General features: G+C 45.8%; 131 protein-coding genes, 7 tRNA genes, 1 rRNA gene, 1 riboswitch and 4 other annotated features (2 of these 144 only partly in view). Of the genes, 133 read left to right on the top strand and 6 right to left on the bottom strand.

Translation table 11 applies throughout. The features are described 5' to 3' along the window. The 82 genes from BN1080_RS16865 to BN1080_RS16470 all read left to right on the top strand — a co-directional run. Nucleotides 1-643: the 3' portion of a protein-arginine kinase McsB gene (locus BN1080_RS16865; RefSeq protein WP_052654248.1), read on the top strand. 452 nt of this gene lie to the left of the window's left edge; only the last 643 of its 1,095 coding nucleotides appear in the window; its start codon lies off the left edge, out of view; it ends in the stop codon at nt 641-643. Continuing rightward, nucleotides 640-3,084, top strand: a complete 2,445-nt coding sequence (gene clpC / locus BN1080_RS16860) for an ATP-dependent protease ATP-binding subunit ClpC (RefSeq protein ID WP_052654245.1) — start codon at nt 640-642, stop codon at nt 3,082-3,084. Before BN1080_RS16865 ends, clpC begins: the two co-directional genes overlap by 4 nt. A 60-nt stretch (nt 3,085-3,144) precedes the next feature. Then, nucleotides 3,145-4,521, top strand: coding sequence for a DNA repair protein RadA (gene radA / locus BN1080_RS16855; protein ID WP_052654242.1), 1,377 nt, complete (start codon nt 3,145-3,147; stop codon nt 4,519-4,521). 103 nt (nt 4,522-4,624) lie between these two features. Beyond that, nucleotides 4,625-5,722, top strand: coding sequence for a PIN/TRAM domain-containing protein (locus BN1080_RS16850; protein WP_052654240.1), 1,098 nt, complete (start codon nt 4,625-4,627; stop codon nt 5,720-5,722). A gap of 13 nt (nt 5,723-5,735) precedes the next feature. Continuing rightward, complete coding sequence (gene ispD, locus BN1080_RS16845; RefSeq protein ID WP_052654238.1) at nt 5,736-6,431, top strand: 2-C-methyl-D-erythritol 4-phosphate cytidylyltransferase; 696 nt, start codon at nt 5,736-5,738, stop codon at nt 6,429-6,431. Continuing rightward, nucleotides 6,428-6,928: a 2-C-methyl-D-erythritol 2,4-cyclodiphosphate synthase gene (ispF, locus tag BN1080_RS16840; protein ID WP_052654236.1), complete on the top strand. Its 501-nt coding sequence runs from the start codon at nt 6,428-6,430 to the stop codon at nt 6,926-6,928. The genes ispD and ispF overlap by 4 nt, the downstream gene beginning before the upstream one ends. Before the next feature lie 39 nt (nt 6,929-6,967). Further along, on the top strand, nt 6,968-8,431 hold the full coding sequence (gene gltX / locus BN1080_RS16835) for a glutamate--tRNA ligase (protein ID WP_052654233.1): 1,464 nt from the start codon (nt 6,968-6,970) through the stop codon (nt 8,429-8,431). Between the two features lie 70 nt (nt 8,432-8,501). Continuing rightward, nucleotides 8,502-8,718 (top strand) — a binding site (T-box leader). 52 nt (nt 8,719-8,770) lie between these two features. Continuing rightward, complete coding sequence (cysE, locus tag BN1080_RS16830; RefSeq protein WP_052654230.1) at nt 8,771-9,409, top strand: serine O-acetyltransferase; 639 nt, start codon at nt 8,771-8,773, stop codon at nt 9,407-9,409. Nucleotides 9,410-9,428: 19 nt separating this feature from the next. Further along, nucleotides 9,429-10,829, top strand: a complete 1,401-nt coding sequence (cysS, locus tag BN1080_RS16825; protein ID WP_052654228.1) for a cysteine--tRNA ligase — start codon at nt 9,429-9,431, stop codon at nt 10,827-10,829. 4 nt (nt 10,830-10,833) lie between these two features. Beyond that, nucleotides 10,834-11,253, top strand: coding sequence for a Mini-ribonuclease 3 (locus BN1080_RS16820; protein ID WP_052654225.1), 420 nt, complete (start codon nt 10,834-10,836; stop codon nt 11,251-11,253). Further along, nucleotides 11,250-12,002: a 23S rRNA (guanosine(2251)-2'-O)-methyltransferase RlmB gene (gene rlmB, locus BN1080_RS16815; protein WP_052654223.1), complete on the top strand. Its 753-nt coding sequence runs from the start codon at nt 11,250-11,252 to the stop codon at nt 12,000-12,002. Before BN1080_RS16820 ends, rlmB begins: the two co-directional genes overlap by 4 nt. 4 nt (nt 12,003-12,006) lie before the next feature. After that, nucleotides 12,007-12,516: an NYN domain-containing protein gene (locus BN1080_RS16810; RefSeq protein WP_052654220.1), complete on the top strand. Its 510-nt coding sequence runs from the start codon at nt 12,007-12,009 to the stop codon at nt 12,514-12,516. Between the two features lie 70 nt (nt 12,517-12,586). Beyond that, nucleotides 12,587-13,237, top strand: a complete 651-nt coding sequence (gene sigH, locus BN1080_RS16805) for an RNA polymerase sporulation sigma factor SigH (RefSeq protein WP_052654218.1) — start codon at nt 12,587-12,589, stop codon at nt 13,235-13,237. Between the two features lie 70 nt (nt 13,238-13,307). After that, entirely contained in the window at nt 13,308-13,454 is a 147-nt protein-coding gene (rpmG, locus tag BN1080_RS17095) for a 50S ribosomal protein L33 (RefSeq protein ID WP_110925679.1), read from the top strand. 59 nt (nt 13,455-13,513) lie between these two features. After that, nucleotides 13,514-13,699: a preprotein translocase subunit SecE gene (gene secE / locus BN1080_RS16800; RefSeq protein ID WP_052654215.1), complete on the top strand. Its 186-nt coding sequence runs from the start codon at nt 13,514-13,516 to the stop codon at nt 13,697-13,699. 108 nt (nt 13,700-13,807) lie between these two features. Further along, nucleotides 13,808-14,341, top strand: coding sequence for a transcription termination/antitermination protein NusG (nusG, locus tag BN1080_RS16795; protein WP_052654212.1), 534 nt, complete (start codon nt 13,808-13,810; stop codon nt 14,339-14,341). 164 nt (nt 14,342-14,505) lie between these two features. After that, complete coding sequence (rplK, locus tag BN1080_RS16790) at nt 14,506-14,931, top strand: 50S ribosomal protein L11 (RefSeq protein ID WP_052654209.1); 426 nt, start codon at nt 14,506-14,508, stop codon at nt 14,929-14,931. Nucleotides 14,932-15,037: 106 nt separating this feature from the next. Next, nucleotides 15,038-15,733 carry a 50S ribosomal protein L1 gene (gene rplA / locus BN1080_RS16785; RefSeq protein WP_052654206.1) on the top strand — a complete coding sequence of 232 codons (696 nt, stop codon included), beginning with the start codon at nt 15,038-15,040 and terminating at the stop codon, nt 15,731-15,733. Nucleotides 15,734-15,779: 46 nt separating this feature from the next. Next, nucleotides 15,780-15,927: a sequence feature (ribosomal protein L10 leader region), on the top strand. A 34-nt stretch (nt 15,928-15,961) separates the two neighbouring features. Beyond that, complete coding sequence (gene rplJ / locus BN1080_RS16780; protein ID WP_052654203.1) at nt 15,962-16,462, top strand: 50S ribosomal protein L10; 501 nt, start codon at nt 15,962-15,964, stop codon at nt 16,460-16,462. Nucleotides 16,463-16,518: 56 nt separating this feature from the next. Beyond that, the gene (gene rplL / locus BN1080_RS16775) at nt 16,519-16,878 is read left to right on the top strand and encodes a 50S ribosomal protein L7/L12 (protein ID WP_052654200.1); all 360 of its coding nucleotides are present in this window, start codon (nt 16,519-16,521) and stop codon (nt 16,876-16,878) included. Nucleotides 16,879-17,002: 124 nt separating this feature from the next. Then, nucleotides 17,003-17,605, top strand: a complete 603-nt coding sequence (locus BN1080_RS16770; protein WP_052654198.1) for a class I SAM-dependent methyltransferase — start codon at nt 17,003-17,005, stop codon at nt 17,603-17,605. Between the two features lie 215 nt (nt 17,606-17,820). Further along, the gene (gene rpoB / locus BN1080_RS16765; RefSeq protein WP_052654196.1) at nt 17,821-21,375 is read left to right on the top strand and encodes a DNA-directed RNA polymerase subunit beta; all 3,555 of its coding nucleotides are present in this window, start codon (nt 17,821-17,823) and stop codon (nt 21,373-21,375) included. A gap of 108 nt (nt 21,376-21,483) precedes the next feature. Further along, nucleotides 21,484-25,089, top strand: coding sequence for a DNA-directed RNA polymerase subunit beta' (gene rpoC / locus BN1080_RS16760; protein WP_052654191.1), 3,606 nt, complete (start codon nt 21,484-21,486; stop codon nt 25,087-25,089). 129 nt (nt 25,090-25,218) lie between these two features. Continuing rightward, nucleotides 25,219-25,467 carry a 50S ribosomal protein L7ae-like protein gene (locus tag BN1080_RS16755; RefSeq protein ID WP_052654188.1) on the top strand — a complete coding sequence of 83 codons (249 nt, stop codon included), beginning with the start codon at nt 25,219-25,221 and terminating at the stop codon, nt 25,465-25,467. Between the two features lie 100 nt (nt 25,468-25,567). Continuing rightward, the gene (gene rpsL, locus BN1080_RS16750; protein WP_052654186.1) at nt 25,568-25,987 is read left to right on the top strand and encodes a 30S ribosomal protein S12; all 420 of its coding nucleotides are present in this window, start codon (nt 25,568-25,570) and stop codon (nt 25,985-25,987) included. A 45-nt stretch (nt 25,988-26,032) separates the two neighbouring features. After that, nucleotides 26,033-26,503, top strand: coding sequence for a 30S ribosomal protein S7 (rpsG, locus tag BN1080_RS16745; protein ID WP_052654184.1), 471 nt, complete (start codon nt 26,033-26,035; stop codon nt 26,501-26,503). 54 nt (nt 26,504-26,557) lie between these two features. Further along, complete coding sequence (fusA, locus tag BN1080_RS16740; protein WP_052654182.1) at nt 26,558-28,636, top strand: elongation factor G; 2,079 nt, start codon at nt 26,558-26,560, stop codon at nt 28,634-28,636. 116 nt (nt 28,637-28,752) lie between these two features. After that, nucleotides 28,753-29,940, top strand: coding sequence for an elongation factor Tu (tuf, locus tag BN1080_RS16735; protein ID WP_052654180.1), 1,188 nt, complete (start codon nt 28,753-28,755; stop codon nt 29,938-29,940). Between the two features lie 457 nt (nt 29,941-30,397). Continuing rightward, a complete protein-coding gene (gene ilvE / locus BN1080_RS16730; RefSeq protein ID WP_052654708.1) occupies nt 30,398-31,297 on the top strand; it encodes a branched-chain-amino-acid transaminase in 900 nt (299 codons plus the stop codon). 10 nt (nt 31,298-31,307) lie between these two features. Further along, nucleotides 31,308-31,556: a binding site (T-box leader), on the top strand. An 80-nt stretch (nt 31,557-31,636) separates the two neighbouring features. Further along, the gene (gene ilvB / locus BN1080_RS16725) at nt 31,637-33,364 is read left to right on the top strand and encodes a biosynthetic-type acetolactate synthase large subunit (RefSeq protein ID WP_052654176.1); all 1,728 of its coding nucleotides are present in this window, start codon (nt 31,637-31,639) and stop codon (nt 33,362-33,364) included. Next, the gene (gene ilvN, locus BN1080_RS16720) at nt 33,361-33,873 is read left to right on the top strand and encodes an acetolactate synthase small subunit (protein ID WP_052654169.1); all 513 of its coding nucleotides are present in this window, start codon (nt 33,361-33,363) and stop codon (nt 33,871-33,873) included. The genes ilvB and ilvN overlap by 4 nt, the downstream gene beginning before the upstream one ends. A gap of 33 nt (nt 33,874-33,906) precedes the next feature. Continuing rightward, entirely contained in the window at nt 33,907-34,941 is a 1,035-nt protein-coding gene (ilvC, locus tag BN1080_RS16715; RefSeq protein WP_052654166.1) for a ketol-acid reductoisomerase, read from the top strand. Continuing rightward, nucleotides 34,928-36,469 (top strand): 2-isopropylmalate synthase, encoded by a 1,542-nt coding sequence (locus BN1080_RS16710; RefSeq protein ID WP_052654157.1) that lies wholly within the window; start codon nt 34,928-34,930, stop codon nt 36,467-36,469. Before ilvC ends, BN1080_RS16710 begins: the two co-directional genes overlap by 14 nt. 31 nt (nt 36,470-36,500) lie before the next feature. Then, entirely contained in the window at nt 36,501-37,601 is a 1,101-nt protein-coding gene (gene leuB / locus BN1080_RS16705; RefSeq protein WP_052654154.1) for a 3-isopropylmalate dehydrogenase, read from the top strand. 18 nt (nt 37,602-37,619) lie between these two features. Continuing rightward, nucleotides 37,620-39,038: a 3-isopropylmalate dehydratase large subunit gene (gene leuC / locus BN1080_RS16700; protein ID WP_052654151.1), complete on the top strand. Its 1,419-nt coding sequence runs from the start codon at nt 37,620-37,622 to the stop codon at nt 39,036-39,038. Nucleotides 39,039-39,057: 19 nt separating this feature from the next. Then, a complete protein-coding gene (gene leuD, locus BN1080_RS16695) occupies nt 39,058-39,648 on the top strand; it encodes a 3-isopropylmalate dehydratase small subunit (protein WP_052654148.1) in 591 nt (196 codons plus the stop codon). Nucleotides 39,649-39,882: 234 nt separating this feature from the next. Next, nucleotides 39,883-41,208 carry a Na+/H+ antiporter family protein gene (locus BN1080_RS16690; protein ID WP_052654145.1) on the top strand — a complete coding sequence of 442 codons (1,326 nt, stop codon included), beginning with the start codon at nt 39,883-39,885 and terminating at the stop codon, nt 41,206-41,208. A gap of 255 nt (nt 41,209-41,463) precedes the next feature. Beyond that, on the top strand, nt 41,464-41,772 hold the full coding sequence (rpsJ, locus tag BN1080_RS16685) for a 30S ribosomal protein S10 (protein ID WP_033542800.1): 309 nt from the start codon (nt 41,464-41,466) through the stop codon (nt 41,770-41,772). Nucleotides 41,773-41,821: 49 nt separating this feature from the next. Further along, the gene (gene rplC / locus BN1080_RS16680) at nt 41,822-42,451 is read left to right on the top strand and encodes a 50S ribosomal protein L3 (protein ID WP_052654142.1); all 630 of its coding nucleotides are present in this window, start codon (nt 41,822-41,824) and stop codon (nt 42,449-42,451) included. A gap of 28 nt (nt 42,452-42,479) precedes the next feature. Next, entirely contained in the window at nt 42,480-43,103 is a 624-nt protein-coding gene (gene rplD, locus BN1080_RS16675; RefSeq protein ID WP_052654139.1) for a 50S ribosomal protein L4, read from the top strand. Further along, a complete protein-coding gene (gene rplW, locus BN1080_RS16670; protein WP_052654136.1) occupies nt 43,103-43,387 on the top strand; it encodes a 50S ribosomal protein L23 in 285 nt (94 codons plus the stop codon). The genes rplD and rplW overlap by 1 nt, the downstream gene beginning before the upstream one ends. 48 nt (nt 43,388-43,435) lie before the next feature. Continuing rightward, nucleotides 43,436-44,266 (top strand): 50S ribosomal protein L2, encoded by an 831-nt coding sequence (gene rplB, locus BN1080_RS16665; RefSeq protein WP_052654133.1) that lies wholly within the window; start codon nt 43,436-43,438, stop codon nt 44,264-44,266. A gap of 60 nt (nt 44,267-44,326) precedes the next feature. Beyond that, the gene (gene rpsS, locus BN1080_RS16660; protein ID WP_006828932.1) at nt 44,327-44,605 is read left to right on the top strand and encodes a 30S ribosomal protein S19; all 279 of its coding nucleotides are present in this window, start codon (nt 44,327-44,329) and stop codon (nt 44,603-44,605) included. A 19-nt stretch (nt 44,606-44,624) separates the two neighbouring features. After that, a complete protein-coding gene (rplV, locus tag BN1080_RS16655; protein ID WP_052654130.1) occupies nt 44,625-44,966 on the top strand; it encodes a 50S ribosomal protein L22 in 342 nt (113 codons plus the stop codon). Between the two features lie 3 nt (nt 44,967-44,969). Beyond that, nucleotides 44,970-45,626 (top strand): 30S ribosomal protein S3, encoded by a 657-nt coding sequence (gene rpsC / locus BN1080_RS16650; RefSeq protein ID WP_052654127.1) that lies wholly within the window; start codon nt 44,970-44,972, stop codon nt 45,624-45,626. Between the two features lies 1 nt (nt 45,627). Next, entirely contained in the window at nt 45,628-46,062 is a 435-nt protein-coding gene (gene rplP / locus BN1080_RS16645) for a 50S ribosomal protein L16 (protein ID WP_052654124.1), read from the top strand. Further along, nucleotides 46,052-46,252 carry a 50S ribosomal protein L29 gene (gene rpmC, locus BN1080_RS16640; protein WP_052654121.1) on the top strand — a complete coding sequence of 67 codons (201 nt, stop codon included), beginning with the start codon at nt 46,052-46,054 and terminating at the stop codon, nt 46,250-46,252. Before rplP ends, rpmC begins: the two co-directional genes overlap by 11 nt. 24 nt (nt 46,253-46,276) lie before the next feature. Beyond that, nucleotides 46,277-46,540 carry a 30S ribosomal protein S17 gene (gene rpsQ, locus BN1080_RS16635; protein ID WP_052654109.1) on the top strand — a complete coding sequence of 88 codons (264 nt, stop codon included), beginning with the start codon at nt 46,277-46,279 and terminating at the stop codon, nt 46,538-46,540. A 47-nt stretch (nt 46,541-46,587) separates the two neighbouring features. Further along, nucleotides 46,588-46,956 carry a 50S ribosomal protein L14 gene (gene rplN, locus BN1080_RS16630; protein ID WP_052654106.1) on the top strand — a complete coding sequence of 123 codons (369 nt, stop codon included), beginning with the start codon at nt 46,588-46,590 and terminating at the stop codon, nt 46,954-46,956. 35 nt (nt 46,957-46,991) lie between these two features. Further along, a complete protein-coding gene (gene rplX / locus BN1080_RS16625) occupies nt 46,992-47,303 on the top strand; it encodes a 50S ribosomal protein L24 (protein WP_036803921.1) in 312 nt (103 codons plus the stop codon). Between the two features lie 27 nt (nt 47,304-47,330). Continuing rightward, on the top strand, nt 47,331-47,870 hold the full coding sequence (rplE, locus tag BN1080_RS16620) for a 50S ribosomal protein L5 (protein ID WP_036803924.1): 540 nt from the start codon (nt 47,331-47,333) through the stop codon (nt 47,868-47,870). A gap of 19 nt (nt 47,871-47,889) precedes the next feature. Next, nucleotides 47,890-48,075 carry a 30S ribosomal protein S14 gene (rpsN, locus tag BN1080_RS17090; RefSeq protein WP_006828941.1) on the top strand — a complete coding sequence of 62 codons (186 nt, stop codon included), beginning with the start codon at nt 47,890-47,892 and terminating at the stop codon, nt 48,073-48,075. A 29-nt stretch (nt 48,076-48,104) separates the two neighbouring features. Beyond that, entirely contained in the window at nt 48,105-48,503 is a 399-nt protein-coding gene (rpsH, locus tag BN1080_RS16615) for a 30S ribosomal protein S8 (protein ID WP_052654104.1), read from the top strand. Between the two features lie 30 nt (nt 48,504-48,533). Next, nucleotides 48,534-49,073 (top strand): 50S ribosomal protein L6, encoded by a 540-nt coding sequence (gene rplF, locus BN1080_RS16610; protein WP_052654100.1) that lies wholly within the window; start codon nt 48,534-48,536, stop codon nt 49,071-49,073. A 33-nt stretch (nt 49,074-49,106) separates the two neighbouring features. Then, complete coding sequence (gene rplR, locus BN1080_RS16605) at nt 49,107-49,469, top strand: 50S ribosomal protein L18 (RefSeq protein WP_052654097.1); 363 nt, start codon at nt 49,107-49,109, stop codon at nt 49,467-49,469. A 20-nt stretch (nt 49,470-49,489) separates the two neighbouring features. Beyond that, the gene (gene rpsE, locus BN1080_RS16600; protein WP_052654093.1) at nt 49,490-49,990 is read left to right on the top strand and encodes a 30S ribosomal protein S5; all 501 of its coding nucleotides are present in this window, start codon (nt 49,490-49,492) and stop codon (nt 49,988-49,990) included. Nucleotides 49,991-50,004: 14 nt separating this feature from the next. Next, on the top strand, nt 50,005-50,187 hold the full coding sequence (gene rpmD, locus BN1080_RS16595; RefSeq protein WP_052654090.1) for a 50S ribosomal protein L30: 183 nt from the start codon (nt 50,005-50,007) through the stop codon (nt 50,185-50,187). A gap of 34 nt (nt 50,188-50,221) precedes the next feature. After that, the gene (gene rplO / locus BN1080_RS16590; RefSeq protein WP_052654087.1) at nt 50,222-50,662 is read left to right on the top strand and encodes a 50S ribosomal protein L15; all 441 of its coding nucleotides are present in this window, start codon (nt 50,222-50,224) and stop codon (nt 50,660-50,662) included. Continuing rightward, a complete protein-coding gene (secY, locus tag BN1080_RS16585) occupies nt 50,662-51,957 on the top strand; it encodes a preprotein translocase subunit SecY (protein WP_052654082.1) in 1,296 nt (431 codons plus the stop codon). The genes rplO and secY overlap by 1 nt, the downstream gene beginning before the upstream one ends. 60 nt (nt 51,958-52,017) lie before the next feature. Continuing rightward, nucleotides 52,018-52,671: an adenylate kinase gene (locus BN1080_RS16580; protein ID WP_052654079.1), complete on the top strand. Its 654-nt coding sequence runs from the start codon at nt 52,018-52,020 to the stop codon at nt 52,669-52,671. A gap of 416 nt (nt 52,672-53,087) precedes the next feature. Next, a complete protein-coding gene (infA, locus tag BN1080_RS16575) occupies nt 53,088-53,306 on the top strand; it encodes a translation initiation factor IF-1 (protein WP_006828950.1) in 219 nt (72 codons plus the stop codon). A gap of 37 nt (nt 53,307-53,343) precedes the next feature. Further along, the gene (gene rpmJ / locus BN1080_RS16570) at nt 53,344-53,457 is read left to right on the top strand and encodes a 50S ribosomal protein L36 (RefSeq protein WP_006828951.1); all 114 of its coding nucleotides are present in this window, start codon (nt 53,344-53,346) and stop codon (nt 53,455-53,457) included. Between the two features lie 23 nt (nt 53,458-53,480). Further along, nucleotides 53,481-53,846 carry a 30S ribosomal protein S13 gene (gene rpsM, locus BN1080_RS16565; RefSeq protein WP_052654076.1) on the top strand — a complete coding sequence of 122 codons (366 nt, stop codon included), beginning with the start codon at nt 53,481-53,483 and terminating at the stop codon, nt 53,844-53,846. Nucleotides 53,847-53,871: 25 nt separating this feature from the next. Next, nucleotides 53,872-54,261 (top strand): 30S ribosomal protein S11, encoded by a 390-nt coding sequence (rpsK, locus tag BN1080_RS16560; protein WP_052654071.1) that lies wholly within the window; start codon nt 53,872-53,874, stop codon nt 54,259-54,261. Between the two features lie 130 nt (nt 54,262-54,391). Next, complete coding sequence (locus tag BN1080_RS16555) at nt 54,392-55,336, top strand: DNA-directed RNA polymerase subunit alpha (protein WP_052654068.1); 945 nt, start codon at nt 54,392-54,394, stop codon at nt 55,334-55,336. A 48-nt stretch (nt 55,337-55,384) separates the two neighbouring features. Further along, the gene (rplQ, locus tag BN1080_RS16550; RefSeq protein ID WP_052654065.1) at nt 55,385-55,759 is read left to right on the top strand and encodes a 50S ribosomal protein L17; all 375 of its coding nucleotides are present in this window, start codon (nt 55,385-55,387) and stop codon (nt 55,757-55,759) included. Nucleotides 55,760-56,041: 282 nt separating this feature from the next. Continuing rightward, nucleotides 56,042-56,890: an energy-coupling factor ABC transporter ATP-binding protein gene (locus BN1080_RS16545; protein WP_199876639.1), complete on the top strand. Its 849-nt coding sequence runs from the start codon at nt 56,042-56,044 to the stop codon at nt 56,888-56,890. Then, nucleotides 56,866-57,738 (top strand): energy-coupling factor ABC transporter ATP-binding protein, encoded by an 873-nt coding sequence (locus BN1080_RS16540; RefSeq protein WP_052654062.1) that lies wholly within the window; start codon nt 56,866-56,868, stop codon nt 57,736-57,738. Before BN1080_RS16545 ends, BN1080_RS16540 begins: the two co-directional genes overlap by 25 nt. Continuing rightward, nucleotides 57,735-58,532 carry an energy-coupling factor transporter transmembrane component T family protein gene (locus BN1080_RS16535; RefSeq protein ID WP_052654058.1) on the top strand — a complete coding sequence of 266 codons (798 nt, stop codon included), beginning with the start codon at nt 57,735-57,737 and terminating at the stop codon, nt 58,530-58,532. The genes BN1080_RS16540 and BN1080_RS16535 overlap by 4 nt, the downstream gene beginning before the upstream one ends. 11 nt (nt 58,533-58,543) lie before the next feature. Continuing rightward, nucleotides 58,544-59,287: a tRNA pseudouridine(38-40) synthase TruA gene (gene truA / locus BN1080_RS16530; RefSeq protein WP_052654055.1), complete on the top strand. Its 744-nt coding sequence runs from the start codon at nt 58,544-58,546 to the stop codon at nt 59,285-59,287. 199 nt (nt 59,288-59,486) lie between these two features. After that, nucleotides 59,487-59,924, top strand: coding sequence for a 50S ribosomal protein L13 (gene rplM, locus BN1080_RS16525; RefSeq protein ID WP_052654052.1), 438 nt, complete (start codon nt 59,487-59,489; stop codon nt 59,922-59,924). 29 nt (nt 59,925-59,953) lie between these two features. After that, nucleotides 59,954-60,346 carry a 30S ribosomal protein S9 gene (gene rpsI, locus BN1080_RS16520; RefSeq protein WP_052654049.1) on the top strand — a complete coding sequence of 131 codons (393 nt, stop codon included), beginning with the start codon at nt 59,954-59,956 and terminating at the stop codon, nt 60,344-60,346. Between the two features lie 306 nt (nt 60,347-60,652). Continuing rightward, on the top strand, nt 60,653-61,717 hold the full coding sequence (locus BN1080_RS16515; protein WP_052654045.1) for an Mrp/NBP35 family ATP-binding protein: 1,065 nt from the start codon (nt 60,653-60,655) through the stop codon (nt 61,715-61,717). A 163-nt stretch (nt 61,718-61,880) separates the two neighbouring features. After that, nucleotides 61,881-62,564: a KinB-signaling pathway activation protein gene (locus BN1080_RS16510; protein WP_052654043.1), complete on the top strand. Its 684-nt coding sequence runs from the start codon at nt 61,881-61,883 to the stop codon at nt 62,562-62,564. Nucleotides 62,565-63,200: 636 nt separating this feature from the next. Then, nucleotides 63,201-63,297, top strand: a sequence feature (23S ribosomal RNA rRNA prediction is too short). Between the two features lie 95 nt (nt 63,298-63,392). After that, nucleotides 63,393-63,508, top strand: a 5S ribosomal RNA gene (rrf, locus tag BN1080_RS16505). Nucleotides 63,509-63,545: 37 nt separating this feature from the next. Further along, nucleotides 63,546-63,618, top strand: a tRNA-Thr gene (locus tag BN1080_RS16500). A 56-nt stretch (nt 63,619-63,674) separates the two neighbouring features. Then, nucleotides 63,675-63,749, top strand: a tRNA-Glu gene (locus BN1080_RS16495). A gap of 24 nt (nt 63,750-63,773) precedes the next feature. Next, nucleotides 63,774-63,849 (top strand) — tRNA-Val (locus tag BN1080_RS16490). Between the two features lie 8 nt (nt 63,850-63,857). Continuing rightward, a tRNA-Tyr gene (locus tag BN1080_RS16485) sits at nt 63,858-63,941 on the top strand. Nucleotides 63,942-63,951: 10 nt separating this feature from the next. Then, nucleotides 63,952-64,026: transfer RNA gene (locus BN1080_RS16480), tRNA-Gln, on the top strand. A 6-nt stretch (nt 64,027-64,032) separates the two neighbouring features. Then, nucleotides 64,033-64,105: transfer RNA gene (locus tag BN1080_RS16475), tRNA-Lys, on the top strand. Nucleotides 64,106-64,133: 28 nt separating this feature from the next. Next, a tRNA-Ala gene (locus BN1080_RS16470) sits at nt 64,134-64,206 on the top strand. Nucleotides 64,207-64,280: 74 nt separating this feature from the next. Here BN1080_RS16470 and BN1080_RS16465 read toward each other — a convergent pair. After that, entirely contained in the window at nt 64,281-65,360 is a 1,080-nt protein-coding gene (locus tag BN1080_RS16465; RefSeq protein WP_052654040.1) for a citrate synthase/methylcitrate synthase, read from the bottom strand. A gap of 106 nt (nt 65,361-65,466) precedes the next feature. Between BN1080_RS16465 and BN1080_RS16460 the strand changes: the two genes are divergently transcribed. The 22 genes from BN1080_RS16460 (at nt 65,467) to BN1080_RS16360 (ending at nt 86,836) form a co-directional block, all read left to right on the top strand. Beyond that, a complete protein-coding gene (locus tag BN1080_RS16460) occupies nt 65,467-66,348 on the top strand; it encodes a LysR family transcriptional regulator (RefSeq protein WP_052654037.1) in 882 nt (293 codons plus the stop codon). Nucleotides 66,349-66,359: 11 nt separating this feature from the next. Further along, nucleotides 66,360-66,923 carry a GNAT family N-acetyltransferase gene (locus tag BN1080_RS16455; RefSeq protein WP_052654034.1) on the top strand — a complete coding sequence of 188 codons (564 nt, stop codon included), beginning with the start codon at nt 66,360-66,362 and terminating at the stop codon, nt 66,921-66,923. 70 nt (nt 66,924-66,993) lie between these two features. Next, nucleotides 66,994-67,902, top strand: coding sequence for an arginase (rocF, locus tag BN1080_RS16450; RefSeq protein WP_052654031.1), 909 nt, complete (start codon nt 66,994-66,996; stop codon nt 67,900-67,902). A gap of 221 nt (nt 67,903-68,123) precedes the next feature. Further along, nucleotides 68,124-68,687: an RNA polymerase sigma factor SigW gene (gene sigW, locus BN1080_RS16445; protein ID WP_052654028.1), complete on the top strand. Its 564-nt coding sequence runs from the start codon at nt 68,124-68,126 to the stop codon at nt 68,685-68,687. 12 nt (nt 68,688-68,699) lie between these two features. Continuing rightward, complete coding sequence (locus tag BN1080_RS16440; protein WP_052654025.1) at nt 68,700-69,332, top strand: anti-sigma factor family protein; 633 nt, start codon at nt 68,700-68,702, stop codon at nt 69,330-69,332. Between the two features lie 270 nt (nt 69,333-69,602). After that, a complete protein-coding gene (gene cdaA / locus BN1080_RS16435) occupies nt 69,603-70,439 on the top strand; it encodes a diadenylate cyclase CdaA (protein WP_052654022.1) in 837 nt (278 codons plus the stop codon). Next, nucleotides 70,432-71,439 carry a CdaR family protein gene (locus BN1080_RS16430; protein ID WP_052654019.1) on the top strand — a complete coding sequence of 336 codons (1,008 nt, stop codon included), beginning with the start codon at nt 70,432-70,434 and terminating at the stop codon, nt 71,437-71,439. The genes cdaA and BN1080_RS16430 overlap by 8 nt, the downstream gene beginning before the upstream one ends. Before the next feature lie 72 nt (nt 71,440-71,511). Continuing rightward, entirely contained in the window at nt 71,512-72,861 is a 1,350-nt protein-coding gene (gene glmM / locus BN1080_RS16425; RefSeq protein WP_052654016.1) for a phosphoglucosamine mutase, read from the top strand. Nucleotides 72,862-73,447: 586 nt separating this feature from the next. Continuing rightward, nucleotides 73,448-75,250 carry a glutamine--fructose-6-phosphate transaminase (isomerizing) gene (gene glmS / locus BN1080_RS16420; protein WP_052654013.1) on the top strand — a complete coding sequence of 601 codons (1,803 nt, stop codon included), beginning with the start codon at nt 73,448-73,450 and terminating at the stop codon, nt 75,248-75,250. A 426-nt stretch (nt 75,251-75,676) separates the two neighbouring features. Further along, complete coding sequence (locus tag BN1080_RS16415) at nt 75,677-76,171, top strand: RNA polymerase sigma factor (RefSeq protein ID WP_052654010.1); 495 nt, start codon at nt 75,677-75,679, stop codon at nt 76,169-76,171. Next, entirely contained in the window at nt 76,172-77,008 is an 837-nt protein-coding gene (locus BN1080_RS16410; protein ID WP_052654007.1) for an anti-sigma-V factor RsiV, read from the top strand. A gap of 194 nt (nt 77,009-77,202) precedes the next feature. Beyond that, the gene (locus BN1080_RS16405; protein WP_199876638.1) at nt 77,203-78,603 is read left to right on the top strand and encodes a polysaccharide deacetylase family protein; all 1,401 of its coding nucleotides are present in this window, start codon (nt 77,203-77,205) and stop codon (nt 78,601-78,603) included. Nucleotides 78,604-78,806: 203 nt separating this feature from the next. Next, complete coding sequence (locus tag BN1080_RS17295; RefSeq protein WP_199876637.1) at nt 78,807-78,965, top strand: hypothetical protein; 159 nt, start codon at nt 78,807-78,809, stop codon at nt 78,963-78,965. Between the two features lie 193 nt (nt 78,966-79,158). Further along, a complete protein-coding gene (locus BN1080_RS16400; RefSeq protein ID WP_052654001.1) occupies nt 79,159-80,313 on the top strand; it encodes a GAF and HD-GYP domain-containing protein in 1,155 nt (384 codons plus the stop codon). Beyond that, entirely contained in the window at nt 80,310-80,654 is a 345-nt protein-coding gene (locus BN1080_RS16395) for a DUF3307 domain-containing protein (protein WP_052653998.1), read from the top strand. The genes BN1080_RS16400 and BN1080_RS16395 overlap by 4 nt, the downstream gene beginning before the upstream one ends. An 11-nt stretch (nt 80,655-80,665) precedes the next feature. Beyond that, nucleotides 80,666-82,507, top strand: coding sequence for an adenylate/guanylate cyclase domain-containing protein (locus tag BN1080_RS16390; RefSeq protein ID WP_052653995.1), 1,842 nt, complete (start codon nt 80,666-80,668; stop codon nt 82,505-82,507). A 163-nt stretch (nt 82,508-82,670) separates the two neighbouring features. Continuing rightward, nucleotides 82,671-83,726 (top strand): LLM class flavin-dependent oxidoreductase, encoded by a 1,056-nt coding sequence (locus BN1080_RS16385; protein ID WP_052653992.1) that lies wholly within the window; start codon nt 82,671-82,673, stop codon nt 83,724-83,726. A 12-nt stretch (nt 83,727-83,738) separates the two neighbouring features. Next, entirely contained in the window at nt 83,739-84,305 is a 567-nt protein-coding gene (locus tag BN1080_RS16380; protein ID WP_052653989.1) for an NADPH-dependent FMN reductase, read from the top strand. 106 nt (nt 84,306-84,411) lie between these two features. Beyond that, a complete protein-coding gene (locus BN1080_RS16375) occupies nt 84,412-84,897 on the top strand; it encodes a hypothetical protein (RefSeq protein ID WP_052653986.1) in 486 nt (161 codons plus the stop codon). A 128-nt stretch (nt 84,898-85,025) separates the two neighbouring features. Next, nucleotides 85,026-85,481: a GNAT family N-acetyltransferase gene (locus BN1080_RS16370; protein ID WP_052653982.1), complete on the top strand. Its 456-nt coding sequence runs from the start codon at nt 85,026-85,028 to the stop codon at nt 85,479-85,481. Between the two features lie 11 nt (nt 85,482-85,492). Then, on the top strand, nt 85,493-86,290 hold the full coding sequence (locus tag BN1080_RS16365) for a DUF2785 domain-containing protein (RefSeq protein WP_052653979.1): 798 nt from the start codon (nt 85,493-85,495) through the stop codon (nt 86,288-86,290). Nucleotides 86,291-86,308: 18 nt separating this feature from the next. Next, entirely contained in the window at nt 86,309-86,836 is a 528-nt protein-coding gene (locus BN1080_RS16360; RefSeq protein WP_052653976.1) for an SF0329 family protein, read from the top strand. A gap of 48 nt (nt 86,837-86,884) precedes the next feature. Here BN1080_RS16360 and BN1080_RS16355 read toward each other — a convergent pair whose 3' ends face one another. After that, a complete protein-coding gene (locus BN1080_RS16355; RefSeq protein WP_052653973.1) occupies nt 86,885-89,308 on the bottom strand; it encodes a bifunctional diguanylate cyclase/phosphodiesterase in 2,424 nt (807 codons plus the stop codon). A gap of 308 nt (nt 89,309-89,616) precedes the next feature. Here BN1080_RS16355 and fliW point away from each other — a divergent pair, with 308 nt between their 5' ends. The 6 genes from fliW (at nt 89,617) to BN1080_RS16325 (ending at nt 92,957) form a co-directional block, all read left to right on the top strand. Further along, nucleotides 89,617-90,063 (top strand): flagellar assembly protein FliW, encoded by a 447-nt coding sequence (gene fliW, locus BN1080_RS16350; protein WP_052653970.1) that lies wholly within the window; start codon nt 89,617-89,619, stop codon nt 90,061-90,063. 3 nt (nt 90,064-90,066) lie between these two features. Further along, the gene (gene csrA, locus BN1080_RS16345) at nt 90,067-90,288 is read left to right on the top strand and encodes a carbon storage regulator CsrA (RefSeq protein WP_052653967.1); all 222 of its coding nucleotides are present in this window, start codon (nt 90,067-90,069) and stop codon (nt 90,286-90,288) included. A gap of 184 nt (nt 90,289-90,472) precedes the next feature. After that, nucleotides 90,473-91,591, top strand: a complete 1,119-nt coding sequence (locus tag BN1080_RS16335; RefSeq protein WP_110925678.1) for a flagellin N-terminal helical domain-containing protein — start codon at nt 90,473-90,475, stop codon at nt 91,589-91,591. Nucleotides 91,592-91,912: 321 nt separating this feature from the next. Then, on the top strand, nt 91,913-92,047 hold the full coding sequence (locus BN1080_RS16330) for a flagellin (protein WP_052653961.1): 135 nt from the start codon (nt 91,913-91,915) through the stop codon (nt 92,045-92,047). A 431-nt stretch (nt 92,048-92,478) separates the two neighbouring features. Beyond that, a complete protein-coding gene (locus tag BN1080_RS17085; protein WP_110925677.1) occupies nt 92,479-92,655 on the top strand; it encodes a YjfB family protein in 177 nt (58 codons plus the stop codon). 74 nt (nt 92,656-92,729) lie between these two features. After that, on the top strand, nt 92,730-92,957 hold the full coding sequence (locus BN1080_RS16325) for a DUF5320 domain-containing protein (protein WP_052653958.1): 228 nt from the start codon (nt 92,730-92,732) through the stop codon (nt 92,955-92,957). A gap of 24 nt (nt 92,958-92,981) precedes the next feature. Here BN1080_RS16325 and BN1080_RS16320 read toward each other — a convergent pair whose 3' ends face one another. Continuing rightward, a complete protein-coding gene (locus BN1080_RS16320; RefSeq protein ID WP_052653955.1) occupies nt 92,982-93,860 on the bottom strand; it encodes a hypothetical protein in 879 nt (292 codons plus the stop codon). Nucleotides 93,861-94,050: 190 nt separating this feature from the next. On the opposite strand from BN1080_RS16320, the gene BN1080_RS16315 reads away from it, so the two are divergent. The 13 genes from BN1080_RS16315 (at nt 94,051) to flgL (ending at nt 103,182) form a co-directional block, all read left to right on the top strand. Continuing rightward, on the top strand, nt 94,051-94,797 hold the full coding sequence (locus BN1080_RS16315; protein ID WP_052653952.1) for a glucosaminidase domain-containing protein: 747 nt from the start codon (nt 94,051-94,053) through the stop codon (nt 94,795-94,797). Nucleotides 94,798-94,953: 156 nt separating this feature from the next. Next, nucleotides 94,954-95,301, top strand: coding sequence for a flagellar protein FlaG (gene flaG, locus BN1080_RS16310; RefSeq protein ID WP_052653948.1), 348 nt, complete (start codon nt 94,954-94,956; stop codon nt 95,299-95,301). Between the two features lie 12 nt (nt 95,302-95,313). Continuing rightward, complete coding sequence (gene fliD, locus BN1080_RS16305; protein ID WP_052653945.1) at nt 95,314-96,816, top strand: flagellar filament capping protein FliD; 1,503 nt, start codon at nt 95,314-95,316, stop codon at nt 96,814-96,816. After that, the gene (locus tag BN1080_RS16300) at nt 96,817-97,206 is read left to right on the top strand and encodes a flagellar protein FliT (RefSeq protein ID WP_052653942.1); all 390 of its coding nucleotides are present in this window, start codon (nt 96,817-96,819) and stop codon (nt 97,204-97,206) included. 14 nt (nt 97,207-97,220) lie between these two features. Beyond that, complete coding sequence (gene fliS, locus BN1080_RS16295) at nt 97,221-97,598, top strand: flagellar export chaperone FliS (RefSeq protein WP_052653939.1); 378 nt, start codon at nt 97,221-97,223, stop codon at nt 97,596-97,598. A 175-nt stretch (nt 97,599-97,773) separates the two neighbouring features. Next, nucleotides 97,774-98,571: a flagellar motor stator protein MotA gene (gene motA / locus BN1080_RS16290; RefSeq protein ID WP_052653936.1), complete on the top strand. Its 798-nt coding sequence runs from the start codon at nt 97,774-97,776 to the stop codon at nt 98,569-98,571. Beyond that, nucleotides 98,561-99,334: a flagellar motor protein MotB gene (motB, locus tag BN1080_RS16285; protein WP_234398982.1), complete on the top strand. Its 774-nt coding sequence runs from the start codon at nt 98,561-98,563 to the stop codon at nt 99,332-99,334. Before motA ends, motB begins: the two co-directional genes overlap by 11 nt. A gap of 17 nt (nt 99,335-99,351) precedes the next feature. Then, nucleotides 99,352-99,777, top strand: coding sequence for a flagellar basal body-associated FliL family protein (locus BN1080_RS16280; protein WP_052653930.1), 426 nt, complete (start codon nt 99,352-99,354; stop codon nt 99,775-99,777). Between the two features lie 63 nt (nt 99,778-99,840). After that, nucleotides 99,841-100,275 carry a TIGR03826 family flagellar region protein gene (locus tag BN1080_RS16275; protein ID WP_052653927.1) on the top strand — a complete coding sequence of 145 codons (435 nt, stop codon included), beginning with the start codon at nt 99,841-99,843 and terminating at the stop codon, nt 100,273-100,275. 20 nt (nt 100,276-100,295) lie between these two features. Continuing rightward, nucleotides 100,296-100,568 (top strand): flagellar biosynthesis anti-sigma factor FlgM, encoded by a 273-nt coding sequence (gene flgM, locus BN1080_RS16270; protein ID WP_052653924.1) that lies wholly within the window; start codon nt 100,296-100,298, stop codon nt 100,566-100,568. Nucleotides 100,569-100,596: 28 nt separating this feature from the next. Further along, a complete protein-coding gene (locus tag BN1080_RS16265; RefSeq protein WP_052653921.1) occupies nt 100,597-101,082 on the top strand; it encodes a flagellar protein FlgN in 486 nt (161 codons plus the stop codon). Nucleotides 101,083-101,106: 24 nt separating this feature from the next. Further along, nucleotides 101,107-102,336, top strand: coding sequence for a flagellar hook-associated protein FlgK (gene flgK, locus BN1080_RS16260; RefSeq protein ID WP_052653918.1), 1,230 nt, complete (start codon nt 101,107-101,109; stop codon nt 102,334-102,336). 27 nt (nt 102,337-102,363) lie between these two features. Beyond that, nucleotides 102,364-103,182: a flagellar hook-associated protein FlgL gene (flgL, locus tag BN1080_RS16255; protein WP_052653915.1), complete on the top strand. Its 819-nt coding sequence runs from the start codon at nt 102,364-102,366 to the stop codon at nt 103,180-103,182. Here flgL and BN1080_RS16250 read toward each other — a convergent pair. The 3 genes from BN1080_RS16250 to BN1080_RS16240 are packed head-to-tail and all read right to left on the bottom strand — an operon-like array spanning nt 103,152 to nt 105,136. Next, nucleotides 103,152-103,406: a hypothetical protein gene (locus tag BN1080_RS16250; RefSeq protein ID WP_052653912.1), complete on the bottom strand. Its 255-nt coding sequence runs from the start codon at nt 103,404-103,406 to the stop codon at nt 103,152-103,154. The genes flgL and BN1080_RS16250 overlap by 31 nt on opposite strands. Nucleotides 103,407-103,420: 14 nt before the next feature. Then, complete coding sequence (locus BN1080_RS16245; protein ID WP_052653909.1) at nt 103,421-104,263, bottom strand: flagellar hook-basal body protein; 843 nt, start codon at nt 104,261-104,263, stop codon at nt 103,421-103,423. An 18-nt stretch (nt 104,264-104,281) separates the two neighbouring features. Next, nucleotides 104,282-105,136: a flagellar hook-basal body protein gene (locus tag BN1080_RS16240; protein WP_052653906.1), complete on the bottom strand. Its 855-nt coding sequence runs from the start codon at nt 105,134-105,136 to the stop codon at nt 104,282-104,284. Nucleotides 105,137-105,351: 215 nt separating this feature from the next. Next, nucleotides 105,352-105,438, top strand: a riboswitch (cyclic di-GMP riboswitch). An 83-nt stretch (nt 105,439-105,521) separates the two neighbouring features. Between BN1080_RS16240 and flgB the strand changes: the two genes are divergently transcribed. The 10 genes in view from flgB to flgD are tightly spaced (at most 32 nt apart) and all read left to right on the top strand, a layout consistent with a single transcriptional unit that may run on beyond the window. Next, nucleotides 105,522-105,923 (top strand): flagellar basal body rod protein FlgB, encoded by a 402-nt coding sequence (gene flgB, locus BN1080_RS16235; protein WP_052653903.1) that lies wholly within the window; start codon nt 105,522-105,524, stop codon nt 105,921-105,923. A gap of 5 nt (nt 105,924-105,928) precedes the next feature. Next, entirely contained in the window at nt 105,929-106,384 is a 456-nt protein-coding gene (flgC, locus tag BN1080_RS16230) for a flagellar basal body rod protein FlgC (RefSeq protein WP_052653900.1), read from the top strand. A gap of 27 nt (nt 106,385-106,411) precedes the next feature. Then, nucleotides 106,412-106,708 (top strand): flagellar hook-basal body complex protein FliE, encoded by a 297-nt coding sequence (gene fliE / locus BN1080_RS16225; protein WP_052653897.1) that lies wholly within the window; start codon nt 106,412-106,414, stop codon nt 106,706-106,708. A 32-nt stretch (nt 106,709-106,740) separates the two neighbouring features. Next, complete coding sequence (gene fliF / locus BN1080_RS16220) at nt 106,741-108,387, top strand: flagellar basal-body MS-ring/collar protein FliF (RefSeq protein ID WP_052653894.1); 1,647 nt, start codon at nt 106,741-106,743, stop codon at nt 108,385-108,387. 11 nt (nt 108,388-108,398) lie between these two features. After that, on the top strand, nt 108,399-109,412 hold the full coding sequence (fliG, locus tag BN1080_RS16215; RefSeq protein WP_052653891.1) for a flagellar motor switch protein FliG: 1,014 nt from the start codon (nt 108,399-108,401) through the stop codon (nt 109,410-109,412). Continuing rightward, nucleotides 109,405-110,202, top strand: a complete 798-nt coding sequence (locus BN1080_RS16210; RefSeq protein WP_052653888.1) for a FliH/SctL family protein — start codon at nt 109,405-109,407, stop codon at nt 110,200-110,202. The genes fliG and BN1080_RS16210 overlap by 8 nt, the downstream gene beginning before the upstream one ends. Then, nucleotides 110,183-111,505 (top strand): flagellar protein export ATPase FliI, encoded by a 1,323-nt coding sequence (gene fliI / locus BN1080_RS16205; RefSeq protein WP_052653885.1) that lies wholly within the window; start codon nt 110,183-110,185, stop codon nt 111,503-111,505. Before BN1080_RS16210 ends, fliI begins: the two co-directional genes overlap by 20 nt. Beyond that, the gene (gene fliJ, locus BN1080_RS16200; protein ID WP_052653882.1) at nt 111,502-111,969 is read left to right on the top strand and encodes a flagellar export protein FliJ; all 468 of its coding nucleotides are present in this window, start codon (nt 111,502-111,504) and stop codon (nt 111,967-111,969) included. Before fliI ends, fliJ begins: the two co-directional genes overlap by 4 nt. After that, nucleotides 111,966-113,291 (top strand): flagellar hook-length control protein FliK, encoded by a 1,326-nt coding sequence (locus BN1080_RS16195; protein WP_052653879.1) that lies wholly within the window; start codon nt 111,966-111,968, stop codon nt 113,289-113,291. Before fliJ ends, BN1080_RS16195 begins: the two co-directional genes overlap by 4 nt. A gap of 20 nt (nt 113,292-113,311) precedes the next feature. Continuing rightward, nucleotides 113,312-113,350: the start of a flagellar hook assembly protein FlgD gene (gene flgD, locus BN1080_RS16190; RefSeq protein ID WP_052653876.1), read on the top strand. Its footprint extends 429 nt past the window's final position; the window shows 39 of its 468 coding nt (coding positions 1-39); its start codon is at nt 113,312-113,314; its stop codon lies off the right edge, out of view.

The following is a 113,350-nucleotide window of genomic DNA, read 5'->3' as shown; positions in this document are numbered from 1 at the left end:
AAAACATTTATGTTATGCATTTCATGAAAAGTATGGATATCTGACCAGTTGCCCAACGAATACAGGAACTGGGATGCGTGCTTCTGTTATGCTCCATCTGCCTGCTTTGACCATGTCACACCAAATTACTCGCATTATTCCAGCGATATCACGTTTAGGAATGGTGGTAAGAGGTATTTACGGAGAAGGCAGTGAAGCACTAGGAAATGTTTATCAAATCTCCAACCAAGTTACTTTAGGAAAGTCAGAATACGAGATTTTGCAAGATCTTGAAAACATGACGGACCAAATTATTCAGCAAGAGCGCCGTGCTAGGGAGGCTATTTTAAGCAACTCACCAGTGGTTCTGGAAGACCGTATCTACCGGTCGCTTGGTACACTGACCCATGCAAGAATGCTGACAACCGAAGAAGCAGCCACTTGCCTTTCGGATGTGCGTCTTGGAATTGATCTGAAAATGATTGAAGGCATGGATATGTCGATACTCAATGAGTTGATGATCTTTATGCAGCCTGCATTTTTGCAGCGCTATTCTGATAAGCCGCTGCAGCCGAAGGAAAGAGACTACGCCCGTGCAAAACTGTTTCGGGACCGTTTAAATAATGAAAATGTTACTAACAACAGAGGAGAGGATTTTGCATGATGTTTAATCGATTTACACAACGCGCACAAAAAGTTCTTCAATTAGCCCAAGAAGAAGCGATTCGCATGAAACACGAGTCAATTGGTACTGAGCATATCCTATTAGGGTTAATTCGCGAAGGCGGCGGCATTGCTGCAAAAGCGCTGGAAGCGATTGAAGTAAATACGCAATTGATCGAAGAAGGGGTAAAAGAATTAGTTGGCGTCGGTGAGAAAGATGTTGGACCGATTGTTCACTATACCCCAAGAGCGAAAAAAGTCATTGAGCTTTCAGTTGATGAGTCCCGTAAACTTGGCCATTCTTACATTGGAACGGAGCATTTGCTGTTGGCATTGATCCGTGAAGGTGAAGGAGTAGCAGCGCGTGTTCTAGGAAATGCCGGCGTCAGCTTGAATAAGGCACGCCAGCAAGTCTTGCAGCTTTTAGGCAGCAATGAACAAGCATCTACAGGAAGCAGCCCAAATGCTTCTGCAAATACGCCAACACTAGATGGCTTAGCACGCGATTTGACTCAAGTCGCACGTGAAGGCAGCCTAGATCCGGTAATTGGGCGAAGCAAAGAAATTACACGTGTGATTGAAGTATTGAGCCGTCGCACGAAAAACAACCCGGTCTTAATCGGGGAGCCTGGCGTCGGTAAAACAGCTATTGCTGAAGGATTGGCGCAACAGATCGTCAATAATGAAGTACCGGAAACTTTGCGCGACAAACGCGTAATGGTTTTGGATATGGGTACAGTTGTCGCAGGTACAAAATATCGTGGTGAATTTGAAGACCGTTTGAAAAAAGTGATGGATGAAATTCGCCAAGCGGGCAACGTAATTCTGTTCATTGATGAGCTTCATACATTAATTGGCGCTGGCGGTGCAGAAGGTGCGATCGATGCATCAAATATCTTGAAACCGTCTTTATCACGCGGTGAATTGCAATGTATCGGTGCTACGACTTTAGATGAGTACCGTAAATACATCGAAAAAGATGCAGCGCTAGAACGCCGTTTCCAACCAATTCAAGTAGATGAGCCAACTGTTGAAGAATCAATCCAGATCATTAAAGGGCTTCGCGACCGCTACGAAGCGCATCACCGAGTAAAAATTACGGATGCAGCCATTGAAGCAGCAGCTAAAATGTCTGACCGTTATATTTCAGACCGGTTCTTGCCGGACAAAGCGATTGACTTAATTGATGAAGCAGGCTCTAAAGTCCGTCTTCGTTCGTATACAACTCCGCCAGATTTGAAAGAGCTGGAAGCGAAACTTGAAGCAGCCCGTTCTGAGAAAAATGAAGCGGTACAAAGCCAGGAGTTTGAAAAAGCGGCTTCGCTTCGTGATGCTGAACAGAAGTTAAAAGATCAATTAGATAAAACGAAGAAAGAATGGAAAGAAAAGCAAGGCAAAGAAGAGTCTGAAGTGACAGTAGAAGATATTGCGACTGTCGTGTCCATGTGGACAGGCATTCCGGTATCGAAACTGGCTCAAACAGAATCTGATAAATTATTGAACTTGGAAGAAATTCTGCACAATCGTGTGATTGGCCAAGAAGAGGCGGTAACGTCGATATCTAAAGCGATCCGCCGTGCACGTGCAGGATTGAAAGATCCGAAACGTCCAATCGGTTCATTCATTTTCCTTGGGCCTACTGGCGTCGGTAAAACGGAGCTTGCGCGTGCGCTCGCTGAATCAATGTTCGGTGATGAAGACGCGATGATCCGCATCGATATGTCCGAATACATGGAAAGACATTCGACTTCACGCCTTGTCGGTTCGCCTCCAGGCTATGTCGGTTATGAAGAAGGCGGCCAATTGACGGAGAAAGTCCGCAGAAAACCTTATTCGGTCGTTCTTCTCGATGAAATTGAAAAAGCGCATCCGGATGTCTTCAATATTCTGTTGCAAGTGCTTGAAGATGGACGTTTGACGGATTCCAAAGGACGTCGAGTCGACTTCCGCAATACCGTCATCATCATGACGTCTAACGTCGGGGCAGAAGAATTGAAATACAATAAATACGTTGGTTTCAATTTAGAAGATGCGAAAACGGATTATAAAGACATGAAGGGCAAAATGTTGGCAGAATTGAAGAAAGCCTTCCGTCCTGAATTCTTGAACCGTATTGACGATATGATCGTCTTCCATTCTCTTGAGAAAGAGAACCTTCGTGAGATTGTTACTTTGATGTCTAAGCAATTAACAGAGCGTTTGAAAGAACAAAACATTGATTTGGAACTGACAGACGCTGCGCTTGAAAAAGTAGCCAAAGAGGGGTATGATCCTGAATACGGGGCACGACCTCTTCGCCGTGCACTTCAAAAATATGTAGAAGACCGTTTGTCTGAAGAACTGTTAAAAGGCACAGCTATTGCCGGTCAACGCATTGTATTTGATGTGGAGAACGACGAATTTGTTGTTCGCACCAAAGAAGCGGTTACGGAAGTAAAGTAAGATGAATTTTCCGCTCGCCGAATTTCGGCGAGCGTTTTTTATTTGGAAAAGGAGGTACCCATGGCTAAGAAAAAGACGAAGTTTGTATGCCAGTCGTGCGGTTATGAGTCAGCTAAATGGATGGGGAAATGCCCAGGCTGCGGAGAATGGAACCAAATGGTAGAAGAAGTGGAAGTGGCTGCACCTAAAGGGACGCGAGGAGCATTTCAGCATTCGGCTGCCGTTCCGCAAAAAGCGGTTTCCATTAACGCTATTGAAACAAAAGAAGAGCCGCGCGTCGAAACGGAGCTTGAAGAATTAAACCGTGTGCTCGGCGGCGGGATTGTTCCAGGGTCGCTTGTATTAATCGGCGGGGACCCGGGGATCGGGAAATCGACTTTGCTGCTTCAGGTATCTGCGATGCTTGCGAATAGCGGAAGCCGGGTTTTGTATATTTCCGGTGAAGAATCGATTCGCCAAACCAAGTTGCGGGCGCAGCGGTTGAATGCGGCCTCTTCGGAGCTTTATATCTATGCAGAAACCAATTTGGAATTAATTCATCATACGATAGAAGATGTAGCGCCGGATTTTGTGATTGTCGATTCCATCCAAACGGTGCATCATCCGGAAGTAACGTCAGCACCCGGAAGTGTGACGCAAGTTCGAGAAAGCACCGCTGAATTAATGCGGATTGCTAAGACGAAGAACATTGCGATTTTCCTAGTAGGGCACGTAACAAAAGAGGGGCAGATTGCAGGGCCGCGAATTTTGGAGCATATGGTGGATACCGTGTTGTATTTTGAAGGCGAACGCCATCATACGTACCGGATTTTGCGCAGTGTCAAAAACCGTTTTGGATCGACCAATGAAATTGCGATTTTCGAAATGCTGCAAAGCGGCTTGAAAGAAGTGCTGAACCCTTCCGAATTGTTTCTTCAAGAGCGTTCAAGCGGGGCAGCAGGCTCCACAGTCGTAGCATCCATGGAAGGAACTCGCCCGATTCTAGTTGAAATCCAGGCATTGGTTACGCCTTCGAGCTTTAATTATCCGAAGCGGATGGCTACAGGGATCGATCAAAACCGGGTATCGCTTTTGATGGCCGTGCTTGAGAAGCGGATGGGCATGTTGCTGCAGGCGCAAGATGCGTATATCAAAGTGGCGGGCGGCGTGAAATTGGACGAACCGGCGATCGATTTGGCCGTACTTGCGAGCATCGTTTCCAGTTACCGTGACCTCGCGCCGAATGTCTATGATTGTATAATTGGTGAAGTAGGTTTAACAGGGGAGATCCGGCGGGTATCCCGTATTGAACAGCGGGTTCAGGAAGCGGCGAAATTAGGGTTCAAACGGGCCATTATTCCAGCTTCGAACCTTGGTGGCTGGGATTATCCGGAAGGAATCCGAGTCGTTGGCGTTGAAAGTGTGAATGATGCATTAAAAGAGATTTTCCCACAATAAAGGAGGCAAATTGCCTCCTTTTTCTTTAGCTGATTCCCTGAAAGGGTCAACAGAGCGTTTCGCTCTTAAAATGTGTATAATTATTATAAAGGAGGTGGAGTCTATGCTAAAAAGAATTATTCAAGTGTTATTTTTGCTTGTTGGTGCTACTGTCGGGATTCTATTTTTACCATATGGTTTTGAACTTATTCCTATTCTCGATAATCCCTGGGTCAATAATGCTATTGCATCTGCTTTGATCGGTGCACTTATCTTTTTTGTTTTGTCTCTCTTGTTTGCGGATGCCATTGTCAGATTTATGAAATGGATGGAGGAAAGGCTTCTTCATGCCCCTACCCCGGATTTGCTGTTTGGGACGGTCGGCCTCATCATTGGATTGATTGTTGCTTTCTTGATCGGTTTTGCCTTGAGTACGATTGATATTCCGGTAGTTGCGACAGCTGCTCCAATTATTTTGTCGGTAGTATTGGGATACTTAGGTTTCCAGGTTGGTTTCCAAAAGCGGGAAGAGATGATCGCGATGCTGACGCCTCAGCGTTTATCGGTGTCGAAGAAGCCGGAAATCGAAGAAGCTGTTGAAAAGACTTCTTATAAATTGCTTGATACCAGTGTCATCATTGATGGACGGATCGCCGATATTTCGGCGACTGGCTTTATGGAAGGGACATTTGTTGTGCCTCAATTCGTCTTATCAGAGCTGCAGCATATTGCCGATTCCTCTGACACCTTGAAAAGAACGCGCGGGCGTCGTGGATTGGACATTTTGAAACGCCTTCAAAGTGAACGCGAAGGGGCTATTATGATTACGGAAGAAAGTTTTGATGAAGTCAGTGAAGTGGATTTGAAGCTGATGCGCGCAGCTAAAAAAATGGGCGGACAAGTGGTGACGAATGATTTTAATTTAAATAAAGTCTGTGAACTCCATAATGTTCCGGTCTTGAATATTAATGACTTGGCAAACGCGGTGAAACCGGTCGTAATCCCTGGAGAAGATATGCATGTCGTTGTGATCAAAGACGGCAAGGAGCAAAACCAAGGGGTTGCTTACTTGGATGATGGCACAATGATTGTGATTGAAGACGGCAAAGGATTTATCGGGCAGGCAATTGATGTGACGGTAACAAGTGTGCTTCAAACTTCAGCTGGCCGGATGATTTTTGCGAAACCGCGTGAAGGCCGCCAAATTACAATGAATGGATAAAGGATGGCGCAATATGAATTATACAGTCGTTCTTCCTGCTGCGGGCAGCGGGAAACGGATGAAGGCAAATAAGAATAAATTATTACTCGAACTTTTCAACAAACCGATTTTCCTTTATACCTTGGAAGTGTTCCAGCAGGATCCAAATTGTGAGAGCATTTGGCTCGCAGTCAAAAAGGACGAACGCGAACTGATTGAAACTTGCGTCAATCAATATGGCATTACGAAAGTCCATGGTTATGCAGAAGGCGGAATGGAGCGGCAAGACAGTGTCAGAGCATGTCTTGAAGCGATTCCGCCTTGTGGCGTTGTATTGGTCCACGATGCAGCACGGCCGTTCATCGATCCATCCGTTATTTCGGAATTGGTGGGGACTGCCCAGGCTTCTGGCGCGGCGATTGCGGCTGTACCGGTAAAAGACACGATCAAAAAAGCGCGAGATGGCATCATTACGGAAACGGTCAACCGCGAGCAATTGTGGATGATTCAAACGCCGCAAGCTTTTCGATATGAGTTGATTTTGGCGGCTGCCCAGGCAGCGGCGAAAGACGGCTTTTTGGGAACGGATGAAGCGATGTTAGTGGAGCGCTTAGGGCATCCGGTGGAGATCGTGGAAAGTACCTATGAAAATGTAAAAATGACCACACCGGAAGATTTGATTTATGGCAAAGCCATTTTAGAGAACCGGAAACAGGAGGAAAAGAAATGATTCGAATTGGACAAGGATACGATGTACATCAATTAGCAGAAGGGCGCCCGTTCATTTTAGGCGGTATTGAAATCCCGCATGATAAAGGGCTGCTCGGCCATTCCGATGCAGATGTCTTGCTTCATACCATTACCGACGCAGCGCTTGGCGCGATTTGCGGAGGCGATATCGGCAAGCATTTCCCGGACACGGACCCGGAATTCAAAGATGCGGATTCGCGCAAATTGCTTACGCATATTTGGCAATACGTAAAAGAGCAAGGCTATGAGCTCGGCAACGTCGATTGCACCGTCATTGCACAAAAACCGAAACTGGCTCCTTATATCGAACAGATGCGCGAGTCGATCGCGGGTTTATTGGAAGCGGATATTTCACAAGTAAACGTGAAAGCGACAACTTCAGAACATCTAGGATTTACGGGCCGCGAAGAAGGGATTGCGGCGCTGGCAGTCATCTTATTGACAAAACGACCGCTTCCGCTGGATGCTCCAGAGTGATAAAATAGAAATACTGTTATTCAAATAGGAGGAAAAAACATGACACAAGAAGTACGCGTGCGTTATGCTCCGAGCCCGACTGGCCATTTACATATCGGCGGAGCCCGGACAGCGCTGTTTAATTATTTATATGCCCGCCACAATAATGGGAAATTCATCGTTCGCATCGAGGACACGGATATTGCCCGCAATATCGAGACAGGTGAATTATCGCAGCTGGATAATTTGAAATGGCTTGGCTTGGAGTATGATGAGTCCGTGGATATCGGCGGAGAATACGGCCCCTACCGCCAGATGGAGCGTTTAGACATCTACAAAGGCTATGCGGATGAAATGCTCGAAAAAGGCTCAGCTTATAAATGCTTCTGTACGCCTAAGAAATTGGAAGCTGAACGCGAAGCACAAAAAGCGGCAGGAATTGCTGCGCCTCAATACAGTGGAACTTGCCGCAATTTAACAGCTGAAGAAGTGGCAGAAAAAGAAGCGGCCGGAATGCCTTATACATTGCGCATGAAAGTGCCGGCTGATGTCACGTATTCGTTTGAAGACTTGGTTCGCGGGCCGGTTTCATTCGAATCAAAAGATGTGGGTGACTGGGTGCTCGTGAAAACCAACGGCATTCCGACATACAACTTTGCTGTAGTCATCGACGATCACTTGATGAAGATCTCCCATGTATTCCGCGGGGAAGAGCATTTGTCGAATACACCGAAGCAAATGATGATTTTCGATGCGTTCGGCTGGGATTATCCGTCATTCGGCCATATGACGCTTATCATCAACGAAGATCGCAAAAAATTGTCGAAGCGTGATGAGTCGATTCTTCAGTTCATCTCCCAATACAAAGACCTGGGCTACATTCCAGAAGCTTTGTTTAATTTCTTTGCTTTGCTTGGCTGGTCTCCAGAAGGGGAAGAAGAGATTTTCTCGAAAGAGGAATTGATCCGCATCTTTGATGTAAGCCGCCTTTCGAAATCGCCGTCGATGTTCGATAAGCAAAAGATGATGTGGATGAACAACCAGTACATCAAGCAGATGCCGCTTGAAGAAGTGGTAAAACTCGCGCTTCCTCATTTGCAGAAAGCAGGCAAATTGCCTGAACAATTATCGGAAGAACAAACAGTTTGGGCTGAAAAGCTGATTGCTTTGTACCACGATCAAATGAGCTACGGTGCTGAGATCACAGAGATTTCGGATCTGTTCTTCACAGAAGAATTGTCATTCGGCGAAGAAGAGAAAGAAGTGTTGGCGGGTGAGCAAGTGCCGGAAGTGATGGCTTCCTTCATCGAGCAGCTGGAGAACCTGGAAACATTTGAGCCTGCGGAAATCAAAGCAGCGATCAAAGCGGTCCAAAAAGCGACCGGGCATAAAGGGAAGAATTTATTCATGCCGATCCGCGTCGTGACGACAGGGCAAATGCACGGACCGGAATTGCCGGACTCCATTGCGCTGTTAGGAAAAGAAAAAACCATTGCGCGCCTTGCTAAATTCGCCCAGGCATAAGTGGATGGCAGCTGCAAAGAGTGCAAGAAATTGACTTATGGCGGCAAGCGTGTAGAATGAACTTACTATTAGTAAATCGTTGACGAGAAGAAGTAAATGCAGCATGCTCCAAAGAGAGGATCATCACCGGCTGAAAATGATCCGGGCCGCTGCTGCGTTGAAATGCCTCTCCGAGTGCTGAGTCGAATCAAGTAGACCAGACGTATCGCCTGCGTTAAAGGCGTTCGAGAGAGAAAGGCTACCGCCTTTCTAATCAGAGTGGAACCGCGCAATTATGCGTCTCTGTCATTTTTATGGCAGAGGCGCTTTTTATTTTGCACAAGAAAGGAGAGAGTGAGCGTGTGGAAATTTTTAAAAGAGGACATTGATGTGGTGTTTGAGCAGGACCCGGCTGCCCGAAGCTACTTGGAAGTCATCTTGACCTATTCCGGGCTGCATGCCATTTGGGCGCACCGCTTAGCGCATTTTTTCTTTAAGAAGAAATTGTTTTTCATTGCCCGCGCCATTTCGCAGATCAGCCGCTTTTTCACTGGCATCGAAATCCATCCAGGAGCGGTGATCGGCCGCCGATTTTTTATTGACCATGGCATGGGGGTCGTTATCGGCGAAACGTGTATCATCGGCGACAATGTCACCTTGTATCAAGGCGTCACACTTGGAGGGACGGGAAAAGAGCGCGGCAAACGCCATCCGACACTAGAAGACAATGTGTTGGTTGCCACAGGCGCAAAAGTCCTTGGCTCCATAATAGTTGGCGAAAATTCAAAAGTCGGCGCAGGCTCCGTTGTGCTGAAAAGCGTTCCGGCAAATGCGACAGTTGTCGGGATTCCGGGAAAAGTGGTGATCCAGGACGGCGTGAAAGTGAAGCCCGATCTGAATCATCAGGACATGCCGGATCCGATGATGGATAAATGCGAAAGCATGGAACTGAAAATAGCGGAACTGAAGCAGGAAATTGAACGATTAAAAAACGCATAAAAGAAAGAAGGGCAACCGAATGGCAATTCAAATTTTTAATTCGCTATCACGTCAAAAAGAAGCATTTATTCCCTTAGAAGAGGGAAAAGTAAAAATGTATGTGTGCGGTCCGACTGTCTATAACTACATTCACATCGGCAATGCGCGTCCGGTTATTGTCTATGACACGGTTCGCCGTTACTTGGCTTACCGCGGCTATGACGTTACGTATGTCTCCAACTTTACGGATGTTGATGACAAACTGATTAAAGCTGCCAATGAACTCGGCGTGGAAGTTCCGGAAATCGCTGAACGTTTTATCCAAGCTTATTTTGAAGATACGAAAGCGCTGGGCTGCGACGAAGCGGATGTGCATCCGCGCGTCATGGATCATATGCCGCAAATCATTGATTTTATCGAAGCGCTTGTGGAAAAGGGCTATGCCTACGAATCGCAAGGCGATATTTACTACCGGACGCGCAAATTCGAAGGCTACGGAAAATTGTCGCATCAATCGGTCGATGAATTGAAGGTGGGCGCACGGATTGAGACCGGCGATAAGAAAGAAGATGCCTTGGATTTTGCTTTATGGAAAGCGGCGAAGCCGGGCGAAATTTCGTGGGAAAGTCCTTGGGGAAAAGGGCGTCCAGGCTGGCATATCGAATGCTCGGTCATGGCGCGCGAGCATCTGGGTGATACAATCGACATTCATGCAGGCGGACAGGATTTAACGTTCCCGCACCATGAAAATGAAATTGCCCAGTCTGAAGCTTACACGGGCAAGACGTTTGCCCGCTATTGGATGCACAACGGCTATATCAATATCGACAATGAAAAAATGTCGAAATCACTGAATAACTTTGTTTTGGTCAATGACATTTTAAAAGAATTGGATGCGCAGGTACTTCGCATGTTTATGCTGTCTGTCCATTATCGCCACCCAATCAATTATTCGCAGCAATTGGTGGAGGATGCCATTGCTGGACTTGAGCGGCTTCGGACGGCTTATGCAAACTTGAAGCATCGGTTGGAAACGTCGGCAGGCCTCGGGGACCATACGGATATTTGGCTGGCGAAAATGAATGCCATCAAAGAAGAGTTTGTGGAAACGATGGATGACGATTTCAATACAGCAAATGCGATTTCAAAACTCTTTGATTTATCGCGGTTGTCCAATACGTATTTATTGGAAAAACAGACTTCCACGGAAGTGCTGGAAGCGTTCATCGCGTTATTCGACGAATTGGCCCGCGTGTTGGGATTGCCGTTCAAACAGGAAGCAGAATTATTGGATGCCGAAGTGGAAGCGTTGCTTGCAGAGCGCATCGAAGCCCGCAAGAACCGCGATTTTGCGCGAGCGGATGAGATCCGGGACTTGTTCAAAGAGAAAAACATCATTTTAGAAGATACGGCGCAAGGCACGCGTTGGAAAAGGGGGTAAGGGCGTGAACGTTTTACGGAATCAGGACGTTGACCAGCTGAACGCGCTGGCACTCGCTTATATGGGCGATGCCGTGTATGAGCAGGCGGTGCGCGAACATCTGCTGCGTTCTGGACGCGTTAAACCCAATATTCTGCATCGCCAAGCCACGACCTTTGTTTCGGCAAAAGCGCAGGCCGGTGTCCTAAAGAAAATGACAGATGAAGCGTTTTTAACCGAGGCGGAGCTGGCTGTCATGAGAAGAGGGCGCAATGCGAAATCAGGATCGGTGCCGAAAAATACCGATGTCCAAACCTATAATTTCAGCACCGCTTTTGAAGCAGTGCTTGGCTGGCTTTATTTAAAAGGCGAGCAAGACCGGACGGATGAAATCATCGCCTATGCGATTGACACAATAGAAGAGCTGAGAGGAGCGATCAAATGACTGAGGAACTAGCACCGGAAATTATCGGCGGCAAAAACCCCGTACTGGAAGCTTTGCGCGCAGACCGGGACGTCAATAAAATCTGGATTGCCGAAGGCGTCCAGAAAAAAGGGATCACGGAATTGCTGCAATTGGCAAAAGAAAAAGGAGTCCTGGTTCAATTTGTGCCGAAAAAGAAAGTGGACGGGTTGACGGATTCGAACCACCAGGGAATCGCGGCGGCTGTGGCTGCTTATAATTACGCAGAACTGGATGATTTATTCGAAGCAGCGGCAGCGCACTCGGAAGATCCGTTCTTTTTAATTTTAGATGAATTGGAAGATCCCCATAACTTGGGATCGATCATGCGGACAGCGGATGCAATCGGCGTACACGGCATCGTGATTCCGAAACGCCGGGCTGTGGGCCTGACAGCTGTTGTTGCCAAGTCTTCCACGGGTGCTATTGAACACGTGCCGGTCGTGCGCGTCAACAATTTATCCCAAACGGTAGACGAATTGAAAAAACGCGGCGTATGGATTGCGGGGACGGATGCAAAAGAGTCGACGGATTACCGCAATATGGATGCAGGTTTGCCGCTTGCCGTCATTATTGGAAGTGAAGGAAAAGGCATGAGCCGGATCTTGCGCGATAAATGTGATTTCCTTTACCAGCTGCCAATGATTGGACACGTTACATCCCTTAATGCGTCAGTGGCTGCGAGTTTATTGATGTATGAAGTTTATCGGAAGCGCCATCCGCTCGGGTGATGCCATGGACATTCTGCTGGTTGATGGCTATAACATCATTGGAGACTGGGTGGAACTAAGAGAATTAAAAAAAGATAAACTGGTAGATGCCAGAGACCGGTTAATTGAACGGATGGCTGAATATAAAAGTTACAAGGGTTGGCGCGTCATCATCATTTTTGATGCCCATCTGGTCCCGGGGATTGAAGCCAAGAATAGGCACCATGAAGTTGAGGTCATCTTTACGCGGGAAAGTGAGACGGCAGATGAACGGATTGAAAAATTGGCAACGAGCTTAAGCAACCGCAGAGACCAAATTTATGTCGCCACTTCCGATCAAACGGAACAGCGGGTTGTTTTTGGCAAAGGAGCTCTTCGCATTTCAGCCAGGGAATTGGAAATTGAGATGGAAGAAATTCAACGGAATATTTCGAAGAAAGTGAAAGAAATTCAAGAACAGCGGGCATTTTCCAAAATTCATCTATCTGAAGAAGTGGCAGAAATTTTCGAAAAATGGCGCCGTGGACTGAAATGACTGGTTGACGCTCAATTTTTTCTTCCTGTATACTGATGTTATCGAGGTTCACGCAACCGGAGGGATAGCCGTGGTAAATCATGAGCAAGTTCAAACGCACCGATTCACAGAAATGACAGATGAAGAACTTGTCAGTTTGGTCCACAGCGGAAATACTGAAGCCTTGGACTTTTTGATTACGAAGTTTCGGCATTTTGTTCGCATGAAAGCCCGTTCCTATTTTTTAATAGGGGCTGATAAGGAAGACATCATCCAAGAAGGGATGATCGGCTTATACAAAGCGATCCGCGATTTCCGAAGTGATAAATTATCTTCTTTCCGGGCCTTTGCCGAATTGTGCATCATTCGCCAAATCATTACGGCGATCAAAACGGCAACAAGGCAAAAGCACATTCCGCTGAATTCCTATGTCTCCTTGGATAAGCCGATTTACGATGAAGAATCTGATCGGACGTTGATGGATGTTTTGACTGGGACTGGTGTCGATGACCCTGAAGAGTTGATGATCAATAACGAAGAATTTTTGTACATGGAAGAAAAAATGGGTGAAGTGCTGAGTGATTTGGAACGCGAAGTTCTGGCTTTGTACTTGGATGGCCAATCGTATCAGGAAATTTCCGATAAATTGGAACGGCATGTCAAATCGATTGATAATGCGCTGCAGCGAGTCAAGCGGAAACTGGAGCGGCATCTTCAATTTGACGAGACCCAGATGTCCTAAGGCCTAGTTGACAGCTCCGTTTTAAGGTGATAACCTTGAAAAAGCTGCAAACTCGAATAGGGTGAGAAAAATGGCTAAAAAAATGGTTTTAAGCTGCTCGAAATGTGCTTCCCGTAATTATACGGTACCTTCGAAAGAAGGGCGCAGTACACGTTTGGAACTCAAAAAATTCTGTGCTCACTGCAATGGGCATACCGTGCATCAACAAACCTTATGAATTTTAATTGAATGCCGGACGATATAGAGTAATTTTGAAAGTCGGAGGTTTTTAAAACAATGGGCAACATTGGTGGTTTCTTTAAAAATGTCGTTTCGGAAATGAGAAAAGTAAGCTGGCCAAAGCGCAAAGAACTGACTCGCTATACGATCGTAGTTCTTTCTACAGTAATCTTTATGGCTCTTTTCTTCGCATTAGTCGATACTGGCATCTCGGAATTATTCCGTTGGTTCTTGGCACTTTGATTTTAGGTATTCAACAAGAATAACGCATAAAAAATAGCCCGTCATTCTTAGAGAACGGGTTTTTTCATTTGGCAAAAAAGGAGGGATGGACGTCTAGTCCGCACGATTATGGAAAAAAATTGGTATGTGGTCCACACGTATTCAGGTTATGAGAATAAAGTAAAAGCAAACTTGGAAAAACGCGTAGAAACAATGGGCATGCAAGATAAAATCTTCCGCGTCATCATTCCTGAAGAACAGGAAACAGATTTTAAAGACGGAAAAAAACGCACAGTGATGCGCAAAACTTTCCCGGGATACGTTTTAGTGGAATTGATCATGACAGATGAGTCTTGGTATGTTGTCCGAAATACACCGGGTGTCACTGGATTTATCGGTTCATCAGGCGGAGGCGCGAAACCGACGCCTTTATTGGATGAGGAAGTCGAGTTCATCTTGAAACAGATGGGCATGACAGCGCGCAAAGTGGACATTGACTTTGCCGTATCCGATGTCGTCGAAGTCATGGAAGGGCCATTCGCGAATTTCCAAGGCAAAGTGGAAGAAATTGATGAAACAAAAGGCAAAGTAAAAGTTTCCATCGATATCTTCGGCCGGGAGACAAAAATGGAACTCGACTTCGAGCAGGTTCAAAAAATATAAAAGCCGCTTGCTATTATGGCGAAGAAGTGGTATTATTTCATAGGTCAGACTGTCATAGGACAATTTGTACAATTTAGCTAATTCTATCAACAAAGTTGACAGACAGATATTGAGTGGGAGGGGAAACCCTATTACCACATCACGGACTTAAGGAGGTGTGTTTCGTGGCTAAAAAAGTGATTAAAGTTGTAAAATTGCAGATCCCTGCAGCAAAAGCTAATCCAGCGCCGCCGGTTGGTCCAGCATTGGGTCAAGCAGGTGTTAACATCATGGGCTTCTGTAAAGAGTTCAACGCACGTACTGCTGAACAAGCAGGATTGATCATTCCGGTTGAGATTTCGGTATTTGAAGACCGTTCATTTACATTCATTACGAAAACTCCACCCGCTGCTGTTCTATTGAAAAAAGCAGCTGGTATCGAATCAGGTTCAGGCGAACCGAACCGCAATAAAGTAGCGACTGTGAAACGCGACCAAGTTCGCGAAATCGCAGAAACTAAAATGCCAGATCTAAATGCTGCTTCAGTTGAAGCTGCAATGTTGATGGTTGAAGGTACTGCTCGCAGCATGGGCATTACAATCGAAGACTAATACAGTAGTTGTTTTTGGATGGGTTGCGCGTGTTCACCAGAACCGCGCAGCCTTTAATCGTGGGAGGTTCAAGACCGCTAGACCACAACAAGGAGGACATTTTAAAATGGCTAAAACAGGCAAAAAGCTGCAAGAAGCAGCAAAATTAATCGACCGTTCAAAATTGTACGATGCTAAAGAAGCAATTGAACTTGCGAAAAAAGCAAGCACAGTCAACTTCGATGCAACAGTAGAAGTAGCTTTCCGTCTTGGAATTGATACGCGCAAGAACGACCAGCAAATCCGCGGAGCAGTAGTGCTTCCAAACGGAACTGGTAAAACGCAAAGCGTATTGGTTTTCGCTAAAGGCGAAAAACTTAAAGAAGCTGAAGCAGCAGGTGCAGATTTCGTAGGCGATGCTGAATATATCCAAAAAATCCAACAAGGATGGTTTGACTTCGACGTGATCGTTGCAACTCCTGACATGATGGGTGAAGTTGGTAAACTTGGACGCGTATTAGGACCAAAAGGCTTAATGCCAAACCCTAAAACAGGCACAGTTACATTTGATGTAACGAAAGCTGTTCAAGAAATCAAAGCTGGTAAAGTGGAATACCGTGCAGATAAATCAGGTATCATCCACGCACCAATCGGGAAAGTTTCTTTCGAAGACAGCCAATTGGCTGAAAACTTAGAAGCGATCTACGATGTAGTTGTGAAAGCGAAGCCGTCGGCTGCTAAAGGAACTTACATCAAATCACTTAACGTTACAACTACAATGGGACCTGCTGTAAAAGTAGATACAAACAGCGTAGCTAAGTAATTTAAGTGTTGACAGATCATTTTACACTTGCTACAATAGCGTAGTTGTAAAATGCATATTTGTACCGCAGACAGCAGGGGCGCGAGCCGCTTAATTTATCCCTGCCGAGGACATGATGAATTCAGTACCCATCTTTTTGATGCTGAACTTATGCCTCTGTGTCTGTAAAGACCAGAGGCTTTTCTTATGGACGAACGGTGCGAATGAAAATCTATAGGAGGTGCCAAAATGAGAAAAGCAGTTGAAACGAAAAAAGTTGTTGTGCAAACGATCGCTGACAAATTCGAAGCCGCAGCTTCGGTTGTAGTTGTGGATTACCGCGGCTTGAACGTTGCTCAATTAACAGAACTTCGTAAACAGCTTCGTGAAGCAGGCGTTGAGTTCAAAGTTTACAAAAACTCAATGACTCGCCGTGCTACTGAAATGCACGGACTTGAAGCAATCAACGAACACTTTACAGGACCAAACGCCATTGCGTTTTCTAACGAAGACGTAGTAGCGCCAGCGAGAATCATCAACGATTTCGCTAAAAAGAACGAAGCGCTTGAAATCAAAGCGGGTATCATCGAAGGCACTGTATCATCTGCTGACGATATTAAAGCATTGGCAGAACTTCCATCACGCGAAGGTCTACTTTCTATGCTACTCAGCGTACTACAAGCTCCAGTCCGCAACTTCGCTGCGATTACAAAAGCAGTTGCAGACAGCAAAGAAGAACAAGGCGCTTAATAAGTTAGCCGGATAAGCACGACAAAAAAATCAACTTTCCATAGGAGGAAACTATAATGACACAAGAACAAATCTTAGACGCAATCAAAGAAATGACAGTTCTTCAACTTAACGACCTAGTAAAAGCAATCGAAGACGAGTTCGGCGTAACTGCTGCTGCTCCTGTTGCTGCAGCTGCTGCTGGCGGTGCTGCTGCTGAAGAGCAAACTGAATTTGATGTAGTCCTAGCTTCTGCTGGAGACCAAAAAATCAAAGTTATCAAAGTGGTACGCGAAGTTACTGGCCTAGGCTTGAAAGAAGCTAAAGCTCTAGTTGACGAAGCTCCTAAAGCTCTTAAAGAAGGCGTTTCTAAAGAAGAAGCTGAAGAAATCAAAGCTAAAGTTGAAGAAGTTGGCGCTTCAGTAGAAGTTAAATAATTTCATCAACTTATGAATAAGAAAGAAAGCTCGTCAGTTTATACCGACGGGCTTTTTCTTCTTTTTATTATTTAAATCGGCTGAAGATTTTGCGGTAAGTTGATTATGGTAAGGAGGGCTATTCATGTCCCAGCATTATTATTCTAAAAATCCCCAAACAACAAGCAATCCTCAAGAATGGACGAATACATTGCGAGGCGAGAAGTTCCATTTCCAGACAGACTCCGGCGTATTCAGCAAAGGCGATATTGACTTTGGTTCTCGTTTATTGATTGAAACCTATGAAGATTCATCAATTGATGGCCCTGTTTTAGATGTAGGGTGTGGATACGGGCCGATCGGAATGGCGATCGCTAAAGCGTTCCCTCAAAAAGAAGTCCACATGGTTGATGTAAACATGCGCGCAATTGAATTAGCGAAGAAAAATGCAGAAAAAAACGGCATACAGAATGTGAAGATTTATGAAAGTGATGGGCTGTCAGCGGTAGAAGAAAACGGATTTTCGGCGATTTTAACCAATCCGCCGATCCGCGCAGGCAAAGAAACGATTTTTCGTTTTTATGAAGGAGCTTACGATAAGCTGAAGCACGGCGGATCGCTGTGGGTTGTGATACAGAAAAAGCAAGGGGCGCCTTCGACTCAAGAAAAATTAACGGAGCTTTTCAGAGATTGCCAAGTAATTGACAAGAAAAAAGGGTATTTTATTTTTGAGGCCAGAAAAGTTTGACTTGACAAAACCGCTATGGTATTATAACTAAATGCAAAATTTATTATTTTGAGGTCGTTTGCCCTTTTTAGGGCATGGCATAGCGACAGATTTGATCACGGTAAACCGAAAATGAGCTAATTTTTAGCCTCGTTTTCTTTTTGTCTTTTCGATATCATACACTATTTAGTGGAAATCGCAAAGACCTATAATCGTTTTATTGAGGGGTGAATAAGTTGGTAGGTCAACTAGTTCAGTACGGGCAACATCGTCAACGTAGAAGTTTTTCGAGAATTAAAGAAGTGCTTGAACTTCCTAACCTGATTGAAATCCAGTCAGCGTCTTATGAGTGGTTCCTCGAAGAAGGACTGCGCGAAATGTTCCGAGATATCTCACCGATCGAAGATTTCACAGGAAATCTATCGCTTGAGTTTGTTGATTACAGTCTCGCGGAACCAAAGTATCCAGTCTCTGAATCGAAAGAACGCGACGTCACTTATGCGGCTCCTTTGCGCGTGAAAGTTCGCTTGCACAACAAAGAGACAGATGAAGTGAAAGAACAGGATGTCTTTATGGGTGATTTCCCATTAATGACTGAAACCGGAACTTTTGTCATCAATGGAGCAGAACGCGTTATTGTTTCCCAATTAGTGCGTTCACCAAGCGTTTATTTCCACGACAAAACCGATAAAAACGGCAAAAAAGGCTTTGGAGCTACGGTGATTCCGAACCGTGGAGCTTGGCTGGAATATGAAACAGATGCAAAAGACGTCGTTTACGTAAGAATCGACCGTACGCGTAAATTGCCGGTAACAGTTCTTTTAAGAGCGCTTGGCTTCGGATCTGACCAAGAAATCATTGATTTGCTTGGGGATAACGAATTTCTTCAAAACACGCTTGAAAAAGACAATACGGAAAGCACGGAAAAAGCGCTTCTTGAAATCTACGAACGTTTACGTCCGGGCGAGCCGCCGACAGTTGAAAGCGCAAAAAGCTTACTTTATTCGCGTTTCTTCGACCCAAAACGCTACGACTTAGCAAATGTGGGCCGATATAAAATGAACAAAAAGCTTCACATTAAAAACCGTCTCTTCAACCAAACCATCGCTGAAACGTTGGTGGACCCTGAAACAGGCGAAATTTTAGTGGAAGCTGGTACAGTCATTGACCGCCGAGTATTGGATCGTCTAATTCCTTATTTGGAAAGTGGCGTCAATTTCCAAACGGTAAGTCAAACAGGCGGAGTTCTTGAAGGCGATGTTACATTGCAGTCGGTTAAGATCTACGCGCCAAATGACGAAAACCAAAAAGAAATCAATGTCATCAGCAATGCTTACATTGAAGACAAAATCAAACACGTAACGCCAGCTGATATTATTTCATCTATTAGTTACTTCTTTAACCTTCTTTACGGAGTTGGAAACACAGATGATATCGATCACCTGGGCAATCGCCGTTTGCGTTCGGTAGGAGAGCTTTTGCAAAACCAGTTCCGCATCGGTTTATCCCGTATGGAACGTGTTGTGCGCGAACGTATGTCTATCAACGATACGCAGGCAATCGTGCCTCAGCAGTTGATCAATATCCGTCCGGTTATTGCATCAATTAAAGAGTTCTTCGGAAGTTCACAGCTTTCCCAGTTCATGGACCAAACAAATCCATTGGGTGAGTTGACGCACAAACGCCGTCTATCTGCACTTGGACCTGGTGGTTTGACACGTGAGCGCGCTGGATTTGAAGTGCGTGACGTTCACTATTCACACTATGGCCGCATGTGTCCGATTGAAACGCCTGAGGGACCAAACATCGGATTGATCAACACACTTTCGACATTTGCGAAAGTGAACAAATTCGGATTCATTGAAACACCTTACCGCCGGGTTGATCCGGAAACAGGAGTGGTTACGCCTCACATCGACTACTTGACTGCAGACGAAGAAGATAACTATGTAGTGGCTCAGGCCAATTCGGAGTTATCGGAAGACGGCTCTTTCGTAGAAGAAGAAGTAGTAGCACGTTTCCGCGGGGAAAACACTTTAATCAAACGCGACCGCATTGATTATATGGACGTTTCTCCGAAACAGGTCGTATCTGTAGCAACAGCTTGTATTCCGTTCCTTGAAAATGATGACTCCAACCGTGCGTTAATGGGAGCGAACATGCAACGTCAAGCAGTTCCATTGTTAAATCCTGAAGCGCCGTTTGTCGGCACAGGAATGGAACATTTGGCAGCGCGTGATTCCGGTGCAGCTGTAATTGCGAAATACGAAGGTATCGTAGAATCTGTAGAAGCAAGAGAAATTAAAGTTCGCCGCATCGAAGAAATCGATGGCAAAGAAGTAAAAGGCGATTTGACTAGCTATAAATTGCAGAAATTCGTCCGTTCTAACCAAGGAACCAGCTATAATCAACGCCCGATTGTAAAAGTTGGCGACCGCGTATCAAAACGCGATATTTTAGCAGATGGCCCTTCAATGGAACGCGGAGAAATGGCTCTTGGCCGCAACGTCCTTGTCGCATTCATGACTTGGGACGGCTTCAACTATGAAGATGCGATCATTATGAGCGAACGTCTTGTAAAAGATGATGTATATACTTCTGTCCATATCGAAGAATACGAATCAGATTCCCGGGATACAAAACTTGGGCCTGAAGAAATCACACGCGACATTCCAAACGTCGGTGAAGATGCGCTTCGTAATTTGGATGACCGCGGAATTATCCGTGTCGGGGCAGAAGTGAAAGACGGAGATATCCTGGTGGGGAAGGTGACACCTAAAGGTGTGACGGAACTGACAGCTGAAGAACGTCTATTGCATGCAATCTTTGGAGAAAAAGCACGTGAAGTCCGCGATACGTCATTGCGCGTGCCGCACGGCGCTGGCGGTATTGTCCTTGATGTGAAAATCTTCAACCGTGAAGACGGAGATGAGTTGCCACCGGGTGTAAACCAATTAGTACGCGCTTATATCGTCCAAAAACGGAAAATCCAAGTCGGCGATAAGATGGCCGGACGCCACGGAAACAAAGGTGTAATTTCACGCATTCTTCCGGAAGAAGATATGCCGTTTATGCCAGATGGAACTCCGGTCGACATCATGCTTAACCCGCTTGGTGTACCATCGCGTATGAATATCGGACAAGTACTTGAGCTGCACTTAGGCATGGCTTCTCGTTCACTTGGTATTCATATGGCTTCTTCTGTATTTGATGGTGCGAACGAAGCTGATGTATGGGAAACGATGGAAGAAGCAGGGATGTCACGTGACGGTAAAACCATCCTATATGATGGCCGTTCAGGTGAAGCATTCGATAACCGTGTATCGGTAGGAATCATGTATATGATCAAACTTGCACACATGGTTGATGATAAATTGCACGCCCGTTCTACTGGACCTTACTCATTGGTTACACAACAGCCACTTGGCGGTAAAGCTCAATTCGGTGGACAGCGTTTCGGTGAAATGGAAGTTTGGGCACTTGAAGCATATGGGGCTGCTCATACTCTTCAAGAAATCCTAACAGTCAAATCGGATGATGTTGTTGGCCGAGTGAAAACTTATGAAGCGATTGTCAAAGGCGAAAGTGTTCCGGAACCAAGCGTTCCAGAATCATTTAAAGTTTTGATCAAAGAGCTTCAAAGTTTGGGTATGGACGTAAAAATGCTTACAATCGATGATGAAGAAATTGAATTGCGCGATTTGGATGAAGAAGAAGACCTTCAGCCTGCGGATTCATTAAATATCTTGCCAATCGCAGATAAAGAAGAAATTGCTGGAACAGTTGATTGATAAATTTTTGGAAGCAGACGGTCCAAGCCTACCGTCTGTCTTCTAATCACTTGGTCGTAAACGAGGAAGAGCCACACAGAAACTCGAGACAAAAGGGAGGTAGGCTCCTTGATAGATGTTAACAATTTTGAGTATATGAAAATCGGATTAGCTTCACCCGATAAAATCCGCTCATGGTCTTATGGAGAAGTCAAAAAGCCAGAAACAATTAACTACCGTACATTAAAACCAGAAAAAGACGGTTTGTTCTGTGAACGTATTTTCGGTCCTACAAAAGACTGGGAATGCCATTGCGGAAAATACAAACGCGTCCGTTATAAAGGCGTAGTCTGCGATCGCTGTGGCGTTGAAGTCACGCGTTCAAAAGTTCGCCGTGAACGCATGGGGCATATTGAACTTGCAGCTCCTGTATCACATATTTGGTATTTCAAAGGGATTCCGAGCCGCATGGGCCTAATTTTGGACATGTCTCCCCGCTCACTAGAAGAAGTGATTTATTTTGCTTCTTATGTAGTAATCGACCCTGCGGATACACCGCTTGAGAAGAAACAGCTTCTTTCAGAAAAAGAATATCGTGCATATCGCGATAAGTTTGGCAAAAAATTCCAAGCTGCTATGGGTGCGGAAGCGATCAAGCGACTTCTTCAAGAAATCGATCTTGAACGTGAAACGGATTCATTGAAAGAAGAATTGAAAACTGCCCAAGGGCAACGCCGTACGCGTGCAATTAAGCGCCTTGAGGTTGTTGAATCTTTCCGTAACTCAGGAAACAATCCTGATTGGATGATTCTAGACGTTCTTCCAGTTATTCCACCTGAGCTTCGCCCGATGGTTCAATTAGACGGCGGACGTTTTGCGACTTCCGACTTAAACGACTTGTATCGCCGGGTAATCAACCGGAACAACCGTTTAAAACGTTTATTAGACCTTGGTGCTCCAAGCATCATCGTCCAAAACGAAAAACGCATGCTTCAGGAAGCTGTTGATGCGCTAATCGATAATGGCCGCCGTGGCCGTCCAGTAACTGGACCAGGTAACCGTCCATTAAAATCTCTTTCTCATATGCTAAAAGGGAAACAAGGACGTTTCCGTCAGAACCTTCTTGGTAAACGTGTTGACTATTCAGGCCGTTCGGTTATCGTTGTTGGACCAAACTTGAAAATGTATCAATGCGGATTGCCGAAAGGGATGGCGATTGAGCTGTTCAAGCCTTTCGTAATGAAAGAACTTGTTGAGCGCGGACTTGCCCATAACATTAAGAGTGCGAAACGCAAAATTGAACGTCTGCATTCAGAAGTCTGGGATGTATTAGAAGACGTAATCAAGGAGCATCCGGTTCTATTGAACCGAGCACCAACTCTTCACAGACTTGGTATCCAGGCATTTGAACCGACACTTGTTGAAGGTAAAGCGATCCGTCTGCATCCGCTAGTATGTACAGCATACAACGCCGATTTCGATGGTGACCAAATGGCTGTTCACGTACCTTTGTCATCCGAAGCACAAGCTGAAGCACGTCTTCTCATGCTTGCTGCTCAAAACATCTTGAACCCTAAAGATGGTAAACCGGTTGTAACGCCGTCTCAGGATATGGTATTAGGAAACTATTACTTAACTCTTGAGCGCGAAGGAGCTACTGGTGAAGGTGCTACATTCTCTGGTCCGGAAGAAGTGCTTGTCGCTTATCAAAATGGCCATGTTCACCTTCATACAAGAATTGCAATCCTTGCTGGATCAGTTAAAAACCCGACATTTACAGAAGAACAAAACAAAATGCTTTTATTGACTTCTGTTGGTAAAGTCATTTTCAATGAAATTCTGCCGGAGTCGTTCCCGTATATCAACGAACCGACTGATTATAACTTGCAGGTAGAAACACCTTCAAAATACTTTGTTCCAACTACTACAGATATCCGCAGTTATTTTGCGGAAGCTGAATTAGTTACTCCGTTCAAGAAGAAAATTCTTGGAGAAATCATTGCAGAAGTCTTCAAACGTTTCCATATTACGGAAACTTCTAGAATGCTCGACCGCATGAAGAGTCTTGGGTTCAAATATTCTACACAAGCAGGAATCACTGTTGGTGTTGCAGATATCGTCGTTCTTCCTGATAAAGGGGAAATTCTAGAAGAAGCACAAGCGAACGTTGATAAAGTAATGAAACAATTCCGCCGTGGATTGATTACTGAAGAAGAACGTTATTCACGTGTCATTTCTTACTGGAGCAATGCGAAAGATATCATCCAAGAAAAACTGATGGCATCTCTTAACAAATTGAATCCGATTTACATGATGAGTGATTCCGGAGCCCGTGGTAACGCGTCCAACTTTACACAGCTTGCTGGTATGCGCGGATTGATGGCCAACCCGGCTGGACGAATCATTGAACTTCCGATTAAATCTTCGTTCCGTGAAGGTTTAACGGTATTGGAATACTTCATCTCTACTCACGGTGCCCGTAAAGGTCTTGCTGATACAGCACTGAAAACAGCTGACTCAGGTTACTTGACACGCCGGCTAGTTGACGTTGCTCAAGATGCAATTGTCCGCGAAAACGACTGTGGAACGGACCGCGGCTTGCTGGTTGGAGCATTGATGGAAGGCACAGAAGTGATCGAAGAGCTGGATGAGCGTATCTTAGGCCGCCACGCGAAGAAAACGATCCGCCACCCTGAAACACAAGAAGTGATTGTAGCGAAAGACGAACTGATCACTCAAGATTTGACTCGTTTGATTATGGAAGCGGGCATAAAAGAAGTGACAATCCGTTCTGCGTTCACATGTAATACGAAGCACGGCGTTTGTAAGAAATGCTACGGTACAAACTTGGCGACTGGCGATGAAGTTGAAGTGGGCGAAGCAGTAGGTATTATTGCCGCTCAATCAATCGGAGAGCCAGGAACTCAGCTGACAATGCGTACATTCCATACAGGCGGGGTTGCAGGAGACGATATTACACAAGGTCTTCCGCGTATCCAAGAAATTTTCGAATCAAGAAATCCAAAAGGCCAAGCAGTCATTTCAGAAATCAACGGTACGATTACCGAAGTGGATGAAATTCGCGAAGGCCAAAAAGAAATCACGATTCAAGGCGATGTCGAAACACGTAAATATCTTGCTCCATATAATGCGCGTTTGAAAGTGCAAGAAGGCGATGTAATCCGCCGTGGAGAAGTATTGACAGACGGTTCGATTGATCCTAAGCAATTATTGCAAGTTAAAGACGTTCAATCTGTTCAAGTGTACCTATTGAAAGAAGTTCAAAAAGTTTACCGTATGCAAGGGGTAGAAATCGGTGATAAGCACGTAGAAGTTATGGTTCGCCAAATGTTCCGTAAAGTCCGCGTGATCGAAGCTGGCGATACCGACTTGTTGCCAGGTTCACTTTTGGATATTCACCAATTTACAGAAGCGAATGAAAAAGCGGTTCTAGAAGGCAACTTGCCAGCTACTAGCCGTCCAGTAATTCTTGGTATTACAAAAGCTTCCCTTGAAACAGAATCCTTCTTGTCAGCAGCATCATTCCAAGAAACGACTCGCGTCCTTACAGATGCAGCGATCAAAGGAAAACGCGATGAATTGCTAGGATTGAAGGAGAACGTCATTATCGGCAAGCTTGTTCCAGCTGGAACAGGAATGCAGCGTTACCGCCAAATCAAAATTGCGCAAAGTGAAAAACAAGCGCAAGAAGAAATTGTCGGAACAGAATCATAAAATTTGAATTCCGGAGAGTTTTTAAACTCTCCGGGGTTTTTTTAGAAATATTGTTGACACTATTAAAATAGAGTGGTAATATGTTGAGGGTTGATGGTTTAACCGTCTGAAACTTTGGAGGATATGCAAATGTCTAATGAAAAAGTAAAACAGGCAAGCAAAACGATCATCGGTACAAAGCAGACAGTAAAAGCATTAAAAAGCGGCATTGTCCAAGAGGTAATAGTGGCAAAAGACGCGGACGATCGAATGACCGAACAGATTATACAACTAGCTCAAGAAAAAGGTATTCCGATCGAATTTGCAGATTCACGATTAAAGCTTGGAAAAGCATATGGCATTCATGTTGGTGCAGCTGCTGTAGCGATTACTGGATAACAGTTTTTGTGTAGAAAACACAAAGACTTTGTTTTTACCCAAAAAATGAACCACCTGGATATGTGGTATTAGAACACCTTTTGAGAGGAGGAAAAAATCGATGCCTACAATTAACCAATTAGTTAACAAGCCTCGTAAACCAAAAAGCACAAAATCAGACTCACCAGCGTTGAACAAAGGGTATAACAGCTTCAAAAAGTCTCAGACTAACGTGAGCTCACCTCAAAAACGCGGCGTTTGTACTCGTGTTGGTACGATGACACCGAAAAAACCTAACTCCGCATTACGTAAATATGCGCGTGTACGGTTAACAAACCAAATTGAGGTCAATGCATACATCGGCGGCGAAGGCCACAACCTTCAAGAGCACAGTGTTGTACTTCTACGCGGAGGACGCGTAAAAGATTTACCGGGTGTACGTTACCATATCGTTCGTGGAGCACTTGATACTGCTGGAGTAAACGGCCGTATGCAAGGACGTTCTAAATACGGAACTAAACGCCCTAAAGTTAAAAAATAATAACTTGAAATAACGAAGAGAATTCGTTTGAAAGGAGGAACATACATGCCTCGTAAAGGTCCTGTAGCTAAACGTGACGTGTTGCCAGATCCAATTTATAATTCGAAATTGGTGACACGCTTAATTAATAAAATGATGGTTGACGGAAAAAGAGGTACTTCACAAAAGATCCTATACGGAGCGTTTGAACTAGTTAAAGAACGCAGCGGTAAAGATCCGATTGAAGTATACGAACAAGCATTAGCTAATGTTATGCCAGTTCTTGAAGTTCGCGCTCGCCGTGTTGGTGGAGCTAACTACCAAGTACCGGTTGAAGTTCGCCCTGAACGCCGTACAACTCTAGGTCTTCGCTACCTTGTAAACTATTCACGTCTTCGTGGAGAGAAAACAATGGAAGAGCGTTTGGCTAATGAAATTTTAGATGCTGCTAACAACACTGGTGCAGCTGTTAAGAAACGTGAAGATATTCATAAAATGGCGGAAGCGAACAAAGCGTTTGCTCACTATCGCTGGTAATTTCTTTCGAGATGTCTATGACATCTTAATCCGAAACGGAAGGAGAAAAACAACATGGCTAGAGAGTTCTCCTTAGACAAAACACGTAATATCGGAATCATGGCACACATTGATGCCGGTAAAACGACTACTACGGAGCGTATTTTGTACTACACAGGTAAAATCCACAAAATCGGAGAAACACATGAAGGTGCTTCTCAAATGGACTGGATGGAGCAAGAGCAAGAGCGTGGAATCACGATCACTTCTGCTGCAACAACTGCTGCATGGAAAAACCACCGTGTTAATATCATCGATACTCCTGGACACGTAGACTTCACTGTTGAAGTTGAACGTTCCCTTCGAGTACTTGATGGTGCGGTAACGGTTCTTGATGCGCAATCAGGTGTTGAACCTCAAACTGAAACAGTTTGGCGTCAAGCAACAACATATGGTGTACCACGTGTTGTGTTTGTCAACAAAATGGATAAAATCGGTGCTGACTTCCTATATTCTGTAGGAACATTGCATGACCGCCTACAAGCGAATGCACACCCGATCCAATTGCCAATCGGTGCTGAAGACGAATTCTCAGGGATCATTGACCTTGTAGAAATGAAAGCGCGCTTCTACGCAAACGACTTGGGAACTGATATCACTGAAGGAGATATTCCTGAATCTCATCGTGAACTTGCAGAGGAATGGCGCACTAAATTAGTGGAAGCTGTTGCTGAGCTTGACGAAGAATTGATGGAAAAATATCTTGGTGGGGAAGAACTCACAATTGATGAACTTAAAGCGGCTATCCGTAAAGGAACATTAGACGTTGAGTTTTATCCTGTGGTTTGCGGAACTGCTTTCAAAAACAAAGGCGTTCAATTAATGCTTGATGCAGTAATTGATTACCTACCATCGCCATTGGATGTACCTCCAATGACTGGTGTACTTCCGGATTCTGATGAAGAAGTATTGCGTAAACCTAGCGAAGACGAGCCATTCTCAGCGCTAGCGTTTAAAGTAATGACAGATCCATACGTAGGGAAATTAACATTCTTCCGCGTATACTCTGGTACTTTGAAATCAGGTTCTTATGTACAAAACTCTTCTAAAGGCAAGCGTGAGCGCGTTGGACGTATCCTTCAAATGCACGCAAACTCTCGTGAAGAGATCTCTGAAGTATATTGCGGAGATATCGCTGCTGCAATCGGCTTAAAAGATACTTCAACTGGAGATACTTTAAGTGATGAGAAACACCAAGTAATCCTTGAGCGCATGGTGTTCCCAGAGCCAGTTATCTCATTGTCAGTTGAGCCGAAATCAAAAGCGGACCAAGACAAAATGGGTCAAGCCCTTGCTAAATTGCAAGAAGAGGATCCTACATTCCGTGCGCATACAGATCAGGAAACTGGTCAAACGATCATCGCAGGTATGGGTGAACTTCACCTTGATATCCTAGTTGACCGTATGCGCCGCGAGTTCAACGTTGAAGCTAACGTAGGGGCGCCTCAGGTATCTTACCGCGAGACATTCCGCAGTTCAGCTCAAGTTGAAGGTAAATTCGTACGCCAATCTGGTGGTCGCGGACAATTCGGACACGTTTGGATCGAGTTCTCTCCAAACGAAGAAGGAGCAGGTTTTGAGTTTGAAAATGCTATCGTTGGTGGTGTTGTTCCACGTGAATACATCCCAGCTGTTGAAGCGGGTCTTCGTGACTCTCTAGACAACGGTGTTATCGCCGGATATCCATTGATCGACATCAAAGCTAAATTGTTTGATGGATCTTACCACGATGTTGACTCGAACGAAATGGCATTTAAAGTAGCTGCATCTATGGCTCTTAAAAACGCTATCTCTAAGGTTAACCCTGTAATCCTTGAACCTATCATGCGCGTTGAGGTTGTTATCCCTGAGGAGTACCTTGGAGATATCATGGGTGACATTACGTCACGCCGCGGCCGTGTAGAAGGTATGGACGCTCGCGGAAACGCACAAGTTGTCCGTGCTATGGTTCCTCTTGCAGAAATGTTTGGATATGCAACTTCATTGCGTTCTAATACGCAAGGCCGTGGTGTGTTCTCAATGCACTTCGATCACTATGAAGAAGTACCAAAATCAATTTCTGAAGAAATTATCAAAAAAAATAAAGGTCAATAATTGAATTTTGATCTTTAATAAAGTATAAATAGTTTGTATGCTCGGAATAATAGGGCCCTATTATTCCAGGCACTTCAAACGACCAATTAACTTATATTTCGAGGAGGATTTTTCTAATGGGAAAAGCTAAATTTGATCGCTCTAAAACACATGCGAATATTGGTACAATCGGTCACGTTGACCATGGTAAAACAACTTTAACTGCTGCAATCGCTACAGTTCTTGCTAAAGCATCGGGCGGGGAAGCTCGTTCTTACGACCAAATCGATAACGCACCTGAAGAAAAAGAACGCGGTATCACTATCAATACTTCACACGTTGAGTACGAAACTGCTACTCGTCACTACGCACACGTTGACTGCCCAGGACACGCTGACTATGTTAAAAACATGATCACTGGCGCTGCGCAAATGGACGGCGGGATCCTAGTAGTATCTGCTGCTGATGGCCCAATGCCACAAACTCGTGAGCACATCCTTTTGTCTAAACAAGTAGGTGTTCCATACCTAGTTGTATTCATGAACAAATGTGATATGGTTGACGATGAAGAATTGCTAGAATTAGTTGAAATGGAAGTTCGTGACCTTCTTTCTGAATACGATTTCCCTGGCGACGACATTCCTGTAATTAAAGGTTCTGCTCTTAAAGCTCTTGAAGGCGAAGCAGAATGGGAAGAAAAAATCATGGAATTGATGAATGCTGTTGATGAGTACATTCCAACTCCAGAACGCCAAACTGACAAACCATTCATGATGCCAGTTGAGGATGTATTCTCAATCACTGGTCGTGGTACGGTTGCAACTGGACGCGTTGAACGTGGACAAGTTAAAGTCGGCGATACTGTTGACATCATCGGTCTTACTGAAGAACCAAAACCTACTACTGTAACAGGTGTAGAAATGTTCCGTAAATTGTTAGACTATGCTGAAGCTGGAGACAACATTGGTGCACTTCTTCGCGGGATCTCTCGTGACGATGTACAACGTGGACAAGTATTGGCTAAACCAGGCACAATCACTCCACACACTGACTTCAAAGCTGAAGTTTATGTTCTTTCAAAAGAAGAGGGTGGACGTCACACTCCATTCTTCTCAAACTACCGTCCTCAGTTCTACTTCCGTACAACTGACGTAACTGGTGTTTGTAACCTTCCTGAAGGCGTAGAAATGGTTATGCCTGGAGATAACGTTGAAATGACTGTATCTCTAATCTCTCCAATCGCTATCGAAGAAGGAACTAAGTTCTCTATCCGTGAGGGTGGACGTACTGTAGGCGCTGGCGTTGTAGCTTCTATCCAGAAGTAATTCGCAAGTGTTTAACCCCTAGCTCATTTAATGAGCTAGGGGTTTTTTGTGCAATAAGAGAAATATGTTTGATTGGTCTTCAAGACATTTTCACTATTTAAAGTTAAAGGAAAAATAAATGTTGAAATCATTTTATTAAATTTGGAGACAGGACTAACATCAAAAATAAAGTTTTTATAATTTAAGAGCAGCCATTTGGCTGCTCTTATTTTATTTTATTGCATATGTAATATATTGCGTGCAAAAAAATTTAACTTTTTTTGCTTTTCTTTAAACCATTGGTATCACTGCAATGTAAACGGATACATGAAAGTATAATATTCTAAATAAACTAAAAAGTCGTACAAAGGCGATTGACAGCCTTTAGAATAGGCGATATGATAACAACAATTTACTAGCAGGAAGCAATTATTTGACGTTATGGCAAACAAAACTTTTTCAGAAAGAAGTGGAAAGCATGGGACAACAAGTGATCTACATGAATGGTGAATTTGTGAAAAAGGAAGATGCGAAAGTTTCGGTTTATGATCATGGGTTCTTATATGGAGACGGAGTCTTCGAAGGAATTCGTTCTTACAACGGAAACGTATTCCGATTAGAAGAACATTTGGAGCGCCTTTACGATTCAGCGAAATCAATCATGCTTGAAATTCCACATACTTTTGAAGAAATGACAAGTCTCGTTGTTGAAACGCTCCGGCAAAATCAATTAAAAGACGCTTACATTCGATTGATTGTTTCAAGGGGCGTCGGAAATTTAGGGATTGACCCACAGACTTGTTCTAAGCCAAGCGTCATTGTAATTGCAGAAGCTTTATCTTTGTTTCCAAAAGCATTATACGAAAAAGGCATTGAAATTGTTTCGGTGGCGACACGAAGAAACCGCTCAGACGTCTTAAGTCCAAAAGTAAAATCCTTAAATTACATGAACAATATTCTAGTGAAAATCGAAGCTAATCTTGCCGGCGTTTCTGAAGCGCTTATGCTCAACGACCAAGGGTACGTTGCAGAAGGATCGGCTGATAATATATTCATCGTTAGAAAGAACAAATTGCTTACGCCTCCGGGTTATGTCGGGGCGCTTGAAGGCATTACTCGAAATGCCATTATGGAAGTGGCTGCTGAGAAAGGATATGACATTCAAGAAGGCGTCTTTACAAGACACGACGTATATGTGGCGGACGAAGTCTTCTTAACCGGAACTGCTGCAGAAGTGATCGCCGTAGTCAAAGTAGATGGCCGAGTGATTGGAGATGGAACTCCTGGTCCTGTAACGAATGACTTGCTTGGTTCATTCCGAGAGCTCGTTCAGCAAGATGGCGTAAAAGTGTATTCCGAACAATTAAACGTAGTTTGATAATTAGATAAAAAATTCGATGACGAGGTTAAAGTTAATGGGATTTGTAATCACAGAGAGCCGGTATTGGTGGAAGCCGGCATTACTGCCATTAGCGACATCCCCTCTGAGTGGAATGCTGAAAGGTTCATCCCGTTTAGGCATTCCCGGTAGCTGGTTTGAGTAAGCTATCGTTATCAAAGGATAAGTTCAACTTATCCATGAGGCTGCGGTTGCGCAGCGAAATAGGGTGGTACCATGAAGCTTTTTCATCCCTATGCAAAGAACAAGTTTCTTTGTGTAGGATGAAAAAGCTTTTTTTATTCTACCGAAGGCATAATCCAAAAGGAGGCGGAAAGATTGGGAGTAAATGTAGAAGTGGAAGAAAAAGCAGAACAGAAACTGAAAGGCAGTGGGGCTGATATCCTGATTCAATCTTTGAAAGAGCAAGGTGTGGACATCATCTTTGGTTACCCTGGAGGAGCGGTGCTGCCGATTTACGATGCTTTGCATCGAAACCCGATCCGGCATGTGCTTGCGCGACATGAGCAAGGTGCCATCCACGCCGCTGAAGGATATGCTCGGGTGTCAGGGAAACCGGGAGTGGTGATCGCGACTTCGGGACCGGGAGCCACAAACCTGGTAACCGGAATTGCAGATGCGATGTTGGATTCGCTGCCATTGGTTGTATTTACCGGACAAGTTGCCAGCACCGTCATCGGGACTGATGCTTTCCAAGAAGCCGATATCATCGGCATTACACAACCGATCACAAAGCATAATTACCAAGTAAAAAATGTGGAAGATTTCCCGCGGATTATCAAGGAAGCTTTTTATATCGCTTCTACGGGGCGGCCAGGACCGGTAGTGGTAGATGTTCCAAAAGACATCTCAAACGCACTGTTTAAGGGCCAAGAAGAACAATCAGAAGTAAATCTTCCGGGCTATCAGCCGACGACGCATCCAAATTACCTGCAAATCCAGAAAGCAGTCCAGCTTTTATCAAAAGCTGAAAAGCCTTTGATCCTGGCGGGCGCAGGGGTACTTGCAGCTCAAGCGACAGAAGAACTAAAAGAATTTATTGAACGGCATCAAATTCCGATAACGAACACATTGCTGGGGCTTGGGACGGTAGAAGGAAATCATCCTTTATTTCTTGGGATGGCTGGAATGCACGGAACGTATACCGCAAATACCGCGATTTGCGAATGTGATGTGCTGTTGAATATTGGAGCCCGCTTTGATGATCGTTTGACAGGCCACTTAGCACATTTTGCTCCGAATGCCAAAGTGATTCACGTAGATATCGACCCGGCAGAAATCGGCAAAAACGTGCCGACGGCGATTCCGATTGTAGCGGATGCAAAAGAGGCGTTAAAAGCATTGCTGGAACAAAACTTCGAAACCTCAGAAAAAGCGGAATGGCTAAACAAGCTGACCGCAAACTCAGAAGAATATCCGCTTTGCTACAAAGCGGATGAAGAAAAAGGCATTCTTCCACAACAAGCGGTTGAATTGATCCAGCGGTTGACTAAAGGAGATGCGATCGTGACGACAGATGTCGGTCAGCATCAGATGTGGACGGCCCAATATTATAAATTCAATCATCCGCACAACTGGGTAACGTCTGGCGGCCTTGGGACGATGGGATTCGGTTTCCCGGCAGCCATCGGCGCACAGCTTGCAAGACCGAATGACCAAGTCATTTCCATTGTCGGAGATGCGGGTTTCCAAATGACACTTCAGGAGTTATCGCTGCTGCAGGAATTGCGGCTTCCAGTGAAAATCATCATTTTGAACAATCAAAGCCTTGGAATGGTCCGGCAATGGCAAGAAACGTTCTACGAGGAACGGTATTCGCAGTCTCTGATCCATGTGCAGCCAGATTTCGTGAAGTTGGCTCAGGCATATGATGTGCCAGGGTATAAAGTCGAAACGCTAGAAGAAGCGGAAGCGGTTTTTGCAGAGGCGTTCGCTTCAAATGAACCGGCTTTAATCGATTGCCGAGTGGTTCAGATGGAATGCGTTTATCCAATGGTTGCACCAGGCAAAGGGCTGAATGAAATGATCGGGGTGAAAATCGAATGAAACGAGTCATCACAACAACGGTAATCAACCAAAGCGGCGTTTTAAATCGGGTGACAGGGCTTTTGATGAAAAGGCAGTTCAATATTGAAAGCATTTCAGTCGGACATACCGAGCAGCCCGGAATGTCGAAAATGACCTTTGTCGTGAATGTAGAAGATGAAGGCAAGCTGGAGCAGCTATTGAAGCAGCTTCAAAAGCAAATTGACGTAATCAAGGTAAATGATATCACCGACAAAGCGATGGTGATGAGGGAACTCGCGTTAATCAAAGTGGTCACGCCGCCGGCAGCGAGAAATGAAATCTACAGCATCGTCGAACCGTTCCGGGCAACGGTAGTGGATATGAGCAAAAACGTGACCACCTTCCAAGTAGCCGGCGATCCTGAGAAAATTGAAGCGTTTATTGATTTAATGCGGCCTTATGGCATCAAGGAGTTAACGAGAACCGGCGTATCCGCGTTTGTTCGTGAAACCCAGAAAACACATACAGCACAATTATCGATTTTGTAAAACGAAACCCACAAACCTGAGGAGGAAATGAAAATGGCAAAAATGTATTATAACCAAGACGTAAACGAGGAAGTACTAAAAGGGAAGACCATCGCAATCATCGGATATGGTTCACAGGGACATGCACATGCACAAAACTTAAAAGAATCAGGCTTTAATGTAGTCGTCGGAGTAAGACCCGGAAAATCATTTAAACAAGCACAAGAAGATGGCATGAATGTCACGACAGTGTCAGAAGCGGCGCAAGCGGCAGATGTGATCATAATTTTAGTACCGGACGAAAAGCAAACGAAAATCTACAACGAAGAAATCAAACCGGCATTGACGGCTGGAAAGTCTTTAGTGTTCGCCCACGGTTTTAACGTCCACTTCAATCAAATCGTGGCACCGGAAGATGTTGACGTATTCTTAGTGGCACCAAAAGGGCCGGGCCATCTTGTTCGCCGTACATATGAAGCGGGAGCTGGAGTGCCGGCATTGTTCGCCATCCATCAAGATGTGTCGGGACAAGCCCAGGAAGTAGCGCTTGCTTATGCAAAAGGAATCGGGGCTGCACGTGCCGGAGTACTGGAAACTTCGTTTAAAGAAGAAACGGAAACGGATCTATTCGGAGAACAAGCAGTGCTTTGCGGTGGGGTTACGTCATTAGTGAAAGCCGGATTTGAAACTTTAGTGGAAGCAGGGTACCAGCCGGAAGTTGCTTACTTCGAATGTATGCATGAATTGAAATTGATCGTCGATTTGATGTATGAAGGCGGGCTTTCAGGCATGCGCTACTCGATCTCCGATACTGCTCAGTGGGGCGATTTCGTTTCAGGCCCTCGCGTCGTGGATGCGGCAACCAAAGAACGTATGAAAGACGTGTTGACGGATATCCAGACAGGCAAATTCGCCAAAGGCTGGCTGCTTGAGAATCAATTGAACCGTCCGGAATTTACAGCCATCGAAAAAGCGGAAGAAACGCATCAAATTGAACAAGTCGGGCGCGTGCTTCGTGCCATGATGCCTTTCGTCAACGAAGGCAAAAAGACAAAAACAAAAGAGGTGGTCGCCAGTGCGCAAAATTGACATCTTTGATACAACACTTCGGGACGGCGAACAGTCGGCTGGGATTAACTTAAACACTGCTGAGAAAATTGAAATTGCCCGCCAATTGGAACGGTTTGGCGCAACAATCATTGAGTCCGGCTTTCCAGCAGCTTCCCCAGGCGATTTTGATGCAGTCCAACGCATTGCGAATACCGTTAAAAATTCAATCGTAACGGGCCTTGCCCGTTCGGTTGAAAAAGATATCTCCACAGCATGGGAAGCGCTAAAAGGCGGCGAACAGCCACATGTCCATATTTTCCTCGCGACATCGCCGATCCATATGGAACATAAATTAATGAAGACACCTGACCAAGTCGTCGAGATTGCGGTAGAGTCGGTCAAATACGCCCGCAAGTACTTTCCGCTTGTCCAGTGGTCAGCAGAAGATGCGTCTCGGTCGGACCCAGAATTTTTGGCCCATATCATTCGTAAAGTCATCGCGGCCGGAGCGACAACGATCAACCTCCCGGATACGGTCGGATATGCCACACCGGAAGAATACGGTGCGATGTTCCGCTACATCCAGGAAAACGTCGTCGGGATTGAAAACGTCAAGCTGTCGGCGCATTGCCATAATGACTTAGGAATGGCGACAGCGAATACATTAGCCGCCATTGAAAACGGTGCGACGCAAGTGGAAGGAACAATCAACGGCATCGGAGAGCGGGCCGGGAACGTTGCATTAGAAGAAATTGCAGTGGCACTGCATATCCGCAATAAAATCTATCAAACGGAAACCGGCATTCAATTAAAAGAAATCAAACGGACCAGCCAATTGGTCAGCCAATTGACAGGAAGTTTGATCCAACCTAATAAAGCGGTCGTCGGCAAAAATGCCTTTGCCCATGAATCCGGCATCCACCAGGACGGGATGCTAAAAAATCCGTTAACGTATGAAATTATTACGCCGGAATTGATTGGCGATGCATCGACGGAATTGGTGCTTGGCAAACATTCCGGCAGACATGCTTTCAAAGACCGTGCAGTTAAAATGGGCTTTGAATTGACGGACGAAAAGCTGAACAAAGCTTTTGCGGAATTTAAGAAATTAGCAGATAGCAAAAAAGAAATTGTAGAAGACGATTTGTTTGTTTTATTGACGGATCAGCAAATCAATGAAAAAGAAGTGGCGGTTTACGAATTGGAAAGTGTGCAAGTGCACTACGGTTCCGTCAATATTCCGACAGCGACCGTATCAGCCACTCATCCGAACGGTGAATTGGTGACAGAAGCAGCGACCGGCGCTGGATCAGTGGAAGCGATTTTCAATACGTTAGAGCGAGTCGTTGCAGGAGAAGCGCATATCTTAGATTACCGGGTCACGTCAATCGGCAAAGGACGGGACGCACTTGGTGAAGCAGTTGTCAACATGACGTATAACGGTGAAGTCGTCACCGGGCGGGATGTAGCACAAGATGTCTTGGAAGCTACAGCGAAAGCTTACTTAAATGCAGTGAATCGCCAGTTGGTAAAAGAAGGGCAGAAAACAAAAACAGCCGTGGTTTAAAACGGATCAATCGAAAGGGGAGGAATTTAAAATGAAAAAAACAATAGCGGTATTGCCAGGAGACGGAATCGGATCAGAAGTAACAGATGCGGCGGTAAAAGTGCTGCAATCCATTGCAATGCGTTATGGGCATACTTTTCATTTAAAGCACGCGTCAATCGGAGGCAGTGCGGTAGATGCGCATGGCACACCGCTTCCAGACGAAACTATCGCAGCATGTGAGGCGAGCGACGCGATTCTCCTTGGTGCTGTCGGAGGCCCGAAATGGGACAAGAATCCTGCGCATCAGCGTCCGGAAAAAGGATTGCTGAATATCCGAAAGCATTTTGATTTATTCGCGAATATCCGGCCGGTCAAAGCGGTGCCTGCATTGCTCGGGTCTTCTCCATTAAAGGAAGAAGTGGCAAAAGAAGTGGACATGGTGATTGTCCGTGAATTGACAAGCGGTTTGTATTTTGGGGAACCGAAACGCCGGACAGAAAAAGCAGCGGTGGATACGCTTGTATATACCCGACAGGAAATCGAGCGGATTGTGGATCAGGCATTTGAAATCGCCCGCGGCCGAAGAGGAAAAGTGACATCGGTCGATAAAGCCAATGTGTTGGAGACGAGCAAGCTTTGGCGAGAAGTTGTAGAAGAGCGTAAAGCATTCTATCCCGACGTGGAAGTAGAGCATATGCTGGTCGATTCGGCCGCGATGAAATTGATCACCGATCCTCGGGCATTTGATGTCATGGTGACAGAGAATATGTTCGGCGACATTTTGAGTGATGAAGCTTCGGTGATCACGGGATCACTTGGCATGCTGCCATCTGCAAGCGTCCGTTCAGACGGTTACGGCCTTTACGAACCGGTACACGGCTCAGCACCGGACATTGCCGGCCAAAATAAAGCCAACCCATCTGCAGCTATCTTGTCGGCAGCGATGATGCTGCGCCATTCGTTCGGCATGCACACAGAAGCGGCGACAATCGAAGAAGCTGTCATGAGTGTCTTGGAAGACGGCTATTGCACAGGCGATTTGTCAGGGGCAGGAAAACGCGTCGTTTCAACCGAACGCTTTGTTGAAAAAGTGATCGAAGAGCTAGAGCGTGAATTGGTGTCAGAACATATAATGTATTCCTATGTCTAAGGTAGAGGAGCGGTAAAAATGGCAAAAACGATTATTGAAAAGATTTGGGAACAACATATTGTCTTTGAAGAAGCAGGGAAACCGGATCTTCTCTATATTGACCTTCATTTATTGCACGAAGTCACTTCTCCTCAGGCATTTGAGGGGCTGCGGCTAAACGGGCGGAAAGTGCGCCGTCCGGATTTGTGCTTTGCGACGATGGACCATAACGTACCGACGCGGAACCGGGAGACGATCAAAGATCCCATTTCCCGCAAGCAAATCAAAACTTTGCAGGAAAACTGCGAAGAGTTCGGTGTTCCGCTTGCCGGCATCAACCACCCCGACCAAGGCATCGTGCATGTGATCGGACCGGAGCTTGGACTGACGCAGCCCGGGAAAACGATTGTCTGCGGCGATAGCCATACGTCTACCCACGGTGCGTTTGGGGCTCTTGCGTTCGGCATCGGTACGAGTGAAGTTGAACACGTGCTTTCTACTCAAACGCTTTGGCAATCAAAACCGAAAACGATGCAGATCCGCATTGACGGAGAACTTGGATTTGGGGTTTCCGCAAAAGATGTGATTTTAGCAATCATTTCAAAATACGGAGTGGATATGGGCACCGGGCATATCGTGGAATATACGGGAGAAGCGATCCGAAGCCTTTCAATGGAAGAACGCATGACCATTTGCAATATGTCAATTGAAGCGGGAGCGCGTGCAGGATTGATCAGCCCGGATGAAACAACGATTGAGTATTTGAGAGGGCGCAGACATGTGCCGCTAGGAGAGGCGTTTGACAGAGCGGCAGCCAAGTGGTTAGCGCTGGCGACAGATGAAGGTGCGGCATACGATGTGACGCGCACCATTCATGCAGATGAAATTTCTCCTTTCGTTACATGGGGAACGAACCCGTCAATGGGCTCTGGAATTGCGGAGCATGTCCCGTATGCAACGGACTACGAAGATCCGGCAGACCGGGAGGCATTAAAACAGGCGTTGGCGTATATGCAGCTTGAAGAAGGGGCGCCGCTATCTTCGATTGAAATCCAGCACGTCTTTATTGGATCTTGCACCAATGCTCGGATTGGGGATTTGCGCGCAGCAAGTGAGATCATTGCCGGCAAAAAAGTCCATCCTTCCGTTACGGCGATTGTGGTGCCAGGTTCAGAATCGGTGAAACGGGCTGCCGAAGCAGAAGGGCTCGACCGGATTTTCCTGGAAGCTGGATTTGAGTGGCGCGAAACAGGATGCAGCATGTGCTTGGCGATGAACGATGACGCCGTGCCTGCAGGAGAACGCTGCGCTTCTACATCCAACCGGAATTTTGAAGGGCGCCAAGGAGCCGGCTCGATGACGCATCTTGTCAGCCCGGTAATGGCCGCAGCTGCTGCGATCGAAGGCCATCTGACCGATGTCCGAAAGTATATGAACGAACCGGTACCGACAGCGTAAGAGACAAGGAGGCAATAAAATGGAACCGATCAACAAAATCACAAGCGTCATGACGCCGCTTGACCGTAAAAACGTGGATACCGACCAGATCATTTCTAAAGAGTTTCTGAAGCGCATTGAACGCACCGGCTTCGGCAAATATTTATTCTACCACTGGCGGTTCCACCCGGACGGTTCGCCGATCCAAGAATTTGTGCTGAATGATCCGCGCTTCCAAGGCTCGGAAATTTTAGTGGCGCAGGAGAATTTTGGCTGCGGTTCTTCCCGTGAACATGCTCCGTGGGCCATTCTCGATTACGGTTTCCGCGTCGTCATTGCACCGAGCTATGCCGATATCTTCTATAATAACTGCGTGAAAAACGGAATTTTGCCGATTCGCTTAGAAGAACAGGAAGTCGATGAATTGATTCGGAAAGGCCAGCAGGAAGTTTTTCAATTAGACATCAATTTGGAAGAGCAGACCGTCACTGGCCAAGACGGCAGCCGATATGCTTTTTCGATTGATCCGTATTGGAAAGAAATGCTGCTCAAAGGATGGGATGAAATCGCCTTGACGATTCAATACGATTCGTATATTTCTGCCTATGAGCAAAAACAGCAGCAAGTGTAGTTAATAAAGTTGGCTGCACAAAGATAAATAGCTAGACAGTTGAACCCTTCATGAATGGAATGAAGGGTTTTTGTGTGCTTGAAAAAGGGATTACTAAGGTTAAGGAATGCGTAAAATTTTTCGGACTTTTGCTTCATTGAGAAAGAACAGCTTTACGTGTTGACAAGGCGCTAAAGGATTTGTTAATTTAAGGTGTGCGCTTTAACGCTTTAGCAAACTAAAGGAGATAAGATTATGAATGCAGTTATTGTTGCCGTCCTGGTTATGCTTGTATTGAGCTTGCTGCGGGTCAATGTGGTCTTTGCCCTATTGATCGGAGCGCTCGCAGGTGGAGTCAGCGGCGGGTTATCATTTATGGATACCGTGGCATCATTTACCGACGGGTTAGGGGCTGGGGCCACCATCGCCCTCAGCTACGCCATGCTCGGCGGATTTGCAGTGGCCATTTCAAGAACGGGAATTCCAGAACTTCTGGTAGGTGGCGTATTGAAGCTAGTCAATAAAGAAGGAGAAGCGACGCGGCAAAACCTGGCGAAAGCACTGATCATTTTGGCTTTGCTGGTTATGGCGATTTTTTCTCAAAACGTCATTCCGATCCACATTGCTTTTGTTCCACTCTTAGTACCGCCGATTTTGCACATTTTAAACGAACTGCGGATCGACCGCCGCTTGATCGCTTCCGTGTTGACATTCGGTTTGACCGCTCCGTATATTTTATTGCCTTACGGCTTCGGCTTATTGTTCCACGAAATCATCGCGAAGCAAATGGAGCTTGCCGGCTTGCCGATTGATATGGCAGATATTCCAAAAGCGATGGCGATTCCGGTCGGCGGTATGGTCGTCGGTTTAGCAGTAGCGGTATTTATCTCATACCGCAAGCCTCGGGACTACAATGAACCGACAACAAGTATTATAGAAGAAACTCAAAACAAAACGGCTTCGAAGAAAGATATCGTTGTGACACTTCTTGCACTTGCAGCGGCACTATACGGGCAGATCGAAACGGATTCGATGCTCATCGGAGCGCTTGCCGGCATCGTAGTCCTTTATCTGTTCGGAGCGATGAAGTGGCGCGAAGCAGACGACGTACTGACAGCTGGAATGCGGATGATGGCTTTCATCGGCTTCGTCATGATTTCTGCCAACGGGTTTGCTTCTGTCATCCAAGCGACAGGAGCGGTGGAGCCGCTCGTCGAAAGCGTCGCGGATTTATTTGCAGGCAATAAAGGAGTCGCTGCGCTCGTCATGCTGATCGTCGGGTTAGTCGTTACGATGGGCATCGGTTCATCATTTGCTACCATCCCGATCATCGCTGCTATCTTCGTGCCGCTTAGCATGGAGTTCGGATTTTCAACAATTGCCATCATCGCTTTAATCGGCACAGCGGGAGCGCTTGGAGACGCGGGATCGCCGGCATCCGATTCAACGCTCGGGCCGACTGCCGGACTGAACGCGGACGGACAGCACAATCATATTTGGGATACATGCGTGCCAACCTTTATCCACTACAATATTCCGCTCGTAATTTTCGGCTGGATTGCCGTCATGTTACTCGCTTAAGATTAAAATGTTCGGACTATTAGCGTATGTGTTGAACTCTCCAAAAATCCTGTTATACTAATAAAAGCGAATTGAAAAGAATTTCGTGGAAACACTTGCGGAATTCTTTTTTCTTTTGTATAATGGTGAATGTTGGTCTTTGACTGCGATGAAGCGAGAGGTTACTGATACACCCGGCCGCTTTGCCATGGCGAGTGTGCAGAAAATTTTCGTGGAGAATGTCTATCAAAAATAGGCGAAAAGGGAGGGAAAATAATGGCAAAACAAAAAATTCGTATCCGTTTAAAAGCATATGATCACAGAATTCTAGATCAGTCTGCTGAGAAAATTGTGGAAACAGCTAAACGTTCAGGTGCTAGTGTATCGGGTCCAATCCCGTTGCCAACTGAAAAGTCGGTTTACACAATCTTACGTTCAGTCCACATCTATAAAGATTCTCGTGAGCAATTCGAAATGCGCACACACAAACGTCTAATCGATATCGTTAACCCAACACCACAAACTGTGGATGCGTTGATGAAACTGGATTTACCGTCCGGCGTAGACATTGAAATTAAACTTTAATCGGTAAACGAAATAGAAAAACACAAATATTATCAGGAGGTGTGACAACATGACCAAAGGAATCTTAGGTAGAAAAATCGGTATGACGCAAGTTTTTGCTGAGAACGGTGATTTAATCCCTGTAACTGTAATTGAAGCTGCTCCAAACGTAGTGCTTCAAAAGAAAACAGTTGAGGTTGACGGCTACGAAGCAATCCAGTTAGGTTTTGAAGACAAGCGCGAAAAGCTTTCTAACAAACCTGCTAAAGGACACGTAGCTAAAGCGAACACTGCTCCTAAGCGCTTCATTCGCGAACTTCGCAATGTAAACTTAGCTGATTACGAGGTTGGTCAAGAAGTCAAAGTAGATGTATTCGCAGAAGGCGATGTAGTAGATGTCACAGGTACAACAAAAGGTAAAGGTTTCCAAGGTGTTATCAAACGCCACGGACAATCACGCGGGCCAATGGCTCACGGTTCACGTTACCACCGTCGTCCTGGATCAATGGGTCCGGTTGCTCCAAACCGTGTATTCAAACAGAAGAAATTACCTGGTCAAATGGGCGGAACAACAATTACAATCCAAAACTTGCAGATCGTGCGTGTTGATACGGATCGTAACTTGCTTCTAATCAAAGGTAATGTTCCTGGATCTCGCAAAGCACTTATCCGAGTAAAATCGGCTATTAAAGCGAAATAATATTTTTAACTGAAAGGAGGAAACAGGAATGCCTAAAGTAGCTTTATTAAATCAAACAGGTTCACAAGTGGGCGACATCGAATTGAATGATTTCGTATTCGGTATCGAACCAAATGAAGCCGTGTTATTTGACGCTGTAATCGCTCAACGCGCTTCACTTCGTCAAGGTAACCATAAAGTAAAAAATCGTTCTGAGGTAGCAGGCGGCGGTAAAAAACCATGGCGCCAAAAAGGAACTGGACGTGCGCGTCAAGGTTCTATCCGTTCACCACAATGGCGCGGAGGCGGTATCGTTTTCGGACCGACACCACGCAGCTACAGCTATAAATTGCCTAAGAAAGTCCGTCGCTTAGCTTTACGCTCTGCACTTTCATCAACAGTAGTTGGAGAAAAATTGATGGTACTTGAAGGGTTAACATTCGATGCACCAAAAACAAAAGCATTTACTCAATTGATCTCAGATCTTTCAATCGGTAAAAAAGCTTTGTTCGTAACTGCTGACCCGGATGAAAACGTAGCATTATCTGCTCGCAACATCCAAGGTATGACAGTGGTAGCAGCGACTGGCATCAACGTTTTAGACTTGCTTGGACATGACAAAGTTGTTATGACAAAAGCAGCAATCGAAAAAATTGAGGAGGTGCTTAGTTAATGGAAGCACGTGATATTTTAAAGCGTCCGGTCATTACTGAGCGTTCTTCTGAAGTAATGGCAGATAAGAAGTACACTTTCGAAGTGGACACTCGCGCTAACAAAACACAAGTTAAACATGCAGTTCAAGAAATCTTCGGAGTTCAAGTTGAGAAAGTCAACATCATGAACTACAAAGGGAAATTCAAACGCATGGGCAAACACGCAGGATACACTAACAAACGCCGCAAAGCGATCGTTAAATTGACTGCTGCATCTAAAGACATCGAATTATTCGAGATTTAATTCTCATAAGTTCTTTTAGGAACTAATAAAAGAAGGAGGGGACACAACGTGGGGATTAGAAAATATAAACCTACCACAAACGGTCGTCGTAACATGACAACTTCGGATTTCGCTGAAATCACTACGAACAAGCCGGAAAAATCGCTTTTGCAACCAACGAAGCGTAAAGGCGGCCGTAATAACCAAGGTAAAATCACTGTACGCCACCACGGTGGTGGACATAAACGTCAATACCGTGTCATCGATTTCAAACGTAACAAAGATGGCATTCCAGGACGCGTTGCTACAATCGAGTACGATCCAAACCGCTCTGCAAACATCGCATTGATTCATTATGCTGATGGTGAAAAACGTTACATTTTGGCTCCTAAAGGAATCGAAGTTGGAACGCAGATCATGTCAGGCGTAGAAGCTGATATCAAAGCAGGTAACGCTTTGCCACTATCAAACATCCCAATGGGTTCTACAATCCATAACATTGAATTGAAGCCAGGCGGAGGCGGACAATTAGTACGCTCTGCAGGAACTTCAGCTCAGGTGCTTGGTAAAGAAGGCAAATACGTAACTGTACGTTTGCAATCAGGAGAAGTTCGCATGATCCTTGCTACTTGCCGTGCTACTATCGGTTCAGTTGGTAACGAACAACACGAATTGATCAACATTGGTAAAGCAGGACGTAATCGCTGGAAAGGCAATCGCCCAACAGTTCGTGGTTCTGTAATGAACCCTAACGATCACCCACACGGTGGTGGTGAAGGACGTTCGCCAATCGGACGCAAATCACCAATGTCTCCATGGGGCAAACCGACTCTTGGATACAAAACACGCAAGAAAACGAACAAGTCAGACAAGTTCATCGTGCGTCGTCGTAAAAAATAATTTGATTCCGCTGCGGTTCGCCAAAAGAGCCGTGGTGCAATCACGAAGGGAGGATCCCAAATGGGTCGCAGCTTGAAAAAAGGACCTTTTGTTGATGATCATCTTATGAAAAAAGTTGAAGCACAAAAGGACTCTGAGAAAAAACAAGTGATTAAAACGTGGTCTCGCCGTTCTACAATTTTCCCGACATTTATCGGACAAACAATTGCAGTCTACGATGGTCGCAAACACATTCCCGTATACGTAACAGAAGATATGGTAGGCCATAAACTTGGTGAATTTGCTCCAACACGCAAATACGCAAGCCATGGTGCAGACGATAAGAAAACAAGACGTTAATTGAGAGGAGGATTTCCCTATGCAAGCAAAAGCTGTCGCTAGAACAGTACGTATTGCTCCTCGTAAAGTCCGTTTAGTAGTAGATTTAATCCGAGGCAAGCAAATTGGCGAAGCCGTTGCGATTTTACAGCACACTCCGAAAGCATCATCTATTGTTGTTGAGAAGTTACTAAAATCTGCAGCTGCTAACGCTGAACACAACTACGAAATGAACCTGGACAACTTGATCGTTAGCGAAGTATTCGTTGATGAAGGTCCAACATTGAAACGTTTCCGTCCACGTGCAATGGGACGCGCAAGCGCAATCAACAAACGTACAAGCCACATCACTTTAGTGGTATCTGAGAAGAAGGAGGGATAATTCGTGGGACAAAAAATACATCCAATCGGGATGCGTATCGGAATCATTCGTGACTGGGAGTCAAAATGGTACGCTGAAAAAGACTATGCGACACTTCTTCACGAAGATATTAAAATCCGTGAATACATCGAAACACGTTTGAAAGAAGCTTCAGTTTCTAAAGTTGAAATCGAACGCGCTGCAAACCGTGTAAACGTAACAATTCACACTGCGAAACCAGGTATGGTAATTGGTAAAGGTGGTTCTGAAGTAGAAGTACTTCGCAAACAACTGAACTCAATGACTGGCAAGCGTGTACACATCAACATCATTGAAATCAAAAGAGCTGACCTTGATGCGAGACTAGTTGCTGAAAGTGTAGCACGTCAATTGGAAAACCGCGTGTCTTTCCGCCGTGCACAAAAACAAGCAATCCAGCGCACTATGCGTTCTGGCGCTAAAGGGATCAAAACTCAAGTATCTGGACGTCTAGGCGGCGCTGACATTGCGCGTGCTGAACACTACAGTGAAGGTACTGTTCCGCTCCATACGCTTCGTGCTGATATCGACTATGCACATGCTGAAGCAGACACTACTTACGGCAAACTTGGCGTAAAAGTATGGATCTACCGCGGTGAAGTCCTTCCAACTAAGAAGAAATCTGAGGAAGGAGGCAAATAATATGTTAATGCCTAAACGCGTTAAATATCGTCGTGAGCACCGTGGCAAGATGCGCGGAGAAGCTAAAGGCGGCAAAGAAATCGCATTCGGTGAATTTGGTCTCCAAGCTTTAGAATCATCTTGGATCACAAACCGCCAAATTGAAGCAGCACGTATTTCCATGACTCGTTACATGAAACGTGGCGGTAAAGTCTGGATTAAAATCTTCCCACATAAGCCATATACGAAAAAGCCTCTTGAGGTTCGTATGGGATCCGGTAAAGGTTCACCTGAAGGCTGGGTAGCAGTAGTAAAAACAGGTAAAATTATGTTTGAACTTGCAGGAGTATCAGAAGAAGTGGCACGCGAAGCATTGCGCCTTGCATCTCACAAACTTCCGATCAAAACGAAGTTCGTAAAACGCGAAGAAATTGGTGGTGAATCGAATGAAAGCTAAAGAAATCCGTGACTTAACCACTGCTGAAATCGAACAAAAAGTGAAATCACTGAAAGAAGAGCTTTTCAACCTTCGCTTCCAATTGGCTACTGGTCAATTAGAAAATACTGCTCGCATCCGCGAAGTACGTAAAGCGATTGCCCGTATGAAAACTGTGATTCATGAAAGAGAAATCAGTGGAACTAACTGATAATTCGAGAGGAGGTTTGCAAGTATGACTGAGCGTAACCAACGCAAAGTATACACAGGCCGTGTTGTGTCTGACAAAATGGACAAAACCGTTACAGTAATGGTTGAAACTCAAAAGAAGCACGCACTTTATGGCAAACGTGTAAAATACTCTAAGAAATTCAAAGCTCATGACGAGCAAAACGAAGCTAAAATGGGCGACATCGTTCGCATCATGGAAACTCGTCCGCTATCAGCTACTAAACGTTTCCGCGTATTGGAAATTGTAGAAAAAGCGGTTATTATCTAATTTAAATAATTTCGGAATCTAAGAAATTCCGAAGGGAGGTAACCTAAGTGATCCAACAGGAAAGTCGTTTAAAAGTTGCAGACAACTCGGGTGCTCGTGAAGTACTAGCGATTAAAGTACTTGGTGGTTCTGGTCGCAAGACTGCAAACATCGGTGACGTAATCGTTTGTACCGTGAAAAAAGCAACACCAGGTGGCGTTGTTAAGAAAGGTGAAGTCGTTAAGGCTGTCATCGTTCGCACGAAAAGCGGAGCTCGCCGTAAAGACGGTACTTACATCAAATTTGATGAAAATGCATGTGTTATCATTCGTGACGACAAAGGTCCACGCGGAACACGTATTTTCGGACCTGTTGCACGCGAACTACGCGACAACAGTTTCATGAAGATCGTTTCACTTGCTCCTGAAGTTCTTTAATAAATCAATGTGCCATACCAAGGAGGTGCGACAGAATGCATGTTAAAAAAGGCGATACAGTTAAGGTAATCTCAGGTAAAGACAAAGGCAAAACAGGTGTTGTTTTAGCTGCTCTACCTAAGAAAGACCGCGTGCTTGTTGAAGGTATCAATATCATCAAAAAGCACACAAAACCGAACCAGGCAAACCCACAAGGTGGAATTGTCAGCCAAGAAGCAGCAATTCACGTTTCTAACGTTATGTTACTTGACCCTAAATCCGGCGAGCCGACTCGTGTAGGATACAAGGTTGAAGATGGTAAAAAAGTTCGTGTTGCAAAAAAATCCGGTGAAAAATTAGATAAATAAAATTCCTGAATGAAGGGAGGTACACACATGAACCGCCTAAAAGAAAAATATGTGAATGAAATCACTCCTGCTCTAGTGAGCAAGTTTGAATATAAATCAGTAATGCAAACACCGAAAGTTGATAAAATCGTTATCAACATGGGTGTAGGCGAAGCTGTTCAAAACACTAAGTCACTTGACTCAGCTGTTGAAGAATTACAAACGATCACTGGTCAAAAACCAGTTATTACTAAAGCTAAGAAATCTATCGCTGGCTTCCGTCTTCGTGAAGGTATGCCAATCGGATGTAAAGTTACACTACGCGGAGAGCGTATGTATGACTTCCTGGATAAATTGATTGCTATCTCACTTCCACGTGTTCGTGACTTCCGTGGGGTTTCGAAGAAATCTTTCGACGGCCGCGGCAACTACACACTTGGTGTGAAAGAACAGTTAATCTTCCCTGAAATCGATTATGATAAAGTTTCGAAAGTACGCGGTATGGACATCGTAATTGTAACAACTGCGAACTCTGATGAAGAAGCTCGTGAGTTATTAACACAATTCGGAATGCCGTTCCAAAAGTAAATATGAGGGAGGCGTAAACGTGGCTAAAAAATCTATGATCGCAAAACAAAAACGCACGCCAAAGTTTAAAGTACAAGAGTACACACGCTGTGAAAGATGCGGACGTCCGCATTCAGTATTACGCAAATTTAAACTTTGCCGTATTTGTTTCCGTGAACTTGCATATGTGGGACAAATTCCTGGCGTGAAAAAAGCCAGCTGGTAATCCCCTAATTTGGGAAGGAGGTAAATGTAATGACAATGACAGATCCGATTGCAGACATGCTGACACGCATCCGTAATGCGAACATGGTTCGTCACGAAAAATTAGAGCTTCCGGCTTCTAATGTGAAAAAAGAAATCGCTGAAGTTCTTAAGCGTGAAGGTTTCGTTCGTGACGTTGAGTACGTTGAGGATGACAAACAAGGCATGATCCGCATTTTCTTAAAATACGGTGCTAACAACGAACGCGTTATTACTGGTTTGAAACGTATTTCTAAACCAGGACTACGTGTATATGCTAAAACTGATGAGGTGCCACGCGTACTAAACGGTCTTGGTATCGCTTTAGTCTCTACATCACAAGGTTTGGTAACTGATAAAGAAGCCCGCGCGAAAAAAATCGGCGGAGAAATCATAGCATACGTTTGGTAATAAACAACAAACGAATGGAGGTGCAACAGAATGTCACGTGTAGGTAAAAAACCAATTGAGGTTCCTGCTAACGTTACGATCACTATTGCTGACAATAACGTCGTAACTGTAAAAGGCCCTAAAGGCGAGTTAACTCGTACTTTCAATAAAGATATTGCAATTACAGTAGAAGAAAACGTGCTAACAGCGACACGTCCTTCAGATTCTAAAGAACACCGCACAATCCACGGTACAACTCGTGCTTTGTTAGCGAACATGGTTCAAGGAGTTTCAGAAGGATTCGAGCGTGCGCTTGAATTAGTCGGTGTAGGTTATCGTGCACAATTACAAGGCCAGAAGCTAGTTCTTAACGTTGGATACTCTCACCCGGTAGAATTCACTCCGGAAGAAGGAGTCCAAGTTGAAGTTCCTGCTAACACGAAGGTCGTTGTAAAAGGAATCGACAAAGAACGCGTTGGAGCTCTTGCTTCAAACATCCGTCAAACACGTCCGCCAGAGCCGTATAAAGGCAAAGGTATCCGTTATGAAGGAGAAGTTGTTCGCCGCAAAGAAGGTAAAACAGGTAAATAATGCTGCTTAGGCAGGCTGAAAGGAGTGACCTCAGTGATTACGAAACTCGATAAAAACGCATCTCGTAAAAAGCGTCATGCACGCGTACGTTCTAAAATTACGGGTACAGCAGAACGCCCACGTTTAAACGTATTCCGTTCAAATAAATACATTTATGCTCAATTGATCGACGATACTAAAGGCGTTACACTTGTTAGTGCTTCATCTATGGAAAAAGATTTCACAGGCGAATCTACTGGCAACGTAGAAGCTGCTGCAAAAATCGGCGAAACAATCGCTAAACGTGCAACTGAACAAGGCTTGAACTCAATCGTTTTCGACCGCGGTGGTTATTTATATCACGGACGTATCAAAGCTCTTGCAGAAGCAGCACGTGAAAACGGTTTACAATTTTAAAAGAAGGAGGGACACATTTCATGCGTCGTATTGATCCAAACAAACTTGAACTTGAAGAACGCGTAGTTACGATTAACCGCGTAGCGAAAGTTGTAAAAGGTGGACGTCGTTTCCGTTTCTCCGCATTAGTTGTTGTAGGCGACAAAAATGGTAAAGTCGGTTTTGGTACTGGTAAAGCACAAGAAGTTCCAGATGCAATCCGTAAAGCTATTGAAGATGCGAAGAAAAACTTAATCGAAGTACCAATGGTTAAAGGTACTACTCCACACTTAGTAACTGGTCGTTTTGGTGCAGGCCAAATTCTTATCAAACCAGCTTCACCTGGTACTGGAGTTATTGCAGGCGGACCTGTTCGTGCGGTACTTGAATTAGCTGGAGTACAAGACATCTTGTCTAAATCTCTAGGTTCAAGCACACCAATCAACATGGTACGTGCTACTATTAACGGTTTAACTCAACTGAAGAGCGCTGATGAAGTTGCAAAACTTCGCGGTAAAACTACAGAAGAGCTATTAGGATAAGGAGGGAAAATTACATGGCTACTAAACTAGAAATTACCCTCACAAAATCAGTAATCGGTTCAAAACCAGCACAACGTAAAGTTGTTCAAGCTTTGGGCTTGCGTAAAATGCATCAAACAGTTGAGCAGCAAGATAATGCCGCTATCCGTGGCATGATCACAAAAGTCGCTCACTTAGTAACTATCAAAGAAGTTTAATCCCTGATTTCTATAGAAGGAGGTGCCAAACCACATGAAACTTCATGAATTAAAACCAGCAGAAGGTTCACGCAGTTCTAGAAAGCGTATCGGACGCGGTATCGGTTCAGGTACTGGTAAAACAGCAGGTAAAGGTCATAAAGGACAAAACGCACGTTCAGGCGGCGGAGTTCGTCCTGGATTCGAGGGTGGACAAAACCCATTGTTCCGTCGTTTGCCTAAACGTGGATTTACGAACATTAACCGTAAAGACTACGCTATTGTGAACCTTGATGTATTGAACCGTTTCGACGAAGGCACAGAAATTACACCTGCATTGTTAATCGAATCAGGTGTCGTGAGCAACGAACGTTCAGGTATCAAGATTCTTGGTAACGGAAGCTTAGAGAAAAAATTGACTGTTAAAGCTCACAAATTCTCTGGATCAGCTAAGGAAGCAATCGAAGCTGCTGGCGGACAAACTGAGGTGCTTTAATGTTTCAGACAATCTCCAATTTTATGCGCGTGACTGATATTCGAAATAAAATCATCTTTACATTACTGATGCTCATCATTTTTCGTATCGGAACTTTCATTCCGGTACCGAATGTTGATGCGGATGTACTGCAAGCTACCGATCAAGCTGGCTTGATTGGATTCTTAAATACTTTCGGTGGTGGCGCCCTTGCTAACTTCTCGATTTTAGCAATGGGAATTATGCCATACATTACAGCATCGATTATCGTGCAATTATTGCAGATGGATGTTGTACCGAAATTTGCTGAGTGGGCGAAACAAGGAGAAGTCGGAAGACGGAAACTTGCTCAATTCACTCGCTACTTCACAATTGTATTAGCCTTTATCCAAGCGATTGGAATGTCTTACGGGTTTAACCAAATTTATGGTGGCTCTTTGATTCAAGATGACTCGATTATGACGTATGTGGTAATCGCGATTGTCTTAACTGGCGGTACAGCGTTTCTACTGTGGCTTGGTGAGCAGATTACGGCAAAAGGTGTGGGGAACGGTATTTCGATTATCATCTTCGCTGGGATTGTCGCTGCAATACCTGGAGCTATCAACCAATTATATGCACAGCAAATTGAAGGGGCTGGCGATCAGCTTCCAATCAATATCGCTATCATGGCGTTGCTTGCATTAGCAGTTGTTGCTGTTACCGTATTGGTTATTTATGTTCAGCAAGCGCTGCGCAAAATTCCAATCCAGTATGCAAAACGAGTTGCTGGCCGTGGCCAAACAACGAGTGCACAACAGACGCATTTGCCTTTGAAAGTAAACGCGGCCGGAGTTATCCCGGTAATCTTCGCAGTGGCGTTCCTTATTACGCCGCAAACCATCGCTTCTTTCTTTGGTGCCAACGCGTTTACGGATGCAATTCAGAATACATTTGATTATACGCGTCCGGTCGGCATGATCATTTATGTCGCTTTGATCGTAGCATTCACTTACTTCTATGCATTCATTCAGGTAAACCCTGAAAACGTGTCGGACAACTTGAAAAAGCAAGGTGCTTATATTCCAGGAATCCGTCCGGGTAAAAATACGCAAGATTATTTAACAAGTGTGTTGTACCGTTTAACATTTGTCGGCGCTATCTTCTTGGCACTGATTGCTGTAATGCCAATTTTATTCATCAACCTTGCGGGCTTGCCCCAATCGGCACAAATTGGCGGAACGAGTCTTCTGATTGTCGTAGGTGTAGCACTTGAGACAATGAAACAACTGGAATCTCAACTTGTTAAACGTCATTATAAAGGCTTTATGAAATAATCAATGGGCGCTTAGGAACGTGAAGACGTTCCTTGTCCAATTGTCTGAGGGGGCAAACGTATGAATATCGTATTAATGGGTCTGCCTGGTGCCGGCAAAGGCACTCAAGCAGACAAAATTGTTGAGAAGTACGACATCCCTCATATTTCTACAGGTGATATGTTTCGCGCTGCTATCAAAGGTGGAACGGAACTAGGCTTGGAAGCAAAATCGTTCATGGATAAGGGTGCATTAGTACCTGATGAAGTGACTATCGGTATTGTCCGTGAGCGTCTTAGCGCTGCGGATTGTGCAGAAGGCTTTCTATTAGACGGCTTTCCGCGTACAGTCCCACAAGCTGAAGCGCTGGAATCTCTTCTTGCTGATCTCGGCAAAAGAATCGAGCATGTCGTAAACATCCAAGTTGAACAAGACGAACTTGTCAAACGATTAACGGGTCGCCGTATCTGTAAAGTTTGTGGAACTGCTTACCATCTTGTTTTCAATCCTCCTCAAGTTGAGGGTGTGTGCGATAAAGACGGCGGCGAACTCTACCAACGTGCAGACGACAATCCAGAAACCGTCACAAACCGTTTAGAAGTAAATATCCAACAAACTCAGCCGCTTCTTGATTTCTATGAAAGCAAAGGCGTGTTGAAAAATATAAATGGACAGCAGGACATTCAAAAAGTATTTGCTGACATTGATGCTCTTCTAAAGGGCGACCGAGGCTAAATCTTCGGCGCCGGGCGCAGTTAGTTGCCTCCATGTGGCTTTAAGGAGCACCGGAGATATGAATTTTCGAGAGCTGCAAAAGCATAAAATGCCTGGTTATATGAAATCCGGTGCAGATTGCTCCAGACCAAGTCTGAACCGTGCAATCCCGCACTGGAAATAGTATAATGGGTTTCGTGGAAGCATCTGTGTAACGGGTTTGGAACTCATCCTAGGCAGTCCGGGCGGCCGAGGATTCATGAGGCAGACTGGCTTAACCGGATTACCCCCTATTCGCTGCTATGCGGAAAGCGGAACTCGGAGACTGTCTTTCAACTGTCACTCATGCATTCCTGGTGAATGAATACTATTATTCAATCAGCAAATACTGTTTGAAGATGAGAACCTGATTTGTATACAGAAGGGAGACTGGGTCGATGGCGAAAGACGATGTAATTGAAATCGAAGGAACAGTCGTTGAGACTTTGCCTAACGCGATGTTTAAAGTGGAACTGGAGAACGGCCATACGATTCTTGCGCATGTATCTGGCAAGATCCGCATGCACTTCATCCGCATTCTGCCAGGAGATAAAGTTACAGTGGAACTCTCTCCTTACGATTTAACACGCGGTCGTATCACATACCGTTTTAAATAATCTTTTGCACTCCGGACTACTAAGGAGGTTGGGTTAGATGAAAGTGAGACCATCTGTGAAACCGATCTGCGAAAAATGTAAAGTTATTCGCAGAAACGGTAAAGTAATGGTAATCTGTGAAAATCCGAAACATAAACAAAGACAAGGCTAATAAGAAGGAGGTGCATCATACACATGGCACGTATTGCTGGTGTTGATATTCCGCGCGACAAACGCGTTGTTATTTCATTAACATACATTTTCGGTGTTGGTAAAACTACTGCTCAGAAAGTACTTGCAGGAGCTGGTATCTCAGAAGATACTCGCGTTCGCGATCTTACTGAAGACGAGTTGAACAATATCCGTGAACAATTGGATCAATACAAAATTGAAGGTGACCTTCGCCGTGAAGTTTCAATGAACATCAAACGCTTGATGGAAATTGCTAGCTTCCGAGGTATCCGCCACCGTCGTGGACTTCCAGTTCGCGGACAAAATACGAAGAACAATGCGCGTACGCGTAAAGGTCCTCGTAAAACTGTAGCTAACAAGAAAAAATAATCAGTAAAGGAGGTTTCTTCTTAACATGGCACGTAAACAACAAACTCGTAAGCGTCGTGTGAAAAAGAATATCGAATCAGGTATTGCTCACATCCGCTCAACATTTAACAACACAATTGTTACGATTACCGATATGCAAGGGAACGCAGTATCATGGTCAAGCGCTGGTGCTCTAGGATTTAGAGGTTCACGTAAATCTACACCTTTCGCTGCTCAAATGGCTGCAGAAACCGCTGCTAAAACGTCAATCGAACATGGTCTTAAAACTTTAGAAGTTACTGTTAAAGGTCCTGGTTCAGGCCGTGAAGCTGCAATTCGTGCACTTCAAGCTGCTGGACTAGAAGTTACTGCAATCAGAGACGTAACGCCAGTTCCTCATAACGGTTGCCGTCCGCCTAAACGCCGTCGCGTGTAATCGTTAATTCTGAATGGGATTTTTGAACATCACGACTTGCTGGATGGATCTAAATCGTAACGAAAGTCTGTGACTATCGAATTCTTGATGAAACGAAAAAACACCGACGTTTTGAAGGAGGGTAAAATGAATGCTCGAAATAGAAAAACCAAAGATTGAAACGGTTGAGATCAGCAATGATGCCAAATTCGGCAAGTTCGTTGTTGAACCTCTTGAGCGTGGATATGGAACCACTTTAGGAAACTCCTTACGTCGAATCTTACTTTCATCTTTACCAGGCGCTGCTGTGACTTCAATTCAAATTGATGGTGTGTTGCACGAATTCTCCACTGTTGAAGGTGTAGAAGAAGATGTTGCGTCAATCATTTTGAACATAAAGAAACTGGCTCTTAAAATTTACTCTGACGAAGAAAAAGTCATTGAAATTGATGTTAAAGGTGATGGAACGGTTACGGCTGCAGATATCACTCACGATAGTGACGTGGAAATTCTGAATCCGGATCTATATATTGCATCAATCGCTAAAGGTGGCCATCTCCGTATGCGCATGTATGCGAACAGAGGCCGCGGATATGCCCGTGCAGATCAGAACAAACGTGAAGATCTTCCGATCGGCGTTATCCCGATTGACTCTATTTACACTCCAGTTTCACGCGTTAATTTCCAAGTAGAAAATACTCGAGTAGGTCAACTCGCTAATTTCGATAAATTATCTCTTGATGTTTGGACAGATGGAAGCATTGGTCCAAAAGAGGCAATTGCACTTGGGGCAAAAATTTTCACTGAGCACTTAAACATTTTCGTTGGTTTGACTGATGAGGCACAAACGGCTGAAATCATGGTTGAAAAAGAAGAAGACCAAAAAGAAAAAGTCTTGGAAATGACAATTGAAGAACTTGATCTTTCGGTTCGCTCTTACAACTGCTTAAAACGTGCGGGTATCAATACGGTACACGAATTGGCAAGCAAGTCGGAAGACGACATGATGAAAGTCCGCAACCTTGGACGCAAATCACTAGAAGAAGTTAAAGTGAAGTTGGAAGATTTAGGACTAGGCCTTCGCAAAGAAGACTGATTGCCTTGAATTCTAATCCGAACTATTCAACAAAGGAGGGAAACTTCAATGAGAAAGCTTCAACGTACAAGTTCTCAACGTAAAGCACTATTACGTGACCTTACAACAGACTTAATCGTACACGAACGCATTCAAACGACTGAAGCTCGTGCGAAAGAAGTGCGTTCAACTGTAGAAAAAATGATTACGCTTGGCAAACGTGGAGATATCCATGCACGCCGTAAAGCTGCAGCATATATTCGTCGTGAGCTAGTAACATCTACGGATGCAGAAGGTAACGAAAACACAATCTTTGCTTTGCAAAAATTGTTTGATGACGTTGCTCCACGCTACGCAGAACGCCAAGGCGGTTACACACGCATCATGAAAATGGGGCCTCGTCGCGGAGACGGCGCACCGATCGTTATTATTGAATTAGTTTAATTTGAATTACGGGGAGAGGGTTAACGCCCTCTTCTTTTAGCATAATGATTTATACGACATATATGAAAAGCTGAGTGTTATGATGAGCGAGCTGAAAGGCGGCGTCTTGTCTAGCTCTACGCACCTCATTCAACCCTGGCTTAAGCAACCGGGGAGCCATAGAGACAGAAAAGCGCATTTCTCTGAATGAGGTGCGCGCTTTTTTTATTTAGGCCAATATTTACAGATGCTTATGAAACCGAGTAGAGTAGAGATGAGAACAGCCAGAGGAGGTTAGCTGAGATGGATTTGAACATTATGTCTTTTGAAAATGTGACATTTACATATATGCCCGATAATGAAAGCGTACGGCCGGCAGTTGAAGGGCTTTCCTTTTCCATTAAGCAAGGAGAGTGGATTGCCCTCGTCGGCCATAACGGCTCCGGGAAATCCACTATTGCAAAATTAATGAATGGTTTGCTGTTTCCGCAAAGCGGAACCGTCACTGCAATGGACCAGAAGATGTCTGAAGAAAGTTTATGGGAGATCCGTTCCCAGATGGGCATGGTCTTTCAAAATCCGGACAATCAATTTGTGGGAGCGACGGTGCAAGATGATGTAGCCTTCGCTTTGGAAAATAACGGAGTGCCGCATGCGGAAATGGTCCAGCGGGTGCATGAATCGCTGCGCCAAGTGAAGATGGAAGAATACTTGAACCACGAACCGCACCACCTTTCAGGCGGCCAGAAACAGCGTGTGGCGATAGCGGGGGCACTTGCTTTGCGTCCAAGGCTGCTCATTCTGGATGAAGCGACTTCAATGCTCGATCCGCAAGGGCGTATGGAAGTGATCGAAACGATCCGGGAATTGCGGGAAGCAACCGGATTGACGGTTATCTCAATTACTCATGATTTAGAGGAAGCGGCATTAGCCGACCGCATTCTTGTGATGAATGCCGGGCATAAGCAAGTGGAAGGAACGCCGGAAGATGTATTTTTTGCGGGCAATAAATTAACGGAACTTGGACTGGATTTGCCGTTTGCGATGCGGATGTCCAAGCTTTTAACAGAAGCCGGAGTCCAATTAAGCAATGAACATATGTCAGAGGACAGGCTGGTGGAGGATTTATGGACATTTTACTCCAAGAAGTAGGCTATAGTTATGCTGAAAATACGCCTTTTGAAAAAAGGGCGCTGCATCACGTGAATATCCACATTCCATCGGGATCGTATACCGCCATTATCGGCCATACGGGATCCGGGAAATCGACCGTTCTTCAGCATCTGAATGCCCTGTTGAAGCCGACGGAAGGCTCGGTTGTCATTGGCGACCGCAAAGTGGAGGCGGGCGTGAAAGCGAAAAACCTACGGGATATCCGCCGGCAAGTAGGCATTGTCTTTCAATTTCCGGAACAGCAGTTGTTCGAAGAAACGGTCTTGAAAGATATCATGTTCGGGCCGATGAATTACGGTGTGCCGGAAGAAGAAGCAAAACGCCGAGCGGTTGAATTGGCAGCTCAATTGGGATTGCCGCCGGAAGCGCTTGAGAAGTCGCCATTCGATTTGTCCGGCGGGCAGATGCGCCGTGTGGCGATTGCAGGCGTCCTCGCAATGGATCCGGAAGTGCTGGTGCTGGATGAACCGACGGCCGGGCTCGATCCGAAAGGGCGGCGGGAGATTATGGATTTATTCCACCAGCTGCATGTGCAAAAAGGGCTTACGACGGTATTGGTGACGCACAGCATGGAAGACGCTGCGCGCTTTGCGGATCAAATTGCGATTATGCATAACGGGAAATGTGTTGTGTCTGGAGAACCCCGGGACATTTTTGCCAATGAAGAACAATTAATGGATTATCGGCTGGAGCCGCCGCGTACCGTGAAATTGCAGCGGATGCTGGAAGCGAAGCTGGGAATCGAGTTGGACGGGATTTCGTTAACGGAAGAAGCTTTGGCGAAGAACATCGCGCTGGCTCTGGCGAAAGGACGTGAAACCGAATGATGGAAAAAATGATTTTCGGACGGTTTATTCCGGGAGACTCATTGGTCCACCGTTTGGACCCGCGGGCTAAACTCCTATTCGTCTTCCTGTTTATCGCAATCGTCTTTGTCGCCAATAACGCGTTGACGTATTTGCTTTTGCTGGTATTTACTTTGCTGGTGGTCTTTTTATCGAAGATTCGCTTGTATTTCCTGATTAATGGACTGAAACCGGTCTTTATTTTATTGATTTTTACGTTTCTTTTGCATATCTTCTTTACAAAAGAAGGGGATGTGCTATTCCAATTCGGGTTTATTGAAGTGTATGAGGAAGGCTTAAGGCAGGGGATTTTCATTTCGATCCGTTTCCTGGTCCTGGTGTTCATTACGAGCATTCTGACTCTGACAACTTCGCCGATTTCGATTACGGATGGGATTGAAGTGCTGCTTGGGCCATTCAAGCGCGTTAAATTGCCTGTGCATGAATTGGCCTTGATGATGTCGATTTCGCTGCGTTTCATCCCGACTTTAATGGATGAAACCGGCAAGATTTTAAAAGCACAGATGGCAAGAGGCTCGGATATTGGCTCGGGGCCGATCAAAGAACGCATCAAAGCGGTTGTGCCGCTCTTGATCCCGTTATTTGTCAGTGCGTTTAAACGCGCTGAAGATTTAGCGACGGCCATGGAAGTGCGGGGCTATCGCGGCGGTGAAGGGCGGACACGCTACCGGCAGCTGGACTGGCGGCTGATTGACAGCTTGAGTTTATTGCTGCTGGCAGGGTTTACGGCGGCGCTTTGGTATTTCCGCACGTAAGGAGAGAAAGCATGAAACGATTAAAAGCGAAAATCGCCTATGATGGTTCAGGTTTTGCAGGGTACCAGGTACAGCCGGAATCCAGAACCGTTCAGGCAGAATTAATGAAAGTCCTAAAAAACATCCACAAGGGCGAAACGATTCAAGTAGTGGCGAGCGGGCGCACGGACTCAAAAGTGCATGCGACGGGGCAAGTGATCCATTTCGACACCCCTCTTTCGATCCCGATGAGCGGATGGCTGAAAGCGCTGAACGTTTTATTGCCGGAGGATATCCGGGTTTTTGAGATTGAAGAAGCGGATCCAGCGTTTCATGCACGCTACCATACGGCCAGGAAGACGTACCGCTACAAGTGGGACCGCAGTTCAATCATCAGCCCGTTTACCCGGAATTATATGGTCCATGTCAAGCAGAAGCCCAATATTGAAGCCATGCGGAAAGCAGCAGAAGCGGTTCTCGGGACGCACGATTTCTCGAGTTTCTGCGCTGCGAATACGGCTGTCGTGGATAAAGTGCGGACGGTTCGCCGCCTGGAATTTGAAGAGCATGGGGAAGAATTGCATATGGTGATCGAAGGCACCGGCTTCCTCTATAATATGGTGCGGATTATCGCGGGCACAATGATGGAAATCGGGACAGGGCGCAGAAAGGCTTCCGAGATGGCTGGAATCATCGCCGGAGCGGATCGCAGTTTGGCCGGCAAAACCGCGGCAGCACACGGTTTATACTTGGAAAATGTGGAGTATGAAAGCTGAAGCAACTTTTCCTGGTGTTTTTATAAAAACCCTTGACTTTAAGGGCTATCCATTATATGATGATGTATGGTATTTTCATTACCCCCACGATATGCCCCGGAAGGTTATTTGTGTTTAGGGATAACGAAAAAACGGAACAACGGAACTATAGGAACATGTGATTTTAAAAAAGAGATGATATATTAGGAGGACAATATACATGCGTACAACATTCATGGCTAAAGGTCACGAAGTCGAGCGTAAATGGTTGGTTGTCGATGCAGAAGGGCAAACTCTTGGACGTTTAGCTTCTGAAGTCGCTTCAATCCTACGCGGTAAATACAAACCAACATTCACACCAAACGTTGACACAGGTGATCACGTGATCATCATCAACGCTGACAAAATCCACTTAACTGGTAAAAAGTTAACTGACAAAATCTACTATCGCCACACTCAATTCAGCGGCGGGTTGAAACAGCGTACTGCACTTGAAATGCGCACAAAATACCCAACAAAAATGCTTGAATTGGCTATCAAAGGGATGCTTCCTAAAAACTCTTTAGGACGTCAAATGTTCAGAAAACTACACGTTTACGCTGGACCAGAACATAACCACCAAGCACAACAGCCAGAAGCTTACACGCTTCGCGGATAATCATTAGTAAATAAGAGGAGGATACACCTTTGGCACAAGTTCAATATTTAGGTACAGGTCGCCGTAAAAACTCAACAGCTCGCGTACGTTTAGTACCAGGAGACGGCACAATTACAATTAACAACCGTGACGTATCGGATTACGTTCCATACGAAACACTTGAGCAAATCATCAAACAACCATTAGTAGCTACTGAAACTCTTGGAAGCTATGATGTACTTGTAAACGTAAAAGGCGGCGGCTTCACTGGTCAAGCTGGAGCAGTTCGCCACGGAATCGCACGCGCTCTACTTACTGTAGACCCTGCTTTCCGTCCAGCACTTAAATCTGCTGGATTGCTAACTCGTGACCCACGTATGAAAGAACGTAAGAAACCAGGTTTGCGTTCAGCTCGTCGTGCACCACAGTTCTCAAAACGTTAATAGTTCAAAACCCCTTTTCTCTTTGGAGAAGAGGGGTTTTATTTTGCTTTGAAACTGGTAGAACGGCACTGCTTTCAGGAATGAAAATGAGCGTCACCGCTTTTCTGAGTGTCCAGCTGCGGTGCCCAGCTCTTCGGGTCATAAGCCGATCCGGCTGTGCAGCAAATAAACGCCGCTTCGCCGTATCGGCTTATGCCGGTCAGAGCTAAGCGGGCACCTCCGCTTTTCTAAGTCGCATTAGATTTAATTTAAAAGGCGGTATGCTATACTTTAGGGTGAGCAAAAGTGATAGGGAGTGTATGAGATATGTTGACTGAAGTACAAGTTCGCGAATTACTCGGAGAGCTTCAAGATCCGTTTTTACATAGATCGCTGACGGAGACAAACGGCATTACGTCTGTGAAGATAAAAGAAGAGAAAAATCATGTGAGTGTGAAACTGGCGATTGCGAAAGCGAATACACCGGAACAAATGCAGCTTCAGATGAAAGTGGTCGAAGTGCTAAAAGGAGCGGGAGCAGGATCCGTCGGAATCCGTTTCGAGGAACTGCCTCCTGAAGCTTTAGCGCAATTCCGTGGAACTGCTAGCGAATCGGAAGCGCAAGATCTTTTGTCTCCGCTGAATAAAGTCGAATTCATTTCGATTGCCAGCGGGAAAGGCGGCGTCGGCAAATCAACCGTATCGGTTAACTTGGCTGTAGCGTTAGCTCGCCTCGGCAAAAAAGTCGGTTTGATTGATGCGGACATTTACGGATTTAGTGTTCCAGACATGATGGGCATCGACAAATCTCCAGTTGTGCGCGGCGACACGATTATTCCTGTAGAACGTTTCGGAGTGAAAGTCATTTCAATGGGCTTCTTCGTTGAGGACAATATGCCGGTTGTATGGCGCGGCCCTATGCTTGGGAAAGTCTTGGACCAGTTCTTCCGTGATGTCGAATGGGGCGACTTGGACTATCTTCTATTGGACTTGCCGCCAGGTACGGGAGACGTAGCGCTGGACATCCATCAAATGCTGCCTGCGTCTAAAGAAATCGTCATCACCACTCCACACCCGACAGCAGCATTTGTTGCCGCGCGTGCAGGAGCGATGGCCATTCAAACGGACCATGAAGTATTAGGTGTTATTGAAAACATGTCTTGGTTTGAAAGCAAAGAAACAGGCAAGAAAGAGTATTTATTCGGACAAGGCGGCGGACCGAAACTTGCTGAGGAACTGCAAGCGCCATTGCTTGGCCAGATTCCGCTAGGCCAGCCGGATTGGAACGAAGAAGATTTCGCGCCTTCTGTTTACTTGGAAGACCATCCAACTGGGAAAATCTACGGTGAAATTGCTGAACAGATCCTTGCTCAGTTTGCTAAAAAACAATAACGCGAAACCCGATTGCCGCTGCCGGCTTTCGGGTTTTTCTTCTATATATGTCAAATTGTCACGACTTTCAAGCTTTGTTCACATCTGAAGCGAGAGCTCAATGGATTTTTCTGCTGGGGGTTGGTACAATCTTAAGAGGATTTTAAACAATGGAGGCATTGATGTGACAATACGAAATTGGGTCAAATTTTTCTTTAAAGCGCTTTTAATCGGTGGAGGAGTAACAGGGGTACTTGGATTATTCATTCGCTGGGACGATATATTTTCGCATGCAGTAGCTGACGGCGCCTGGGGAGAAGTGTTCGCAGGCTTTGTTTGGATGATCATTATCGGTTTAACGATGAGCATCATCAGCCAACTTTGTTTCTTTGCTTACTTAACCGTACACCAAATCGGAATGAACATCTTCCGTACGCTCCGGCTATGGAACTGGGTTCAGCTATTGATCATCGCGGTAGTTATTCTCGATTTGATTGTATTCCGCTTTGCACCTAACGCCGAAACAGTCGGACAAGTTTGGCTCTACGGCGTATTGCTGGCGATTTTATTAATCACAGCTGTCGTAACAGCATACTTCAAAGCGAAATGGACAAACAAAGACACGTTCATCTCGGCTTTATTCTTCATGATCGTCATTACTACTGTAGAATGGCTGCCGGCGTTGATGGTGGAAGCAGGGAATATCGATAGCTGGGTAACGTTGCTCTTGTTCCCGTTCCTGGCAGTAAATGCGTATCAATTGCTGGTCTTGCCAAAATACAATGAGCAGTCAGACATCGACCGCCAACGGTTGGAAGAGCGGCGGGCAGCGCGTAAAGCAGCGGCTCAAGCAACAGCTAAAAAATAAAAAAGCGTTTTGGACTTCTCTTTGTAGAAGAAGTTCAAAACGCTTTTTCTTATGGCAACTAAACGGTGAAGTAAACGAAATTACGGGCAAATAAAATTTCAGAAAAGTATTACTTCCAAAGATATTGCTGCTTTAAACTTTAAAATCGTTAATTGAAGTGCCTGGAAATCGCGCTATTATAAGGTTTTGCGAAAGGGAATTTGAGAATGAAGAAAATGAAAATAGAACTTCAATAAAAAGTTTTTCAAAAGTGTTGACAGGAATATAAACATGCTTTAATATAATAAAAGTCGCCAAGCAACAACGAACAACACAAACGAAACGGCGGCAACATGAACCTTGAAAACTGAACAGCAAAACGTCAACAAAAGACGTCACGAGCGCTTCGGCGCGAGAACGGCTTTTGCGAGGGTTGCCGTTAGGCAATCGGAGCAAGGCTGCTTTCACCCGGGTGTTCGTGACTTACCATACTGATCAGGCTTTGCCAGATCAAAGCGAATCGTGCGTCTTTTCGGAGGCGGCGATGCGCCAGCATTGAGCAATCAATACTACTCTATAATGGAGAGTTTGATCCTGGCTCAGGACGAACGCTGGCGGCGTGCCTAATACATGCAAGTCGAGCGGAACTGGGGGAGCTTGCGCAAGCAAGTAAGATCCCTCAAAGACGATGAGGTAGATAGGTTCGAGGTGGAAGCGTGGCGACACGTGCAGCTGACGAATACTAATCGATCGAGGACTTAACCAACTTTGTTTACGGAAACCAGCGGTTTCACCTGTTTCAATGTCGCCTATCCAGTTTTGAGTGAACAAGTCACTCTAAAAAAAGAGTCCAGTGATGATGGCAAAGAGGCCACACCCGTTCCCATCCCGAACACGGAAGTTAAGCTCTTTTGCGCCGATGGTAGTTGGGGGTTTCCCCCTGTGAGAGTAGGACGTCGCTGGGCTATTTTATGTTTTTTACCGCAACGAATCTTTTACCTTGCTTCCATAGCTCAGCAGGTAGAGTGCTTCCATGGTAAGGAAGAGGTCACCGGTTCGAACCCGGTTGGAAGCTTTTTGATTTCCATAAGGTTTTGTAGATTGGTGAGAGACTGTTATACTATTTATATCGGCCCCTTGGTCAAGCGGTTAAGACACCGCCCTTTCACGGCGGTAACACGGGTTCGAATCCCGTAGGGGTCACCAACTTATTTTTGAAATGATTTTAGTGGAGGATTAGCTCAGCTGGGAGAGCATCTGCCTTACAAGCAGAGGGTCGGCGGTTCGATCCCGTCATCCTCCACCATTCTTCTCGGTGGGGTAGCGAAGTGGCTAAACGCGGCGGACTGTAAATCCGCTCCTTCGGGTTCGGCAGTTCGAATCTGCCCCCCACCACCAGTTTTATCTTTGGGGTATAGCCAAGCGGTAAGGCAACGGGTTTTGATCCCGTCATGCCCTGGTTCGAATCCAGGTACCCCAGCCATTTTTCGAGCCATTAGCTCAGTTGGTAGAGCATCTGACTTTTAATCAGAGGGTCGAAGGTTCGAATCCTTCATGGCTCATTTTTATTTTCCTGCGCCTGTTCAGCGCGGGGCCTTAGCTCAGCTGGGAGAGCGCGACGCTGGCAGCGTCGAGGTCAGGGGTTCGAGCCCCCTAGGCTCCATTGTTCCATGTGTATTTGTACTATCCATGTGTAAAAAACCCGTTTCCATTAATTTGGAGACGGGTTTTTTTAAGTTAGTTTCCGATATATTCAGATTGCGGCCGGAAAATGACATTGTCCCGTTGCTGTTCCAATACATGGGCAGTCCAGCCGACGATGCGCGCCACACTGAAAGTAGGCGTGAATAGTGCGGGCGGCATATCAATGGAGCGCATAATCGCAGCTGCATAGAATTCGACATTGGTGTAAAGGGCGCGTCCCGGTTTTCGCTCATTTAATAAGCGAATGATTTCCTGTTCTGCAGACACAGCTAAATCCAGCCAAGCGTCTTCTCCTTCAAGTGCCAGACAGGCGTTACGCAATAAAATCGAACGCGGATCTTCCGTCCGATAAACGCGGTGGCCAAACCCCATAATTTTCTCGCCTCGATCGAGTTTGTTTTTAATGACCAGTTCAATCCGTTCAGGAGATTGAATTTCTTCCAAAAGGTTGATAACACCGGAAGGCGCGCCGCCGTGCAATGGGCCTTTCATCGTTCCTATCGCTGAAGTAAGGGCAGAGACCATATCAGATTCGGTAGAAACCGTGACGCGTGCGGCAAACGTGGACGCATTCATGCCGTGCTCCATGCTGAGTTTCAAATAAGTTTCCAATGCTTCAATTTGTGCAACTGTAGGTTCTGTGCCTCTTAACATCCATAAATAGTTGGCCGTATGATTTAAGTCGTCCCGTGGCTCGATAATGGGAAGCCCTTGCTGTAAGCGGTAGAGCAAAGCCGTTAAAACCGGAAAAACAGACACGAGGGACAATGCTTGCTGCTCAGAAGGAATGCGTGAAAACGCTTGTGAGCTATAAGCGGATATCAAGGTGCGCAGCCCATCCATAATAGAAGCTTCTTTTGGCAACAGCTTTGCTATTTCTACAATATGTTCCGGCACTTTCCGGAACTTAAGAAAAGAAGCTTTCCATTCTTCAAGTTCTACTGAATCTCTACTCTTTCCGTGCCATAAGAAATGAGCCGTCTCCTCAAATGATTTTCCTTTGATCACTTCATCTACCAGTTTTCCTCGGTAACGCAATTCTCCTTTATCCCCGTCAACTGACGAAATGCTTGTCTGCACCGCCACCACACCTTTTAGTCCTTTCTGAAACATGGTTCTTCTCCTCCTTTTCTTTTATCATACCGCGCAATATTGATTATAAAAATTAAAGATATATAATTAAGTCAATTCAAATTATTAATTAAGAAAGGGGGCAATTATGGAGCTTTCGTGGTTAAAGACTTTTGTGGATGCTGCGGAAACCTTGAACTTCAGAAAGACTTCTGAACGGCTGCTGATGTCTCAGCCCAACGTGACCGTGCACATCCGATTATTGGAAGAGAGTTTAGGCATCTCTCTATTTAAGCGCGAAAAGAACCGGGTCGAACTGACGGAAGAAGGGCGCCATTTTCACGGGGAAGCCAAAAGCATTTTAGAGCAAGTGGATGCGAGTATTGACGGACTGCATGCTTTTGCCCAAGGCTACCGGCAGAAATGGCGATTGGCTATTTCTCCGTTGATGGCTGAAACGGTTCTTCCTTATATCTTAAAATCTTTCACTTTGAAGCATCCCGATATTGAATTGGACATACAAGTAGAAGAATCCGAGAAAATCGAGGATTTAGTGGAAAGCGGCGAAGTTTCAGCAGGAATTTCTGCATTGCCGCCAGTACGAAGAAATATTCTCCACGACATTGTCTACGACGATCCGCTCTTATTCATCTTGCCGCGAGATGCGTATGATGACGAAAGCGGGCCAACTGTTTCAGCAGAAGCCATGCTCCAATCATCGATTTTGTTTACTCACCACCATCCGCTATTTTGGGAAGAGCTGTTGCTGAAGCTGCGCTTGCAGGTGACAGGGATTCGGACAATGAAAGTGACACAAGCGCATATCGTGAAGCGATTTATCCAGGAAGGGCTCGGCGTATCATTTCTTCCAAGGTCAATGGTTCGCCGGGAGTTGATCGAAGGGCGCTTGATGGATGCCCATTTTGACTTGTTTCCGCTGCCTCAAGTTTCGACTTATTTTTTAGCGAAAGAGATGGGGGAACTTGAACGGGAATTTTTGCAGAGGATCCAATCAGTCTATTTTAGTTAGGAGGAACAGAAATGATTATTGAACAGCCAGGAATTCGCTTGCGTTTATTGAAGAGAGAGGATTTTGAAGCGCTTTGGGGCTTGTATACACCGGAAATTTTCGAGCACATGCTGATGAAAGTGGAGACTTTTGAGCAGTTGGAAGCGTGGCTAGCGGCGGGATTGAATCAATCCAACGTGCTGATTTTTGCCGTCGAAAATCCGGAAACGGCGGAAGTGATCGGCACGACCCGCATCTATGCGATTGACGAAACGAATAAAAGCTGCGAGGTCGGCTCTACATTCTATGCCGAATCGGTCCAGCGCACACACGTGAATACCCGGGTGAAACTGGCGCTTCTCCATTATTGCTTTGAAGAACGCGGCATGATCCGGGTGCAATTCAAGACCGATGCGGAAAATCTCCGTTCGCAAAAAGCGTTGGAACGCATCGGCGCGGTAAAAGAAGGGGTCCTGCGGAATGAACGGATCCGGTCTACCGGCAAACCGAGAGATGCGGTCGTCTATTCCATCATTGACCGAGAATGGCCGAAAGTAGAAAAAGAATTGTTGGAAAAATTGAATAAATATACGTGATTTTGTACGGTTGAGCCAAGTCCCCTTTAGCAGTTACAATGAATGCATCTTGGTAAGGGGGAATAAAATCATGAATAAAAAGAATGTATCGATTATCGGTGTACCAATGGACCACGGGCAAAATCGCCGCGGCGTCGACATGGGGCCAAGTGCCATTCGCTACGCTGGCGTGGTGGAGCGCATCGAGGACCTCGGCTATACGGTGAAGGATGAAGGGGACATCCAAATCGGGCAAGCAGATGGTTCAGTCGAAGAACATACGAACCTGCGCAATTTGAAAGTGATTACAGAAGCAACTGAAGCACTTGGCGCAAAAGTTTTTGAAGTGGCGGAAGCTGGAAACTTTCCATTAGTATTAGGCGGCGACCACAGCATTGCGATCGGGACGCTTGCGGGCATTTCCGAACGCCATGAAAACCTGGGCGTCATTTGGTATGATGCGCACGCCGACATGAATACGAGCGACACGTCGCCATCTGGCAATATCCACGGCATGCCGCTTGCTGCAAGCTTCGGGCTTGGACACGAGCAATTGACGCATATCCGCGGCTATTCGCCGAAAGTGAAGCCGGAAAACATCGTCATTATCGGTGCGCGTTCGGTTGATCCAGGGGAGCGCGAACTCATCAAAGAGCGCGGCATCCGCGTTTACAGCATGCACGAAATCGATAAAATGGGCATGAATGCAGTCATTGCAGATGCCATTCAATATTTGAAAGAAGAGCGCCGGACAGATGCCGTGCATTTATCGCTGGACCTTGACGGCATTGATCCGCTTTACACGCCTGGTGTCGGTACGCCGGTTCCGGGCGGGATCACTTACCGCGAAAGCCATTTGGCAATGGAATTATTATTTGACGCCGGCATCATCACTTCTGCCGAGTTTGTGGAAGTCAATCCGATTTTGGATGAAAAGAACCGGACGGCGGATGTAGCGGTCGCATTGATTGGTTCGCTGTTTGGTGAAAAATTAGTATAAACGCACGAAAAGCAGGCGAAAGCCTGTTTTTTTATGGGCAAAACTTCGTCTTTTATTGGGAAAAGCTTTTATATCGGAAAGAGCTTCAGAATTTCATGGATTTAAATGGGTAAACTTTGATACGATAGAAAGAGATTTGTAAAAAGAAAATTTAATTTGAAACCTTTTGAAATCTAGTCCGTATATAAAAGACAGCCGCATAGGCGGAGGGAAATGAGATTATGGATGCGTTAGTCAATAAACGAATAAAAAAAGTGTTAAAAGGCGATCAGAACGCATTCGCCGAAATCGTTGAGCTGTATCAGCACCAGCTTTATCAAATCTGCTACCGCATGCTGAACAATAAGCATGAAGCGGAAGATATTGCGCAGGAAGCGTTTATGCGTGCTTACGTCAATCTTCATACGTTCGATCAGCAGCGTAAATTTTCGACATGGCTTTATCGCATTGCGACGAATTTATGCATTGACCGGATCCGCAAGAAAAAGCCGGATTACCATCTGGATGCGGAAGTGCGCGGAACGGAAGGCTTGGATATGTACTCCTCTATTGCCAATGATGATCAGCTCCCTGAAGAAGAGCTGATGCGGATGGAAGTCCAGGAACGCGTGCAATATGAGATCAGCCGCTTGCCAGATAAGTACCGTGCCGCTATTGTATTAAAGTACATTGAAGAATTGCCGCTGGCGGAAATCAGCGAAATTTTGGATTTGCCGCTTGGGACCGTGAAAACGCGGATACACCGGGGACGAGAAGCTCTTCGGAAGCAATTGAGCAATTTGTAGGAGGCGAGCACGATGAATACGTGTCCGGAGAACATCATTCAGTATATGGATGATTATTTAGATGGGGATATAAATGCTGCCGATGAAGCGGTTTTGAAGGCGCATTTAGAGAGCTGCATCGATTGTCGAAAGCAATACCACGAACTGACCAAAACGATTGCATTTGTGCAAAGTGCATCTCATATACAGGCACCTGCCGATTTTGTCCAAAAGACGATGCAGCGGCTGCCGAAACAAAGCCAGCGAGGCGGCGTCCAGCGCTGGCTCCGCAAAAATCCGATTCTGACAGCGGCCGCGCTGTTTTGCATCTTGATGAGTGCGGCTTTGTTCACGAACTTCAACAACGATCAGCAATTCGCCTTCACGAAACAGGAAAACCTGGTAGTGGAAGGCGAGACAGTGGTTGTACCGGAAGGGGAAGTCGTGACGGGAGACATTACGGTCCGAAACGGCGACATCCGGGTAGAGGGTGAACTGCGCGGTGATGTCACTATCGTCAACGGAAAGTATATGGCATCAAGCGGTGTCATTACCGGAGAAATTGATGAAATCGACCGGGCTTTCGAATGGCTCTGGTACCAGATCAAATCAGGCGTAAAAGAAGCGGCTTCCATTTTTGGCGGCAGCGAAGATACAGAAGAATAACGAGACAACTCTGTAAGCCAGCACCACCGGCTTATGGAGTTGTTTTTTTATAAAAAATTTTTGCGGGATAGGCCTAGGGAAGAAAGTTCGGCTGTTTGGCAATGGAACGGAAATCGCGTGGGCCAAATGAGTTGGAAATGGGTTCTATCGAACGCATTGTAAAAATTTTGAAGAGAGTTTATGCCTTTTAGACCCCCTCCGGGCGAGGCAGGCGCGATTTTATTATGCTATACTGTTAGATATGCAGATGTTGAAAAGTGAGGGTTGCAGATGCCGTTTTTGGAGAATTTAACCGACCAAACACCACTCGAACTTTTAGTGAATGTCATTGATATTTTATTGGTATGGTTCGTTGTATATAAATTGATCACCATTATTAAAGGGACGAAAGCCGTCCAATTGTTAAAAGGAATCTTCTTTATCATTATTGCGTATCTGATTACCCAGGCACTCAATTTGGAAACGCTTGGATGGATTATGCAGCAAGTATTGAATTGGGGATTTTTGGCCATTATCATCATTTTCCAGCCCGAAATGCGCCGTGCTTTAGAGCAATTGGGGCGAGGAAAGCTGTTTTCGAGCAGCCAATTGAATGAGGAATCGGAGCGGGGCCGCTTAATTGATGCGATGTCGAAATCGGTCAGTTATATGGCGAAACGCCGCATCGGTGCGCTTATTTCGATCGAACGCGAAACGGGATTGAGCGAATATATCGAAACCGGCATCCCGATGAACTCGGACATTACGTCAGAGTTGCTCATTAACTTATTCATCCCCAATACGCCTTTGCATGACGGCGCCGTCATCATCCAGAAAAACCGGATCGCCGCCGCCGCTTGCTACTTGCCGTTGTCGGAAAGTCCGTTCATCTCAAAAGAACTGGGGACGCGGCACCGTGCAGCACTCGGAATCAGTGAAGTGACGGATGCGATTACGGTCATTGTGTCGGAGGAAACCGGCGCCATCAGTTTGACGGCAAACGGCGATTTGCACCGCAATCTGTCGTTGGAAGACTTTGAAGTGAAATTGCGCCGCATCTGGTTTGGTGCAGAACAGCAGACTGCCGACTCTTCCCGTTGGAATTGGAGGGGGAAAAAGAATGGATAAAATGATGGATAACCCTTGGTTTTTGCGGATTATGGCCCTTCTTTTAGCGTTTCTTCTGTTTTTCACTGTGAAATCGGGAGACGAGGCGGTCGATTCGGCTGGCAGCGGCACCGTGACAGAAGAGCTGAAAGACGTGGCACTCGAAGTATTCTATGATGATACAAACTTGATGGTCAGCGGGTTGCCGGAAACCGTCGATTTGACCATTTCAGGTCCTACGAGCATTGTGCAGACCACCCGTCAGCTGAAGGATTTCACGCTGTTTGTGGATTTGCGCAATTTAACGCTTGGCGAACACCAAGTGCCGATCCAAACGGAGAATTTATCGGAAGAGCTGCGCGTGCAGATCTCCCCGGCTTTTATTGATATTAAGATTGAAGAACGGGTTACGCAGGAATTCCGGATTGATCCGGAAATCAACGAGCGCTTGCTGGCAGAAGGATTTGTGCTGAAAGGCATAAGTGCGGAGCCGAAGACGGTGGCAGTTACCGGTCCAAAGAGCGTCATTGATGCCATCAGTTTTGTGAAAGCGACCGTTACGGGGGAAGCAGGACTGGACGATTCTTTTACGACGGAAGCACGGGTCCGGGTTCTGGCGAATGATTTGACGAAGCTTGAAAACGTTACGATTGAACCGGAAGCGGTCGAAGTGGCCGTGGATATTGAAGAATACAGCAAAGAAATTCCTGTTTCGATTGAAGAAAACGGCGAGCCGCCGACTGGCGTCACGATCGAGTCGCTGACGCCGTCCAGTGAAACCGTGAAGATTTCCGGCCCTCCGTCTGTGGTGGATGCCTTGACGGAGTTTGTCGTCGAAGTCAACGCCGGAGTCATTACACCGACCGATACGACGGTGGAAGCGGAGCTGAAAAAACCGAAAGGCACGAGCGGCGTGTCGCCTGGTGAACTGAAGATTGAAGCGGAAATTACTGTGGACGAATCGGTCCAGTTGCCAAAAGACGTGGAAAATCCGGAATTGGCTAATGACAATCCGTCATAATGGTTTTAAAGGGCAACCTTGGCTGAAGCAGGATAAAACAATTCAAGCATAGGAATTGAAGGAGAGAAAATAATGGGAAAATATTTTGGAACTGATGGTGTGCGTGGTGTAGCAAATACCGAACTGACACCGGAATTGGCATTTAAATTAGGCCGCTTCGGCGGATACATCTTAACAAAAAGCTCGAAAGGCAAACCGAAAGTCTTGATCGGCCGCGATACGCGTATTTCCGGGGAAATGTTGGAAGGCGCACTGGCAGCCGGCCTATTATCCGTCGGTGCAGAAGTGATGCGCCTCGGCGTTATCAGCACACCAGGCGTTGCTTATTTGACTCGCGTCATGAGCGCAGAAGCCGGCGTCATGATTTCTGCTTCACACAATCCGGTGGCAGACAACGGCATCAAATTCTTCGGTTCGGATGGCTTTAAATTGTCAGATGACCAGGAATTTGAAATCGAAGCATTGCTTGATGCGGAAGAAGATACATTGCCGCGCCCGACTGGCGGAGATCTTGGAAGCATCACGGATTATTTTGAAGGCGGACAGAAATACATCCAGTATTTGAAACAGACCGTAGACGAAGAATTTGCCGGCATCCACGTGGCGCTTGATTGCGCACATGGTGCCACTTCTAGTTTGGCTACGCACGTATTTGCTGATTTGGATGCAGACATTTCAACGATGGGTGCTTCACCAAACGGCTTGAACATCAACGACCATGTGGGATCGACGCATCCTGAAAAATTGGCTGAGTTGGTCGTAGCGAAAAAAGCGGATATCGGCCTCGCGTTTGATGGCGACGGCGACCGGTTGATCGCAGTGGATGAAAAAGGAACCATTGTAGATGGCGACCAGATTATGTACATCATCGCGAAGCATCTGCATTCAGAAGGAAGATTGAAGAAAAACACGGTCGTTTCTACCGTAATGAGCAACATGGGTTTCTATAAAGCATTGGAAGCGCATGACATGGAAAGCAAGCAGACGGCTGTCGGCGACCGCTACGTTGTGGAAGAAATGAAGAACAACGATTATAACTTGGGCGGCGAACAATCCGGCCACATCATTTTCCTTGATTACAATACAACCGGCGATGGTTTATTGACAGGCTTGCAGTTGGTCAACATCATGAAAATCACCGGCAAGAAATTGTCTGAGCTGGCAGAGGAAATGACGATTTTCCCGCAGAAGCTCGTCAATATCCGCGTAACGGACAAACACGCCGTGACGGATAATGCGAAAGTGGCAGAGAAAATTGCAGAAGTGGAAAGCGAAATGAACGGCAACGGCCGCGTCCTTGTGCGCCCGTCCGGAACTGAACCGCTTGTCCGCGTGATGGTGGAAGCAGCTTCAGTGGAAGACTGTGAAAGCTACGTGGAGCGCATTGCTGAAGTAGTGCGAGCAGAAATGGGTATGAACTAAGTTTAATAGATCGAGACGGACCGGAGGCAAATGCTTCCGGTTTTTTTTATGGGGAGCAAATGGTGAGTGTGAACGCGGCTAGCGCTCGTAAATTCAGTTGAACGCACGCAAATTCAGCCCAACGCGCGCATTTTTTATTTCACATGTATCAGCCTTAGAAAATTTCCAATTATTCGTGTGAAGAATACCCGATTTTATGTCCGAATTCTTTCCAGTCTTTCGCACCATCGGGTTCTCGCCTTAAGCCCTATTTCAATGGTGTATCGTTGACGCGGCGCAGGTTAGAGGTTATGATAAAGTTGCCTGTTTAGGGCCGCAGAAAAAGGGGGATAGTAATGCGTACGAGGAAACTAGTTAAAGCGCCTGTACTGGAAAAATTGGACGGACAAGTCAGTTTCCAGTAGACGAGGAGGAGGAGTATCGAGATTTCGGCGGATACCTCCCGGCCGCGAAGCCCGGTCGTCATATCCAATACTTAAAGCAGCGGAGCAATCGGCTGTACAACGGTATGGATGGGCTTACTAAGGTGTTTGCGAACGCATGCAAATGCTTATTTTAACTTGCAGATAATTGGAGGAATTGGAATATGTGTGGAATTGTTGGATATATTGGGGAAAACGACTCGAAAGAAATTTTGTTAAAAGGGCTTGAACGCCTGGAATACCGCGGCTACGATTCAGCAGGGATCGCGGTACGCAACGGCAAAGGCGTCACCGTCTTTAAAGAAAAAGGCCGCATCGCTGACTTGCGTGCTGTCGTAGAAGATGAAGTGGTTGGAACGACGGGAATCGGACATACGCGCTGGGCGACTCACGGAAAACCGAACCGTGTCAATGCGCACCCTCACCAGAACGAAAATGACCGTTTCACGTTGGTGCATAACGGCGTCATCGAAAACTACCACCACATTCAGCGCGATTACTTGGCTGGCGTAGAAATGGAGTCTGACACAGATACGGAAATCGTTGTGCAATTGATCGGCAAATTTGTCGAAGAAGGCATGACAACGCAAGAAGCGTTCAGCAAAACCTTGACGTTATTGAAAGGTTCTTATGCAATCGCTTTGCTTGATGCAGAAGAAGAACAGACAATTTTTGTTGCGAAAAACAAGAGCCCATTGCTTGTCGGCCTTGGCGACGGCTTTAACGTTGTAGCAAGCGACGCAATGGCGATGCTGCAAATCACGGATCAATTCGTGGAATTGATGGATAAAGAAATCGTCATCGTCCGCAAAGATAGCGTCGAAATCCTAACATTGGACGGGGAAGCGGTCAGCCGCCAGCCATTCAAAGCGGAAATCGACATGAGCGATATCGAAAAAGGGACTTACCCTCACTATATGCTAAAAGAAATCGATGAGCAGCCAGCTGTGATGCGCAAAATCATCCAAGCTTACCAAGGCGCGGATGAAAAATTAACGATCCAGCCGGAAATCATCGAAGCGGTGAAACAAGCGGACCGCATCCACATCATTGCTGCAGGTACAAGCTACCACGCGGGATTGATCGGAAAAGAGTATTTGGAGAAAATGGCTGGCATTCCAGTAGAAGTGCACGTAGCAAGTGAATTCGGCTACAACATGCCGCTTCTTTCTGAAAAACCGCTATTCGTCTTTATTTCACAATCAGGCGAAACAGCAGACAGCCGCCAAGTATTGGTGAAAATCAAGAAACTCGGCCATCCGTCACTAACGATCACAAACGTAGCGGGCTCAACGCTTTCACGTGAAGCTGACCATACGTTATTGTTGTATGCAGGACCTGAAATTGCTGTAGCTTCAACAAAAGCCTACACAGCGCAAATCGCTGTCCTTTCAATCTTGGCTGCTGTTACTGCGCAGTCTAAAGGAATCGACATCGGCTTTGATCTTGTGCAGGAACTGGGAATCGTGGCGAACGCGATCCAGTCGCAAGTCGACATGAAAGAAGAAATGGAACAAATCGCACGCGATTTCCTTTCAACAACACGCAATTGCTTCTTCATCGGCCGCGTGATGGATTACTTCGTAGGTTTAGAAGGCGCATTGAAATTGAAAGAGATTTCGTACATCCAAGCAGAAGGCTTTGCCGGCGGCGAATTGAAGCACGGTACGATTGCCTTGATCGAAGAAGGCACACCAGTAATCGCCCTTGCAACGCAAGAAGCGGTGAACTTGAGCATCCGCGGCAACGTGAAAGAAGTAGCGGCGCGCGGCGCACACCCTTGCATCATTTCAATGGAAGGCTTGCAGGAAGACGGCGACAGCCTTGTGCTTCCAAAAGTCCATGAATTGTTGTCACCATTAGTATCGGTCATCCCGATGCAATTGATTTCTTACTACGCAGCGCTTCACCGCGACTGCGACGTGGACAAGCCGCGCAACTTGGCGAAATCCGTAACGGTTGAATAAAATAATTCAAACTAATAATATAGTTTGTTAAGCAACAATAAAGCTGGGAAATTTGAACGGGTTGCCGTTCCATAAATGTATCCATAAATAAGAAGACGTTCGTAAAGTGGCTGCACACTTTTATGAACGTCTTTTTTATAGTTTCGGGTCTTTTTTGAAACGTTCATTGTTGTAATTATAAAGGGGCAGAATGTTTTAAAGGTAACTGCTTGAATAAGAATTATCCAATAAAAAGGTGCATTTTCAGCGGATGAATCTGCGTTTTCTATAGTTAGTGATTGCAAAAAAACATTTCTTTAAGTGACGGATTATTTTTAAGGATGAATCTATCCACTTTAAGCAAACTTTTTTGTTAAGCTACAACGTCTATATTATGTAACTAGTTATGAAATGTATTTTTTTAAAAAAAGGAGCTCTTGAAATGAAATGAAGACATATGATGTACATCAATTATTTATCGCCTGTATTACCGACCACAAGGAAGACTTTTATCGATTGGCCTACAGCTATGTAAAAAATCAGGAAGATGCATTGGACATTGTTCAGGAATCGATAAAAAAAGCATTGACTTCTTTGGACAAAATAAAAGACCCGAATGCAATGAAAAGCTGGTTTTATAAAATCGTAGTAAGGACTGCCATTGACCTTGTAAGAAAGCAAAAGAAAGTATCTCTGGCTGATGACGGCATGATTGATTTTTTAAGCGCTGGAAAGGAAGATACCTATAAAGACATGGATCTCCATAAGGCCTTAGATGAATTGCCGATACAGTATAAAACGGTCATTGCCCTTCGCTTCTTTGAGGATTTGAAACTGGAGGAAATCGCAGAAATTCTTGATGAAAATATTAATACAATAAAAACTCGGCTATACAAAGGATTAAAGATCTTACATATCACCATTGTTGAGGAGGATTATTAAATGGATAAAAAATTAAAAGACTTGAGGGAAGCGTATAAGAATGTACCCATTCCAAAGGAATTGGATGAAATCATCTTAAAGACGATACCGCAAAAGAAAAGGAAAAAACATTTGTTTATGTGGCCAGTAGCAGCCGCTTTATTGCTCACTGCAACCGTCAACTTCAGTCCGGATGTAGCAAATGCCATGTCGAAAGTGCCTATTATGAAAGGAATTGTGGAAGTACTAACTTTCAATGAACTCAATGAAGCAGCAAATAACACAAGTATTACTATAAAAACACCTGCCATCTCTGGCCTTGATAATAAGGCATTAGAAAACAGCGTAAACGAAAAGTACTTAGAAGAAAGTAAAAAGCTCTATAAAGAGTTTGCTGCGGCCGATAAAAATGAACATTTAGCAATTAATAGTGATTTTGAAATTATCACAGATACTCCAGAGCTGCTATCCATCAGCCGAAGTACCGAAATCACACAAGCTTCCGGATATGTGCAAAACCATTATGTGGTGATTGATAAAGAGAATGAGTTGTTAATTACTTTGAAAAGCTTATTTAAAAACGATCAATATATACCTGTGATTAGCGAAAACATCAAAGAACAAATGAGGCAACAGATGGAAGCAGATCCGAATAAGGTTTATTTTATTTCAGAAGACGAAATGGAGCCTTTTACACAAATTAATCCAGACCAGCAATTTTATATCAGCCCCGACCATAAGTTAACTATCGCATTCGACGAATATGAAGTCGCGCCTGGATATATGGGAGCAGTAGCGTTTGAAATTCCAACGGATATTATTTCCGATATCCTCGTCGGGGATAAATATCTTCATTAAGTTGAAAACATGGCAAGTGTCTTTCGCTTCTGTTGAAGAAGAAAAAGGTGCTTGCCTTTTTATTATTAAAAAATCAGGATGACCTTCGTTTCAGGAAGTTATTTCTATTAAAAATGTTTATTCTCGAAAACAAAATGGGCAGGTTCCTGCGTCTATTTAGTAAACAGAACGAAACTTCAAGAAGGAGAAATAGGATGAGGCCAACAAAGTTAACGAAGAATATTCTACTATTCTTTAGTATTACAGCTGTTCTTCTAGCAGTAAATTCTTTTGTAGAACAGGACAATGTTTACTCTTCACACAACAAAACCAGCAAGAAAACGGAACAATCCGCATACACCGGAATCGACATACATACTGCAGTAACCGAAGAAACAACATATAATATCTCCATCCATTATCCGGAATTTAAAGTTAGCTCTTTAAATGAGGATATTCATAAGTACATAAATAAGTCTATGCAGGAATTCCTCGCCGAGGTAAACAGAAACAAGGACGATCTTAAAGGCAATTCCGCGTCATTGCATATTTCTTTCGACCTCCATCCATTTGCTGAAAATATGTACGCTATTGTCTTTACTCAGGAAAGTTACGTTACAGGAGCAAACGGATTTCAAAATTCAAAAGTGTTTCTAGCTGATATTCAAAAGGAACGGTTTATCCAGCAAACGGAAATTTTAAATGATAATGAAGAGACCCGGGATACAATTCATCAGTTATTGCTTAGCCGCATCGAAAGTTCCGAGAAGTACAGCTCCTATGTATTGAATGAATTACTTGAGGAATGGATTGAAGATGAACGTAATATGTTTGCCAATATGTACCTGACGACTAACTCCGTTTTCTTTAAGTTCAATAAATACGAGATTGCGGCTGGGGCAGCAGGTTCGCCGGAGATCTCCATCCCACTTGATAAAATGAGCGATTTGTTGACAGATGAGTGGAGAAAAACAATGGATCTTGAGAATGAAGGCGAAGAAAAATCAAAATCAAGTAAGGAAAGCGAATGGGAGAAGATAGAGGACCGTACATTCGATACGAAGCAGGTTGCTCTTACGTTTGATGATGGCCCCCATCCCATTAATACGGCAGCGATTCTTCAGCTCTTGGATGAATATAATGCCAAAGCGACCTTTTTTATGCTAGGGAATAGAGTGGATTTCTATCCGGAAGCAGCTCAAGAAATTGCTGAAAAAGGCCACGAAATGGGAAATCATACCTGGTCCCATAAAGATCTAACTTCCCTTGGCGAAACAGAGACTATACAGGAAATTGAAATGACTAATGAAGTAATTCTCAATGCAACGGGCGAACAGCCTACAGTTTTCCGGCCTCCATATGGTGCTGTAAATGATCAAGTGCGAGAAATAATCGGGTTGCCGGCGGTATTATGGACAATTGATACATTGGATTGGAAATCACATAATCCAAATGAAGTGCTAAGCATAGTCAAGGAGAATATCTCAGACGGGTCTGTCATTCTGATGCATGATATTCATAAGTCTACTGTTGAAGCAGTCGAATTAGTATTAGCGTTCTTAAAAGAGGAAGGATATGAACTTGTTACTGTTTCTGAGTTGTATTCAGCCGATTGAGACTTGCGGATAAAGGCGGACTGCATCAAAAATTAAAAACGCTATTTTTAACGCTGAAAAATTTGCTTCTCCGGAGTTAGCCATCCGAAGAGGCATTTTTTATAAAGAAAAAGGAATAAAACTGGAAAAAATCTATTTTATTAATTTTTGAAATGGTATGATAAAGCAAAAAAGCGAGGGATTCGATGAAAGGGGTGCGCTGGATGCTGAGCTTTATCGACGATTTGGCTGGAGCTATTTATGATGTGATGAAAATGCTGCTGAAAGGCTTAGGCTATATTTTTGCCGGGATGCTGATTGTGGGAGTACCGCTTTATCTCTTGGCCATGATTTTTGAGTGGATTGGAAATATGATTGCATGATGAAACTTTTCAGCTGAGCTGGTGACAAAAGGTGCCGGCTTTTTTATTAAGAGCTTTTTTGAGGGAAACTCACCATCATTTGCGAGCAATTCATTCAGATAAGGAATTCATGGCAGAAAGTTCCCCGTTAAAAGAAAGGTGGAAATGGCCGATAGAGTAAATAAAGACGTTAATTGAAAAATGGGGGAATCATGTGGAGCGGATAGCGGAGTTAGAAGGGAAAGTGCAGGAGCTTTTAACCTTATTGGATGCATCGAAGCAATTGAATGCTAATTTGGCGATCGAAGAGGTGTTTCAGAACATTCTTTTGCAGATGGTGGAAGTAGTCGGCGCGGAAGCGGGGACGCTTTGGGTAACGGATGATGATGAGAAAGAAGAAATCAAGGCGGTGGCGGCTTTCGGCCCCTCGTCTTCAACCATTTTAAATATCAAATTGAAAAAAGATGAAGGCATTGTGGGAAAAGTCATTACGGAAGGCCAGGCACAGCTGATTGAAAACGCAGCGGCCGATCCGAACTGGACAAACCGGGTCGACCATTCAAGCGGCTTTGTAACGAAATCGATGATCACCGTACCGTTGATTGTAAAGGATACGGTACTTGGCGCCTTGCAATTGCTGAATAAAAAACACACCGCTTTCTTCACGGAACAAGACATGAGACTTGCCGAAGCGCTCGCGAACCAATCCGCACTTGCGCTGCAGAACAGCCAAATGTACGATGCCCTCTACAAAATGTTCGTCAGCATGATCAAAACGCTCGCAAAAGTGCTGGATGCACGGGATCCGTATACAGCGGGGCATTCGGAACGGGTAGCGAAATATTCCGTCTGGATCGGGGAACGCCTCGGCTTGGGATTGACGATGCGGGAAGAACTTTATAAAGCGGCGCTGCTCCACGACATCGGCAAAATCGGCATTACGGATGAAGTGCTCCGAAAGCCGGAGCGTTTGACGTTCGATGAATATGAATTGATCAAACAGCATACTGTCATCGGAGCGGACATCTTATCGAATATGGAACCGAAGTCTTCGATGGTCTATGCGATCGAGACGGCACGTTCGCATCATGAACGGTTGGACGGCTCCGGCTATCCGGATGCTTTAAAAGAAGGGGACATTCCGCTATTTGCAAGAATCGTCGGCGTAGCGGATACGTTCGATGCGATGACGACGACCCGTTCTTACAGCATTGGTTTGTCGTACCGGGAAAGTGCAGCGGAACTCCTGCGTTGCCGCGGCACGCTGTTCGATGCAGAAATTGTCGATGCGTTCATCAGCATCCTCGAAGAATGCAATTATGACTTTGATGACTGCGATATTGAACATGAAGATGAGTATAAACTATGAGCCAGTTTGATTGGGTGTTAATCGGGCATTTAATTGGTGATTTTCTATTGCAGACTTCCTGGATGGCGAAATACAAGGCGACGAAATGGCTGCCTTTATTGACCCATGTGTCGGTCTATACAATCATAGTGGCGAGTGTCGGCTGGTTATCCGGCGGCTTGTCGCTATGGGGAATCGCTCTCATCTTCATCGGCCACATCATTTTAGACCGCAAAACTTTTGTCGCTTTCTGGGTACGCCGTGTCCAAACAGCTAAAGGGCCTGAAAAGGTCTGGCTGTCCATCATGGCTGACCAGATCTTCCATGTGATTTTATTAGCTGTAGCGATTGCGATATCTTAGGAGCGAAGCAGATGAATTATGCAGTAAAGAATTATACGATGGAGCGGGAATTTCCGCTTCGTAAAGAAACGATCTGGAAATTGCTGAGCGACAACAATCGCTTGAATTTATACATCGGCCTTTTTCCGGTCGCCTTCAGTGAAGCGAAAAAAGAAGGCAACGGTGTTTTTTTCCGAGAAGGCCGGGCGAAAATTGCCAACACGGTTCCGCTGCACTGGCGGGAATATCCGTTCCAGTGGGAAGAGAACCGCGCGTATTCCGTGGAGCGTCGCTATATCGGCGGCCCGCTTCACTATTACCTGTGGGGTGTTGAACTATTCGAAGCAAAAGACGGTTCGCCGAATAAAACCGGCGTGCGCATCAAGGCTTCGTTCAAAGCGCGCAACGCTTTAGGTGCTGCCGCGATTCCGCTCATCGGTTTGCAGTCGATGAAAAACAGCATGAAGTACCTGGAAGAATATTTGGCATCGGGAGCGGACGATCCGTTCAATGCTCCGCAGAAATCACCCAACCATAAAGTGCAGCTCGATGAACTCGAGCGGCTGGAAGCGGCATTGCGGAAGCGGCCGGTGAAAGAGGAGTATGTGGCACTGCTTCATGATTATTTGATCGAAAAAAGCAGCCAAGATGTCGCCCATATCGAACCCGCGCTGCTTGCGAATTTATGGCATGCGGACTTGGACGAAGTGCTCCGGCTGTTATTGTATGCAACGAAAGAAGGCATGCTGAACTTGAGCTGGAATCTGATCTGCCCGAATTGCCGCATATCGAAGTCGGAACAGAATTCGTTGTCGGACATCACCGAACAATTCCACTGCGACTTGTGCGGCATCAATTACGACGCGAATTTCGACCAATACGTTGAATTGCAGTTTTCGGTGCATCCGGCTGTACGAAAAGCGTATGCGGAAGTGTATTGCGTCGGCGGGCCGATGATTACGCCGCACGTAAAGATGCAGAAAATCGTTGGGATAGGGGAAACCGTTTTACTCAACATTCCCGAAAGCTTGGAATCGTTGCGGGTACGGGTAGTCCAGGCGAATGATCAAGTGCGGTTTGAGACAGGCGAGATGCAAAAAGGGCGCGATTCCTTGGTTTATTCCGATGGAGGGTGGTCGTTTGCATCGATTGGAAATCCGTCAGAAGTCGAAATCACGAATTCCAGTTCGAACGATATCGTCATCGTGCTGGAGCAGGATTCATGGAATGCCGAAAAAGTCACGGCGGCGAAAGTCACGGCGATGCAAGAATTCCATGATCTGTTTTCGTCGGAAGTGCTGTCGCCCGGCAAGAAAATCGGCATCGACCGGGTGACGATCCTGTTCACGGATTTGAAAGGCTCGACGTCGTTATACGAATCGGTCGGTGATGCCGCAGCTTACGGCCAGGTGCGCCGGCATTTTGAATTTTTGACGCAGCACATCGCGAAAAACTCCGGCAGCGTCGTGAAAACCATCGGCGATGCCGTAATGGCGGTGTTCCATTTGCCGGAAGACGGCTTGAAAGCGGCACTTGAAATCCAACAGAATCTGGCTGGGTTCAATGACGGTGCGAATGAAGACATCGTTTTGAAAATCGGTTTATACAGCGGACCGGCAATTGCCGTGAATTCAAATGACCGGCTCGATTATTTCGGCCGCACCGTCAATATCGCAGCGCGCATTGAAGGGCAAGCGGAAGGCGGCGACATCGTCTTTAGCAGCGATTATATGGAACAGGCGAATTTGCGGAAACTATTGGATGCAAACGGCATGCAGCTTGAAGCCTTCACGGCGAACTTGAAAGGCATCGAAGGCCGTGTGGAATTGATGCGCTTGACAACGGCTGCGCCGGCCATCAAAACAGTCGGATAAAAAATGGAGACAGTCCAGGGAGAGCCATCGTGCTTCTTTCCGGACTGTTTTATTTTTTCCTTCAGACCTTTGGCTGAAATGCATTGAATTCGAGACATTCTTCTAGATAGTTGCGGGAAAGACTGTTTATACTAGTACCATAGATGGAAAGGCGGAGGAATAGATGGAGAAGTATCGCATTGACGAAAGCAAAGGGATGGAATTTGGAATTTACACATTGGGGGACCATTTGCCGAATCCACTGACAGGCGAACGGATTTCTGCAAAAGAACGGGTCCATGAAATTATTGAATACGCGAAACTTGCGGAACAGGCTGGCGTGGATTTCTTTAGCGTCGGCGAAAGCCACCAGGACTATTTCGCGACGCAAGCGCATACGGTCGTGCTGTCGGCAATTGCACAAGCAACAGAAAAGATTAAAATCGCAAGTTCGTCGACGATCATCAGCACGTCCGATCCGGTGCGGGTCTATGAAGACTTTTCGACGATCGATTTGATTTCAGGCGGACGCGCAGAAATCGTTGCCGGGCGTGCGTCCCGTGTGGGCTTGTTCGACTTGCTGGGCTACGATGTCCGGAACTACGAGGAATTATTCGAAGAGAAATTCGAATTGCTGCTGAAGTTGAACGAAGAAGAAGTGGTCAATTGGAATGGCGAGTTCCGTGCGCCACTAAGAGACGCACGCGTGCTGCCGCGCCCTGTGACTGGTTCGATGCCAATTTGGCGCGCAGTCGGCGGGACGCCAGCAAGTGCAATGAAAGCGGGATACGCCGGCGTGCCGATGTTTATGGCGCATCTTGGCGGCTCCACAGCTGTTTTCAAACACACGATTGATGCTTACCGGCAAGCGGCAAGAGCAGGCGGACACGACCCGGCACAGCTGCCAGTTGCTACAGCAGGCTTTTTCTACGCAGCGGATTCGGTGCAGCAAGCATTGAAAGACCTGTACCCGCATATCAACGAAGGCATGAAGCTGACAAACGGACAAGGCTTTCCGAAACAGCTATTCGCACAAGGAGCCGATCCGCAAAACATCATGAACGTCGGCAGCCCGCAGCAAATCATCGAAAAGATCCTGCACCAGCACGAAGTGTTCGGCCACCAGCGCTATATCGCACAAATCGATTTCGGCGGCATGCCGTTTGACAACATCCGCAAAAACCTGGAATTGATTGGCACGGAAATCCTGCCGGCCATCAAAAAATACACGGCGAAATAGGAGGCGATGAAAATGAAAATTGTAGGATTATCCGGTTCAAGAGTCGGATCCAAAACCCGGACCGCAATGGATTACACGCTCGGCATTCTCGCCGCAAAATATCCGGAAGCAGAAACTGTCTTGCTCGACCTTGCGGATTACGACGTCCAATTCAGCGACGGCCGCAATTACCTGGAATACGAAGGCGACACAGGCTATGTCACGCGCACCCTTATGGAAGCAGACGCCATCATCATCGGCACACCGATTTTCCAGGCGTCGATTCCGGCGACGTTGAAGAATATTTTTGATTTGCTTCCGGTGAATGCGTTCCGTGACAAAGTCGTCAGCCTGTTTGTCACCGCGGGATCGGCGAAGCATTATCTGATTCCGGAACTGCAGCTGAAGCCGATTCTCGCTTATATGAAAGCGCAGCTCGTGCAGACCTTTGTGTTTATTGAAGAACAGGACTTTTACCGGAAAGAAATCGTCAATGACGATGTCCGTCTTCGCCTCGAGCGGCTGGTGGAAGACACCGTAATTTTGACGGAGACGTTTACACAGATCCGGGAAGCGAAAGAAGCGGAGTATGATTTTTGAGTAGCGATGAAATTTCAGAATAGATTGCCAATAAATGCCTTTTGAGATATGTTTATCTTAGAAGGTGTTTTTTGTGTGGAAATGAGTTTCCTAAGGAGAGGTCGATATGCTGCAAACACCGTTCGGCATCGTCATCGTGGAAGTGGAACCGAAAGATTTGATGGAAGTAAATTTTCATGTTGTGGAGCTTAAAACAAAGGGACGCTATTTGATTGAAGCTGAAGTCAGAACGGAATACGTGCAGGAGATCCGTTTTATTTGCAGATTTACTCCAATAATCGCCATTGCCGATACAGATATTGAAACTGGCGAATGGCTGGAGCTGAAAAGCTGGATGAGCGGGGAGTTGAAGATGTGCATCGGAACGGTCGACGACAGTTGGCTGCAGCAAAGCCGAAACGTGAAGCTGTCAGCGATGGAGTATTTGGGAAATGGACTATCAGTGACCATTAAGGGAATTCGGCCAAGTGAGCCGTTCACTTTGCCTTTCGGAGTAGCTTGGAAGCAGATTGTCGATGTGGAAAAGGACAATTTTGAAGTATGGGTGGAAGCCCAGCCGGTATCGATTTATGAGGATTTAAAGAATACATAAGAAAAATCATTAAAGGAGGCGATCATTATGTCAAATAATTACATGCACATTCATACGATCAACAAGAGGATTGCGAAGGACTAACGAACAGATCTACGTTTTCCCCGCAAATTGGAAGGGGAACCTAGATGAACGCAACAAATGTCACGATTACAGAAATAAACGAAGAAAATTGGTATGCCTGCTGCGGGCTTGAAGTAGCTGAGCAGCAAGCAGCCCATATCGAACCGAATGCGGTATCGATTGCGCAACTGCATTTTGAGCCGACCTTAAAAGCGTATGCGATCTACGCAGATGACACGCTTGCCGGCTTCCTGATGTTCAACACGGTGCCGGAAGAACTGGGCGGCCATTGGATTTACCGCATTATGATTGATAAGAAGTTTCAAGGCTCAGGAATCGGCAAAGCGGCAACACAGCTCATGATGAACGAAATGAAAACAAAATGGAACGCCGAGAAAATCGTTGTCGGCTACCATCCCGAAAATACGGAAGCCTATCAGCTGTATAAAAGCTTAGGGTTTATTGATGAAGGCAATTGGTTCGACAAGGAAATGGCAGTTATCCATTATTTGAACAAGTGAGGAAATTAACTATGACAGAGGAAGAGTTAAAGCAAGAACTGCAAGGGGAACACGCGATAGACGATTCGCTGATCCAATCGATGGCCGACCATATCGGTTCTGTGGACAGTGAACTCCGGGACGGACTGATTTATGGCACCTTTTCGACGTGGATCATGGAAGACCGGCTGACGGGCGATCAATTGGCTGAGCTGCTCGACATCTCTTTGGAGCTGCTGTTTAAAGGCATTGGCGAGAAAGGAACAGATACAGTATTCACCCGTTCTTTCGCATCGCTTTGGATTGCGGCAATTCTTTACAGCGACAACAAGCATGATTTTCTGCCGGAAGCGGCGATTGAAAAAACTCATGAAGCCCTTCTCGCCTATATGCCGGCAGAGCAGGATGTCCGCGGCTACGTACCGGTAAAAGGCTGGGCGCATAGCGTCGCCCATGCGGCGGATGCGTTTGATGAACTCGTGAAAAACCCGAAACTGGATGCAGCGGCTTACCCGGAATTCGCAAAAGCGCTATGGAATAAAATCTTTATCTCCGAAAGCGTGTATGTCCATGCGGAAGAGGAGCGGCTATTGGTGCCCCTTCTGGAAATGATGGAACGCGGAATGGACCTGAAGCTTATAGAAGATTTATTAACGGAAATGCCGGAGAAAGTGCTGCTTCAAAAACAGCAGCTGCCTGAAGAGAACTATTGGTTTTTGGTGGCGAACTGCAAAGGGTTATTGAAGAGTTTCTACATGAAGCTGGCACCCTATTCTTCCTACCACCGGCTTCAAGAAGCGATTGGAAAAAGTTTAAGTCAGGTCTATTAAGAGGGGATAAGGAGAGAAATGTACAGCCCAAAATGGAGCAAAGCGAAAAAGAATTTGAAGAGCCTGACCTGTGAATCGCTCGCTGGCCGAGTGGATTACCAAGTCATCAACTACCGGAAAGCGCATGACGGGCTTGGGCGCGCCGTTATCACGGTGGACGGAAAAGAATTGCTCAGCATGTGCACCATCACGGCGGAGCGGGAAGAGTACGAAAAGGAATGGACGCTGCGGCACTCGCAGGAATTCTACGAATTTGATGATGTCGATGAGAATATCTGGATTCAGGACATCGCCCATCATTTGCTCAAACAAGAAGGAATCTACGGACAATACGACTTTTTCGAGGCGCTCGAATCTTATTTCAACGCACCGATTTCCGAATCGCTGGCGTCGAAAAATCACATTATCCGAATCCTTATCTTAGTGGACCGGCGCGTGGGCAAGCGGACGCTTTTGAAGATGGAAAAGAGAATTGTTCACGAACATGAATGGATTCGGAACGTTTACAAGCTCCGATGCGAAGCGGAAGGAATTTTGACAGTATAAAACAAAAAAGGCTCTCGAGACATTCCATCTCAAGAGCCTTTTCCCATGTTACACCCCAGCAGGCGCCGGGTCTCCGTACAATCTTAATATATCTTCTGCAGGCAGCGGACGGTTGAAGTAATAGCCCTGTGCCTGGTCGCATTGGCGTTCTTTCAGGAAATCCAATTGTTCGTTCGTTTCCACGCCTTCTGCAATCACGTTCAACTCGAGGTTATGCGCCATGCGGATAATCGTATCGACAAGCGCCGCGTCTTTTACATCGACATGGATGTTGCGCGTGAAATACTGGTCGATCTTCAAAGTATTGATCGGGAACAGCTTCAAATAGCTGAGGGAGGAATAGCCGGTTCCGAAATCATCGATCGACAAATGGATGCCCATCGCTTTCAGTTCCATCATCGTCGCAACCGCACTCGTGGATCCTTGGATGATGCTTTCGGTCAGCTCCAGCTCCAAATACTTCGGCTCAAGGCCGGAGTCGGTAAGGGCACTGTGGACCAAGTCGCTAAGATTCGTCTGCGAGAACTGGCGCGACGAAATATTAATGGCCACCCGGAATTTTGGCAATCCTGCATCTTGCCAGGCTTTATTCTGCAGGCAGGCATTTCGCATAACAAATTCGCCGAGCTGGATGATCGTGCCGGTTTCTTCTGCAATCGGGATGAACTCACCCGGGGAAATCGGCCCCATATGCGGGTGGACCCAGCGGACGAGCGCTTCGACGCCGATGATTTCACCGGATTTGATGTCGATCTGCGGCTGGTAATGAATGGTGAACTCGCCGCGGTCCAAGCCTTTCCGGAGGCCGATGGCGATTTTCGAACGGCGCGAAACTTCTTCGTTCATATCTTTTGTGAAGAACTGGTAGTTGTTTTTGCCTTCTTCCTTCACACGGTACAAGGCAAGATCGGCATTCTTAATCAAGGTTTCAGCGTCTTCCCCGTCCGTCGGGTAAAGGCTGATGCCAATTGATGGCGTGATGAAAACTTCCTCGCCGTTAAACTGGAACGGCTCGTTAAAGCAATCGAGGACTTGTTGGGCAAATTCCGCCGCTTTGCTGGAATCGGTCTGCGGCAATAAAAGAATGAATTCGTCGCCGCCGAGGCGGGAAATGGTATCCCGTTCCGCAGCATGCTTTTGCAGACGCTCTGTCACTTCGATCAATAACTTGTCTCCAGTTGCGTGTCCGAATGTATCGTTGACCAATTTAAAATGGTCGATATCCAAATACAGCAAGGAGAACCGCTGCTGGTTTTCCGCAGCGCGCGACAAAGTGGAGGCGAGCCGGTCGTTGAACAGGCGGCGGTTCGGCAAGCCTGTCAACGGGTCCAAGTAGACGAGGCTGCTGATTTTCTCATCGGCCAGTTTGCGTTCCGTGATGTCACGGATGATGCTGCTGAAAAACACGCCGTCTTCCGTTTCCCACGTGCCAAGCGAAATCTCGATCGGGAACACGCTGCCGTCTTTTCGCAAGCCTTCAAGCTCCAGCGTTTTGCCGATGACGTGCGGCGTCCGGGACTGGTAGAAGCGGTCCATGCCGACTTGATGCTTTTTGCGGTAATGCGGCGGGATGATCAGATCCAGCTTTTTGCCGATCACGTCTTTCGCCGAATGGCCGAAAATGCGCTCAGCGCCTTTATTCCATTGGCTGATACTGCCGGTATGGTCGGCGACGATGATCGCATCATTGGCCGATTCGATGACCGACTGGAATTTCAGCTCCGATTCATCCGACTGTGCAGCGATGCGCCGGTCCATGCGGACGCTGTTATAAGCAAGGCTCAAAATCAGCATCGCGCCAAAGCCGACCGCGTAGCCGAGCAGCGTACCGTTCATCGAAGAAGCGCCGCCGTGCACATGGCCTTCTGTCGGTGTAAACGTCGCTGCAGCCATCCCGGTGTAATGCATGCCCGCTACCGCAAAGCCCATCAAAATCGCACTGCCGAATTTGCCCCAGTGGAAATTGGACAACCCGCGCAAACGGAATAACAGATGGAGCGCCGCAAGGGAAGTAGCAAAGGCAATCAAGGCAGACAAAGCGAAAAGAAACGGATCATACTGGATATCCGCGCCCATCTGCATCGCTTCCATGCCGATATAATGCATTGAAATGATGCCAAGTCCGATAAAGAACGCTCCGACAAGCAGCCGTTTCCATGAATTCGCCGGCCGGCTGATGATGCGGAACGCAACCCAGCACGAAACAAGCGCCGGAAGAATCGATAAAATAACGATCGGCACGCTGTACGTTACTTCCATCGACATATGGAATGCGAGCATCGCGATAAAATGCATCGCCCAAATGCCGAGCCCCATGACGATGGCACCGGATAAGATCCATCGCCGCTTCAAGCCTTGCTTTGAAATCGCGAGGCGGCTGCTGATGTCGAGGGCGACGAATGCCGCGAACATCGCGACCACGATGGAAAGAATGACAAGCGGCCAATTATACGTGAATGAAATAGGGTCCATTAGTAAACAACTCTTTCTAGATGTAGGATAGAAAATGTAAAATAAAGGATTCATGTTACAATTGAGAGAATAAACAGGCGATTCTTTGGTTGGGTAAAGCGAATTTCCTATCGCTCTAGTAGATAGCTCTATTAAGATAGCACATGACTAGTCTTTTTTCACTAGTTTAGAGCAGAAAATTGTAAAGATTTTATAAATGTTTAAACATTTAGGGCATAAGATATGTCTTGAAGCTTCAAAAATATCGGTTAAGCTAATAAGAGAACCTACTCATTTTATGTAGTGGAACAGACAGAAAGGGGCCCATCATGAAAATCCAGACAAGCCAATTCGGCGAAATTGAACTTACGGACGACCGCGTCCTGACATTTACAAAAGGAATTCCAGGCTTTGAAGAAATGAAGAAGTATGTTTTGCTGCCTGCAGATGAAAGCAGCGACTCGCCATTCTTTTTCCTGCAGTCGATCGAATCAGCAGAACTCAGCTTTTTCCTCGTCGATCCGTTTTCATTTTTCCCGGAATACGACATCAAACTCGCGGAGCAATTGGTGGAGCGGCTGGAACTCGAAGAACCGGCAGACGCCATCGTCCTCTCGACCGTTTCCGTTACCGGCGACATGAAAGACGCGACGACCAACTTGAAAGCGCCGCTCGTCATTAACAATAGGAAGAAACTCGGCATGCAAATTGTCCTGGACAACAAAACCTACCAGATTAAACAGCGTTTATTCCAGACTGAACAAGGGCAGGTGTAAGCGATGCTCGTACTTGGCAGAAAAAAAGGCGAAACGATTGTCGTCGACGACAATATCGAAATCACGGTGACGGCTATTGAAGGGGACATGGTCCGCCTCGGCATCAACGCACCGAAGCACATCACCATCCACCGGAAAGAAGTGTATTTGGAGATTCAGGAAGAAAATAAGCAGGCGACGTCGAATGTGATTAACATCAGTGATTTCTTGAAGATGAAGAAATGAGGGAGGGCCTGCAGAGATGCGGGCTTTTTCTAATGGAAGAAAAGGAAATGGAAAAACTTTATAAAAAACTTTTAAAAAACGCTAAACATTTCGAAACACCCTCCGATATAAATACTGTAAGGCAGTCCAAACGGATTTGGGCGCTTATAAAAAAACAAAAAACATTACACGGAGGTAATACAAAATGATTATCAATCACAACATCACAGCTTTGAACACGCACCGTCAATTGGGTGCTGCAAACAATGCTCAAACTAGCAGCATGGAGAAACTTTCTTCGGGTCTTCGCATCAACAGCGCAAAAGATGATGCAGCAGGTCTTTCAATTTCTGAAAAAATGCGCGGACAGATTCGTGGATTAGAACAGGCTTCAGCAAACGCTCAAGACGGTATCTCTTTAATGCAAACTGCAGAGGGTGCATTGAACGAAACTCATGACATTCTTCAACGTATGCGCGAATTAGCTGTACAATCTGCCAACGATACAAACACAGAGACAGATCGTAAAGAACTACAAAAAGAAGTAACTGCTCTTGCTTCAGAAATTACAAGAATTGGCAACGATACTGAATTCAACACTAAGCCATTATTAGACGGCGAATTTAAAGCTACTTTCCAAATTGGTGCTAATAAAGACCAAAATCTTTCATTGAAAGTTAACGATATGCGTTCTGATGCTTTAAAAGTTGGTACTGAGTATACTGCGAGTGCTAATGGAGATACTATCACTTTTAAAGATGCTAATGGAGCTGAAGCTACAGCAACATGGCAAGCAGCAAAAGAAGCGACAGAAGCTATTGCTTACACAGCGGTAGGTACTACTGGTAATGAAGTAATAAACGATGCAGAAGGGAATTTGTTAGGTACATGGCAAGACGCTGATGCAGATCCTGATGCAGATCCTGATACTGACGATGCAACAGTAGCTGGTTATTATAATGCTGGGAAATTGGTATTAGAAAGTGCTGCACTTGCTGAAGATGCTACTGGAGAAATTGCAGCAGTACCGGCATCAGCAGCAGGCTATTACGACGCTAACGATAAGCTAATCGTAGCAGCAGAAGCAAAATTTGATGCTAATGCAAAAGGCGTAGCAGGTATTGACGTTTCTACTCAAGAAAAAGCTAATGAAGCAATTACAGTAATCAATACTGCTATTGAGACAGTTTCTTCTGAGCGTTCTATGCTTGGTGCAAACCAAAACCGTTTAGAACACACAATCAATAACCTTGGAAGCACTGCTGAAAACTTAACTTCTGCGGAATCACGTATCCGCGACGTTGATTATGCCGAAGCCGCGTAAGCGAGCAGAGGTACAGTCGTCCTGGCCGGTAACAGCCAGAGATTACGATCGGGTGAATTGCTGGAAACCCCTTATAGCTTTTATTGCCACAACGCAGTTGGAAACGACAAACGTGACGGTTCGAAAAAATAAAAGATTGGGCAATCAGCAGCCAAGCTCCTGTCTCGAAAGAGTGGAGAAGGTTCAACGACTAGGATAGACCATCTAAGGCGAGAGCTATGGTGATGAAATCCGTAGGTGACACAGTGTCCATCAGCACTGGTCGATCCGAAGTGCCCGGCCCCTACTAATTTAGAGGGTGAAGATATAGTCTAGTCATTTATGAAAGTAAATGTTCGCACGATGGCGAAAGAAATGATGAACCAAACGAAAAACTCAATTCTCGCACAAGCAGCACAAGCAATGTTGGCTCAATCCAATCAACTTCCTCAAGCAGTTTTGCAACTGTTGAGATAATTGATTCTAGGGCGTCTAACCGGGTAACGGGTTAGAGGATAACTGGGTGAATTGCTGGAACTTCCTAAAGCTTCATCAACCACAGCGTAACTGGAAACGGTCGGCGTCACGGTTTGAAAATGATGAGGATGGACCAATGGATAATCAGCAGCCAAGCTCCTGTGAGGAAACTCTGGAGAAGGTTCAACGACTAGGATAGACCGTCTAAGGCAGAAGCTATGACGATGAAATCCGTAGGGTGGCAAGCGCCATTCGAAGTGCCCAGCCCCTTAAAAGTTTAAGGGTGAAGATATAGTCTATTCTATGATCGAAAGACATAGCGGCAAAGCAAGCCAACCAACAGCCACAAGCTGTTCTTCAATTGTTACGTTAATCTTAATGAAAACTGGGAGCCTAGAAATAGGCTCCTTTTTCTATAAGGAGGATTTCAAATGGATATCGCAGCTTTATCAATGGCGTTGAGCCAGATGAATGTACGGCAAGAAGCAAGTATTTCGGTTATGAAGAAATCGATGGATCAAGCCGAAGTGAATGGAGAAAGTGTTGTAAAGATGCTGGAGCAATCTGTTCAGCCGCATCTTGGCGGGTCGGTGGATTTGAAAGGGTAAGTTTTTAATGAAATGAGCAGCCACAAAATATCTGTGACTGCTCATTTTAATTTTGTGAAAAGGAGAATGGGATAATGAAAGAACAAAAAGAAATTCTGGAGCGGCAACTTCAATGGACAAAAAAGCAAATCGAAGTTTTAGATGATATGGATGAAAAATTACAAGCTATGAAAAAGATAGCCGAGTATGTTGCAGAAAATGATCTTTCAAAAGAAGAAGTAGAAAAGTTGAACAGTCAACTGAAAGAATTACAAACGGAATACAGCTTTCTTGAAGCTCAGCGAAAAACTGATTTTCATTAGAAGAGAGTATAATGTCATTTGAATTTATAAGCGGAAGCAATGTACGGTTATTTGGCTAATAGTTAATCCGGTTTTACACTTTAATTTTACTAGAATATCTTTATAATTTTCTTTGATTTTTATCTGATAGGGCTTAGTAATAACTGTTTCATTTTGGACCGAAATATTCTCTTTGAAAAATTCGGTATGATTTTCAGTAAGAGCCATTAATGTGGGCAATTTTTTATACTGATGGTTTATTTCAACAGTAGGATTTTTAACAATAAATTCGTTAGGCAAGTAAATGGTTGAGCGTTCTGCAATTACTTTAGATCCATTTAAACTTTGCCTTTTTCTGTTCATAGATTCGTGTATATAAGGACCGACTAACTTTAAGAAATAGAGGATTTGAAATTGGTCATACAAGATAAGCCGGTTTTGAGCATCGATTGAGAAGCTAAGATGATATTTCTTTTGAAGAAAGTCAATGAGGAATTGATTCTCTAAAGGTGTGAAGCTATCAGTTGAAAAGATAACTTTTTTCACAATGCCATTCTCTTGTTTTAAATGGCCGTCATCTTGATACCACCAAGCAAATGTTTTTTCATTGAAATACTCCTTGATATAAGAGAAAGGTAATTCTTTTTTTCTTTGAGGGTACCAAATTTCGTATAGCTTACTAAATTCATCTGAAGTACGAGATTGAACAATATAACTTTCTGTGAATCCTGCCGCCATTCTTGTATCTACAATTTTTCTGTATTTAGGAGAATTTAATGGAAGGGAGTCTGAAAGCTGTTCATAGCAATATTCACTCCAGCCTTTATCATTTTTACAATGAGTAAACTGGAATCTTGGTTTTCTTGTTCCTTGTTTAATAAGGCAACCGTCACCTAGTAACTTTCCGCAAAGTAAATCGTGCATTTCCGCCGCCTCCTAAAAAACTCCGTTTTTTCAAGTATAAGAGGTTATCTTTCACTAAGTAAAATCTAGACAAGTTTAATTTCTCCTGACAATTTTTTATTATTGCCACAATTATCCTATTCTTTTTTCCTCCATTATCCTATACAATAAACCTGCATTCATTTAAGCAAAAAAGGTGGGAACCCTCGAAATGACTGGTCCAGTTTCTTCAAATTGGTTTTATTACATGACAATGGCTTCTATGGCGCAAGCGGCGCCTTCGATAAATCAAAAAAATACAACTTCACCGCTCGGCGGCATGTCGAACGATAATTCGCTGTTCATGATGATTTTGAATGCAGCGATGCAGAATATGCAGGCGGGTTCGATGGAACAGACGATGCAAATGCCGACTCAATTATTGCCGCAAACAAATGGTTCGTTCACGCCGATCCAAGTGACGATCAAACCACTCGAGACAGAAACCGCTCCGGCTTCACAAGCAATCGACACAAGAGCCGTCCCAACAAGTCCGCAGGATACGAGCGACTTCGGCTTCAAGCCAGTGCAGTTCATCAAGCTCGAGAATACGCTTGGCGGAAAGCTCAGCGGCGCGGCGAATCATTTCATCAATGCCGGGAAAAAATACGACATCAATCCGAATCTTCTTTCAGCCATCGCAATTCATGAGACCGGCAACGGCTCATCAAACGCCGTCAACCAGAAGAACAATGTTGCCGGCATGATGGGCAAGAACGGCCTTCGCAGCTACGACTCGATCGAAGACAGCATCTTCGACATGGCACGCAACTTGCGAAAGAATTATTTGAATCAAGGAAAAGACACCATCGCAGCCATTGGCGCGAAATACGCTCCAGTCGGTGCAGCGAACGATCCGACTGGACTCAACAACCACTGGACACAAGGCGTCAGCAAGCAATTCAATAACTTAGCATGAGATAAGGCCGGTTCCTCCGTGAATCGGTTTTATTTTTTTGCAGAAATCCGTTAAAAAATGATTTCGTTTGCCGATAACTACTATAGATAGGTGACGGTTTGAGTGTTCTTCCTGACTCAGCCGACCCGCTAATTGAACGGCAAGGGAGAGTTATCGATGGAAGTGAAGCAACCGCCTGTAGTTTATATTCCTGTAAAGACGCCTGAAGCAGCAATTGTCCCTGCTGTTCAGCCGAAAGAAAAAACAATAGAACTTGAAGCCGAAAAAACGGCGAAAGTGACAAAAGAAAAGCTTATCGAAAAAGTGGAAGGCATGAACGACTTCCTGGAGCCGATTAACACATCGGTCAAATTCCAATTCCATGACGAACTTGGCGAGTATTACGTCCAAGTCATCGATACGATCACCGACGAAGTGATTAAAGAAATCCCGAACAAGAAATTCCTCGACATGTACGCCTCAATGGCTGAATTCGCAGGATTGCTGGTAGATGAAAAACTGTAAGGAGTGAGCTTTATGCGTATTGGTGGATTAGCATCCGGAATCGACACAGATTCCTTAGTAAAAGAAATGATGGCGGCGCAAAAATTGCCGCAAGATAAATTAACGCAGCAAAAAACGTTTACGGAATGGCAGAAAGATGCTTACCGCGACGTGAACTTATCGCTATCGAATTTGCGGACGCTCGCAAGCGATATGCGTCTTCAAAGTTCGTTCAATTCATACAGCTCAACGGCTACGGGCAGCAGTGTAACGCCAGAGACAACTGCGCTGTCGGTCAGCGGTTCTTATAAGGTAGAAGTAATCAGCTTAGCAGCGGGTGCGAAGATCAACTCGGCGGCACCGATTAAAAGTTTTACTAATCCAACTGTTGCGGCAAAATCTACAGATGCAATTGGTACGGCTGGAAGCATTACGATTAAAGGGTCAGGAGCAACGGCCGATATCGTCGTTCCGATCTTGGCTACTGAAACATACGAACAAGTAGCAAAAAAAGTCCAAGAGGCCACTGCTCTAACTGAGCCTAAATTGCGGATGAGTTTTGATAACACAACTTCCAGTTTCTTCATCTCTACAAAAGATATGGGAGCGAATCAGAATTTCACGATGGATTTTAGTACACCTGAACTGGCGGGCCAAGTGATTAATAGCGGTGCCAGCAGCTTTGATACAGCTAGTACAACTCCTGGTTCATTCATAAAAGCAGCAACAAATGGTTCTGTAACTTTCGACGGCATCACAGTTGATAACCTGACGTCCAATAAAACAACGATTAATGGGTTGACTTTGAATCTTGTAGAGAAGGGTATCTCGACAATCACAGTACAAGCAGATCCAACAAAAACCTTCGACAAAATCAAAGGCTTTATTGATAAATACAATGAAACGATCAAAGAAATCGAAAAGCAGCTAGTCGAAAAACGCTATCCGGATTTCCAGCCGCTTTCTGCGGAACAAAAGAAAGAGATGACAGACAACGAAATCGAATTATGGGAAGAAAAGGCGCGCAGCGGCTTGCTTCGGAATGATCCGATTTTAAGAAGTGCCATTCAGGAATTGCGCCAGTCGTTTACTAGTCCAGTCGCGGGTATGCCTGCAGGCAGCATCAACATGCTGTCGCAAATCGGCATCAATACCGGAACTTGGTCGGAAGGCGGCAAGCTTTTCATTGACGAAGACAAACTGAAAAAAGCGCTGACGGACAAGCCGGATCAAGTGATGGCACTTTTCACAAACCGAGTAAATGACAAAAACGTCGGTGTCGGTGGACGCGTTTACGAAAGTTTGAACAATGTCGTGAAAAAACTGAGCGAAAAAGCGGGGAGCCCGATAAGCTTAGTGGACAATAGCCAAATCACGAAATACATCAAGCAAATGGACGAGGAAATCAGCCGCTGGCAGACACGTCTCGAAAAAATTGAAGACCGCTACTGGAAGCAGTTCACGGCGATGGAAAAAGCCATCAGCCAGATGAACTCACAGAGCACGTGGATTTCACAAAGTTTAGGAATGATGTAAATGGACAATCAGCATGAGAATTTGCAGGAGCTTCTGGAATTGACGGAAGCCATCCTCGCAAAAGCAAAAACGATCGGTTCCAAAATGGACGATAATCAGACGGAAGACTTGGTGGAAGTCCAGATTTTATTCGATAGGCGGCAAGAAGTGATTGACCGCATGGAAGCTTCGAAAAACGGAGCGGAGTTCAACTGGTCCGCAGAAGGCAAGGAAATGGTGAAGAGCTTACAAACAGCGGAGCTCGAGTTGAATCCGCTCATGAACAGTCTGCACCAAGCATTCACGAACCAGATGAACCGCATCAACCAGACGAAACAGATGTCCAAGAAATACCGCGGCGCTTACCAAAGCACACCAGCGGACGGGACGTTTTTAGATATACGGAAGTAAGAGGGGGAACTACGATGGCAACGATTAATCCTTATCAGGCGTATCAGCAAAACTCGGTGATGACGGCATCTCCGCAGGAATTGACCCTGATGCTTTACAACGGCAGTTTGAAATTCATGAAACTCGCAAAAAAGGCGATGGCGGAGAACAATTTCCAGGAAAAAAACACGAACATCATCAAAGCGCAGAACATCACGCAGGAACTTCGCGTGACCTTGGATCCGGACGCTGAGATTTCGAAGAATATGGAACAACTATACGAATACATGTACACGCGCCTAATTGAAGCGAATACGAAAAACGATGTGGCAATTTTAGAAGAAGTCGAAGGCTTGATGGTCGAGCTTCGCGATACATGGAAACAGGTTATGGGAATGGTGAAGAACGGCTAAAGTTCATATAGAAATAGAAAAAATAGAACAGCTCAAAAAGCGACGGCGCGTCCACGGGGTAGCCGAAGCAATAAGACGGGTAAGCGAAGCCGCCTGGCTTATTGCGGGAGGCATCCCCAAAGCGCCGGAGCGAGTTAGAAAACAGATCCTGAAAGAGTGAAATGAGGTTTTTGGTGTGGATAAGACATCATGGATAGGCGTAATACTTGGGTTGGTCGTATTGGTCGGCGGGATGATCCTCAAAGGATCAGACCCGGTCGCTTTATATAATCCGGCAGCGCTGGTCATCATCTTCGGCGGAACGATTGCCGCGGTGATGGTCGCGTTCCCGATGGAAGAATTGAAAAACGTGCCAGGACTGTTCAAAGTACTGTTTGGCGGCCCGAAAATTATTCCGATCAAGGAAATGATTCCGACATTCACGGAATGGGCATTATTGGCGCGAAAAGAAGGCTTGCTCGCTTTGGAAGAGCGCGCAGAAGAAGTGGAAGATCCGTTTTTGCAGCGCGGCTTGAAAATGGTCGTTGACGGCCAGCCGCAGGAATACATCCGCAGCCTGATGGAAGAGGAAATTGCGGCAATGGAAGAACGCCATGAAGTGGGCGCGAAGATTTTTTCGCAAGCGGGAACTTATGCACCGACGCTTGGAGTGTTGGGAGCGGTTATCGGACTGGTTTCAGCGCTAGGCCACTTGGATGATATCGCCCTTCTTGGGAAATCGATTTCAGCGGCATTTATTGCGACGCTGTTCGGGATTTTTACGGGCTACGTCCTATGGCATCCATTTGCGAATAAGCTGAAACGCAAATCCGAACAGGAAGCGAAGATGAAAATGATCATGCTGGAAGGCTTGCTTGCCGTACAGGAAGGCTTGCCGGTCCGCACCGTAGAAGAGAAATTATTGACGTACTTGCCGGCGAAAGACCGCGTGTTGAAAGAGCCGGAAAAAGTGGGTGGCCAGGTTGAAGCGTAAGAAAAAGCATGAAGATCATGTCGATGAGTCGTGGTTGATCCCTTACGCCGATATTTTGACGCTGCTGCTTGCGCTATTCATCGTGCTGTTCGCTGCAAGTGAAGTGAATTCGCAGAAATTCCAGGAAATCTCACAGTCGTTCAATAAAGAATTGCAAGGCGGCACGGGCATCCTGGAAAACCAGGCGCCGGTGGAAACGCCGGATGCAACATCGAAACTGGCAGATCTCGGGGAAGATGAACCGGGAGACGACGAATCGCCGAAAACGGCAGAAGAAATTTCGTTGGAACAGGACTTCAAAGAACTCGGAGAAGTGCGTGAAAAGATTGAAGCGTATATCAAAGAAAAAGGGCTGTCGAACCGGTTAGAAACAGAATTGACCGGGAAAGGCCTGCTTTTGACGATCAAAGAAGGCGTCTTGTATCCTTCCGGAAGCGCTGAAATTACCGAAACCGCTGAGAAAATGGCGGCTGAAATCGCCGAACTTCTCATCACCGATTTGCCGCGGAATATCTATATTGAAGGCCATACCGACAATGTGCCGGTCCAGACCGATGATTATCCGTCCAACTGGGAACTCAGTTCGGAACGCGCCATCAATTTCATGAAGATCCTTCTTGAAAACGACAAGCTCGATCCGCGTACGTTCAGTGCGACCGGCTACGGTGAGTACCGTCCGATCACATCAAACGATACAGCGGAAGGCCGTGCAGAAAACCGCCGCGTGGAAGTGTTGATTTCCCCGTATGGCGAAGAAATTTAACGAGATAGAGGTGCACCATGGGGAAAATGAAAGTGTTGGTTATTTTATTGATCGCGGTCGTGGTCCTTGGCGGAGGTGCGATGTATTATTTGAAGAGCCCGGCTGCTGAAGCGGAGAGCGAGAAAAAGCTATCGGCTGAAGAACTGGCGGAAATGAGCATCGACACGGACATCATCACGACGAATCTTGCAACTGGCGAGAACTATGCGGTAGTCCAGTTCAATATCCAGCTGAACAGCAAGAAAGTGAAAGAAGCGACGGAAAAGCGCACCGCTGAAGTGCGGGCCGCGATCATTTCAACTGTAGCCGGATTCACGAAAGAAGAATTGGTCGGCAAAGAAGGCATCGCGATGCTGGAAGAGCAATTGAAAACGAAGTTGAGCGAAACCATCACCGAAGGCAAAGTGGAGCGCGTGCTTGTGACTGAATTTAAATTGCAATAAAATTAAATTTGGACTAAACATTTTGGCAGTGATGCCGATATAAATAATAGAAAGCACCAGGTGATGGATGTGCACTCAAACCAATTGGAAAATTGTGTACTATGCGGCCGGCTTTATTTGAAATCCTACACCGATTTTTGCTTGGATTGCTACAAGGAAATCGAGGCGGATTTCAAGAAAGTCGATGCCTTCATAAAAGACGAAGCGAACCGCGAGGCGACACTTGAAGAGCTCAGCGAAGCAACGGATGTCTCTGAAAAGCGCATTGCCGATTTTATTCGCGACGGGCGCATTTACGGGGAGGATTTCCCGAACTTGGGTTACCCGTGTGCGCATTGTGGTACAGTGATTAAAAGGCAAGTGCTGTGCAACTCCTGTTACGAGCAGTTTTCGTCGGAAATCAGCCGGACGCTGAAGCGGGATAAACTCGCAGACGAGATCGGCAGACAGCCGCAGCAGCGGGCAGGGAAGTACTGGCAGGTCAAGCAGGACAAATAAACGAACAGGGCGGTGAAGGAATGAATATTGATAAAACAAATGGTTCTTCCTTTATTCAATCTTATCAAAAACAGATGCAGGTCTCGCCGGTGGAACGGTCAAAGCCGATCCAGAAGGAAGACGAAGTGCAGATCTCAAACCGGGCGAAAGAAATGTTTGAGAAGAATGCAGGAGTAGACATGGACAGACAAGAAAAAATCAATGCGTTGAAACTCCAGATCCAATCAGGCGAATACGAGGTCAATAGTTCAAAAGTGGCCGAAAGCGTCTTTGATTTCTGGTATGACAAATAGAACGCTGCTTTAAAGAGGAGGGTGTCGAATGCTTACCACATTATCCGCGACGCTGGAAGAATTGATCGGCATCCAGAAGCAGCTCCTGGACTTTGCGGAACAGAAACGGGTTGTTTTGATCGAGCGCAAAGTCGATGAGCTGAATGGATTGGTAAAAGAGGAAGCGAAGCTCGTGAAACAGCTGAACCAGGCGGAAAACGAGCGCGAACAGCTGGCGGCAGATTTGCGGAAGGAACATCCGGACCTGACGTTCAGTGAGTTCGTGGCACAGCTTCCCGACGAAATCATGAAAAAGAGATTGCAGACGCAGATCAGCACGTTGCAGGAGTTGCTGATTGAACTGCAAGCGAAGAATAAAATCAACGAACGGTTATTGATTGATTCGATGAGCTTTGTGCAGCACATGATCGATCAAGTCACGAAAACAAAACAGCAAAACTTCAACTACCAATCGCCAATGGGCCAACCAACATCACAAACCGGCAACCGCGGCTTTTTTGATACAAAAGCGTAAACGTGCCAGAAAGCAGGGAATTACATGGTTTCAACATTTCATGGACTAGAGCTAGGGAAGCGCGGCTTAAATGTCGCCCAAACGAATATCACCACAACGGGCCACAATATCGCCAACGCCAACACAGAAGGCTATTCACGCCAAAAAGTGAACTCCAGCTCGACGCCGTCATTGGATATCTGGACAAATGGCCAAACCAGCCAGCTTGGAACCGGTGCTCAAGTTGACTCGATCATCCGTGTAAGAGACCGCTTTCTGGATGCGCAGCACCGCGACCAATCGTCGACACTCGGCGAATGGAAAGTACGGCAGGAAACGCTTGGCCGCCTGGAAGTGGCGATCAACGAACCGAGTACGACCGGCTTGAACGCCGCGATGGATGAGTTGAATGCCGCTTGGCAGAATGTACAGAACAACCCGAGCGACGCATCGGCTCAAGCCGTCTTGAAAGAACGTGGGGAAGCGTTTGTCGAAACGGCGCAGGCGATGAATAAATCGATGGGGAACATTACGGCGGATCTTGAATCCCAGCAAACTGCGGCGCTAGAAGAAGCGGGCAGCTTGATGAAGCAGATTGGCGAATTGAACGACAGCATCAAAAAGAATGGCAGCTTGTCGAATGACTTGCAGGACAAGCGGGATTTCTTGATCGGCAAGCTTTCGGAGATTGTGCCGGTGACGGTGAAGGATCTGAAAGACGGGACCGCGGAAGTTGAGCTTCCAAAAGATATTTTCCAAGTAGATGCAGAAACGGGAGCATTAACAATCTTAAAAGATGAAGTCACTGATAAAGAGCTAAAAGTTCCTGGCGGCAAATTGGCAGGGATTCAGAAATCACTGGAGACGGTGAAAGAATACCAGACAGATCTGAATAGCACCGTGAAGAAATTTGCAGAAGGCAATGGGGATTTATTTGCATCCTCTGCAGCCGCTGATTTTATTTCCGGACTTGCGTTGAATAAGAATGCAGATTTGTCCATTGCCCCAACAGCTAATTTGGGAGAAGCTCAAAAAGATTTCCGTGCCCTCGTCAGCAAGCTCGGCGCACAAAGCCAGACGGCGATGAATACGGTCGCGAACCACGAGTCGGCATTACTCGCAACCGACAACCGCCGACAATCGATCGTTGGCGTTTCCATCGACGAGGAAATGGCGAACTTGATCATGTTCCAGCACGCATACAGTGCAGCTGCCCGCTTTATCACAACGACGGATGAAATGCTCGACACCATCATTAACCGCATGGCGAATTAACGTTTTAAGCAACGGAGGTAGATTGTGATGAGAGTCACGCAACAAATGCTGCATCAAAATTCGGTCCGCAACATGAACCAGAATTTGAGCCGCTTCGAAAAAACCAATAGCCAAGTGGCATCCGGCAAAATGCTTGAGCGTCCATCGGACAATCCGAATGGCGTCAGCCAGGCAATGAGCCTGAAAAGCTCGCTTGCGGCAAACGGCCAATATGAAAAAAATATAAATGAAACCAACTTGTGGCTGGATGAAACCGACCAAACGATCGGCAAAATGACCGACGTGATGCAGCGTGTGCGGGAGCTTGCCGTCAATGGCAACAACGGCACATTGGCACCGGAAGACCGGGCCACGATTGCGGCGGAAATCAAAGAGCTGGCGAACCAGCTTGAAGAGTTCTCCAAAGCGAAAGTGAACGGCCAGGATTTATTCGCGGCAGTTGCAGATGGGGAGAAAGAATTCACCATCAGCAACGGCATCACGATCAAAGGCAGTGTGTCAAAAGAAGCGCTGTTCGGTCCTGGTGATCAGCTGATCCAATCGGTGAAGGATTGGGCAGACAGCATCAGCAACGGCCAAGAAGTAAAGCTGGATGAGTTCGATGCAGGGTTCAATCAATTATTGAGCGTCCAATCCGAAATCGGCGCGCGCGCAAACCGAGTGGAAGCATTTGAAAATCGCATGCTCGACAACAACTTGCAGCTTCAGAAAATGCTCTCGAGCATCGAAGACGTCGATTACGCAGAAGCGATGATCCGCTTGAAGAGCGAGGAAAGCGTCTACCAGGCAAGCCTTGCCTCTTCCGCTAAAATCATTCAGCCGACATTGATGGATTTCTTGAGATAATATAAGTAAAGCTGGATCCCGTTCTGGGATCCAGTTTTTTTGTTTTGTAATTTTTTCGTTAAGTTTTTTATTGCATTCAGAGTTGGGTTTTCAGCGAAATCACCTGTTGGTGCTCCGAAATCACCCTTGGCCGACCTGAAATCACCCCAATCCCGTTCGAAATCACCCCAAACACCAATGAAATCACCCAGACCTCCAATAAAAAAAGAAGCAGCTGCTTTCACAGTTGCTTCAAAATTTATCCCCGAATCGTATTCACAAGCCCCATCATGTCATCGGCAAACGAAATCGCTTTGCCTTGCGACTGGATCAAACGCTGTGTGGCAATCAATTCGGTCATTTCTTCCGTCAAATCAACGTTCGACGTTTCAAGCGAGCCTTGGTTGATGCGGAAGTTTTTATTGTTCTGTTGGCGAAGGTCAACAATTTGCAACGTGCCATTCGCTAGCTGCTCAGCTTCTGTGCCTGGCAGCTGGTAGCGGTTGCCGCCGGCTTTTTCGAGCAGATTCGGGCGGTTGATGTCCGCGATGCTCAATTGGATTTGGGTCGGCTGCTTGCCGGCGTCTTTATACGTCACTTGCAACGTGCCGTTTTGATCCGCTTTGATCGATGCAAAATCGTTATCGAAGGAGATCGGGTTGTTGTTGCTGTCGAGTACGGCGTCGCCGTTTGACGTCACCAGGTTCACTTGGTTGGAGTTCAACACTGGCTGAACTTGGAAAGAGCCGTCTTTCGTGTAGAACGTTTTGCCTTCAGAAGCCACTCGGAAAAAGGCGGAATCGCCTTGGATGCTGAAATCGAGCGGACGGTCCGTTTGCTGGATCGACCCTTGTTCATTGCGCAGGCTCGTTTGCGTCACCCGGACGCCAGAGCCAACCCGCAAGCCGTTCGGCGTTACCCGGCCGATTTCATTGTCAGCGCCTGCTTGCCGATTAATCGACTGGACAAGCGTATCCGAGAAATTCGCTTCTTGGCGTTTGTAGCCGTTCGTGTTGACGTTGGAAATATTATTCGCGATCACGTCGACTTTTTTCTGAAGTTCGCGCATGGAAGTAGCAGCGGAATTCATTTGAATGTTCATCGGTTAAGGACCTCCAGATTAAACGCGGCCAATTTCATTGACTGCTTTTTCCATGCTGCGGTCATACGCCTGCAGCACTTTTTGATTTGTTTCAAAGCCGCGGTAGGTGGCCATCATCTCGGTCATCGTCTGCGTAAGGTCGACATTCGACTGCTCGATGAACCCTTGCTTGACGAACGATCCGGAATTATTCAGCAAAGCGACGGTTTCCACATTCTGCGGAGCAGCATTCGGAGCCCCTTCCCAGCGGAATAAATCATGGCCTTCTTTAACAAATTGCTGTGGATTTTCGGTGTACCCAATCCATAGGCTATTGGTCACATCTCCATTTGCCAAAGTAATTTGGCCATTGTCGGCTACGGTGAAATCTGTCGAGCCGACTGGAATCGGCTGAAGGTTTTGGCCGAGGACGTTATTGCCATTAGCCGTTTTCAAGAATCCATCCGTACCAACGGAAAACTGGCCATTTTTCGTATAGCGGACTTGGCCGTTATCTCCTTGAACCGCAAAAACGAGCGAACCTTTTTGCTGAGTTTCCGGGTTTACCGGAAGTCCTTCATCCATGAGCGAAAAGTCCGTGTTGTTGCCTGTATCTTTTAAAGCGCCTTGGACAAAAGAAGGAATTCCTTCTTGAGCATATACGCCTGTATTCATCTGGCCGATCGGAGTCAGGACGGATGGGCTTTTTACGCCATTCGCTGAAACTTTTCCGGCTTCCATCGCTTGGATCAACTGTTCCGGAAATGCACGCAAAACGGTTTGATCCTGTTTAAAGCCCGGAGTATTGGCGTTCGCTAAATTATTTGTCAGGATTTGCTGCTGCCGATTATGGGCAAGCATCCCTGAGGTGGCTGTATACAAACCACGGAACATAAGCGATTCTTCCTTTCGCAAATAAATGATAGAATATTACCGCGTTAGCATACCATATGACTGGGGCAAAAATATACACGAATATGGAAAAAATAGTACAAAAAAATTTTTAAGTGAAAAATATACAAAAATAAAAAAACGTGATACTATAATTTAGTACAATTTTTTGAAAATGGTACTAATTATCGAGTCTCATAAGTAAAATAGTCGTATCATGTCGACAATGGCAAACTTTCTCGAAAGAAAAGGACGCAAAGCCACGGGCCTAAATATTTTAGATACAAGGTAGCCGGGTTGCCGAAAGATGGTAGGTTTTTTATAAATCCACCTTTTATTAAGGGTGGATTTTTATATGAAAAATTATGATGGAAAAAGGAGTCGAACGATGAATATCTTTCCTCAATCGTTTCAAACACTGGAACAAGCCTTGTCTGCATCGGCATTAAAGCAAAAAGTCCATGCAGCAAATATCGCGAATGTCGATACCCCGAACTACAAAAGCAAGCAAGTGGATTTTCAATCGATCTTGAATAATGCAGCAGCCAACCAAAAAATGACTAGCTACAAAACCGATGCAAAACATATCGAATTTAGTGGAGGGGCTTTGAATGCTACTCCCGGGATAAAGGAAAATAATTCCACTTCTTATAGCCCGAACGGCAATAACGTAGATATGGACTATGAAATGGCGGAATTAGCGAAAAATCAACTACATTATAATGCACTGACAGAGCGAATTGGTGGGAAATTTAGCACTTTAAGCACTGTTATTAACGGAGGTAGGTAAGTAAAATGAGCTTGTTTAACGGATTGAACATTAGTGCTTCAGGTTTAACGGCAAACCGTTTGCGGATGGATGTCGTGTCTTCGAATATTGCAAACGCAAATACGACGAGAGCAGAATTGGTGAACGGGGAATGGGTTCCTTACCGCCGCAAATCAGTTCAATTGTCCCAAAGCGGCATCTCGCCTTTTCAACAACAACTTCAATCGGCAATGAGCAAAGGGAACTCTCAAGTCTCCGGCGTCGCCGTTTCCAAAATTGAAGAAGACCAAACCCCTTTCGTCCAAACTTACGATCCAACCAATGCTGATGCGGATGAAAATGGTTATGTCCAATCACCGAATGTAGACCCGATCAAAGAAATGGTCGACCTTATGTCTGCTACTCGTTCGTATGAAGCGAACGTCACGGCCATGAACGCTTCGAAAAGCATGTTCATGAAGGCATTGGAAATCGGAAAATAAATTTATCACATCGTTATGGAGGCTATGATGGAAAAAATAAGTCAGATCCAAACCCCAATTATTCAAAACCAATCAATCGCAAAACCCCAAACTGAAAACAAAACAGAAGGCTTTAGCGAAATTTTTAAAAAGCAACTAGAAGAAGTGAATAAGCTTCAAAACACATCCGACAAATTGACGCAGCAGCTCGTAACCGGCGAAGTGGAGGATGTTTCGCAAGTCATGGTCGCTGCCCAGAAAGCCAGTCTTTCTTTGCAACTGACGGTACAGGTTCGCAACAAAGTAGTGGAAGCCTACCAAGAAGTGATGAGAATGCAATTATGATTCTTAGCGCAAAGAAGAGGGATGTATGATTCATGAAAGAAAAACTAACCGGTTATAAAAACAAGGCTCAGGAATCCTGGGGCAATTTATCTCCGACGATCAAGTGGACGGTGGCGGGATCGTTTTTTGCAACAATTGTGCTGATTTCCGTTTTTGTGTTCATGAATTCCAAGACCGACTACGCGGTGCTGTATTCGGACCTGTCGGCTTCAGAAGCAGGCGAAATTAAAGCCGCCATTGAAGGCCAGGGAATTCCCGTCGAAGTTTCGGCGGACAGCAAAACGATCAGCGTTCCGGCAGAACAAGTCGCTAACTTAAAAGTAAGTTTAGCGGCGGACGGCATTCCAGAGAGCGGAAACGTCAACTACAGTATTTTCAGTGAAAATATGGGGTTGGGAATGACGGACCGCCATTTTGACGTGGTCGAACGCGATGCCATGCAAAATGAGCTGGCGAATTTGATTAAGCAAATTGATGGTGTAACGGAAGCCAATGTCATGATTACACTGCCAAAAGAAAATATCTGGATTACGGAAGATGAGCAGGTGGCTACCGCTTCGGTTGTCATTCAAGGAGATCCGGGCTTCCAATTAGACCAGAGACAAGTCAACGGGCTGTATCATTTGATCAGCAAAAGTGTACCGAGCTTGCCGGCAGAAGAAGTAGTCATCATGAACCAAAATGGACAAGTTTTTGAGGCCGTCGAAGAAGGCGAGATCAATACCACTTTATCGGTCTATCAACAGCAAAGAGAAATTAAAAAAGATATTGAAAAAGACATTCAGCGTGAATTGCAGCAAATGCTTGGAATGACGCTAGGGCAGGACAAAGTGGTCGTATCAGTTATGGCGAGTGTCGATTTTACAAAAGAAAAGCGCGAAGAAAATCTGGTGGAGCCGGTCAATACCGAAACCGGTGAAGGCATCGATTTAAGCGTCGAACGAATTGTTGAATCGTATTCAAGCGAAGGTGCGGCGGTCGAAGCCATTACGGGAACCGGGGACACGGAAATTGCCAACTACCCGGCAGCGGGGGAAGGCAATACGAGCGAATCTGAAAAAACAGAGGAGCGCATCAACCGGGAAGTCAATCGCATCAACCGGCAGATCGAAGCAAGCCCTTATGTGATTGATGATTTGACCGTGAATGTGGGAGTTGAACCTCCCAATCCACAGAACGTAGCAAGTTTAACCCAGGAAAATATCGATGACATCAGCAATTTATTGAAAAACACAGTAGCGACAGCACTTAGCATGAACGGCACGGAAGTCAGCGAAGAGGATCTGGATGACCGCATTTCCGTATTTGCTACAGAATTCCAAGGAAAGCCGGAACCGATCGTGGAAACACCGGTGGTCACTTCCTGGTGGAGCAAAATCCCGGATGGCGTTCTGTTAGGGATTGCCGGAGCGATGGGATTATTGATCATCGTCTTGATCGTCGTGTTAGTGAAACGCAGAAGAAAAGTGGATGACTATGAGGATGTGGATCTTGATTTCGATATGTTCGAACAGCCGATGAGTCTAGACGACGGTGGCGGCATCAACGAAATCGAAGAGATCGATTTGTCGGAACTGGGCTCAAAATCAAATCCGAAGCGTAAGACAATTGAGAAACTGGCTAAAGAACGCCCGGAAGATTTCGCGAAATTGCTGCGCTCATGGATGGCAGATGAATAGGAGAATGGCGCATGTCTAAACGGACAAAAGGATTAAGCGGCGTCCAGAAAGTAGCCGTTTTACTGGTGGGATTAGGGCCGGAAGTATCTGTTGAGATATTCAAACAGTTGACGGAGGCGGAAATCGACCAATTGACGTTGGAAATTTCAAATGTGCGGCAGTTGAAAAACAGCCAGACGGAACAAGTGCTCAATGAATTTTACGGCATGATTCTAGGACAGGATTTCATGAATGAAGGCGGATTGGATTACGCGAGGGATATTCTGGAAAAAGCGCTGGGGAAAGATAAAGCGTTGGAGACCATCGGCCGTTTGACGAGCCGTTTGGAAGTGAAGCCGTTCAGCTTCGCCAGAAAAGCAGATCCGAATCAGATCTTGACGGTTTTGCAGCATGAACATGCACAGACAATCGCATTGGTCCTATCTTACTTGGATCCGAAACAAGCTTCGCAAATTCTTTCGCAATTGCCGCCTGCTAAGCAAGCAGAAGTGGCAAAACGAATTGCGATGATGGAAAGCACTTCTCCGGAAGTGATCCACCAAGTGGAGCAGATTTTAGAACGCAAGCTTTCAGCTACGGGTTCACAAGACTATACGTCGACTGGCGGCGTAGAAGCCATCGTCAAAGTATTGAGCAAAGTGGACCGTGGGACGGAAAAAGCGATTCTGACCGAACTCGAAATGGAATCTCCGGAATTGGTCGAAGAAATCAAGAAACGCATGTTTGTCTTTGAAGACATTGTGCTTCTCGATACACGCACCATTCAGCGCATTATCCGCGAAGTGCAGGATATCGATCTGGTGTATGCATTGAAAGTGGCGAACGAAGATGTGAAAGAAGGCATCTACCGCAACATCTCGACGCGCCGGGCAGACAGCATCAAAGAAGAAATCGACACGATGGGCCCGATCAAGCTGAAAGACGTAGAAAATGCCCAAACGAACATTGTTTCATTGGTTCGCAGCTTAGAAGAAAAAGGTGAAATTACAGTAGCCCGCGGAGAAGGGGAGGAAATGATTGTCTAATATCATTCGATCCTATCCGTCTTCCAAACTGGAAAAGAAAATTATTCAAACAAAAAAGATCGAAAACAAGGCATTTCAAATAGAGGTCCCAGAATTGGACCCCGTGCAACAAAAACAGAATTTATTGCAGGAAATTGAATCGCTGAAAGTGCAGCAGGAAAACTTGCGGAATCAACTCCATCTTGACCAGGAACAAGCACAGCTTGAAATGGCCAACTGGCGTGATTCGCAGCGCGAACAAGCTGAAATCGAAGCGAAACAGTTAGCTGAACAAGCGGCAGAGCAAGGTTTTCAATCGGGTTTTGATGCCGGCATGGCTCAAGCCGAAGAAGAATACCGGGAAAAACGGTTGTATATGCAGGAATTGATCGAACAAGCTTATGAAGAAAAAGCGAAAATCGTTAAGCAGGCTGAACCGTTCCTGTTATCAATGAGTGTCCGGATTGCTGAAAAAATTCTCAAAAAGGAACTTAAACAGCATGATGATCAATTGGTGAACATCGTCCAGCTTGCACTGAAGCATCTTGAAGAGTCGGAAGATGTCGTGATGCAAGTCGCTTTAGAAGACTACCCGGTGTTATTACCCTTCTTCGACGAACTTAAAACCTATATTCGCGGAGATTCCGAATTAAAATTAATTCCGGTCGCCAATCTTTCAAAAGGCGGCTGCATGATCCATACAGCGAGCGGCTCTTATGACGTCACAGTCAGCGGGCAGCTCGAAGAAATCAAACGCCAATTACTCGCTTACAGTGAGGAGCAGACAAACCATGAACCAACGCACAGATGAGTACCTGGAGCTGTTAGAAGAAATCGAACCGGTGAAAAAGCACGGCAAAGTGATTCAAGTCATCGGACTTACGATTGAATCGAAAGGGCCCTATGCGAAAATCGGTGAACTTTGCCTTCTCTATCCGAACCATTACGAGCGGCCAATCGAAGCGGAAGTGGTCGGCTTTAAAGAAAATAAGATTCTATTGATGCCGCTTCAGGACCTTTCACAAGTAGGCCCGGGCTGTTTGGTCGTCGCAACGGGAGTTCCGCTGCAGATTAAAGTAGGGCCCTCCATTCTCGGGAAAATCCTGGACGGCACCGGCAAACCGCTCGATGAAAGCACATTGCCGGCAGGCTTGACGAAATACTCGACGAACAATATGCCGCCGAATCCGCTAAAGCGGCCGCGCATCACCAAATCATTGGAAGTCGGTGTCCGTGCCATTGACGGACTCTTGACAGTCGGACAAGGCCAGCGCATCGGCGTATTTGCCGGAAGCGGCGTCGGGAAAAGCACCTTGCTCGGAATGATCGCACGAAATACCGAAGCGGACATCAACGTCATTGCGTTGATCGGCGAGCGGGGACGCGAAGTCCGGGATTTTATTGAACGCGACCTCGGCCCTGAAGGCTTGAAGAAATCCGTTGTCGTCGCGGCGACGTCCGATCAGACACCGCTTCAGCGCATCAAAGGAGCGCTGACTGCGACGGCGATTGCAGAGTATTTCCGGGACCAAGGCAAAAACGTCATGCTGATGATGGACTCGGTCACGCGTTTTGCAATGGCGCAGCGCGAAGTCGGCCTTGCCGTAGGGGAGCCGCCAACGAGCAAAGGTTATACGCCTTCAGTGTTTGCGCTGCTGCCGAAGCTGCTGGAACGGTCCGGAACTTCAAGCAAAGGATCGATCACCGCTTTCTATACCGTCCTCGTTGACGGCGACGACATGAACGAACCGATTGCGGATGCCGTCCGCGGGATTCTCGACGGCCACATTGTGCTCGACCGGAAAATTGCACAAAAAGGGCAGTTCCCGGCGATCAATATCATGTCGAGTGTCAGCCGCGTCATGCATGAAGTGGCAACAAAAGAACACAACAAAGCTTCAGTGGAATTCAAGCGCCTGCTTGCCGCCTATGAATCCTCTGAAGACCTGATCAATATCGGCGCTTACAAAAGCGGCGCCAATAAAGAAATAGATGATGCGATCCGTTCCTATCCGCTGATCCGTGAATTCCTGCAGCAGGATATCTACGAAAAAGCCAAGCTGGAAGAAAGTGTTGAACGGTTAACCGAACAATTTGGAGGAGTTAAAACGTGACGCAATTCAACTTTCGATTTCAAAAGATCCTTGATTTAAAAGGAAATGAAAAAGGGTTTGCACAAATCCAAATGGCCGATGCCATCAAACAACAAGAAGCAGGATACGAACGCAATGCAATCATTTACCAAAAGCTTGCAGAAGCCGAGCATATGAAGAAAGAAAAGCAAGAAGACGGCGTCAACATTTCCGAACTTCGCATGCTTGTCAATTACATCCATCAGCTTCAAGAACAATTGCTTTCCTCCAACCGTGAACTGGAGCGGCTGCAGAATAATGTGTCCAGATCCCAGAATCATTTGCAGGAAAAAGCGCAAGAAGAAAAAACTTGGGACAATTTGAAACAGCATAAAGCCGATCAGTTCCATGAACAAAATAAAATCATCGAGCAGAATTTCTTCGATGAAATGGCCAGTACACGTTTCTACCGCACATCCCAATCCAATATCGCTGAAAGAGGGTGAATCCGATCGACGCCTTGAAGGTATCTTTTCAACCACCGGTCAACCAGACCGCAAAAGCTTCTAAAACGAAAACCGAAGGAATGGCTGCAGAACTTGGCGCTTTTTCTCAGCTTCTGGCTTCTGCTTCTGCCGAAACAACGGAAACAGGCGCTGAACCGACGACGGAAATCCAAGCGCAGCTGGAAGAAATCTTGAAGGCTCTTCAGGATTTGCCCGCAGAGGACTTGTCTCCTGAGCAGCAAGAAATGCTGGCTGCCATCATGCAGCTTCTATCCCTTCAAGTGACACAGCTTGAAACAAACCTGGACGAACAGAATTTGATTCAAGCAAAACCGACAAGTCCAGAAGTTGTCTCCGCTGCACCAGCAGGAGCCCAACAAACCACATCGGTTTTGTTGCAGGAGATTCAACAAAAACTCCAGCAACTGATGAATAACGATATTACAGAGTTCGATATGCCTAGAGAATTTATGGGGGTGGAAGCTGAAAATCTTTCAGCAGACCCTGAACAACTTGAACAAGCAATGAAACAGCTGACTCAAATGGTACAAGAACTCGAAGACGCAGAAGCGGTGACGGGAAAAGCGACCGCTTCGCAGCAATCTGAAAAAATAGAGCAAGTGATGAAACAATTGTCTCAATTAAATCTGGATGTTGAAGCCCGAGGCCTACCTGCAGAAGCGGCTAAGCCGCCGCTAGCTGAAGCTGGACGAATGGCTCAAACACCCTCTGTTTTTCAAGCCTTAGAAATAGAGAATTTTTCAGTAGAGTCGGCTCCGCAAACAGAAGCTCCTGCAGCTCCGATTGAAAGTGCAAAAGCACAAGCTGTTCAACCGGCACCTCGGGCAGAAACACCCGTAGTGCGCATGGCCAATTTAGTGGAGGACTTAAGCGGACTGCTTCGCGGATCGATGCGCTTGAGCGGCACTGGTGAAAACGCCCAGATCAAAGTGAGCATTTTCCCGGAACATCTCGGACATCTGGACATCCGGCTGACGACCGTTGACGGCAAAGTGGCCGCCCAGATTTTCACGAGCAGTTTGGTGGCGAAAGAAGCGATTGAAATGCAGCTGAACCAACTGCGCCATACGATGCTTCAGCAAGGCGTCAATCTCGACCGCATTGAAATCACGCAGCAAAGTTCAGAGCAATCGTTCGGCCAGCAAACGGCGAACCCGGAACAGCGATTCAACCAGCAGCAAAAGCAAGGCGCGCCGAACGGAAAAAACGGTTATCAGCGAATTGAAGAGGAAGTGGCAGCCGCAGCAAGCCGCAGCTTTACTCCGGACGGTTCAATGATGAAAGTCGACTACACAATCTAACCGGAGAAAGGAGCGTTCCTATGAATGTAGCTAATTCAACTTCAGTCAGCACCCAAACA

Source organism: Planococcus massiliensis (assembly GCF_000821325.1).
In the GTDB taxonomy this organism is placed as follows: domain Bacteria; phylum Bacillota; class Bacilli; order Bacillales_A; family Planococcaceae; genus Planococcus; species Planococcus ruber.
Note: the sequence above shows the minus strand (reverse complement) of the source record. Positions and strands in the feature narration are given on the sequence as shown.

Excerpts from the sequence above, each read along its gene's own strand:
- clpC (WP_052654245.1), top strand. The coding sequence starts at position 640 with ATGATGTTTAATCGATTTACACAACGCGCACAAAAAGTTCTTCAATTA.
- radA (WP_052654242.1), top strand. The coding sequence starts at position 3,145 with ATGGCTAAGAAAAAGACGAAGTTTGTATGCCAGTCGTGCGGTTATGAG.
- BN1080_RS16850 (WP_052654240.1), top strand. The coding sequence starts at position 4,625 with ATGCTAAAAAGAATTATTCAAGTGTTATTTTTGCTTGTTGGTGCTACT.
- ispD (WP_052654238.1), top strand. The coding sequence starts at position 5,736 with ATGAATTATACAGTCGTTCTTCCTGCTGCGGGCAGCGGGAAACGGATG.
- ispF (WP_052654236.1), top strand. The coding sequence starts at position 6,428 with ATGATTCGAATTGGACAAGGATACGATGTACATCAATTAGCAGAAGGG.
- gltX (WP_052654233.1), top strand. The coding sequence starts at position 6,968 with ATGACACAAGAAGTACGCGTGCGTTATGCTCCGAGCCCGACTGGCCAT.
- cysS (WP_052654228.1), top strand. The coding sequence starts at position 9,429 with ATGGCAATTCAAATTTTTAATTCGCTATCACGTCAAAAAGAAGCATTT.
- rlmB (WP_052654223.1), top strand. The coding sequence starts at position 11,250 with ATGACTGAGGAACTAGCACCGGAAATTATCGGCGGCAAAAACCCCGTA.
- BN1080_RS16810 (WP_052654220.1), top strand. The coding sequence starts at position 12,007 with ATGGACATTCTGCTGGTTGATGGCTATAACATCATTGGAGACTGGGTG.
- rpmG (WP_110925679.1), top strand. The coding sequence starts at position 13,308 with ATGGCTAAAAAAATGGTTTTAAGCTGCTCGAAATGTGCTTCCCGTAAT.
- secE (WP_052654215.1), top strand. The coding sequence starts at position 13,514 with ATGGGCAACATTGGTGGTTTCTTTAAAAATGTCGTTTCGGAAATGAGA.
- nusG (WP_052654212.1), top strand. The coding sequence starts at position 13,808 with ATGGAAAAAAATTGGTATGTGGTCCACACGTATTCAGGTTATGAGAAT.
- rplA (WP_052654206.1), top strand. The coding sequence starts at position 15,038 with ATGGCTAAAACAGGCAAAAAGCTGCAAGAAGCAGCAAAATTAATCGAC.
- rplJ (WP_052654203.1), top strand. The coding sequence starts at position 15,962 with ATGAGAAAAGCAGTTGAAACGAAAAAAGTTGTTGTGCAAACGATCGCT.
- rplL (WP_052654200.1), top strand. The coding sequence starts at position 16,519 with ATGACACAAGAACAAATCTTAGACGCAATCAAAGAAATGACAGTTCTT.
- BN1080_RS16770 (WP_052654198.1), top strand. The coding sequence starts at position 17,003 with ATGTCCCAGCATTATTATTCTAAAAATCCCCAAACAACAAGCAATCCT.
- BN1080_RS16755 (WP_052654188.1), top strand. The coding sequence starts at position 25,219 with ATGTCTAATGAAAAAGTAAAACAGGCAAGCAAAACGATCATCGGTACA.
- rpsL (WP_052654186.1), top strand. The coding sequence starts at position 25,568 with ATGCCTACAATTAACCAATTAGTTAACAAGCCTCGTAAACCAAAAAGC.
- rpsG (WP_052654184.1), top strand. The coding sequence starts at position 26,033 with ATGCCTCGTAAAGGTCCTGTAGCTAAACGTGACGTGTTGCCAGATCCA.
- fusA (WP_052654182.1), top strand. The coding sequence starts at position 26,558 with ATGGCTAGAGAGTTCTCCTTAGACAAAACACGTAATATCGGAATCATG.
- tuf (WP_052654180.1), top strand. The coding sequence starts at position 28,753 with ATGGGAAAAGCTAAATTTGATCGCTCTAAAACACATGCGAATATTGGT.
- ilvE (WP_052654708.1), top strand. The coding sequence starts at position 30,398 with ATGGGACAACAAGTGATCTACATGAATGGTGAATTTGTGAAAAAGGAA.
- ilvN (WP_052654169.1), top strand. The coding sequence starts at position 33,361 with ATGAAACGAGTCATCACAACAACGGTAATCAACCAAAGCGGCGTTTTA.
- ilvC (WP_052654166.1), top strand. The coding sequence starts at position 33,907 with ATGGCAAAAATGTATTATAACCAAGACGTAAACGAGGAAGTACTAAAA.
- leuB (WP_052654154.1), top strand. The coding sequence starts at position 36,501 with ATGAAAAAAACAATAGCGGTATTGCCAGGAGACGGAATCGGATCAGAA.
- leuC (WP_052654151.1), top strand. The coding sequence starts at position 37,620 with ATGGCAAAAACGATTATTGAAAAGATTTGGGAACAACATATTGTCTTT.
- leuD (WP_052654148.1), top strand. The coding sequence starts at position 39,058 with ATGGAACCGATCAACAAAATCACAAGCGTCATGACGCCGCTTGACCGT.
- BN1080_RS16690 (WP_052654145.1), top strand. The coding sequence starts at position 39,883 with ATGAATGCAGTTATTGTTGCCGTCCTGGTTATGCTTGTATTGAGCTTG.
- rpsJ (WP_033542800.1), top strand. The coding sequence starts at position 41,464 with ATGGCAAAACAAAAAATTCGTATCCGTTTAAAAGCATATGATCACAGA.
- rplC (WP_052654142.1), top strand. The coding sequence starts at position 41,822 with ATGACCAAAGGAATCTTAGGTAGAAAAATCGGTATGACGCAAGTTTTT.
- rplD (WP_052654139.1), top strand. The coding sequence starts at position 42,480 with ATGCCTAAAGTAGCTTTATTAAATCAAACAGGTTCACAAGTGGGCGAC.
- rplW (WP_052654136.1), top strand. The coding sequence starts at position 43,103 with ATGGAAGCACGTGATATTTTAAAGCGTCCGGTCATTACTGAGCGTTCT.
- rpsS (WP_006828932.1), top strand. The coding sequence starts at position 44,327 with ATGGGTCGCAGCTTGAAAAAAGGACCTTTTGTTGATGATCATCTTATG.
- rplV (WP_052654130.1), top strand. The coding sequence starts at position 44,625 with ATGCAAGCAAAAGCTGTCGCTAGAACAGTACGTATTGCTCCTCGTAAA.
- rplP (WP_052654124.1), top strand. The coding sequence starts at position 45,628 with ATGTTAATGCCTAAACGCGTTAAATATCGTCGTGAGCACCGTGGCAAG.
- rpmC (WP_052654121.1), top strand. The coding sequence starts at position 46,052 with ATGAAAGCTAAAGAAATCCGTGACTTAACCACTGCTGAAATCGAACAA.
- rpsQ (WP_052654109.1), top strand. The coding sequence starts at position 46,277 with ATGACTGAGCGTAACCAACGCAAAGTATACACAGGCCGTGTTGTGTCT.
- rplX (WP_036803921.1), top strand. The coding sequence starts at position 46,992 with ATGCATGTTAAAAAAGGCGATACAGTTAAGGTAATCTCAGGTAAAGAC.
- rplE (WP_036803924.1), top strand. The coding sequence starts at position 47,331 with ATGAACCGCCTAAAAGAAAAATATGTGAATGAAATCACTCCTGCTCTA.
- rpsH (WP_052654104.1), top strand. The coding sequence starts at position 48,105 with ATGACAATGACAGATCCGATTGCAGACATGCTGACACGCATCCGTAAT.
- rplF (WP_052654100.1), top strand. The coding sequence starts at position 48,534 with ATGTCACGTGTAGGTAAAAAACCAATTGAGGTTCCTGCTAACGTTACG.
- rpsE (WP_052654093.1), top strand. The coding sequence starts at position 49,490 with ATGCGTCGTATTGATCCAAACAAACTTGAACTTGAAGAACGCGTAGTT.
- rpmD (WP_052654090.1), top strand. The coding sequence starts at position 50,005 with ATGGCTACTAAACTAGAAATTACCCTCACAAAATCAGTAATCGGTTCA.
- rplO (WP_052654087.1), top strand. The coding sequence starts at position 50,222 with ATGAAACTTCATGAATTAAAACCAGCAGAAGGTTCACGCAGTTCTAGA.
- secY (WP_052654082.1), top strand. The coding sequence starts at position 50,662 with ATGTTTCAGACAATCTCCAATTTTATGCGCGTGACTGATATTCGAAAT.
- BN1080_RS16580 (WP_052654079.1), top strand. The coding sequence starts at position 52,018 with ATGAATATCGTATTAATGGGTCTGCCTGGTGCCGGCAAAGGCACTCAA.
- infA (WP_006828950.1), top strand. The coding sequence starts at position 53,088 with ATGGCGAAAGACGATGTAATTGAAATCGAAGGAACAGTCGTTGAGACT.
- rpmJ (WP_006828951.1), top strand. The coding sequence starts at position 53,344 with ATGAAAGTGAGACCATCTGTGAAACCGATCTGCGAAAAATGTAAAGTT.
- rpsM (WP_052654076.1), top strand. The coding sequence starts at position 53,481 with ATGGCACGTATTGCTGGTGTTGATATTCCGCGCGACAAACGCGTTGTT.
- rpsK (WP_052654071.1), top strand. The coding sequence starts at position 53,872 with ATGGCACGTAAACAACAAACTCGTAAGCGTCGTGTGAAAAAGAATATC.
- BN1080_RS16555 (WP_052654068.1), top strand. The coding sequence starts at position 54,392 with ATGCTCGAAATAGAAAAACCAAAGATTGAAACGGTTGAGATCAGCAAT.
- rplQ (WP_052654065.1), top strand. The coding sequence starts at position 55,385 with ATGAGAAAGCTTCAACGTACAAGTTCTCAACGTAAAGCACTATTACGT.
- BN1080_RS16545 (WP_199876639.1), top strand. The coding sequence starts at position 56,042 with ATGGATTTGAACATTATGTCTTTTGAAAATGTGACATTTACATATATG.
- BN1080_RS16540 (WP_052654062.1), top strand. The coding sequence starts at position 56,866 with ATGGACATTTTACTCCAAGAAGTAGGCTATAGTTATGCTGAAAATACG.
- BN1080_RS16535 (WP_052654058.1), top strand. The coding sequence starts at position 57,735 with ATGATGGAAAAAATGATTTTCGGACGGTTTATTCCGGGAGACTCATTG.
- truA (WP_052654055.1), top strand. The coding sequence starts at position 58,544 with ATGAAACGATTAAAAGCGAAAATCGCCTATGATGGTTCAGGTTTTGCA.
- rplM (WP_052654052.1), top strand. The coding sequence starts at position 59,487 with ATGCGTACAACATTCATGGCTAAAGGTCACGAAGTCGAGCGTAAATGG.
- BN1080_RS16515 (WP_052654045.1), top strand. The coding sequence starts at position 60,653 with ATGTTGACTGAAGTACAAGTTCGCGAATTACTCGGAGAGCTTCAAGAT.
- BN1080_RS16465 (WP_052654040.1), bottom strand. The coding sequence starts at position 65,360 with ATGTTTCAGAAAGGACTAAAAGGTGTGGTGGCGGTGCAGACAAGCATT.
- BN1080_RS16460 (WP_052654037.1), top strand. The coding sequence starts at position 65,467 with ATGGAGCTTTCGTGGTTAAAGACTTTTGTGGATGCTGCGGAAACCTTG.
- BN1080_RS16455 (WP_052654034.1), top strand. The coding sequence starts at position 66,360 with ATGATTATTGAACAGCCAGGAATTCGCTTGCGTTTATTGAAGAGAGAG.
- rocF (WP_052654031.1), top strand. The coding sequence starts at position 66,994 with ATGAATAAAAAGAATGTATCGATTATCGGTGTACCAATGGACCACGGG.
- sigW (WP_052654028.1), top strand. The coding sequence starts at position 68,124 with ATGGATGCGTTAGTCAATAAACGAATAAAAAAAGTGTTAAAAGGCGAT.
- BN1080_RS16440 (WP_052654025.1), top strand. The coding sequence starts at position 68,700 with ATGAATACGTGTCCGGAGAACATCATTCAGTATATGGATGATTATTTA.
- cdaA (WP_052654022.1), top strand. The coding sequence starts at position 69,603 with ATGCCGTTTTTGGAGAATTTAACCGACCAAACACCACTCGAACTTTTA.
- BN1080_RS16430 (WP_052654019.1), top strand. The coding sequence starts at position 70,432 with ATGGATAAAATGATGGATAACCCTTGGTTTTTGCGGATTATGGCCCTT.
- glmM (WP_052654016.1), top strand. The coding sequence starts at position 71,512 with ATGGGAAAATATTTTGGAACTGATGGTGTGCGTGGTGTAGCAAATACC.
- glmS (WP_052654013.1), top strand. The coding sequence starts at position 73,448 with ATGTGTGGAATTGTTGGATATATTGGGGAAAACGACTCGAAAGAAATT.
- BN1080_RS16415 (WP_052654010.1), top strand. The coding sequence starts at position 75,677 with ATGAAGACATATGATGTACATCAATTATTTATCGCCTGTATTACCGAC.
- BN1080_RS16410 (WP_052654007.1), top strand. The coding sequence starts at position 76,172 with ATGGATAAAAAATTAAAAGACTTGAGGGAAGCGTATAAGAATGTACCC.
- BN1080_RS16405 (WP_199876638.1), top strand. The coding sequence starts at position 77,203 with ATGAGGCCAACAAAGTTAACGAAGAATATTCTACTATTCTTTAGTATT.
- BN1080_RS17295 (WP_199876637.1), top strand. The coding sequence starts at position 78,807 with ATGCTGAGCTTTATCGACGATTTGGCTGGAGCTATTTATGATGTGATG.
- BN1080_RS16395 (WP_052653998.1), top strand. The coding sequence starts at position 80,310 with ATGAGCCAGTTTGATTGGGTGTTAATCGGGCATTTAATTGGTGATTTT.
- BN1080_RS16390 (WP_052653995.1), top strand. The coding sequence starts at position 80,666 with ATGAATTATGCAGTAAAGAATTATACGATGGAGCGGGAATTTCCGCTT.
- BN1080_RS16385 (WP_052653992.1), top strand. The coding sequence starts at position 82,671 with ATGGAGAAGTATCGCATTGACGAAAGCAAAGGGATGGAATTTGGAATT.
- BN1080_RS16380 (WP_052653989.1), top strand. The coding sequence starts at position 83,739 with ATGAAAATTGTAGGATTATCCGGTTCAAGAGTCGGATCCAAAACCCGG.
- BN1080_RS16375 (WP_052653986.1), top strand. The coding sequence starts at position 84,412 with ATGCTGCAAACACCGTTCGGCATCGTCATCGTGGAAGTGGAACCGAAA.
- BN1080_RS16370 (WP_052653982.1), top strand. The coding sequence starts at position 85,026 with ATGAACGCAACAAATGTCACGATTACAGAAATAAACGAAGAAAATTGG.
- BN1080_RS16365 (WP_052653979.1), top strand. The coding sequence starts at position 85,493 with ATGACAGAGGAAGAGTTAAAGCAAGAACTGCAAGGGGAACACGCGATA.
- BN1080_RS16360 (WP_052653976.1), top strand. The coding sequence starts at position 86,309 with ATGTACAGCCCAAAATGGAGCAAAGCGAAAAAGAATTTGAAGAGCCTG.
- BN1080_RS16355 (WP_052653973.1), bottom strand. The coding sequence starts at position 89,308 with ATGGACCCTATTTCATTCACGTATAATTGGCCGCTTGTCATTCTTTCC.
- fliW (WP_052653970.1), top strand. The coding sequence starts at position 89,617 with ATGAAAATCCAGACAAGCCAATTCGGCGAAATTGAACTTACGGACGAC.
- csrA (WP_052653967.1), top strand. The coding sequence starts at position 90,067 with ATGCTCGTACTTGGCAGAAAAAAAGGCGAAACGATTGTCGTCGACGAC.
- BN1080_RS16335 (WP_110925678.1), top strand. The coding sequence starts at position 90,473 with ATGATTATCAATCACAACATCACAGCTTTGAACACGCACCGTCAATTG.
- BN1080_RS16330 (WP_052653961.1), top strand. The coding sequence starts at position 91,913 with ATGAAAGTAAATGTTCGCACGATGGCGAAAGAAATGATGAACCAAACG.
- BN1080_RS17085 (WP_110925677.1), top strand. The coding sequence starts at position 92,479 with ATGGATATCGCAGCTTTATCAATGGCGTTGAGCCAGATGAATGTACGG.
- BN1080_RS16325 (WP_052653958.1), top strand. The coding sequence starts at position 92,730 with ATGAAAGAACAAAAAGAAATTCTGGAGCGGCAACTTCAATGGACAAAA.
- BN1080_RS16320 (WP_052653955.1), bottom strand. The coding sequence starts at position 93,860 with ATGCACGATTTACTTTGCGGAAAGTTACTAGGTGACGGTTGCCTTATT.
- BN1080_RS16315 (WP_052653952.1), top strand. The coding sequence starts at position 94,051 with ATGACTGGTCCAGTTTCTTCAAATTGGTTTTATTACATGACAATGGCT.
- flaG (WP_052653948.1), top strand. The coding sequence starts at position 94,954 with ATGGAAGTGAAGCAACCGCCTGTAGTTTATATTCCTGTAAAGACGCCT.
- fliD (WP_052653945.1), top strand. The coding sequence starts at position 95,314 with ATGCGTATTGGTGGATTAGCATCCGGAATCGACACAGATTCCTTAGTA.
- BN1080_RS16300 (WP_052653942.1), top strand. The coding sequence starts at position 96,817 with ATGGACAATCAGCATGAGAATTTGCAGGAGCTTCTGGAATTGACGGAA.
- fliS (WP_052653939.1), top strand. The coding sequence starts at position 97,221 with ATGGCAACGATTAATCCTTATCAGGCGTATCAGCAAAACTCGGTGATG.
- BN1080_RS16280 (WP_052653930.1), top strand. The coding sequence starts at position 99,352 with ATGGGGAAAATGAAAGTGTTGGTTATTTTATTGATCGCGGTCGTGGTC.
- BN1080_RS16275 (WP_052653927.1), top strand. The coding sequence starts at position 99,841 with ATGGATGTGCACTCAAACCAATTGGAAAATTGTGTACTATGCGGCCGG.
- flgM (WP_052653924.1), top strand. The coding sequence starts at position 100,296 with ATGAATATTGATAAAACAAATGGTTCTTCCTTTATTCAATCTTATCAA.
- BN1080_RS16265 (WP_052653921.1), top strand. The coding sequence starts at position 100,597 with ATGCTTACCACATTATCCGCGACGCTGGAAGAATTGATCGGCATCCAG.
- flgK (WP_052653918.1), top strand. The coding sequence starts at position 101,107 with ATGGTTTCAACATTTCATGGACTAGAGCTAGGGAAGCGCGGCTTAAAT.
- flgL (WP_052653915.1), top strand. The coding sequence starts at position 102,364 with ATGAGAGTCACGCAACAAATGCTGCATCAAAATTCGGTCCGCAACATG.
- BN1080_RS16245 (WP_052653909.1), bottom strand. The coding sequence starts at position 104,263 with ATGAACATTCAAATGAATTCCGCTGCTACTTCCATGCGCGAACTTCAG.
- BN1080_RS16240 (WP_052653906.1), bottom strand. The coding sequence starts at position 105,136 with ATGTTCCGTGGTTTGTATACAGCCACCTCAGGGATGCTTGCCCATAAT.
- flgB (WP_052653903.1), top strand. The coding sequence starts at position 105,522 with ATGAATATCTTTCCTCAATCGTTTCAAACACTGGAACAAGCCTTGTCT.
- flgC (WP_052653900.1), top strand. The coding sequence starts at position 105,929 with ATGAGCTTGTTTAACGGATTGAACATTAGTGCTTCAGGTTTAACGGCA.
- fliE (WP_052653897.1), top strand. The coding sequence starts at position 106,412 with ATGGAAAAAATAAGTCAGATCCAAACCCCAATTATTCAAAACCAATCA.
- fliF (WP_052653894.1), top strand. The coding sequence starts at position 106,741 with ATGAAAGAAAAACTAACCGGTTATAAAAACAAGGCTCAGGAATCCTGG.
- fliG (WP_052653891.1), top strand. The coding sequence starts at position 108,399 with ATGTCTAAACGGACAAAAGGATTAAGCGGCGTCCAGAAAGTAGCCGTT.
- fliI (WP_052653885.1), top strand. The coding sequence starts at position 110,183 with ATGAACCAACGCACAGATGAGTACCTGGAGCTGTTAGAAGAAATCGAA.